Origin of the sequence: Hymenobacter plasmatis (genome assembly GCF_020711255.1) — a bacterium.
Taxonomy (GTDB): Bacteria; Bacteroidota; Bacteroidia; order Cytophagales; family Hymenobacteraceae; genus Hymenobacter.
Window position 1 is genome coordinate 1 of record NZ_JAJFAW010000024.1, and the last position, 98,509, is coordinate 98,509.

91 protein-coding genes and 1 pseudogene are annotated in these 98,509 nt (G+C 61.6%); 43 read left to right on the forward strand and 49 right to left on the reverse strand.

What is annotated here, in order from left to right:
* Nucleotides 1-82 precede the first annotated feature (82 nt).
* A pseudogene (locus LJ738_RS16165) lies at nucleotides 83-1,012 on the forward strand (DUF885 domain-containing protein); the annotation flags it as partial.
* Nucleotides 1,013-1,091: 79 nt separating this feature from the next.
* Nucleotides 1,092-2,207 (forward strand): AMP-binding protein, encoded by a 1,116-nt coding sequence (locus LJ738_RS16170; RefSeq protein WP_227787427.1) that lies wholly within the window; start codon nucleotides 1,092-1,094, stop codon nucleotides 2,205-2,207.
* A gap of 12 nt (nucleotides 2,208-2,219) precedes the next feature.
* On the opposite strand, the gene LJ738_RS16175 is transcribed toward LJ738_RS16170, so the two are convergent.
* On the reverse strand, nucleotides 2,220-2,918 hold the full coding sequence (locus LJ738_RS16175) for a hypothetical protein (RefSeq protein WP_227787428.1): 699 nt from the start codon (nucleotides 2,916-2,918) through the stop codon (nucleotides 2,220-2,222).
* A gap of 198 nt (nucleotides 2,919-3,116) precedes the next feature.
* On the opposite strand from LJ738_RS16175, the gene LJ738_RS16180 reads away from it, so the two are divergent.
* The 5 genes from LJ738_RS16180 (at nucleotide 3,117) to LJ738_RS16200 (ending at nucleotide 7,053) form a co-directional block, all read left to right on the forward strand.
* Complete coding sequence (locus LJ738_RS16180) at nucleotides 3,117-3,587, forward strand: ABA4-like family protein (protein ID WP_227787429.1); 471 nt, start codon at nucleotides 3,117-3,119, stop codon at nucleotides 3,585-3,587.
* 36 nt (nucleotides 3,588-3,623) lie between these two features.
* Nucleotides 3,624-4,457, forward strand: coding sequence for a hypothetical protein (locus LJ738_RS16185; RefSeq protein WP_227787430.1), 834 nt, complete (start codon nucleotides 3,624-3,626; stop codon nucleotides 4,455-4,457).
* A 66-nt stretch (nucleotides 4,458-4,523) separates the two neighbouring features.
* Nucleotides 4,524-5,183, forward strand: a complete 660-nt coding sequence (locus tag LJ738_RS16190) for a hypothetical protein (protein ID WP_227787431.1) — start codon at nucleotides 4,524-4,526, stop codon at nucleotides 5,181-5,183.
* A 24-nt stretch (nucleotides 5,184-5,207) separates the two neighbouring features.
* Entirely contained in the window at nucleotides 5,208-6,230 is a 1,023-nt protein-coding gene (locus tag LJ738_RS16195; RefSeq protein WP_227787432.1) for a sensor histidine kinase, read from the forward strand.
* A 7-nt stretch (nucleotides 6,231-6,237) separates the two neighbouring features.
* Nucleotides 6,238-7,053 carry a LytR/AlgR family response regulator transcription factor gene (locus LJ738_RS16200; RefSeq protein ID WP_227787433.1) on the forward strand — a complete coding sequence of 272 codons (816 nt, stop codon included), beginning with the start codon at nucleotides 6,238-6,240 and terminating at the stop codon, nucleotides 7,051-7,053.
* Nucleotides 7,054-7,076: 23 nt separating this feature from the next.
* Here LJ738_RS16200 and LJ738_RS16205 read toward each other — a convergent pair whose 3' ends face one another.
* The 3 genes from LJ738_RS16205 to LJ738_RS16215 form a co-directional block, all read right to left on the reverse strand.
* Nucleotides 7,077-7,874 (reverse strand): LytR/AlgR family response regulator transcription factor, encoded by a 798-nt coding sequence (locus tag LJ738_RS16205; protein ID WP_227787434.1) that lies wholly within the window; start codon nucleotides 7,872-7,874, stop codon nucleotides 7,077-7,079.
* A 6-nt stretch (nucleotides 7,875-7,880) separates the two neighbouring features.
* On the reverse strand, nucleotides 7,881-8,966 hold the full coding sequence (locus LJ738_RS16210; protein WP_227787435.1) for a sensor histidine kinase: 1,086 nt from the start codon (nucleotides 8,964-8,966) through the stop codon (nucleotides 7,881-7,883).
* A 259-nt stretch (nucleotides 8,967-9,225) separates the two neighbouring features.
* Entirely contained in the window at nucleotides 9,226-9,945 is a 720-nt protein-coding gene (locus LJ738_RS16215; protein WP_227787436.1) for a TRAP transporter TatT component family protein, read from the reverse strand.
* A gap of 257 nt (nucleotides 9,946-10,202) precedes the next feature.
* On the opposite strand from LJ738_RS16215, the gene LJ738_RS16220 reads away from it, so the two are divergent.
* Complete coding sequence (locus LJ738_RS16220; protein WP_227787437.1) at nucleotides 10,203-10,901, forward strand: outer membrane beta-barrel protein; 699 nt, start codon at nucleotides 10,203-10,205, stop codon at nucleotides 10,899-10,901.
* A gap of 96 nt (nucleotides 10,902-10,997) precedes the next feature.
* Here LJ738_RS16220 and LJ738_RS16225 read toward each other — a convergent pair whose 3' ends face one another.
* The gene (locus LJ738_RS16225; protein WP_227787438.1) at nucleotides 10,998-13,232 is read right to left on the reverse strand and encodes a TonB-dependent receptor; all 2,235 of its coding nucleotides are present in this window, start codon (nucleotides 13,230-13,232) and stop codon (nucleotides 10,998-11,000) included.
* Nucleotides 13,233-13,583: 351 nt separating this feature from the next.
* Here LJ738_RS16225 and LJ738_RS16230 point away from each other — a divergent pair, with 351 nt between their 5' ends.
* Nucleotides 13,584-14,846: a PAS domain-containing protein gene (locus tag LJ738_RS16230; RefSeq protein WP_262907710.1), complete on the forward strand. Its 1,263-nt coding sequence runs from the start codon at nucleotides 13,584-13,586 to the stop codon at nucleotides 14,844-14,846.
* Nucleotides 14,847-14,912: 66 nt separating this feature from the next.
* Nucleotides 14,913-15,275 carry a hypothetical protein gene (locus tag LJ738_RS16235; protein ID WP_227787440.1) on the forward strand — a complete coding sequence of 121 codons (363 nt, stop codon included), beginning with the start codon at nucleotides 14,913-14,915 and terminating at the stop codon, nucleotides 15,273-15,275.
* A gap of 336 nt (nucleotides 15,276-15,611) precedes the next feature.
* On the opposite strand, the gene LJ738_RS16240 is transcribed toward LJ738_RS16235, so the two are convergent.
* Nucleotides 15,612-16,379 (reverse strand): TatD family hydrolase, encoded by a 768-nt coding sequence (locus LJ738_RS16240; RefSeq protein WP_227787441.1) that lies wholly within the window; start codon nucleotides 16,377-16,379, stop codon nucleotides 15,612-15,614.
* Between the two features lie 151 nt (nucleotides 16,380-16,530).
* Here LJ738_RS16240 and LJ738_RS16245 point away from each other — a divergent pair, with 151 nt between their 5' ends.
* Both LJ738_RS16245 and LJ738_RS16250 read left to right on the forward strand, forming a co-directional pair.
* Nucleotides 16,531-16,920, forward strand: coding sequence for a BlaI/MecI/CopY family transcriptional regulator (locus LJ738_RS16245; RefSeq protein ID WP_227787442.1), 390 nt, complete (start codon nucleotides 16,531-16,533; stop codon nucleotides 16,918-16,920).
* A complete protein-coding gene (locus LJ738_RS16250) occupies nucleotides 16,910-18,400 on the forward strand; it encodes a M56 family metallopeptidase (protein ID WP_227787443.1) in 1,491 nt (496 codons plus the stop codon). The genes LJ738_RS16245 and LJ738_RS16250 overlap by 11 nt, the downstream gene beginning before the upstream one ends.
* A gap of 98 nt (nucleotides 18,401-18,498) precedes the next feature.
* On the opposite strand, the gene LJ738_RS16255 is transcribed toward LJ738_RS16250, so the two are convergent.
* The 5 genes from LJ738_RS16255 to LJ738_RS21535 form a co-directional block, all read right to left on the reverse strand.
* On the reverse strand, nucleotides 18,499-19,617 hold the full coding sequence (locus LJ738_RS16255) for a glycosyltransferase (RefSeq protein ID WP_227787444.1): 1,119 nt from the start codon (nucleotides 19,615-19,617) through the stop codon (nucleotides 18,499-18,501).
* The gene (locus LJ738_RS16260; RefSeq protein ID WP_227787445.1) at nucleotides 19,614-20,306 is read right to left on the reverse strand and encodes a polysaccharide deacetylase family protein; all 693 of its coding nucleotides are present in this window, start codon (nucleotides 20,304-20,306) and stop codon (nucleotides 19,614-19,616) included. The genes LJ738_RS16255 and LJ738_RS16260 overlap by 4 nt, the downstream gene beginning before the upstream one ends.
* A gap of 5 nt (nucleotides 20,307-20,311) precedes the next feature.
* On the reverse strand, nucleotides 20,312-20,860 hold the full coding sequence (locus LJ738_RS16265) for a hypothetical protein (protein ID WP_227787446.1): 549 nt from the start codon (nucleotides 20,858-20,860) through the stop codon (nucleotides 20,312-20,314).
* 95 nt (nucleotides 20,861-20,955) lie between these two features.
* Entirely contained in the window at nucleotides 20,956-22,101 is a 1,146-nt protein-coding gene (locus tag LJ738_RS16270; protein ID WP_227787447.1) for a glycosyltransferase family 4 protein, read from the reverse strand.
* Nucleotides 22,102-22,318: 217 nt separating this feature from the next.
* Nucleotides 22,319-23,743 carry an oligosaccharide flippase family protein gene (locus LJ738_RS21535; RefSeq protein WP_227787509.1) on the reverse strand — a complete coding sequence of 475 codons (1,425 nt, stop codon included), beginning with the start codon at nucleotides 23,741-23,743 and terminating at the stop codon, nucleotides 22,319-22,321.
* Nucleotides 23,744-23,930: 187 nt separating this feature from the next.
* Between LJ738_RS21535 and LJ738_RS16280 the strand changes: the two genes are divergently transcribed.
* The 3 genes from LJ738_RS16280 (at nucleotide 23,931) to LJ738_RS16290 (ending at nucleotide 27,186) form a co-directional block, all read left to right on the forward strand.
* Nucleotides 23,931-25,016, forward strand: coding sequence for a GumC domain-containing protein (locus LJ738_RS16280; protein ID WP_227787448.1), 1,086 nt, complete (start codon nucleotides 23,931-23,933; stop codon nucleotides 25,014-25,016).
* Nucleotides 25,017-25,024: 8 nt separating this feature from the next.
* Entirely contained in the window at nucleotides 25,025-26,488 is a 1,464-nt protein-coding gene (locus tag LJ738_RS16285) for an O-antigen ligase family protein (RefSeq protein ID WP_227787449.1), read from the forward strand.
* Nucleotides 26,489-26,754: 266 nt separating this feature from the next.
* Entirely contained in the window at nucleotides 26,755-27,186 is a 432-nt protein-coding gene (locus LJ738_RS16290) for a hypothetical protein (RefSeq protein WP_227787450.1), read from the forward strand.
* A gap of 316 nt (nucleotides 27,187-27,502) precedes the next feature.
* On the opposite strand, the gene LJ738_RS16295 is transcribed toward LJ738_RS16290, so the two are convergent.
* The 3 genes from LJ738_RS16295 to LJ738_RS16305 all read right to left on the reverse strand — a co-directional run bounded on the left by LJ738_RS16295 (nucleotide 27,503) and on the right by LJ738_RS16305 (nucleotide 29,860).
* The gene (locus LJ738_RS16295) at nucleotides 27,503-28,162 is read right to left on the reverse strand and encodes an alpha/beta hydrolase (RefSeq protein ID WP_227787451.1); all 660 of its coding nucleotides are present in this window, start codon (nucleotides 28,160-28,162) and stop codon (nucleotides 27,503-27,505) included.
* A 5-nt stretch (nucleotides 28,163-28,167) separates the two neighbouring features.
* The gene (locus LJ738_RS16300) at nucleotides 28,168-29,106 is read right to left on the reverse strand and encodes a ring-cleaving dioxygenase (protein ID WP_227787452.1); all 939 of its coding nucleotides are present in this window, start codon (nucleotides 29,104-29,106) and stop codon (nucleotides 28,168-28,170) included.
* A 94-nt stretch (nucleotides 29,107-29,200) separates the two neighbouring features.
* Nucleotides 29,201-29,860: a YceI family protein gene (locus LJ738_RS16305; RefSeq protein ID WP_227787453.1), complete on the reverse strand. Its 660-nt coding sequence runs from the start codon at nucleotides 29,858-29,860 to the stop codon at nucleotides 29,201-29,203.
* 286 nt (nucleotides 29,861-30,146) lie between these two features.
* On the opposite strand from LJ738_RS16305, the gene LJ738_RS21630 reads away from it, so the two are divergent.
* Nucleotides 30,147-30,350 (forward strand): beta-lactamase family protein, encoded by a 204-nt coding sequence (locus LJ738_RS21630; RefSeq protein ID WP_227787510.1) that lies wholly within the window; start codon nucleotides 30,147-30,149, stop codon nucleotides 30,348-30,350.
* 351 nt (nucleotides 30,351-30,701) lie between these two features.
* Here the strand turns inward: LJ738_RS21630 and LJ738_RS16315 are convergent, their stop codons facing one another.
* From LJ738_RS16315 to LJ738_RS16355, 9 genes are all read right to left on the reverse strand, one after another.
* Entirely contained in the window at nucleotides 30,702-31,379 is a 678-nt protein-coding gene (locus LJ738_RS16315) for a DUF305 domain-containing protein (RefSeq protein ID WP_227787454.1), read from the reverse strand.
* A complete protein-coding gene (locus LJ738_RS16320) occupies nucleotides 31,376-33,517 on the reverse strand; it encodes a heavy metal translocating P-type ATPase (RefSeq protein ID WP_227787455.1) in 2,142 nt (713 codons plus the stop codon). Before LJ738_RS16320 ends, LJ738_RS16315 begins: the two co-directional genes overlap by 4 nt.
* A gap of 462 nt (nucleotides 33,518-33,979) precedes the next feature.
* Nucleotides 33,980-34,459, reverse strand: a complete 480-nt coding sequence (locus tag LJ738_RS16325) for a hypothetical protein (protein WP_227787456.1) — start codon at nucleotides 34,457-34,459, stop codon at nucleotides 33,980-33,982.
* Between the two features lie 223 nt (nucleotides 34,460-34,682).
* The gene (locus LJ738_RS16330) at nucleotides 34,683-35,987 is read right to left on the reverse strand and encodes a PP2C family protein-serine/threonine phosphatase (RefSeq protein ID WP_227787457.1); all 1,305 of its coding nucleotides are present in this window, start codon (nucleotides 35,985-35,987) and stop codon (nucleotides 34,683-34,685) included.
* A gap of 47 nt (nucleotides 35,988-36,034) precedes the next feature.
* Entirely contained in the window at nucleotides 36,035-37,240 is a 1,206-nt protein-coding gene (locus LJ738_RS16335; RefSeq protein WP_227787458.1) for an ABC transporter permease, read from the reverse strand.
* A 2-nt stretch (nucleotides 37,241-37,242) separates the two neighbouring features.
* On the reverse strand, nucleotides 37,243-37,500 hold the full coding sequence (locus tag LJ738_RS16340; protein WP_227787459.1) for a hypothetical protein: 258 nt from the start codon (nucleotides 37,498-37,500) through the stop codon (nucleotides 37,243-37,245).
* A gap of 58 nt (nucleotides 37,501-37,558) precedes the next feature.
* Nucleotides 37,559-37,894 carry a c-type cytochrome gene (locus LJ738_RS16345; protein WP_227787460.1) on the reverse strand — a complete coding sequence of 112 codons (336 nt, stop codon included), beginning with the start codon at nucleotides 37,892-37,894 and terminating at the stop codon, nucleotides 37,559-37,561.
* Between the two features lie 294 nt (nucleotides 37,895-38,188).
* On the reverse strand, nucleotides 38,189-39,361 hold the full coding sequence (locus LJ738_RS16350; protein ID WP_227787461.1) for a glycosyltransferase: 1,173 nt from the start codon (nucleotides 39,359-39,361) through the stop codon (nucleotides 38,189-38,191).
* Entirely contained in the window at nucleotides 39,358-40,317 is a 960-nt protein-coding gene (locus LJ738_RS16355; RefSeq protein ID WP_227787462.1) for a lysylphosphatidylglycerol synthase transmembrane domain-containing protein, read from the reverse strand. The genes LJ738_RS16350 and LJ738_RS16355 overlap by 4 nt, the downstream gene beginning before the upstream one ends.
* A 234-nt stretch (nucleotides 40,318-40,551) precedes the next feature.
* Here LJ738_RS16355 and ruvC point away from each other — a divergent pair, with 234 nt between their 5' ends.
* Nucleotides 40,552-41,136 carry a crossover junction endodeoxyribonuclease RuvC gene (gene ruvC, locus LJ738_RS16360; protein WP_227787511.1) on the forward strand — a complete coding sequence of 195 codons (585 nt, stop codon included), beginning with the start codon at nucleotides 40,552-40,554 and terminating at the stop codon, nucleotides 41,134-41,136.
* 160 nt (nucleotides 41,137-41,296) lie between these two features.
* On the opposite strand, the gene LJ738_RS16365 is transcribed toward ruvC, so the two are convergent.
* The gene (locus tag LJ738_RS16365) at nucleotides 41,297-42,100 is read right to left on the reverse strand and encodes a PhzF family phenazine biosynthesis protein (RefSeq protein WP_227787463.1); all 804 of its coding nucleotides are present in this window, start codon (nucleotides 42,098-42,100) and stop codon (nucleotides 41,297-41,299) included.
* Nucleotides 42,101-42,307: 207 nt separating this feature from the next.
* Between LJ738_RS16365 and LJ738_RS16370 the strand changes: the two genes are divergently transcribed.
* The 3 genes from LJ738_RS16370 to LJ738_RS16380 all read left to right on the forward strand — a co-directional run bounded on the left by LJ738_RS16370 (nucleotide 42,308) and on the right by LJ738_RS16380 (nucleotide 45,737).
* Nucleotides 42,308-42,880 (forward strand): RNA polymerase sigma factor, encoded by a 573-nt coding sequence (locus tag LJ738_RS16370; protein WP_227787464.1) that lies wholly within the window; start codon nucleotides 42,308-42,310, stop codon nucleotides 42,878-42,880.
* The gene (locus LJ738_RS16375) at nucleotides 42,877-44,655 is read left to right on the forward strand and encodes an outer membrane beta-barrel protein (protein ID WP_227787465.1); all 1,779 of its coding nucleotides are present in this window, start codon (nucleotides 42,877-42,879) and stop codon (nucleotides 44,653-44,655) included. Before LJ738_RS16370 ends, LJ738_RS16375 begins: the two co-directional genes overlap by 4 nt.
* Before the next feature lie 95 nt (nucleotides 44,656-44,750).
* Complete coding sequence (locus tag LJ738_RS16380) at nucleotides 44,751-45,737, forward strand: hypothetical protein (protein WP_227787466.1); 987 nt, start codon at nucleotides 44,751-44,753, stop codon at nucleotides 45,735-45,737.
* 213 nt (nucleotides 45,738-45,950) lie between these two features.
* Here the strand turns inward: LJ738_RS16380 and hutI are convergent, their stop codons facing one another.
* A complete protein-coding gene (gene hutI, locus LJ738_RS16385) occupies nucleotides 45,951-47,219 on the reverse strand; it encodes an imidazolonepropionase (protein WP_227787467.1) in 1,269 nt (422 codons plus the stop codon).
* A 252-nt stretch (nucleotides 47,220-47,471) separates the two neighbouring features.
* Between hutI and LJ738_RS16390 the strand changes: the two genes are divergently transcribed.
* Nucleotides 47,472-48,011 carry a 2'-5' RNA ligase family protein gene (locus tag LJ738_RS16390; RefSeq protein WP_227787468.1) on the forward strand — a complete coding sequence of 180 codons (540 nt, stop codon included), beginning with the start codon at nucleotides 47,472-47,474 and terminating at the stop codon, nucleotides 48,009-48,011.
* Between the two features lie 27 nt (nucleotides 48,012-48,038).
* Here LJ738_RS16390 and LJ738_RS21340 read toward each other — a convergent pair whose 3' ends face one another.
* Nucleotides 48,039-49,586, reverse strand: coding sequence for a glycosyltransferase family 39 protein (locus LJ738_RS21340; protein ID WP_262907712.1), 1,548 nt, complete (start codon nucleotides 49,584-49,586; stop codon nucleotides 48,039-48,041).
* Nucleotides 49,587-49,736: 150 nt separating this feature from the next.
* On the opposite strand from LJ738_RS21340, the gene LJ738_RS16405 reads away from it, so the two are divergent.
* Entirely contained in the window at nucleotides 49,737-50,354 is a 618-nt protein-coding gene (locus LJ738_RS16405; RefSeq protein WP_227787469.1) for a hypothetical protein, read from the forward strand.
* A gap of 23 nt (nucleotides 50,355-50,377) precedes the next feature.
* Here LJ738_RS16405 and LJ738_RS16410 read toward each other — a convergent pair whose 3' ends face one another.
* A complete protein-coding gene (locus LJ738_RS16410; RefSeq protein WP_227787470.1) occupies nucleotides 50,378-50,623 on the reverse strand; it encodes a hypothetical protein in 246 nt (81 codons plus the stop codon).
* 54 nt (nucleotides 50,624-50,677) lie between these two features.
* Between LJ738_RS16410 and LJ738_RS16415 the strand changes: the two genes are divergently transcribed.
* The gene (locus tag LJ738_RS16415; protein ID WP_227787471.1) at nucleotides 50,678-52,027 is read left to right on the forward strand and encodes a YfcC family protein; all 1,350 of its coding nucleotides are present in this window, start codon (nucleotides 50,678-50,680) and stop codon (nucleotides 52,025-52,027) included.
* Between the two features lie 162 nt (nucleotides 52,028-52,189).
* On the forward strand, nucleotides 52,190-53,752 hold the full coding sequence (locus LJ738_RS16420; protein WP_227787472.1) for a dienelactone hydrolase family protein: 1,563 nt from the start codon (nucleotides 52,190-52,192) through the stop codon (nucleotides 53,750-53,752).
* A gap of 44 nt (nucleotides 53,753-53,796) precedes the next feature.
* On the opposite strand, the gene LJ738_RS16425 is transcribed toward LJ738_RS16420, so the two are convergent.
* Together LJ738_RS16425 and LJ738_RS16430 are read right to left on the reverse strand one after the other, a co-directional pair.
* Nucleotides 53,797-54,204, reverse strand: coding sequence for a DUF6960 family protein (locus tag LJ738_RS16425; RefSeq protein WP_068193457.1), 408 nt, complete (start codon nucleotides 54,202-54,204; stop codon nucleotides 53,797-53,799).
* A 122-nt stretch (nucleotides 54,205-54,326) separates the two neighbouring features.
* Nucleotides 54,327-55,010, reverse strand: coding sequence for a hypothetical protein (locus LJ738_RS16430; RefSeq protein WP_227787473.1), 684 nt, complete (start codon nucleotides 55,008-55,010; stop codon nucleotides 54,327-54,329).
* A 188-nt stretch (nucleotides 55,011-55,198) separates the two neighbouring features.
* Here LJ738_RS16430 and LJ738_RS16435 point away from each other — a divergent pair, with 188 nt between their 5' ends.
* Nucleotides 55,199-57,073: an alpha-amylase family glycosyl hydrolase gene (locus LJ738_RS16435; RefSeq protein ID WP_227787474.1), complete on the forward strand. Its 1,875-nt coding sequence runs from the start codon at nucleotides 55,199-55,201 to the stop codon at nucleotides 57,071-57,073.
* A gap of 98 nt (nucleotides 57,074-57,171) precedes the next feature.
* Nucleotides 57,172-58,056, forward strand: coding sequence for a YitT family protein (locus LJ738_RS16440; protein ID WP_227787475.1), 885 nt, complete (start codon nucleotides 57,172-57,174; stop codon nucleotides 58,054-58,056).
* A gap of 233 nt (nucleotides 58,057-58,289) precedes the next feature.
* Here LJ738_RS16440 and LJ738_RS16445 read toward each other — a convergent pair whose 3' ends face one another.
* Both LJ738_RS16445 and LJ738_RS16450 read right to left on the reverse strand, forming a co-directional pair.
* Nucleotides 58,290-58,940 carry an NADPH-dependent F420 reductase gene (locus tag LJ738_RS16445; RefSeq protein ID WP_227787476.1) on the reverse strand — a complete coding sequence of 217 codons (651 nt, stop codon included), beginning with the start codon at nucleotides 58,938-58,940 and terminating at the stop codon, nucleotides 58,290-58,292.
* Between the two features lie 237 nt (nucleotides 58,941-59,177).
* A complete protein-coding gene (locus tag LJ738_RS16450; RefSeq protein ID WP_227787477.1) occupies nucleotides 59,178-59,807 on the reverse strand; it encodes a nitroreductase family protein in 630 nt (209 codons plus the stop codon).
* Nucleotides 59,808-59,986: 179 nt separating this feature from the next.
* On the opposite strand from LJ738_RS16450, the gene LJ738_RS16455 reads away from it, so the two are divergent.
* From LJ738_RS16455 to trpS, 7 genes are all read left to right on the forward strand, one after another.
* Complete coding sequence (locus LJ738_RS16455) at nucleotides 59,987-61,825, forward strand: glycosyltransferase (RefSeq protein ID WP_227787478.1); 1,839 nt, start codon at nucleotides 59,987-59,989, stop codon at nucleotides 61,823-61,825.
* A 67-nt stretch (nucleotides 61,826-61,892) separates the two neighbouring features.
* Nucleotides 61,893-62,774, forward strand: coding sequence for a DUF4198 domain-containing protein (locus LJ738_RS16460; protein ID WP_227787479.1), 882 nt, complete (start codon nucleotides 61,893-61,895; stop codon nucleotides 62,772-62,774).
* A 70-nt stretch (nucleotides 62,775-62,844) separates the two neighbouring features.
* Entirely contained in the window at nucleotides 62,845-63,219 is a 375-nt protein-coding gene (locus tag LJ738_RS16465) for an STAS domain-containing protein (RefSeq protein ID WP_046246220.1), read from the forward strand.
* Nucleotides 63,220-63,346: 127 nt separating this feature from the next.
* The gene (locus LJ738_RS16470) at nucleotides 63,347-64,258 is read left to right on the forward strand and encodes a ribonuclease Z (protein ID WP_262907713.1); all 912 of its coding nucleotides are present in this window, start codon (nucleotides 63,347-63,349) and stop codon (nucleotides 64,256-64,258) included.
* A 68-nt stretch (nucleotides 64,259-64,326) separates the two neighbouring features.
* On the forward strand, nucleotides 64,327-65,073 hold the full coding sequence (locus LJ738_RS16475) for a queuosine precursor transporter (RefSeq protein ID WP_227787481.1): 747 nt from the start codon (nucleotides 64,327-64,329) through the stop codon (nucleotides 65,071-65,073).
* 30 nt (nucleotides 65,074-65,103) lie between these two features.
* Nucleotides 65,104-65,724, forward strand: a complete 621-nt coding sequence (locus tag LJ738_RS16480; RefSeq protein WP_227787482.1) for a hypothetical protein — start codon at nucleotides 65,104-65,106, stop codon at nucleotides 65,722-65,724.
* An 8-nt stretch (nucleotides 65,725-65,732) separates the two neighbouring features.
* Nucleotides 65,733-66,707 carry a tryptophan--tRNA ligase gene (gene trpS, locus LJ738_RS16485; protein ID WP_227787483.1) on the forward strand — a complete coding sequence of 325 codons (975 nt, stop codon included), beginning with the start codon at nucleotides 65,733-65,735 and terminating at the stop codon, nucleotides 66,705-66,707.
* 216 nt (nucleotides 66,708-66,923) lie between these two features.
* Here the strand turns inward: trpS and LJ738_RS16490 are convergent, their stop codons facing one another.
* The 5 genes from LJ738_RS16490 to LJ738_RS16510 all read right to left on the reverse strand — a co-directional run bounded on the left by LJ738_RS16490 (nucleotide 66,924) and on the right by LJ738_RS16510 (nucleotide 70,990).
* Nucleotides 66,924-67,835 carry a hypothetical protein gene (locus LJ738_RS16490; RefSeq protein WP_227787484.1) on the reverse strand — a complete coding sequence of 304 codons (912 nt, stop codon included), beginning with the start codon at nucleotides 67,833-67,835 and terminating at the stop codon, nucleotides 66,924-66,926.
* Between the two features lie 89 nt (nucleotides 67,836-67,924).
* Nucleotides 67,925-69,142 (reverse strand): CaiB/BaiF CoA transferase family protein, encoded by a 1,218-nt coding sequence (locus LJ738_RS16495; protein WP_227787485.1) that lies wholly within the window; start codon nucleotides 69,140-69,142, stop codon nucleotides 67,925-67,927.
* A gap of 45 nt (nucleotides 69,143-69,187) precedes the next feature.
* Nucleotides 69,188-69,877 carry an ATP-binding cassette domain-containing protein gene (locus tag LJ738_RS16500; protein WP_227787486.1) on the reverse strand — a complete coding sequence of 230 codons (690 nt, stop codon included), beginning with the start codon at nucleotides 69,875-69,877 and terminating at the stop codon, nucleotides 69,188-69,190.
* Entirely contained in the window at nucleotides 69,874-70,206 is a 333-nt protein-coding gene (locus LJ738_RS16505) for a hypothetical protein (protein ID WP_227787487.1), read from the reverse strand. Before LJ738_RS16505 ends, LJ738_RS16500 begins: the two co-directional genes overlap by 4 nt.
* Nucleotides 70,207-70,249: 43 nt before the next feature.
* Nucleotides 70,250-70,990 carry a class I SAM-dependent methyltransferase gene (locus LJ738_RS16510; RefSeq protein ID WP_227787488.1) on the reverse strand — a complete coding sequence of 247 codons (741 nt, stop codon included), beginning with the start codon at nucleotides 70,988-70,990 and terminating at the stop codon, nucleotides 70,250-70,252.
* 291 nt (nucleotides 70,991-71,281) lie between these two features.
* On the opposite strand from LJ738_RS16510, the gene LJ738_RS16515 reads away from it, so the two are divergent.
* Nucleotides 71,282-73,027 carry a DEAD/DEAH box helicase gene (locus LJ738_RS16515; RefSeq protein WP_410779925.1) on the forward strand — a complete coding sequence of 582 codons (1,746 nt, stop codon included), beginning with the start codon at nucleotides 71,282-71,284 and terminating at the stop codon, nucleotides 73,025-73,027.
* A 198-nt stretch (nucleotides 73,028-73,225) separates the two neighbouring features.
* Here LJ738_RS16515 and LJ738_RS16520 read toward each other — a convergent pair whose 3' ends face one another.
* The 5 genes from LJ738_RS16520 to argS form a co-directional block, all read right to left on the reverse strand.
* Nucleotides 73,226-73,612 (reverse strand): hypothetical protein, encoded by a 387-nt coding sequence (locus LJ738_RS16520; protein WP_227787489.1) that lies wholly within the window; start codon nucleotides 73,610-73,612, stop codon nucleotides 73,226-73,228.
* Between the two features lie 130 nt (nucleotides 73,613-73,742).
* Nucleotides 73,743-74,639, reverse strand: a complete 897-nt coding sequence (locus tag LJ738_RS16525; RefSeq protein WP_227787490.1) for a 1,4-dihydroxy-2-naphthoate polyprenyltransferase — start codon at nucleotides 74,637-74,639, stop codon at nucleotides 73,743-73,745.
* Between the two features lie 173 nt (nucleotides 74,640-74,812).
* Entirely contained in the window at nucleotides 74,813-75,403 is a 591-nt protein-coding gene (locus tag LJ738_RS16530; protein ID WP_302717882.1) for a glutathione peroxidase, read from the reverse strand.
* 74 nt (nucleotides 75,404-75,477) lie between these two features.
* The gene (locus tag LJ738_RS16535; protein ID WP_227787491.1) at nucleotides 75,478-76,059 is read right to left on the reverse strand and encodes an LOG family protein; all 582 of its coding nucleotides are present in this window, start codon (nucleotides 76,057-76,059) and stop codon (nucleotides 75,478-75,480) included.
* A 136-nt stretch (nucleotides 76,060-76,195) separates the two neighbouring features.
* A complete protein-coding gene (argS, locus tag LJ738_RS16540) occupies nucleotides 76,196-77,992 on the reverse strand; it encodes an arginine--tRNA ligase (RefSeq protein WP_227787492.1) in 1,797 nt (598 codons plus the stop codon).
* Nucleotides 77,993-78,224: 232 nt separating this feature from the next.
* Here argS and LJ738_RS16545 point away from each other — a divergent pair, with 232 nt between their 5' ends.
* Nucleotides 78,225-79,220: a hypothetical protein gene (locus tag LJ738_RS16545; RefSeq protein ID WP_227787493.1), complete on the forward strand. Its 996-nt coding sequence runs from the start codon at nucleotides 78,225-78,227 to the stop codon at nucleotides 79,218-79,220.
* A 248-nt stretch (nucleotides 79,221-79,468) separates the two neighbouring features.
* The gene (locus LJ738_RS16550; protein WP_227787494.1) at nucleotides 79,469-80,674 is read left to right on the forward strand and encodes an alpha/beta hydrolase family protein; all 1,206 of its coding nucleotides are present in this window, start codon (nucleotides 79,469-79,471) and stop codon (nucleotides 80,672-80,674) included.
* Between the two features lie 229 nt (nucleotides 80,675-80,903).
* Here the strand turns inward: LJ738_RS16550 and LJ738_RS16555 are convergent, their stop codons facing one another.
* Nucleotides 80,904-81,878, reverse strand: coding sequence for an arginase (locus tag LJ738_RS16555; RefSeq protein ID WP_068193395.1), 975 nt, complete (start codon nucleotides 81,876-81,878; stop codon nucleotides 80,904-80,906).
* A gap of 326 nt (nucleotides 81,879-82,204) precedes the next feature.
* Between LJ738_RS16555 and LJ738_RS16560 the strand changes: the two genes are divergently transcribed.
* Nucleotides 82,205-83,599 (forward strand): type III PLP-dependent enzyme domain-containing protein, encoded by a 1,395-nt coding sequence (locus tag LJ738_RS16560; RefSeq protein WP_227787495.1) that lies wholly within the window; start codon nucleotides 82,205-82,207, stop codon nucleotides 83,597-83,599.
* A 100-nt stretch (nucleotides 83,600-83,699) separates the two neighbouring features.
* Entirely contained in the window at nucleotides 83,700-83,855 is a 156-nt protein-coding gene (locus LJ738_RS16565; protein ID WP_157781048.1) for a hypothetical protein, read from the forward strand.
* Nucleotides 83,856-84,023: 168 nt separating this feature from the next.
* Here LJ738_RS16565 and LJ738_RS16570 read toward each other — a convergent pair whose 3' ends face one another.
* Entirely contained in the window at nucleotides 84,024-84,539 is a 516-nt protein-coding gene (locus LJ738_RS16570) for a D-glycero-alpha-D-manno-heptose-1,7-bisphosphate 7-phosphatase (RefSeq protein WP_227787496.1), read from the reverse strand.
* A 70-nt stretch (nucleotides 84,540-84,609) separates the two neighbouring features.
* On the opposite strand from LJ738_RS16570, the gene hemG reads away from it, so the two are divergent.
* The 3 genes from hemG (at nucleotide 84,610) to LJ738_RS16585 (ending at nucleotide 87,873) form a co-directional block, all read left to right on the forward strand.
* The gene (gene hemG, locus LJ738_RS16575; protein WP_227787497.1) at nucleotides 84,610-85,932 is read left to right on the forward strand and encodes a protoporphyrinogen oxidase; all 1,323 of its coding nucleotides are present in this window, start codon (nucleotides 84,610-84,612) and stop codon (nucleotides 85,930-85,932) included.
* A 128-nt stretch (nucleotides 85,933-86,060) separates the two neighbouring features.
* On the forward strand, nucleotides 86,061-86,828 hold the full coding sequence (locus LJ738_RS16580; protein WP_227787498.1) for a polyprenol monophosphomannose synthase: 768 nt from the start codon (nucleotides 86,061-86,063) through the stop codon (nucleotides 86,826-86,828).
* A gap of 121 nt (nucleotides 86,829-86,949) precedes the next feature.
* Nucleotides 86,950-87,873 carry a TerC family protein gene (locus LJ738_RS16585; RefSeq protein WP_227787499.1) on the forward strand — a complete coding sequence of 308 codons (924 nt, stop codon included), beginning with the start codon at nucleotides 86,950-86,952 and terminating at the stop codon, nucleotides 87,871-87,873.
* An 18-nt stretch (nucleotides 87,874-87,891) separates the two neighbouring features.
* On the opposite strand, the gene LJ738_RS16590 is transcribed toward LJ738_RS16585, so the two are convergent.
* Complete coding sequence (locus tag LJ738_RS16590; protein WP_227787500.1) at nucleotides 87,892-89,967, reverse strand: transglycosylase domain-containing protein; 2,076 nt, start codon at nucleotides 89,965-89,967, stop codon at nucleotides 87,892-87,894.
* A 215-nt stretch (nucleotides 89,968-90,182) separates the two neighbouring features.
* On the opposite strand from LJ738_RS16590, the gene purB reads away from it, so the two are divergent.
* Together purB and LJ738_RS16600 are read left to right on the forward strand one after the other, a co-directional pair.
* Complete coding sequence (gene purB / locus LJ738_RS16595) at nucleotides 90,183-91,523, forward strand: adenylosuccinate lyase (protein ID WP_227787501.1); 1,341 nt, start codon at nucleotides 90,183-90,185, stop codon at nucleotides 91,521-91,523.
* Between the two features lie 39 nt (nucleotides 91,524-91,562).
* Nucleotides 91,563-92,657 (forward strand): glycosyltransferase family 9 protein, encoded by a 1,095-nt coding sequence (locus LJ738_RS16600; protein WP_227787502.1) that lies wholly within the window; start codon nucleotides 91,563-91,565, stop codon nucleotides 92,655-92,657.
* Nucleotides 92,658-92,703: 46 nt separating this feature from the next.
* Here the strand turns inward: LJ738_RS16600 and LJ738_RS16605 are convergent, their stop codons facing one another.
* From LJ738_RS16605 to LJ738_RS16625, 5 genes are all read right to left on the reverse strand, one after another.
* Entirely contained in the window at nucleotides 92,704-93,867 is a 1,164-nt protein-coding gene (locus LJ738_RS16605; protein WP_227787503.1) for a glycosyltransferase, read from the reverse strand.
* Between the two features lie 132 nt (nucleotides 93,868-93,999).
* A complete protein-coding gene (locus LJ738_RS16610) occupies nucleotides 94,000-94,977 on the reverse strand; it encodes a glycosyltransferase family 2 protein (protein WP_227787504.1) in 978 nt (325 codons plus the stop codon).
* Nucleotides 94,970-95,494 carry a DUF4199 domain-containing protein gene (locus LJ738_RS16615; protein WP_227787505.1) on the reverse strand — a complete coding sequence of 175 codons (525 nt, stop codon included), beginning with the start codon at nucleotides 95,492-95,494 and terminating at the stop codon, nucleotides 94,970-94,972. Before LJ738_RS16615 ends, LJ738_RS16610 begins: the two co-directional genes overlap by 8 nt.
* Before the next feature lie 48 nt (nucleotides 95,495-95,542).
* On the reverse strand, nucleotides 95,543-96,100 hold the full coding sequence (locus tag LJ738_RS16620) for a DUF4199 family protein (protein ID WP_317206808.1): 558 nt from the start codon (nucleotides 96,098-96,100) through the stop codon (nucleotides 95,543-95,545).
* A 77-nt stretch (nucleotides 96,101-96,177) separates the two neighbouring features.
* Nucleotides 96,178-98,244, reverse strand: a complete 2,067-nt coding sequence (locus LJ738_RS16625) for a BatA domain-containing protein (protein ID WP_227787507.1) — start codon at nucleotides 98,242-98,244, stop codon at nucleotides 96,178-96,180.
* Nucleotides 98,245-98,509 lie beyond the last annotated feature (265 nt).

Sequence of the window (98,509 nt, forward strand, 5' to 3'; positions counted from 1 at the left end):
GACCAGCAGCGCCGAAGCAACGCTCTATTTATCCAGCATTCGACACCTTATCCGTAAATTTTAACAGGCTCTAAGCTCCGAGGAGGTTTACCAAATTGGCTTGCAAGAGGTAAGTCGAATCAGAGCGGAAATGGATAAAGTTATCCGCGACGTCAAATTCAAAGGTGATTTTAAAGCATTCGTCTCTTTTTTACGCACCGACCCGCAATTTCACCCCAAAACGGGCGATGAATTGCTAAAAGACGCTGCCTTTATTGCCAAAACAATTGAGGGCAAATTGCCCGCGCTGTTTGGCAAGCTGCCCCGGCAACCCTTTACGGTGGTGGCCGTGCCCGAATATCTGGCGCCCAATTACACGTCGGGCCGGTATTCGGGGGCACCTATCAGCAGCAAACAAGCGGGAGAATACTGGGTAAATACCTCTAATCTGCCGAACAGAACCCTTTACACGCTGGAATCACTCACGCTGCACGAAGCCGTGCCCGGCCATCATTTGCAAAAGTCCTTAACCCAGGAATTACCCAACGTGCCGGAGTTCCGCAGAACGTTATACATCAACGCCTTCGGCGAAGGGTGGGGCTTGTACAGCGAATACCTGGGCCACGAAATGGGCATGTACAAGGACCCCTACAGCCTGTTCGGCCGCTTGACGTATGAAATGTGGCGCGCTTGCCGCCTGGTAATTGACGTGGGCATTCATACCAAAGGCTGGACCCGGGAACAGGCCGTGACCTACTTGGCCGACAATACCGCCCTTTCCCTTCTTGAAGTCAACACCGAAGTCAACCGGTATATTTTGTGGCCCGGACAAGCCTTGGCTTACAAAATGGGCGAATTAAAAATCAAGGAGATGCGTCGCAAAGCAGAGGCCGCCTTGCAAGCCGATTTCGACGTCCGCGCCTTTCACGACATGGTGCTTTCCAACGGCACAGTAACCCTAACTATCCTGGAAAAGATGACGGACCGGTTCATCAAAGAGCAGCAGGAAAAAGCGAAAAAGAAGAAAGCCTGAGCTACTCCCGGTTTCCGGCGCGGGCGGGCACGGCGCGGTGCAGCAGCATTGCCCAGCCGTGCAGCGCTAGTTTTGCCCCATGACCACTGCCCTGCCCACTTCCCTCCTGCTCAACGGCCGCGAGTTCTCCTACGCCGCCATCCAACAGTACCCCGCTCAGCTTGAGGCCCCGGTGAACGGCTACGAAGCCAAGGTGCTGGACTTTATCCGGCAGTGGCTCAACGGCGTGCAGGAATTTCAGCTGACCACCTCCGGCTCTACGGGCACCCCGCAGCCCATTGCGCTGCGGCGGCGGCAGCTGGAAGCATCGGCCCAACGCACGGGCGACTTCTTCGACCTCGGGCCCGGCGACCGGGCCCTGGTGTGCCTAAACTGCGAGTACATTGGGGGCCTGATGATGCTGGTGCGCGGGCTGGAACGCAACATGCACCTGACCATCGTGGAGCCGCACGCCAACCCGTTTGAGCTGGTGGCTCCCGAAGCCGAGTTTGACTTTGCGGCCTTTGTGCCCCTGCAGCTCAAGGCGGTGCTGGCCGCCGGCCTCGCCCCGCGCCTAAACCAGATGAAGGCCATCTTGCTGGGCGGTGCCCCGGCCGATACGACCCTGCAAAATGAGCTGCAGCCGCTCCGGGTACCGGTGTACCTCACCTACGGCATGACCGAAACCTGCTCGCACGTGGCCCTGCGCCGCCTCAACGGGCCCGAGGCCAGCTCAACTTATCGGGTATTCAATGGCATCGCGGCCGGGCAGGACGAGCGCGGCTGCCTGACCCTACGCGGCGACGTAACCGACGACCAGCTCATTGTGACCAACGACCAGGTGAACCTGCTCGATGCCCACACCTTCGAGTGGCTGGGCCGGGCCGATTTTGTGATAAACTCCGGCGGCGTGAAGGTGCCGGCCGAAAAAGTGGAGCTGGTGCTGGACGTGGCCCTGGCCGAAATCGGGGAGTCGCGCCGCTGCTTTGTGGCCGGCCAGCCCGACGCGCGGCTGGGCCAGGCCGTCACGGCTTTTGTTGAAGGCTCGGCCCTGGCTCCTGCGCTTGAAAAGCAGCTGCAAGGCCTGCTGGCCGAGCGCCTGGGCCGCTACGAGCAGCCCAAGCAACTGCGCTACGTGCCCGAATTTCAAACCACGGCCACCGGCAAGCTCGACCGCCCCGCCACGCTCCGCAGCCTGGACCTGGCCGGGCAATAAGGCAAGCCCGCGCTAGCCTTTCCGCATGCCTTCCTGGGTGAAAAGCGGCGTCTTGTTTTTCACCACCTTCAGCAAATCGCCGAGGAAAAGCTTGCCCCGCAGGTAAAAAACGGGGCCGTTGAGCTCGCGCTGAATGGCGCCGGCCACCAGCACCGGCTGCCGCCAGCCCACCCCAGCGCCCAGGCCGGCCCACTGAAACACCCGCAGGTGCGCCGCTACGGAGGGCTCCAGCACGCCCATAAATTGCTTGGGCGTTTTGAGCGAGTGGCCGTCGGGCGTTTTGTAGAGCACGTAGGCCGAGCCCAAACCGAGCTGGAGGTTGCTGCTGAGCTCCCAGCGGGGCGTTTCCAATAGCACGTATTCGCCGTATCCGGCCAGGTAGCGGAAGCGCAGGTCGGCAGTTGCATCGGCCGCGGCGTTTTCGGGCCGGGCCTGGCGGGTGGGCACGCCGGTGCTAAGAAAGTAGATGGCCGTGCCGGCCCGGAACCGGTTTTTGAATTCGACGCCCAGCTTCAGGCCGTTGATAGTCGTGAAATGGTAGTTTAGAATGGAATAGCGCGAGTCGTACTGCACTACCACGCGGCGGTGCAGAATGCGCGGCACCGCCCGCCGGCCCACTACCGAATCGGGGGCAGGGGCCTGGGCCCGGCTGCCGGCGGGCACCAGGGCAGCCAGCCAGAGCAACGCGACGAAGCGCAAGGGAAACAGCATAGCACAGGCCAAACACAGCCAATGAGCCGAAGGTTGTGAGGACGGCCAGCATCTAGTACGAGGAAAGGCTCCACCCCAGCCGGATATGGGCGGGCTGGGGCCGCACTTCACCCCCGCTATCGGCTGCTTAACCGGCGCTTTGGGCAGCTTCACCGCGCTTGGGCTGGCAACGGCGGGGCGGGTTCGGTAGTTTTGGCCATGCTCTCTCCCGACTCCTTATTCCAGGCAGCCAACCTACTAGCCATGCTGGGCTGGTCCCTGCTGGTGCTGGCCCCGCGCTGGCGGGGCACCCACGCCGTGGTGCTGCGCGGTGCCCTGCCCCTGCTGCTGGCCGCGGCTTACACCGTGCTCATTGGCTACCAGACGCTCGTGCACCCCGCGCCGGGGGCGGGGTTTGGGTCGTTGGCCCAGGTGGCGGCGCTGTTTCGGGAGCCGTGGGCGCTGCTGGCGGGCTGGGTGCACTACCTCTTCGATATGTGGGTGGGCGCCTGGGAAGCCCGCGATGCGCAGCGGCGCGGCGTGCCGCACTGGGCCTTGGTGCCGTGCCTGCTGGCCACGTTCATGCTCGGGCCGCTGGGCTTTGGGCTGTACTGCGGCGTCAGGCGGCTGTTTCTGCCCAAAGTGGCCAGCCCAGAGCCGGTATTAGCCCAAGAACAGGCGAGCCGCTGATTATTTAATCTTAACCGCTGCCCCACAGCCCACGACATGACCAGCATCTTGCTTCCCCTGGCCGCGCCCCGCCACTCGGGGGCCGCGCCTCATTTTCTGGCCCAGCTGCGGCAAGCCAACCCTGCCCTGTTCTGGACCGGCGCCTTAAACCTGGCCCTGGCCGTGCTGGCCCTGGCGCTGCTGCCCTTTGATGCGCGCGTGGTCACGGGCCTGCCCGTGTGGATGAAGCCGCTGAAGTTTTCCCTGTCCATCCTGGCCTATGCCTGGACGCTGGGCTGGCTGCTGGCCAAGTTGCCCGAGCATGCCCAGTGCAGCGTGCGCCGCCTCAGCCTGGGGGTGGCCGTGAGCATGCTGGTGGAGCAGGCCGTTATCTGGGGGCAGGCGGCCCGCGGAACCACCTCGCACTACAATACCGGCTCGGCCCTGAGCGGCGTGCTGTTTGGGCTGATGGGCTGGTTTATCATGGTCAACACCCTTATGACGTTTTGGGCGCTGTGGCTGGTGTGGCGGCACCGGCCGCGGGGGGCGGCCGGCACGGTATGGGGCATCCGTTTGGGCCTGCTCCTGTTTGTGGTCGGCAGCCTCATTGGCGGGGTCATGATTCACTTCAACCAGCATACCGTGGGCGCGCCCGACGGTGGCCCCGGACTCCCCGGCCTGGGCTGGAGCACGCGGGCCGGCGACCTGCGCGCCGCCCATTTTCTGGGCATGCACGCCCTGCAGGCGGTGCCGCTGTTGGGCTGGGCGCTCAGCCGCTGGGTGCCGGGCCGGGCGGTGCTGCTCACCTGGGTAGGCGCGGCGCTCTACGCCGGGGGCGTGGCCGGGCTATTTGCGCTGGCCCTGGCGGGCCGCCCGCTGCTGCCCCTCTAACGCCGCACCACGCGCCTCGGGCCACGTCCATTCTCATCCCTCTGCCTTTTTCTGCACCCTTTCGTCATGGCTACGCTTCATCAGCTCAATATCCTGGTTCACATCGTGTTTGGAACGCTGGCGCTGCTGGTGGGGCTGGCGCCCATGCTCACGGCCAAGGGCGGGCCGGCGCACGTGCGCACCGGGCGCTGGTTTCTGGTCCTGGCTACGGTGGTGCTCGTGACGGCGGTGCTGGGGCTGGCGGTGTTCAATTTCCGGCCCTTTCTCACCGTCATCGTGATGCTGAGCGTGTACCAGGCTTGCTCCGGCTACCGGGTGCTGCGCACCCGCGCCACCGGCCCCACCCTGAGCGACGGGGTCTTTTCGGCGGTTTTCTTGCTGGGGGCCGGGGCGTTTCTGGCGTTGCTGCCGCGCATTGCGCTGGTGTGGTCGCCGGTGGTGATGTACAGCACCCTCGGCACGCTGCTAGCCATGACGGTCTACGACCTGAGCCGGTTTGGCTGGCTGAGCCGCTGGCGGCGCGGGGCCTGGCTCTACGAGCACATCTGGAAGATGATGAGCACCTACTCGGCCCTGCTCTCGGCCTTTACGGGCACGGTGCTGGGCGCCTACAAGCCCTACAGCCAGTTTCTGCCGTCTATGCTGGGCTCGGCGGTGGCACTGGGATTTATGCTGTATACTTATCGGCGCAGGCAGCGGCGCGCGGCGCCCATGGTGGCCGCCTAGCCGCTGCTTGCCGAGGGCCACTCCATGAAAGACCGCCGTTTCCAGCTCATCGGCATTCCCGCCCTGAGCATTTTGATTGTCTTGCTGGTGACGCCGCTGCATCGCCTGCTGGCCTCGCCCGCCGATTTTTTCATCAATTGGGCCATCTCGCTGTATTTCACCGCGGCGCTCTGGCTCGGCAACCGGGCACTGTGGGCCTGGCTGCTGCGCCGGCTGCCCCACGTGAGCCAAACGGCGCAGCGGCTGTGGGCCCTAGTGGGGCTGTCGGTGCTGTTTACGGCCGCGGCCACGGTGGTTTTGCGGGTGCCACTGCACGCGGTGCTGCCCTCCTACTTTTCGTATAGCCTGCCGGCCCAGCTCCAGGCCATTGGGTTCAACCTGCTGCCGACGCTGGTGGTGAACACCCTGTACGAAAGCCGGTATTTCTTCGAGCAGTGGAAGGCCAACCTGCTGCGCGCCGACCAGCTGGCCCGCGCCAGCACGCAGGCTCAGCTCGACGCCCTGCAAAGCCAGCTCGACCCGCACTTCCTGTTCAACAACCTCAATACCTTGTCGGCGCTCATCGAGCCCGGTAATGCGCCCGCCCAGCAGTTTGTGGAGCAGCTGGCCGATATGTACCGCTACGTGCTGCTGGCCCAGGGCCAGCCCACCGTGCCGCTGGCCGACGAAATAGCTTTTGTCGAAACGTACCTGGCGCTGCACAAAGCCCGCTTTCGCGACAATCTGGTGGTGGAAATCTGCCTGCCGCCGGCCGCCCTGGCCCGCCGCGTGGCCCCGCTCAGCGTGCAGCTCCTGGTAGAAAACGCGCTGAAGCACAACGTGGCCTCGCGCGAGCACCCGCTGCACCTGCGCCTCACGGCCACCCCTGAGGCGCCCGATTTCATCCTCATTGAAAACACCCTGCGGCCCCGCTCGGCTGGCCTGGCGCCGGGCACCGGCACGGGGCTGGCCAACGTGCGGCAGCGCTACCAGCTGCTCAACGCCGCGCACTGCGTGCAAATTGAGCAGCCGGAAGGCAAGTTCGTGGTGAAATTGCCGCTGCTCTAATCCCGCCATGACCATCCTGCTCCTCGAAGACGAGTACCCCGCCGCCGAGCGCCTCCAGCGCCTGCTGGCCCAAGCAGCTCCCGAGGCGCAAGTGGTGGCCGTGCTCGATACCGTGAGCGGCGCCCTGGCCTGGCTGGCTGCCCACCCCGCTCCCGACCTCATCCTGAGCGACATACAGCTCGCCGACGGCCTCAGCCTGGAGATTTGGGAGCAGGCCGTGGTGCCCAGCCCAGTCATTTTCACCACGGCGTTCGACGCCTACGCCATCCGCGCTTTCCAGGCCAACAGCATTGCGTACCTGCTGAAACCCGTGAAGCTGGCCGAGCTCCAAGCTGCCCTGGCCAAGCGGAACGCACAGCGTGACGCTGCGCTTAATGAGGAATTGAGAAGGAGGAATGAAGAATTATCGTCTGGCAATTCTTCATTCCTCCTTCCTAATTCTTCATTAAGCATCGAGCGTTTGCTCGATGCGTTGCCTCGGCTCTACAAAACCAGGTTTCTGGTGCGGCAGGGAGAACAGCTGCTGCCCCTGCCGGTGGCCGACATTGCCTGGTTTAGCAGCCGCCACGAGACCACCACGCTGGTGGCAGCAGACGGCCGCCGCTTCGTGCTCGACTACACGCTCGAGCAATTGGAAAGCCTGCTCGACCCAGCCCAATTCTTCCGGCTCAACCGCCAAATCATTGCCCAACTACCGGCAGTACGCCGCCTGCATCCGCATTTCAACGGCAAGCTGCTGGTGGAGCTGCACCCCGCCGCCAGCGAAGACGTGCTGGTGAGCCGCGAAAAAGCCAGCGCCGTGAAAGCCTGGCTCGAAGGATGATGCTTGGCCGGCTCAGCCGCTAGCTAGCGGTCCAGCCAGCTCTTGAACACGTTCACTTTCTCGCGGCTCACCAGCACCTGGGTGTCGGGCGCCAGGGGCTTGAGCACGGTTTGCAGGCGCGAGTTGGTGTAGTGAATGATGTCCTGAATGGCGGTCTGTTGGGCTAAATACGCCCGGTTCAAACGGAAAAATCGGCGCGGGTCCAGCAGGTTTTCGAGCTGGTCCATGGTGTAGTCTACCACGTATTTGCGGCCTTCGGTGGTTTGCAGGAAGGTGGCTTTTTCGAGGCTGAAGAAATAGGCAACCTGGTTGAGGGGCACCACTTTCAGGTGCTCGCCCACCCGCACCACAAACTGGGTTTTGTAAGCCGCACCCGGCGTGGCCTGCTGCATCTGGTGCAGGAGTTGCCCCAGCAGCGCCGGGTCGAAGGCCGGGGCCGGCGCGGCGGGTGCCGCGCTGTGCAGGGCGCGCAGCTTGCGCAGGGCCGCGCTCAGCTCCTCTTCGTCGATGGGCTTGAGCAGGTAGTCCACGCTGTTCACCTTGAAGGCCTGCAGCGCATACTGGTCGTAGGCCGTTGTGAAGATGACGGGGCAGCGCACCGGCGTGCGCTCAAACAGCTCAAAGCTAAGGCCATCGGCCAGGTGAATGTCCAGAAACAGCACATCGGGCGCGGGCTGCGTGCTTTCGAGCAGGCCCACGGCCTGGGCTACCGATTCGGCCGTGCCGAGCACCTGCACCGGTTCGGGCTGGCGGGCCAGCATGTCGGCCAGGCGACGGGCGGCCAGAGGTTCGTCTTCAACGATGAGGGCGCGGAGCGTCATAATCAGTTACAGCGTCAAAAGTGGCAGTGTCACTACAAATTCGCCGGCCTCCTCGCTCACCACCAGCGGCTTGCTGGTGAGGAAGCTGTAGCGGGCAGCCAGGTTTTTCAGGCCCAGGCCGGACTTTTCTTCGGGCGCCAGGCGGCGGGGGCGCCGCGTGTTGCGCACCGTGAGGGTGTGGGCGGCCACATCAATGGTCACGCGCACCCGCAGCGGGTCGGCCTGGAAGGCGGTGTTGTGCTTGATGACGTTTTCGAGGAGCAGCTGCAGGGCCAGCGGCGGCACGAAGAACGGGGACACCGCGGCGGGCGGCAGGTCCATTTCCACGGCCAGGGCATCGCCGAGCCGGGTCTTCTGCAGGTACAGGTAGCTTTCGGCGAAGCGCACCTCATCGGCCAGCGGCACCAGTTCCTGGCTTTCGCTATCCAGCACGTAGCGGTACACCTGCGAGAGCTGGCGGATGAAGCGCACAGCCCGGGCGGGGTCGTTTTCTTCCACCAACGAAGTCAGCGCGTTCAGGGAATTGAACAGAAAATGCGGGTCCACCTGCCGGCGCAGGGAGTCGAGCCGGGCAATGGCGGTTTCCTTTTCCAGCCGCTCGGCGCGCACGGCCGCCGCCCGCCAGCTCATGAAGAACGAACGGCTGTGATTAAACAGGGAAATGATGATGGTGATGGCCAGCGGCACCAGCACCTGCCCGTACATACGCGGGCTCCAGAGCAGCGCCAATGAGTCGCCCATCAGCGTGAGGAAGGCGGCCTGAATGAGCAGAATCACTGCCACCGACCCGCCCACTGCCGTGGCCACCGTGAGCAGCAGCCGCCGCAGGGGCCGCTCGGCCCAGGAAACGCGACTGTTGAGCCAGTCCACCGCGTAGCCGTTCACAAACCACAGTCCCCCGCTATAAGCGAAGGTGATGGCGAAGGTGATGGCCAGCCTTTTGACACTGGTAAGCGACCCGGGGTTGAGCAACACCGTGAGCACCACCGAGATAAGCAACAGTATCCGCAGCGCCTTCCACTTGCTCACCCACGAGCCCGAAATGGGCAGGTAGCCAACGGTAAACCGGGCAGAAGAATTGGGCTGGGCCATGGGCAAAGGCGGGCAATGTTCCATCAAAGTAAATGAAAAGCCTCGTTGGGCTGGAATTGAAGGCATTCAGGGGTTGTGCTTGAGCCGTTCATGCAGAGTGGGACTACGCATCCCTACCGCACCGTCTGTCATGCAGAGCGCAGCGAAGCATCTTATCGCCGAGGAACGGTCAGGCGGGAGAAGATGCTTCGCTGCGCTCTGCATGACAGACGATTATTGACGTTCACTTGCATTCGCCGTTAGCCTTGAACAACCCTGACTATTTAGTAGCGGCCGTGCCGCCAGCTGCTTCGGCAGCTATTTGCTGCAAGAAAGCCGTGACAGTCTTCTCGCCCCAGCTTGGGCTGAGCACGGTGGCGGGCTTGAAAGTGGCGAAGCTTTGGCGGGCCTTTTCGTAGTAAGGGCGCGCTACCTCGGCGCCGCCGCCAAACATCTTGGGCCGGAAATAGAAGTCGTTGCCCAGCACCAGCAGCGCCCGCGGGTTATTGGGGCTGAGGCTCAAGGCTTGTTCCAGCGCCTCGTGCACGCGGCCCGTGAAGACGGGCCCACGCGTCATCGGCGAGACCTGGATGCGGGCCTGGTAGAGGTAGGCCTGCAGTACGAGCACCTCGGCCTTGTCGGCGCTGGGCAGCTTTTGGGCCTGGTCGAGGGCGGTTTGGGCCTGGTCCAGGAACTTCTCCTTCTCGTCCCCATCCTTGGCGGCGAAGCCCATTTTGACGTAGGCACGGGCCTGGTAGTAGCGCGGCAACCAGTCGGCGGGCTTGGCGCTGGCGGCGCGCTCCAGCTTGGCGATGGTGGCGGGCAGGACGGCCAGTGGGGCGGCATCCTGCTCGGCAATGGTGGCAGCCATCATGGCAGTGTAGGCATCGGCCGGGGCCTGAGCTGCGGGCGCGGCCGGAGAGCCAGCGGTGGGCTGCGATTGAGCCACAGCCGCAAAAGAAGCAGCAGCGAAGGCGAGGGTGAGGATGGTGGTTTTCATGGAATTGAGCTGATTAAATGGAATTGAGCTGATTAAGATGAGGTGAAATCCCTGTCGGTGGTTGATGATTCAAAGGTGGCAGCGGGCCGGGCCGGCCGAAAATCCCTGTTACTGAAGCGTCGGTTAAGGCCGATGAAGCGACGCGACCAGCGGATGACCTTCCGCCGAAAACCGTACCGCTGGCCAAGCGCGCCATGCAACGTTTGGCCCACCAGCAGAATCATACCCGCAATCCATATCACTTTCCCAGCCTACCGATGCTTTTATCCCGACTCGCGGCCTTTAGCAGCTTGCTGCTCAGCACTCCCCTTCTCACCCTCGCCCAAACCGCCGACCCGACCTCCGCGCCCCGCTTCTATGTGGGGCTGGGCGCCTACAGCAGCTACTACCAGCATCTGGGCAATCGGGGCTTCCTCGGCGGCGTGCAGGTGCCGGTGCAGCTCACGGTGGGCTACCAGTGGCGCCCGCGGCTGGCGGTGCAGGTGGGCCTCGCCTACAGTGGCATGTCCCATAGCTACTCCAACTCGGGCTACTTTTATGATTATGCTACCGGCAGCCCGGTCCTGAGTTACTCCAAAATGTCGGGCCGGTACACCGGGCGCAATGCCTCGATGTCGGTGCTGGCCCGCTACACGCTCACGCGCAATCCGGCCCACCGCCTGCAGTTCGATGCGTTGGGCGGCCTCACCCTGGAGCACCGGGCATCCAGCAGCAGCGGCACCCGCTCAGACAGCGTCCAGAGCAGCATCGTGACGTCGCCCTACGGCTACCGCTACTCCCACAACATGCTCCTCCTAACGCTGGGCATGGGCGCGCGCTACCGCATCACGCCGCGCTTCGAGGTGACCTACGACTTCACCATCAACCGCGCGGTGGCGCCAGGCTATTATCTCACGAACTCCTACCTTACCCATACCAATGCGCTGGGCCTGCGCTACCGGTTCGGCAGTAAGTAGCCTATGAGTGCAACTCCGAAAGAGCGAGCAGCAAGCAGCCCAAGCAAAAAAGCCACTCAGCTTGCGCAGAGTGGCTTTTTTGTATTGCTCCAGGATTTATTCGGGCCGCTCGTTCAAGTCCACTTTCTTGGTTTTGTTGATGGAGATGAACACGCCCACGAACAGCATGCGGGGCGCCCCCGGCGTCACGGCCACGCTGCGGAACTGGCCGTTGGCATCGGCGGAGCCGGTGTAGCTGTAGCCATACACGTTGCTGCGGCCCAGCACATTGGAAGCCGACAGGTAGACGATGGTGAACTGCCCAAACCAGTTGGTGAGGTAGCTCACGTTCAGGCTCAGGTCCTGGTAGGCGGGCAGGGTGCTTTGGTTGTAGCCGGGCAGGTTGGGGTTGTGGTAGCGGCGGCCGCTGCCGTAGCCGTACGTGAAGCCCACCTGCGTGTGGAGCTTCTGCACCCAGTACTTGCCCACCACGCTCAGGTTGTGCCGGGCGGCGAAGGTGGGCACGGCCATCACCGGGTCGGCCCGGAACTGGCGGCGGGTGTCCAGCAGCCCGTAGCTCACCCAGTAGTCCACTTTCTTGAACGTGGTGCGGTCGCGCCACAGCACGTCGAGGCCCCGGGCGTAGCCCCCGCCGGCGTTTTGGTAGGTGCCGGGGTTAAAGCTCCGGGCGCCATCGAAGGTTGTGAGCTGGGTGTAGTTTTTTTGGTAGACTTCGGCCCGCAGCGTCCGCTCCTTCACCATGCGCTGGTAGATGAGCAGCAGGTGCTCGGCACGCTCAAACTTGAGCTGGCTGCTGATGCGGAGCAGGTCCGTAGTAGGGCTTTGGTAAAACCAGCCCCAGGCGGCCGATACCTGGCTGTTTTCGCCAGTTTTGTAGGCCAGGCCCAGGCGGGGCGCGGCGTTCCAGCGGCCGAGCAGCACCGAGTATTCGGTGCGAAAGCCGGCGCGGCCCGCGAGCTTGTTGGTCACCACCAGCTCACTTTCCACAAAGCCGGCGCCGCGCTGCTCGTCCACGCCCAGCGTCTGGGTGGGGCCATCGGCCGTGCCCTGATACTGCTGGCGGTAGCGCTGGGCGTAGGCTTCGGCGCCCATTTTCAGGTTAAACCACGTGCTGGCCGAGTCGTTGGTGAGCACCACGCGGGCCACGGCCGACTGGTCGAGCTCGAGCACGGTTTGGGCGTCGGGGCGCACGGTGTTGTCGTCGCGGGTCAGGGCCAGGCCGGTGTTCAGGCTCCAGCCGCGCACCAGCGGGGTGCGGTAGGTGGCGTTGAGGTAGGCGTTGTCGTTGGCCAGGGCAATGGGGTGGCCCGCAGCGGCAAACTCAGGGCGGGCATCGGGCTGGCGCAGGGCCAGTCGCTGCTGGCTGAAGGTGCCGTACAGCTTGAGCATGCCGGCCTGGCCGGTGCGGTGGGCCAGCTTGAGGGAGCCGCCCCGACCCTGCGGTGCCTTATCCCAGCCAAAGCGCTGGGGCACGAGGTTGAAATAAGGCGCGAGGTTGCTGTAATCGGCCGAGACGGCCACCGAAGTCCGGTCCCAGCGCTGGGTGCGCGACAGGCTGCCGCCCACCGACATAAGCGAAATACCGGTCTGGGTTTCCGGCGCAAGGTCCGTCGAGTTCAGTGCCACCACCGCCGACAGCGCCTGCCCAAACTCGGCCGAATAGCCGCCCGTGCTAAACACCGTGCCTTTGAACAGAAATGGGGAAAACCGCCCCCGCGCGGCCACGTTGGGCACCGCGCTGCCGTAGGGCGTTTGCACGGGCAGGCCGTCGAGGTAGGTTTTGGTTTCCGACGCCGCCCCGCCGCGCACAAACAGCTTGCCTTCCTCCCCCACCCGCGTGGTGCCGGGCAGGGCGTTCAGCGCGCCGGCAATGTCACCCAGGGCGCCAGCCGTGGTCACGATATCGAGTGGCTTGAGGGTGGCCGAGCGTTTGTCGTCGCTGGCTTCGAAGGCGCCGGCCGTCACCACCACGTCGCCGAGTTGGGCCCGGTTGGCTTTCAGCCGGATATTGGGCAAGGAAACGGCGCCCTGGCCCAGCGTAAGGGGCAGCTCCAGCGGCTCGTAGCCCACGTAGCTCACCACCAGCGGCAGCGCGCCGGCGGCCTGGTCGGTGCTGAACCGGAACCGGCCCAACGAGTCGGTACTGGCGCCGTCGAAGGTGGTTTTCAGGAACACGTTCACGCCGGGCAGTGGCTGGCCGGCGTGGTCGCGCACCGTGCCCGAGATGAGCGTAACGGAGCGGCTAAGTGGCTGGGGAGCGGGCGCCGTTTGGGCCGAGGCAAGGTGGGAGGCGCTCAGCAGCAGGAGCAGCGGGAGTAGCAAAGTTTTCATGGGGCAGCGGGTAAGGATTGAGCCAAAGGTGCCCGGTGCCCCTACCCGGGCTCAACTTTGTGTTGCCGAATCGGCGAATGGCCCGGATGAAACGCAGCCCCCACGGGATGAGCCATTTTTCCCAAAGCCGCTGGCTTTTTGGCGGTAAAGTGGCGTTTGTGGTTGTTCTACCATTATCCGGCCCACCCTTTCGTCCTTCAATTCAACCCCGCCAAAGTACCTTTACGGTCGAGGTTTTCCGGGCCATTCATCCGGTCCACATTTTGAAGGCGCAAACTTGTCCCCTGGCGGCTACCCCCAACTATGACAGCTCCCGATTCTCCCATTGATTATCAGCGTTTATTTCGCTCATTGCCAGATAGTTTTCTGCTGATGACCCCGGATGCGACTATCCTGGATAATACCGACAGCCACGTGGCCGTCTCGATGAAGACGCGCGAAGAAGCCGTGGGCCGGTCGCTGTTCGACGCCTATCCGTCCGTCGACCAGAACCAGGGCGACATCATTGCCGCCTCGCACGAGCACGTGCGCCAGCACCTGGAGCCGCACTCCATGCCGGTCATTCGCTACGACCTGACCCGGCCCGCCGAGCAAGGCGGTGGGCTGGAGGAAATGTACTGGCAAGCCACGCACTACCCCGTGCTCGACGAGCAAGGCCAGCTACAGTACATCCTACAGCGCACCCAAAACGTAACCGAGCAGTACCGCGCCGCGCAGGAAGCCAGCAAGGCCCAGCAGGCGCTGGCCGATGCCCACGACCGCACCCGGTTTGTGCTCGAAAGCCTGCCCGTATCCATCTGGACGGCGCAGCCCGATGGCGACCGCGACTATTTCAACTCCCGCTGGCTGGCCTTCACCGGCCGCACCATGGACCAGGAAGTGGGCGGGCAGTGGAGCACCAACATCCACCCTGAAGACCGCGACCGGGTGCTCAACGCCTGGAAAGAGGCCGTGGAAAGCGGCAACCTGTACCAGGTAGAATACCGCCTGCGCCGCCACGACGGCGAGTACCGCTGGATACTGGTGCGGGCCACCCCCCGCCGCAACGCCGAGGGCGAAATCACCATGTGGGTGGGCGGCGCCATCGAGATTCATGAGCAGCGCCAGATGGTGGAGGAGCTGCTCGAAGCCAACGAGCAGCAGAGCGCCCTATCGGAGCAGGCCTACGAGCTGTACCAGAAATCTGAAAACCAGCGCGAGACCTTCCACAACCTGTTTATGCAGGCGCCGGCCATGATTTGCATTCTGCGCGGGCCGGAGCACACGTTTGAATTTGTGAACCCGGTGTACCAGCAGATTTTCCCGCATCGGGAGCTGGTGGGCCACATGGTAGCCGAAATCATGCCCGAAGTCAAAGACCAGGGCATCATCGGCATTCTGGATAAGGTGTACCAAACCGGCGAAACCTTCTACGGCAACGAGCTAAAGCTGCAACTGGAGCGCGACGCCAGCAAGCAGCTCCAAGATTCCTACTTCAACTTCATCTACCAGCAGTTCCGCGAAAACGACCAGCCGGCCGGCATCATGGTGTTTGCCTTTGAAGTGACCGAATTGGTGCTGGCCCACCAAGCCCTCGACCAGCTGCGCAATGCATCCGGCGCCACCCCTCAATAAGTGGATGGCTGCCTTCTTCGCTAGCTCCCCTCCTTTTTCTGCAATTTCCGCTTACCTCTTTCCCGAATGGCCCTTACTTCTTTCGACTTTCAACAAGCCCGCGTAAAGCAGGTCTTGTTTAAGTCGCGGCTGCGCTCGGTGCTCTACGGGGTACGTGCAGCGGAGCCGGAACTGTTTTCTATTCACGACAACCCCCTCGGCCAGTGGCTGCAAACCGCGGTGAAGCCCACGTATGGGGCCTACCCCGAGGTGCGCGAAATTGAGCGGGTGCTGCAGCAAATGCTGCACACCGGCCGGGACCTGGCCGCCCGCTATTCCCGCGGGCTCATCGAAGAGTCGCGCACCGGGCTCGACCAAATAAATGGCTACGCGGCTCAGATTGAGGCCCTGCTTACCGAATTTGAAAAAGCAGTTACCGCCAAAGCGTGATAAACCTATGCCGTAAAAAGGGCGGATGGCTACCAAGCCGTCCGCCCTTTTTTATTGAAGCTGTACCGACCATCATGCCGAGCACAGCGAACCGAAAGTCGGCGTAACCATATACCTCGCTCGGGGCAATAATTCATAATTCACTAGGCTGCCGATAATCGGCTGTCATGCAGAGCGCAGCGAAGCATCTTATCACCGGTGAACAATTCGTCCGGACGTGAGAAGATGCTCCTGCGTCAGCATGACAAGAGGCGCGTGAGATACTTGGCTACGCCGACCTCCGGTTCGCCCCGCGCTGCAAGCCCGCCCAAACACAGCTTCATAATGCCTCAGCGGCTACAAGTTGAATAGCGCCGCGGCATTGCGCGTGGTGGCTTCGGCTACTTCTTCCACGTCTTTACCCAGCAGCTCGGCCACGCGGCGCAGCACGAAGGGCAGGTAAGACGGCTCGTTGCGCTTGCCGCGGTGGGGTACTGGTGCCAGGTATGGGCAGTCGGTTTCGAGCAGCAGATGCTTGAGGTCGATGCCGGGCAGCACCTTATCGGCCCCGCCGTTTTTGAAGGTGGCCACGCCGCCGATGCCCAGCATAAAGCCCAGCCTGATGGCCTGCTCGGCTTCCTCAGGCGTGCCCGAAAAGCAGTGGAACACGCCGCGCAGGGTGCCGTCCTGGGCCGCTTCTACCAAGGCCACGGTTTCGGCGAAAGCTTCCCGGGTGTGCAGCACGATGGGCAGGTTGTGCTTTTTGGCTAGCTGCAGCTGAATTTTTAGCGCCTCCTGCTGCTCGGCTAGCAGGGTTTTGTCCCAGTGCAGGTCCAGGCCGGCCTCGCCCACGGCGGCGAAAGGCCGGCGGCCTAGCCAAGTCTCCACCTCATAGAGGTCCTGCTCGAAGCTGCGCGTGACCGAGCACGGGTGCAGGCCCATCATGGCAAAGCAAGTTTCGGGCGCTTGGGCCTCCAGCTCCATCATGGCGTCGATGCTGCTGTGGTCCACGTTCGGCATTACGATGGTACGCACACCAGCCTCCTGAGCGCGGCGCAGGGCGTCGAGCCGGTCGGGCTTAAACTGTTCGGAGTAGAGGTGGGCGTGGGAATCGGTGATGTGCATGGTGGGGCAAAGGTCGGCAGCGCAACGGGGCCACCACAAATTCAGCTCAATTATCTTCCTTTTTAGCTCAATTCAGCCATTAAACGTATCATTACGTTTCAAAACTGATAAATAAGTTTATAAACTGAATCATCCGTTATACATTTGAATCATGGAAGATTTAACCAAGACCGAGGAGCGCATCATGCAGGTGCTGTGGAAGCTGAAGAAGGCTTTCGTGAAAGACGTGATTGAGCACCTACCCGACGAGCCAAAGCCGCCCTACAACACCATTTCGTCGGTGGTGCGCATCCTGGAACGCAAAGGCTACGTGGGCTTCAAAGCCTACGGCAAGACCTACGAGTACTTCCCGCTCATCAGCAAAATGGAGTACCGGGCAGCCAGCCTCAAGCGCATGCTGGCTCAATATTTCGACAATTCCCCCACGGCCCTGGTCTCTTTCATGGTGGAGGAAACCCTGAGCCAGCGAGAAAAGCAGCAGCTGCTCGACCTGCTCCACGATTCCGAAAACCCAACCAAACCCGACGGCGATGCTCACTAGCACCCTCCTGTATCTGGCCGAGGCCAGCTTCTGCCTGGCGGTATTTGCCCTCACCTACCGCCTGCTGCTGGCCCGGCTCACCTACTTCGCCTGGAACCGGGCTTACCTGCTCGGGGCCCTGGCCGCGAGCGTGCTCCTCCCCTTCCTGGCATTTCCCGGGCTGGCCGGGTTTTTAGCTCACTCTGCTGATGCCGCGGCCGGGCAGCCGCTGCCGTTTCGGTTGAGCTGGCAAATGGCCCAAGCTGCCGCCAGTGCCTCGGCTCCCGCGGCTGCTTCGCTAGACATTGTGGAGGTGCTGATGTTCAGCCTACTGGGTATTTACGCACTGGGCGCGCTGTATAAGCTCATTGCCGCCGTTCGCAACCTGCGGGCGCTGGCCGACCTGGCCCGGCGCCACCCCCAAACCAACCTGGGCAGCTTCTCCATCGTGCATCTGCCCGAGCCCAGCCTGCCGGCGTTTTCCTTTGGCCGGCACGTGTTTCTCTCGCCGCTGCACGACAGGTTGAGCGACGCCGAGCGCGAGCAGCTCCTGCTGCACGAGCAAGTGCATGTTCGGCAGCGGCATACCCTGGACTTGCTCGTGGTGGAGGCCCTGGGCGTGGTCTTCTGGTTCAATGGCCTGCTGCCCTACTTCGGCCGGCAGCTCAAGGCGGTGCACGAGTTTCTCGCCGATGAGGCCGTGGCGCGCACGCAGCCCAGCCCCACTACCTACGGCGAGCTGCTGATAAAGCTGGCTTCCCAGCAGCTGCCCTTCGCCCTGGTTCACGCTTTCTCCAACAAACAACTTTTTCTGCGCATCCACATGCTTACCCAACCCAGTTCCCGCCCCATGCAAAAGCTCCGTTTTCTGCTGGTATTGCCCGTATTCGCCTTTGCCTGGGTGGCCACGGCCTGCGCCGGCTCGCCCACGCCGGAGGATGTCCCGGTTGCCACTTCGCCCGCTGATGCGTTCTATTCCTCGCCTTCGGCGCGGCCCATCGGCCGCATCAGCTGGCAGGGCAACACGTACTTATCCACGGCCGAGCTGAGCCAAGCACTGGGCCTGAAACCCGGCGACGCCTACGACTCGCTTGAAGTAGCGCGGCGCCTGAGCTTCGGCACCAGAGGCGGCGACATCACCTCCCGCTACATGGACCACGGCTATCTATTTTTCTCGGTGAGTCCCAAAGCCACGCGCCAGCCAAATGGCACCACCGACCTCGCCTTCACCATTAATGAAGGCCGCAAAGCTGACTTAGGCACCATCATAGTTTCGGGCAATACCAAAACACCGACCACAGCGCTGCTCAACATGATTCCGCTGCGCACCGGCGAGCCATTCAGCCGGGCCAACCTTATCGAAACGCAGCGTATTCTGGCCCAACAGGGGCAGTTTGACCCAGCTAAAATTGGCATCAACCCCAAGCCCGTTATGCGTCCCAACCAGCCCACTGACCTTGTTGATATTGAATTAGTGGTGGTTGAAAAAGCCAAGCCATAGGCTCAGTTACTCCTCCTTGTCTTTCGCCCGACTCAACTGCTCAATGACAGCAGGTTGAGCCGGGTGAATTGCTTTAGTGGGAGCTTTAGCCGCACCAGTTACTCGTAGCGCCGGCCCTTCCAGACCACTGCACCACCCGACACCCGGAACGCTACGAGGCTGATAGTCAACGCCAGGGTATACAACTCAAACAACGGCAGCAGCTGCCAAGGTAAGAGCGCACCGGCCCGGCGATGCGCAAAGTGCGCCAGGGCACCCTGGACCAGCACTTTCAGCCCCCACACGCCAAGCGCCAGCGCCGGCCAGCCCAACGCCGACACGGCCACCAGCGCCGGCCAGAAGCCGCTGAAAAACAACAGCTCCAGCCGCAGGCGCAGCGGCAGCGCCTCCACGCCGCGCAGCCAGCGGCGGCGCTGCTTCATCAGGGCTGGCCACGTGGGGATGGGCAGCGAATCGGCCCGCACTTCTGGGTTGAACACTTGCCGAAAGCTGAAGCCCCGCGCTAGCACGGCCTGGAAAAGGGCGAAATCCTCGGTCACGGAAAAGGGCAGCGCTTCGTAGCCGCCCGTGGCTTCGTAGGCGGCGCGGGTCACCAGCATGTTGTTCCCCATGGCCGTTACGGGCCGGCCCATATCGCTGACCACCTGCACCATGCTGAGCGACAGCAGCCAGTCGATGCCCTGCAGCTGATGAAATAGCCGCGGCCCACTTACGGCCGTGATGCCCGTGACGGTGCCCACGCCCGGTGCCGTATGCGCCAGCAGCGCCGCTATCCAGGTCGGGGGCACGCTGATATCGGCATCAGTGATGAAGAAATAATCGGTGGTGGCGTGGCGGGCCAGGTGCGCCAGCACATTGGCTTTGCCGCGGGCCGCGCCCATTGTGTCGGAGATGGAAACCACCCGAAACTGACCAGCGAAGCCCAGCATGGCAGCCTCGGCCACGGCGACGGTGCGGTCGGTGCTGGCATCGTCCCCCACCAGAATTTCCAGCAGCTCGGGCGGGTAGTGCAGCGCCCGCAGGCTGGCTAGGCAGCGCGGCAAGGCCACTTCTTCGTCGCGCGCCGCAACGAGCACGCTCACGCGGGGCAGCGGCAACGGCAGCAGCCCGGCTGGCGCAGCACCGCGCCGGGAAGCAAAGCGCCCGGCCGTATAAGCCATGCCCAGCAGCCACAGCGCCAGAAAAACCAGGAGGATGCTGAGCAAGAACCCGCTCACAGCGTGAGGAACTGAAAGCCCTGCTCGGCCAGGTGCGCCAGCACCCGCGGCAGCACGAAGCGCAGCCGCGCACTGGCCTTGTGGCTGTCGTGAAATACGAGTATATCGCCGGGCCGCACAGCGGCCAGGGTATAGCGCAGGCAGCTTTCCGGACTCAGGTCGGGGTCGTAGTCGCGGGTGAGCACCGACCACATCACCACCCGATATTCCGGGCGCAGAGCCCGCAGCAAGGGCCAGCTCAGCCGGCCATAAGGCGGCCGGAAAAGTGGAGCTGAAAATGCAGGCACCAGTCCCGTTTCGCCATTCGCATTCAGCCCAATTTCGGCCAAGACCTGCTGGCAGCGGGCCACGTCGGCCAAATATCCGGGGCGGGGTGTGGCCCAGGCGCTGCGGTGGTGGTGGGTATGGTTGGCCACCCGGTGCCCGGCAGCGAAGGCCGCGCTGGCAATGTCGGGGTAGCGCTCCAGGTTTTGGCCCACGCAGAAAAACGTGGCCTGCGCCCGGAAAGCAGCCAGCTGCTCCAGTACCCAAGGCGTTTCGTCGGGAATAGGGCCGTCGTCAAACGTCAGGTACACCACGGGGGCGCCGGTGGGCGTGGTGCTGGGGCCGGTCCATTCGCAGCCGGGCAGCAGGGCATGCAGCAGCCGGGGCGGGCGCGTGAGCAAGGCCGCATCGAGCCGGGAACCCATGCGCATCAGGAGCGCACCACGCGCATAAACGGCACTTCCGTTTCGGGCGGCAGCGGGCCCAGCACCGTGGCCAATGCTTCCAGGAAGGCCGTGAGGGTATTGGGCTGGCCGGCGGCCGGGCCGCGGCCCAGGTGGCGGTGCACTTCGCCGGCCCATTCGCCTACCTCGGTGGGCGTGCCGGCAGGACCGGCCAGGCCCAGGGTAGCTTCCAAGGTGAAGTAGCGGGGGCGTTTTTCTTCGGCTTCGGTTTCGGCCGCGTCCTCATCCTCCTCATACACCAGGGCCGAATAATGCGCCTCCATGGTGGCCTGGGGCGGCGGCAGGTGAAACAGCGCCGTGACCCGCCCAGCTACTTCGTGCCAGCTCAGGCGCAGGCCTTTGGGTGCCACTTTCTCGGCCGGAGCCAGGTTTTCGGCAGCTTTGTCCCACACATAATGCAGCAGCTCACGCGCCAGATAAGGGTCGCTCAGCTCGCGGCGCACCGATGTCGGCCGGCGCCACGCCAGCTGCGGCAGCAGCACATGGGCAAAATTGTAAGGATGCAAACGGGCCATAAGGAAAGGCAAAAGTAACGCTTCGCTTATCTTAATGAGGAACCCTTCGCTCAATGAAGAGTGAGGAATGAAGAATTGGTCGTTGGGCTAATTCCTCATTCTTCATTAAGCGAAGCGTTAACAGCTTCCCATAGTACCTCGGCGCTTCGGGCCCACGAAAAGCGGCTCAGATTCTGATGACCCTGGGTGATGAGTTGCTGGCGCAGCTCCGGCTCCTGCCACAAGCGAGTGAGGCCGCTGGCAATATCTTCCACCTTGTGCGGGTCAACCAGCAGGGCGCCGCCATCGCCGGCCACCTCCGGCATGGAGCTGACGCCAGCCGTGAGCACCGGGCAGCCACTGGCCTGCGCTTCAACGATGGGAATACCAAAGCCTTCGAAATAAGGAACATACACCGTGGCTAGGGCCGCCGCGTAGAGGCTGGCCAATTCCGGGTCGGCTACGCGGCCGGTGAAATGCACTGAGGTCTGGTGGCGCATCCGTTGGTAGGCGTCGAGAATGGGGCCGGCTTTCCAGGCTTTGCGGCCCACGATGAGCAGCTGCGCGGTGGCTACGTCGGGCCCGCCATTTTCCTTGAATGAGTCGAATGCCTGCAGCAAATGGCCCAGGTTTTTGCGCGGCTGCAAGGCGCCCACAAACAAAAAGTACGGCTGGCCGTGACTGAAGCGCCGCCGGGTTTCGCGCTGGGCGGCCTCGGGCTGGGGCTGAAATTGGGTGGCCGGCGCGTTGTACGCCACCCTGATTTTAGCCGGCGCGATGCCATAGGTCTGCACAATGTCGGCCTTGGTGGCTTCCGATACGGCCACTAGTTGCTCGGAGGCCCGCGCAAAGCGGGGCGAGAAAAAGTGGTAGTACTTGCGCTGCAGCAGCCCTACATCGTGCGGATAATGCTCGAAGGCCAGGTCGTGAATGACCGTTACCCGGGGCACGCGGGTGTTGAGGGTCGTAAAGCCGTCGAGGCTGAGAAAGGCCGCCGGCTTGTGGCGGGCCAGCCACTGCGCCACCGCTCCCTCAAACCACGCCACGAACAGCAACGGATGCCGGGCCGGAGGAAACAGCACGTGCGGCACCACATTGGGCCCAAACAGGTAGCGGACGTCAAAAGGCCGGTCGAACAGGAAGTGAAACGTGACCTCGGGGTGCTGCGCCACCAGGTGCCGCAGCGTCTCGTACGTGAAGCGGCCAATGCCTTCCAAGTGGTTGCCCGGCAGTAGGAAACGGGTATTGACAGCGACTTGCACGGAAGCAAAAATGGAATTGAACAAAAAAGCTCCCCTCCTTACCAAGGAGGGGATGTTTCAGCTTGGGCTGAAACGGGGGTGGTTGTGGACGTTGAACGAATTGCAGGAAGTTCAGGGCGAGTCGTTCCGCCATCGTTCAACGATTGCAACCACCCCAGCTCAACTTGGCAGTTGAGCGTCCCCTCCTTACTAAGGAGGGGAGTTGGTTGTTCGGTGTTTACCGCTTCAGGGCCATGATTTCGCTGCGGCGTATCAGCCCCGTCCCCAGCACAATCAGCCCAAAGACAACGGCCATCACTCCAGCTTCGAGCCACCAGTTCAGGGCTTTACTGAAGCCAAACTGCAGCATAAACCACGCCCCGCACAGCAGCCCGAAGGCCAGCAGCAGCCGGGCCAGCAGCCGAAACGGCACGCCCACGCCGGTGCGCTGCGCCACCAGCACCAGGTAGCCCACCGAGACGGCCGCCGCGCACAGCAAGGTATCGAGCGAGGCGGCCACGGCGCCGTAGCGGGGCAGCAAAAACAGGTTCAGGCCAATGTTGAGGAAAATGCTGCCGGCCACCAGCCAGCTCACGGCCCGCTCGTGGGTGGTGCTGGTGAGTAGCGTGCTGTAGATGGCAAAAAAGGCGTGCACCAGCACGTTGATGAATAATATTTTCAGGCACCAGGTCATGCGAGCCACCTCGGCGGGGGTGCTGTGGCTGAACTGCCAGAACAGCACCTCGCCCCGAAACAGCACAAAGGCCACCACAAACAGCAAGGGCAAGGTGAGGACGCGCTGCCCAAACCAGAGCAGCTGGCGTTGGGCCGAAGCATCGCGGGCCACGCTGGCAAACTTGGCAAAAAATAGCGGTAGCACCGTCCAAGCGTACATCATCACGGCATCAACCCAGCGGTAGGCGCCGGCGTAGTAGCCGGCCTCGGTGGGCGAGGCCAGGCGCTCGAGCATCACCATGTCGATGCGCTCGTTCACGCCGTAGAGCAGGGTCATGAGGGCGAAGGGCAGGCTGGCGCGCAGGGCCGTGCTGGCCACGTGGCTCTGCCAGCGGTACTTCACGCGGCCAAACAGGCGCGTCATCAGCCCATAGAGCACCACCGTGGTGAAGGCCGCCGCGCCCAGCCGCGCGCCCACGTAGCGCGGCAGCGTGAGGCCCACCGGCAGGAGCACCAGCACGGCGCCCAGCAGCACAAACTTCTCCACTACCGAGAGCACCGCATCGGTATTGAACTTCTGGTGGGCCTGCAGGGTGCCCCTTAGAAACTGCCCGTACTGCGTGAGTAGCAGGGCAATGCCAATTGCGGCCAGCAGCACCAACTCCGAGCCGCGGTAGCCCAGCACCCAGCCCACGCCCAGCATGGCGGCCAGCGCCACGACGTTGAGGGCACCGCGCAGGGGCAGCAGCGTGGGAAAGGTCTCGGCCATGAATGTGGGCTCGGCGGCCACGCGCTGCACGGAGTAGGGCGTGAGGCCGAGGTCGGACAGGGCAGCCACCACCAGTGTGAGGGCCGAGAGCGCCGTGATGAGGCCAAACGTGGCATGGCCGAGCCGGTCCTGCACCAGGTTTTCAACCACCACCCAGCCGGGTTTTACCAGCAGGTTGAGCAGGACGACGAAGCTGATATTGCCAAAAAACCGTTTGATGCCGACGAGGGTGCTAAAACCGAGAGAAAATAACCTGCGCCGTGCGCCAGAATCGCAAAGCTACGCACCGCGCCGGGCCAGCCGCGCATGGGGGCGCACGGGGCCTTTTTCCGGCTATCTTTGCTCGCCCCTCCCCCGCTCCGCGCCCAATAATTAGGCAGGCGGGGCAAGCGGCTTTCTTCATTGTATGTCTGCACCTTCTTTCTCGCTGGTGGGCCTGGGCCCCATTATCAACCGCTGGAAGTACTTCGTGGCCGGGGCCGTGGCGTTGGCCGCGGTGGTGAGCATTGTGGTGGCGCTGCTGCTGCCCAACATTTACCGCTCCACGGCCATCTTCATCCCCACCAACCCACAGACGGCCGACCCCGACCGCCTGCTCGAGGACAACGTGGAAGTGCGCAGCAAGCTGGAGCTGGGCGGCCGGGCCGAAGACCTGGACCGCGCCATCACCATCGGCGAGTCGCAGCCGGTGGCCGAGCAGATTATCCGCAAGTTTGACCTTTATAAGCACTACAAGGCCGGCACGCCCGGCGACGATGCCAGCGACAACTACGTGCTGAGCGAGTTCAACAGCAACCTCAGCATTGTGCACAACGAGCGCGACGCCATTGAGCTGGCGTTCATGGACAAAGACAAAAACCTGGCGGCGGCCGTGGCCAATGCCATGGTGCACGTCATCGACTCGGTGAACCAGCAGCTCACCCTGGAAAACCGCCGCACCGTGCTCGACCTGTACCGCCAGCGCTACGAATACCTGAGCACCAGCTTCGAGCGCAGCCGCCGCGAGCTGGTAGGGGCGCGCCGCCGCTACGGCATCTACGGCCTCGAGATGCAGGGACGCTACCTGGCCAAGCAACTCATCGAAACCGAGGCGGCGCTGCGCAAGGCCGAGGGCAGCGGCGGCGACGTAGTCGGGCTTAAGCGCGTGCTGCGCGGCCTCACCCGCGCCGATGGCGGCAACCTGCTCAACTTGGAAAACTACGTGCGCGGCACCGACTCGGTGACCATGTTCACGACCCGCGTCACCGACCTGCAAACCCGCCTCATCGCGGCCCGCTCGGCCTACGAAACCGCCGAGTTGAGTATTAAAGGCCGGATATCCAGCGTATACCTGGTACAGAAAGCCTACCCGGCCACCAAGAAGGCCAAGCCCGTGCGCTCGCTCATCGTGCTGGGCTCGGTGCTGCTCACGTTCGTGCTGTCGGTAGTCTTCATTGCGCTGCTGGAGCTGTACCGGTACAACCGGCCCCGGGTGGTGGCCCAACCGGCGTGAACCCGCCCATGACCGAGCTGCTGCACCGGCTTCGGCGGACTTTCGAGGGCCCGCAGCTGCTCTTCATGGGCTTTGTGCTGCTGCTGCTGGCCGGCGGCGCGGCGGCCGCGCTCCGGCAGCAGCCGGCCCTGCTGCTGCCGGGGCTGCTGACGGTGGGCGCGCTGGTGGCGCTGGTGGAGTGGCGCATCCTGTACTACCTGCTGTTTCTGCTGCTGCCTTTCTCCGAAGAAATCGGCTTGTTTGGCAGCCTAAGCATGGACGTGCCCTCCGAGCCGCTGATGCTGGCCCTCACGGCCTGTGTGGGGCTGGCGCTGCTGCTGCGCACGGGGCATCTGCCGCGGCGCGAGTGGATGCATCCACTGATTATTATTCTGGCGCTGATGCTCTTGTGGACGGCCACCGACACGGTTTTTTCGGTCGACAAGGTGAAGTCCGTGAAGTACCTGCTGGCGAAGGTGTGGTACATCACGCCGTTTTTGCTGGGCACCCTGCTCATCGTGCGGCGGCCCAACGACACCTGGCGCTTTGCCGCCCTGTATGCCACCGGCGCCTGCCTGAGCGTGCTTTACGTGGCCAGCCGCCACGCCACCAAAGGCTTCAGCTTCGAGGGCATCAACTGGGCAGTGCACCCGTTTTTTCGCAACCACGTCATCTACGCTACCATGCTGGCGCTACTGGTGCCGTTTGCGTGGTTGGCCATGCGGGCGGCCCACACCGCCGGCCGACGCCTGGCTTGGCGGGTGGTGCTGGGCATTTTGCTCTTTGGGCTGTTCACTTCCTATACCCGGGCGTCGATGCTGTCACTGCCCATTGCTGGGCTGTTTTATGTGGCAATGCGTCTGCGCCTCACGCGGATGCTGCTGCTGGGCGTGGCCCTGAGCGCCACCGTGACGGTGAGCTACTTTGCCCGGGGCTACCACTTCATGGAGTACGCGCCCGACTACGAGCACACCGTGTTCAATGGCCACAACTTCGAGAAGCACCTCGAGGCCACCTACAAGCTGCAGGACGTATCGGGCATGGAGCGGGTGTACCGCTGGATAGCGGCCGCCCGCATGATAGCCGATAAGCCACTGGTGGGCAGCGGGGCCGCCACCTTCTACCCCGAATACAAGCGCTACACGGTGAAAAGCTTCCGCACCTACGTGAGCGACAACCCCGAAAAATCGACTACCCACAACTACTTCCTGCTGCAGCTGGCCGAGCAAGGCATCCCCGGGTTTATGCTGTTCGTCATCCTTATCTCCACGGCGTTGCTGCAGGCCGAGCGGCTCTACCACCGAGCTCAGCACCAGCCCGAAGTGCGCCGCGTGGTGCTGGCCAGCTCGCTCTCCCTGGTCATCATCATCTTCCACCTCACCCTCAACGAGCTGGTGGAAGCCGACAAAATTGGGTCAGTATTTTTTGTATGCCTGGCCCTACTTATCCGGGCTAAATCCTGGTTAGCTAATGGTAATGAAGCGAATAGCTGATTATGGATATGCTGTTGTACTAAGTTCCCCAGAAATCACTTTACCAAAGAAGTTCTACCGAATAGGCCTTGGAATACGGGCGGGCTCCCACCCGCCCGACTGATATGCCCAGCGTGATATTTTTCTGCGGCCGCTCCCTGTTTGCACCCGCATTTCCTGACCCTGCTGGACAAGTTAGACGGTTGGCAGTCCGCGAAAGAAGAAAATACCCCCGTATTTGTTAAGTCCTGTTACTTTCTCTGGTGCAACGTTAGCCGGTTCTAAAAATGCAGTACGCCCTTTTCCTTGTTTGGTCTTGGGTGGGTGAGGCCTTTGCCACCCTGCCTCCCGCTCCCTCATGCCAATTGCAGGCGGTCCTCACCACCGTGCTGAACGCCACGAGTCTAGGCCCCTTTTTGGGTCATTACCTCTGTCACCAGCCAGTTTATTTTCGCTTCGTGCCATCCACAGACAGTGAAGCTCCGGCCTTGCGCGGCATGAATAAGCTGACGCTGCGGGTCCGACAGTGTCCTACTTTGATTTACAACACGAGGCTTGAGGAGCGTCGCTACCCCGTCGTCACGGTGCAAGTGCTGCAATTGGCCCCGGACTCAGCCCGGGTCCGAATCGGCCTGCCCATTGAAGGGGTTGTCGGGCAATTTACACTCCGCAAGGCCGGGGCGTGGGCCATTCGCACAGAAGAGGTGGCCGAGATATAAGCCCTATCGGAATGAGCAATGGCGTTATATGGAAGTAAAGCTTCCTTTGAATGAACCGCTTTTAGTAGAGCTGGCGCACCCTGCCACGTACTCTACAGACCAGATTGAGTTCAAGATACTGGTTCACGAATTACTGTTCACGAAACGCCTACAGGAGATAAACTTTGTGAACTTCTTACACCTCGCCACAGGTAGCGCTCTTGCACCCTGGCCCAACGCAAACCCAGCCGCCCTGTTAGCAACACCCAGGCAATAGGCCTCCAGTCCGCCCATGAGCTTGGGCAGGAAAAGCTTGGCTCTCCGCTACCCCATGGACTTAGCGAGCAGGGTTTGGGGCCGCCGACGCAGCGAAGTGCTGGCGAAACCAAGCGATGCCCCCGTCCACGTCGGCTGGGGTAAGGTTGTGGCCGGCGGGCGTGTCTTGGCGGGTAAGCTGAAAGCCGGCGGCGGATAGCAACGCCGCGTAACGCTCGGTGGCCGCGGGGTCCACCGTGGGGTCCCGACTGCCCGGGTTGAAAAACACCGGGGGCCGGCGCGTGGTGTGCACCGCCGGCACGTCGCGGGTGAGCGGCTGCATAGGGCGCCAGAGCACGGCACCGGCCAGCAGCTCGGGGTAGAGCAGCAGCAGGCTGCCGGCAATGTTGGCGCCGTTGGAGTAGCCCACGGCCACGACCTGCGTCGCATCGAAACCCTCTTTCTGGCTGACCTGCGCCAGGAAGGCGGCCAGCTCGTGGGTGCGAAAGCGCACGTCGTCTTCGTCGAACACGCCCATGCCCAGGCGACGAAAGAAGCGGGGCATGCCGCCTTCCGACACATTGCCGCGCACGCTCAGCACGTTTACGCCGGGCCCGAAGCCCTGAGCCAGCGGCAGCAAGTCGCGCTCGTCGCCACCGGTGCCGTGGAGCAGCAGCACCGTAACGCCCGTGGGGGTAGAGGTAGCCGCTTGATAGATATAGTGCAGGGGTTGGTAGTTCATCGAACTTAGAGGACGAGTTTGGGCAGGCGTTTTTCGAGCTGCGGGCGCAGCGGCTCGTGTTGTTTGGGCAGCATCAGGCCAGTGCCGAGTTGAGCCAGCGGCTCGTCTACGGTGAAGCCGGGGTTGTCGGTGGCCACTTCAAACAGCACCCCACCCGGCTCGCGGAAGTAGATGGCGTGGAAGTAGTCGCGGTCAATCTGCGGGGTCACGTTGAAGCCCTTGGCGGCAATCTTCTGGCGAAAGTGCAGGTGGGCCGCATCGTCCTTCACGCGGAAGGCCACGTGGTGCACCGAACCAGCCGCGACGTGGCCGCGCGGTTCACCGGGCACTTCCACCAGGTCCACGAGCGCGGCGCCTTCCACCGTGTCGGTGGCGAAGCGGTAGCGGTTCACGTGCTGGTCGATGAGCTTATAGCCGAAAATATCGGTCAGCACATCGGCCGTGCCCTTGATGTTGGCCAGCGTCAGCGTAATGTGGTGGAAGCCTTTGGTGGCCACGTCGGCCCCCACTTCGGCCGTGGTCCAGGGCGTGCGCGGGTCGGGCGTCTTGGACACCACCAGCTCCAGCTTCAGGCCATCGGGGTCGAGCACGGTCAGGTATTGCTCGCCGAACTTCTCGCTCGGCTTGTTGTAGGTGATGCCGTGGTCCTGGAAGCGCTTGAGCCAAAAATCCAGGCTGCCCGCGGGCACGGAGTAGCCGATTTCGGTGGTTTGGCCCGTGCCGCGACGCCCCGGTCCAATGCCTTCCCAGGGGAAGAAGGTCAGGATGGTGCCCGCCGAGCCGGCCTCGTCCCCGTAATACAGGTGGTAGGTGCCGGGGTCGTCGAAGTTGACGGTCTTTTTCACAAAGCGCAGGCCCAGGACTTTGGTGTAGAAGTCCAGGTTGCGCTGGGCGCTATCGGTGATGGCCGTGATGTGGTGCAAACCTAAAATGCGGGGTTCCATGGCTGGGAAATGAAAAGCTGTGAAAGAAAGTAATTAAGAGTGGTACCGGAGGCTGCTGACGTAACGCGCCTCAGATGACCCGGTTGCGGGCGGATTAGCGCGTGGCGACGCCGTTGGCTTTGGCAATGACGTTGAAGGACAACGCGAAGGTGTCATCAACGGCTTTGTCGGCTGCGGCGCCGAACAAGGTCGAGCCAAACGTAACATCGTACTTGGTGCGGTCGATGCTGGCCGTGCCGGAAGCAGCGGCGATGCCGTTTTTCACACTTACTTTGGCCGGGAAGCTGAGCGGGTTGGTTTTGCCTTTGATGGTCAGGTTGCCGGTGATGGTGGCGTTGTTGCCGGTGGCGTCACCCTTCAGGGGCTTGATGCTGGTGATGACGAAGGTGGCCGTTGGGTTCTTCTCCACCCCGAAGAAATCGTCCGATTTGAGGTGGCCCACCAGCTTGGCGTTGTAGTCGGCGTCTGTGAGGTCGGTGTTTTTGATGGAGGTCATGTCCACGACGAACGTGCCGCCGGTAATCTGCGTGCCTTTCACCAGCACCTGGCCGCCTTTCAGGTTGATGGTGCCGGAGTGTTGGCCGCCTATTTTCTTGCCCGTCCAGCCGATGGTGCTCAGCTGGGGCTGCACTTGGTAGGAGGCTACCGCAGCAGTTGCAGCAACGCGGGTGGTGGGCTCAGGGCGAGCAGTGGAGTGAGCCGTGGCAGACAAAACGGTGGCAGCCAGCAGCAGGGGCATCAGGAGCTTTTTCATGGGATAATTTGAGCTGTTATTCGATGTATATACATCAAATGTACGTACATGATTCAATTGCTGACAACTATTTTCCTAGCCACCAAGGCACACAGTAACCAAGCCATTGATTAACATCTTTTTAATTTTAACGGGTATCGAATAAAGGCTACCCTACTCATTAGGCATTCCTCCTAAGAGGCCAGACAGTATCGGTCAATGGCGGGCGAAAAATGTGGTTGGCTCAACTGCAGGCAGGTCGGGGAAAACCTGTTATTGGCGAAGAAGTACACCTTCGTAGTGCCGTATTTGGCCTGGGCGCGGGGGTGCTCGGCAGGCCCACCGGAGCTTTGAGCAACTCGTCCGCCAGCGCATCTGCCGCCCCTTGGGCATGCGCGAAACGTACCTGGAGCTGCCCCCCTCCGCCCCCGCTTGGCACCAGGCTAAACTGCAAAAGGCGAGCCCACCCCCGTGTGGCACCTCGCGGCTCTGGAGGGCTCGGGGGCCCTGAAATCGACGCTGAACGACATGGTGCGCTATACCCAACCCCTGTTGGGCCAGTTTCGCCCCCTTGGCCAAAGCCATTGAACTCACGCACCAAGAAACGTTTCGTAGCCCGGACAACGCCCTCGGGCTGGGGCGCATCGCCCGTTGCCGCGACCGGCCGTACTGGCACCATTCCGCGGAACGGGCGTGGCCCGTTCGTTTGTCGGCTTCGACGCGCAGCGGCAATTGGGCGTGGTCATTCTCTGCGGCCGACCACGTGACGGCCATCGGGCAAGCGCTTTTGGAAAGGTAAAGCGTGTACTGGCTCACTTAAACGGCAGGCAGTGCTGACGTCATGGGGAAGAAGCGAAAACAGTTATCGGGTTGAGGCAGCCGCTCGGACCTTTAGCCAGCGCTGGTACTGCTTGATTTCGGCTTGCTCGTCGCGGACAATGCGGCGGGCGGCATCTTTCAGCTCGGCGTCTTTGCCGAAGGCCAGCTCCACCTGGGCCAGGGCCACGCCGGTTTGGTGGTGCACTTGCATCAGGGTGGCAAAATCCGAATCTAGGGGGCCCGGAGTGGGAGGCAGTTGGCGCAGGGGTGCCAGGGCCGCAGCAATGCGCCGCACGAATGGGTCCTTGGTATTGCCGGGGCGGTATTCCTGGCCCTTGGGCGGCTGCCTGGTGAGGGCCAGGGTGAGGACGTGGTTGTCGCGCGCGTGGCCTTTGAGCACGTGCTGGGCCAGGTCGCGCAGCGTGGCGTCTTTGCCCTGGGCAATTTCCACGGCGGCCAGGCGCTGGGCCCCGGCGTGGTGCACGGTCATGAGGCGGGCAAAGTCCTCGTCCCAACAGCCGTCGCGGTGCACGGTGTCGAGCTGCTGCGCCAGCCGCTGCAGGGTGTCGCGCAGGCTGGGCGGGGCGGCCACGGAGGCCGGTTTGGGCTGGCCAGCGGGGGCTTCTTGCTTGTGGGCGTTGGTGTCGGGCTTGGAATTACAGCCCGTGAATGCCAGACTGGAACCCAAGAGCAGCGCGGCGGGTACGAGATGGTATCTCATGTCCTGGAGGTGAAGTCCATGCGCTGGATGCGCACGGCGTTGAGGATGGCGAGCAGGGCGACGCCCACATCGGCGAATACGGCTTCCCACATGGTAGCCAGGCCGCCGGCGCCGAGGGCTAGCACCACGGCTTTCACGGCGAAGGCCAGCCAGATGTTCTGCCAGACCACGCCGTGCGTGGCCACGGCGATGCGGCGGGCGGTGGCAATCTTGCTCGGGTGGTCGGTTTGGATGACGACGTCGGCCGTTTCGATGGTGGCGTCGGAGCCGAGGCCGCCCATGGCAATGCCGACGTCGGCCAGCGCCACCACGGGGGCATCGTTCACGCCGTCGCCGACGAAGGCCAGGCGATGGCCGGCAGCCTTCAGCCGCTCGACGTGGGCGGCTTTGTACTCGGGCAGCAGCCCACCGTGGGCTTCGGTGATGCCCAGGGTCTGGGCCACGCGCTGCACGATGCTGTCTTTGTCGCCGGAGAGCATAACGATGGTGTTGATGCCCTGGGCTTTGAGCTCGCGCACAGCCTGGGCAGCATCTTCTTTGATTTCGTCGGCCACGGTGAGGTAGCCGGCATATTGGTTGCCCACGGCCACGACCACAATGCTGTCGACCATCTGGTCGATTTCGGCGGGGTACGCGACGTTGAATTTCTTCAGCAGTTTGGTGTTGCCGGCCAGCACCTCGTGTCCGTCGACGCGGCCGCGCAGGCCGTGGCCGGAAATTTCCTCGACGTTTCCAACGGCAAGGGCCGGGTCGGTGGGCTGGACGTACTGCACCAGCGCCTGGGCGATGGGGTGTGTGGACTTGGCTTCGAGGGCCGCCGCCAGGGCCGTGAACCGGCCTTCGGTCTGGCCGGGGGCGGTGACGACCTGCTGCACGGCGAACACGCCCTTGGTGAGGGTGCCGGTTTTGTCCAGCACCACGGTGTCAATCTCGCGCAGGACGTCGAGAAAATTGGAGCCTTTGAATAGTACGCCCGCTTTGGAGGCAGCGCCGATGCCGCCGAAGTAGCCCAACGGAATGCTGATGACCAGGGCGCAGGGGCAAGAAATCACCAGGAACACCAAGGCCCGGTAGAGCCAGTCGCGGAGCACATACTCGTCCACGAAGAAGTAGGGCAGGAAGGTGAGCAGCAGCGCCAGGGCCACCACGATGGGCGTGTAGATACGGGCGAAAGTGGTGATGAACTGCTGGGTCTTGGCTTTGCGGCCCACCGCGTCCTGCACCATCACCAGAATCTTGCTCAGCTTGGTGTCTTTAAAGGCGGCGGTGACGGCAATCTGGCTCAGCGTGTCCTGGTTTATCATGCCGGCCAGCACAGTTTCGCCCATCTGCTTGGTTTGGGGCACGGACTCGCCGGTGAGGGCGGCCGTGTTGAAGGTGCCGCGCTCGGACTGCAGGGTGCCGTCAAGGGCCACTTTCTCACCGGGCTTTACTTCGATGACATCTCCTACTACTACCTCTTTGGGGTCGAGCACGAGACGTTGGCCGCCGCGCAGCACGCCTACTTCGGTAGCCTGGATTTCGAGCAGGGCCTGGATGCTGCGCTTGGCGCGGTTCACGGCCGCGTCCTGAAACAGCTCGCCCACAGTATAAAAGAGCATCACGGCCACGCCTTCGGCGTATTCGCCCAGAGCAAACGCGCCAATGGTGGCGATGCCCATGAGCAGGAACTCGTTGAAGACGTTGCCGCTTGGGATGCTTTGGATGGCCGAGCGAATGACCTTCCAGCCCACCAGCAAGTAGGCCACGCCGTACCAAATGGGGCGCACGTAGCCGGTAAAGAAGCTCGCTTGGTAGTAGTCCAGGGCAATGCCGGCCAGCAGGAGCACCAGGCTGATGCCGGGCACCAGGTAGGGATTGGTGCCGGCAGGGCCGTGGTCGTGTTCGTCCTCGCTGCCGTGGTCATGGTCGGCGGGCTCCTCTTTGGCGACATTTCCTTTGTCCGCCACACGATTGCCGGCGGGGTAGTTGTAGCCCGCGTGCTCCGTGTGGTCGTGGCCGGGCACGTCGTGGCCTTCGGGCTTGGTGGCGGCCTCGGGCGTGAGCTGGGCGCGGGTGAGGGCGCCCACGTTTTCGGGCTGCACCTGCTTGGCGGTGTTCAGCTCCTCGTTGAGGTTATTGAATGAAGGGTCGGGCATGGCGTGGATGGGCTATTCTTCCGCTTCGGCATTCTTGAGCTGGCCAAGGAGTGCATACGCACTTTCAATGGAAAAATCGCAACGGTAGGCCTGGTGCGGCGGGCAAGTGGACTTCGATGTAGCCGTCCTCGCTTACACCCCGGGTGACTGGCACCAAGCAGTAGGTGGCGGCACCAGCCTTGGTGGCCGAGTCGGCCGGCGGCCACGAAGATGTAATTCGGGGAGCCGTGCTGCACCACGGCTTTGTCGGGCTGCGTGGGCAGGGCGACGCGGTTGTTTCCGAGGAAGGCCCGCACGAACGTGCCGGGCAATAGCTCCCCGTGGCTGGGCAGTCTACGCAGCTAAGTCTTACATACATAGGCACAACACGAACACTTGAGCTCAAGTAAACGGTGGCTCAGGCAAACGAGGGAATCCCGACCGGTTTTTCTCTCGGCAACCCCTCGCCCGGGAAGGCTTCCGTTAGAACTGTACCGTAGTGAACACGCCGTTCGTGATGGTGGTGTACGGGCCCGGAATTGAGCTACTTGAGGCACTGACCTTCCCGGCGAAGCGACCGGAAAAGCTTCCTTCGCCGGTAGGAGTCAGCGTGAAGCTCGTGCCGGCAAAATTGTACGGCGAGCCATTGCCGCCGGTGTAGACCAACAGGTTGTGCAGTAAGTAGGTGCTGGTCGGGGAGCCGGGCACTTTGTACAGGCTCAGGCGAAGCCGGCCCACTCCCCCAGCGGCCGGAGTCGGCGTCAGGTCGAGGAAATCATAGAACGTGCCGCCAATACTGCCCGCGCTGCGAGTGGCTTTGGCTTGGCAACTGATGGTGGTGCCGTCCAGCTGGAAGCTGCCCGTATTGGGAGCTGGGGATGCCTCTTCTTTCTTCGAGCAACCGAAGGCACTCATTAATAAAGCAGTGGCTACGAAGGGCGTGGCGAGGAGGCGTACGTTCATGACGGGTGGAGGTAGCAGCTGGGGCGCAGCACCGCTAGACGGTTGACTTTGACAAGCTGGCTGGTGACAAGCAAATATAGAAATGCTGTTGTTTACCATTGACAAAAACAAAGGGCAAAGCGGAGCCACGGCCCGGGCCAGCGCTGCTGCTAAAGCAAAATGCTAAAGCCTTCAACCGCATTGCTTTGCAGCGGAGGCCAACTACCCCACAACGTAAACTACATTACTTAAACCGGCAGCTCAGAATCGTCACATCGTCGGCAAATTGCGCGTTGTGGTCGCTGAAGGCGTTGATGCTGCTCAGGAGTTCCTGGTGCAGCTTGGGCAGCGGCAGGTAGCGGTTGCGCTGCAGCACGGAGAGCACGCCTTCTTCGCCAAACTCGTTGCCCTCGGCATCAAACACTTCGGTGAGGCCGTCGGTGTAGAGCAGCAGCAGGGATTGAGCTGGAATGTGGATTTCGCCCACGCGCAGCAAGGGCAGCTCTTCCATGATGCCGAGCATGACGGTGCCGTGTTTCAGGGTCTGAACGGCCGCGTTGTCGGTGATGAGCAGCGGGTCGTTGTGGCCGGCGTTTACGTAGTGTAAGTGGCGGGTACGGCGGTCGTAAATGCCCAGAAAGGCCGTGATAAATTTCTCGCCGCCGGAGTTGCGAAACAGCAAGTGGTTGAGCTCGGGCACGATGGTGGCCAGCTCAACGCCCTGGCGCAGCAGCGTGCGCAGCCCGGCCTGGAAGTTCGACATCAGCAGCGAGGCCGGCACGCCTTTGCCGCTCACGTCGGCCACGCACAGCAGCAGGCGGTGCTCGTCGATTTCGACCACGTCGTAGTAGTCTCCGCCGATTTCGGTATGGGGTACGTAGCTGCGCTCAATGGCCAGGTGGCTGTCGTTGGGCAGGTTGCGCGGGAAGAGCATGGCCTGCACCTCCTGCGCAATTTCAATTTCCTTGCGCACGGCCGCATCGGCCACGCGCTGCGCTTGCAGGCGGTGGTTTTCCACGGCCCCAATCAGCGTATTGGTCAGGGAGCCCAGAAAGGGAATGAGCTGCTGCCGGTCGAAGTCGCTGCGCAGCCCACCCACAAACACGTACGCGGCCACCTGCTTCTGCCGCATGATGGGGATTACCAGTTCGTACCGGTCCCAGGCCGGGGGTAGGTGCAGGTCTTCCACGGCCTGGGGCTGCGTGACGCCGCCTTCTATGAGGTGCTGGGAGAGGGTGAGCTTTTCGGCCTCGGCCATGTCGCAGCCCAGGGCAATGCGCACCCGAAAACCGTCGTCTTCCAGGGCAAACATCAGGAGCTGCACCACGTTGCGCTGGCCCTGCAGGGTGAGGCGCAGCATGTGGTAGAGCTCGTCGACGGTGTGGTCGCGCGCCGTCATGTCGTGCGCAATGCCCAACACGGTATCCAACTCAAACTGCTTGAGCAGCAGCTGCCGCCGGAGCTGCTTGAGCTGCTCGCCATGCGTTGCCTGGCTCTCAACGGGGTCGGCTAACGGCTCAGCAGAAGAAATTGAAGACGCAGAGGGCATACAGCAAGGTAAGCAAGGCGAAGGAAACACGCGCCATTGGCACAAATTTAACCGGCCACCGGGGTTTTGGGGTCGTAGGCATCGCGCAGGCCGTTACCGAGCAGGTTGAAGCTGAGCACCAGCAGCGAGATGGCCGCGCCCGGCAGCAGCGTGAGCCACAAGCCGGCCTCGGTGCCCAGCAGGTCGTAGCCTTCCTTCACCATGAGGCCCCAGCTGGGCGCGGGGGGCTGCACGCCCAGGCCCAGAAAGCTCAGGCCGGCTTCGAGCAGAATAGCCGCCGCAAAGTTACTGGTGGCCAGCACAATGAGCGGGCCGCGCATGTTGGGCAGCAAATGCTGGGCAATGAGCCGCGAGGTGGGCAGGCCCAGGACCCGGCCAGCCTCGACATACGTGGCCGAGCGCAGGCTGAGCATCTGGCCGCGCACCACGCGGGCCACGTCGACCCACATGGTGAGGCCCACGGCCACAAAGCTGACCCACACGCCTTTGCTATCCAAGGCCAGCGAAATGGCAATGACCAGCATGATGCCCGGAATGCTCCACACCACGGTCATCACGCCCAGCAAAACCGAATCGACCCAGCCGCCGAAATAACCGGCCACCGCGCCCACCGCCATGCCCAGCACCAGCGAAATAAGCACTGCCACCAGCCCAATTCCCAGGGAAATGCGCGTGCCCAGCAGCAGGCGGCTCAACTCGTCGCGCCCGGCCTTGTCGGTGCCTAGCAGGTAGGTGCGGTTGATGAGGTGGTGTTGCTGCACCTCACGCTGCAGCTCGGCCGGGGGGCCGGGGTGGCCCACCACGGTGGCCAGCGCCAGGCGGCGCAGCCGGCCGGCTTCGGCCGAATGCACGCCCCGGGGTTTCAGGATAATGGAGTCGCCCGAAAATTCGTAGCCACCAATGGGTGTTTCCTGCACGTCGGGCTCGCGGCCGTGCAACCAGGTACTGAAGATATTATCGGCGCCCTGGCCGTTGCGGGCCGAATCGGGCAGGGGCTGGCGGAGCAGCAGCACGTGCAGCACGGGCCGCTCCTTTTGAATCTGGACGAAGCCGTGGTTGGCGTTGGGCGAGTTGTCGGGCAGCACCCAGTAGCCCAGCAGCGCCACCACCGTGCACAGGGCAATAAAGGCCAGGCCGGCCACGGCGGGCCGGTTTTGCCACAGGCGCTGGCGCACGTAGTAGCCCGGCGGCCGGGCCACCGCACTGGCCTGGGCGGCCGCGGCCGCAGGTGCGCTCGAAACTGCTGTTGCCACTATTAGCGGGTGTTGTGCTTCAGCAAGCCCTCCTTGGAGGCCAGGTAGGAAGCGTCGCGGGCAATGGCGCCAAACGAAGTGGTTTCGTAGGCCAGCTCCGTATCCACATCGGGCCAGTAGCTGCGGATGAGGCCCTGCTCCAGCAAGTTGCGCAGCTGGCTTTCCAGCTCAGGCGCGGGCAAGCCCGTTTTCTGGAGCAGCGTGCGAAACGGGGTGACGAAGTACAGCTCGTCGAGCAAGTCGAATTCGGGGTCAGTCACGGAAAAATGGCGTGAGGAGGTAGTTGGGCAAATGTAAGGCCACGGGGCGTGTTTACATCTACCGGACAGCTACGGCTCTCCCAGCGGCTACAGCTCCTAGTTCCTGCGATGCCGCGTAAGCCAGAATAGCGCGAATCTCTTTATCCGTAAGGTTAAAGGCGGGCATCTGCTGCTTGTTGTACTTGTTGAACAGGGCCACGGCGTACTCGTCGCCGCCGGCCACAAGCTTGCTCGAGTTCTTAATCCAGGGAATCAACCATGACACTGGCCGGCGCTTCGTGATGCCAGCCAGGGCGGGGCCCACAACCTGCTCATCCACGGCGTGGCACTGCGCGCAGTTATTCTTAAACAAGGCATCTCCCGCCGCAAGTTGAGCTGCTTCTTCTGCCGACACTGGTGTTGAGACTGTTGGCTTTGTGGAGACAGCCAACGTGTCCGACATAGTTGTCGGCTTTTCAACTCCACTTGCAAATTCCTGAGACGAGAAACCTACTAGTCCCGCCGCGCTTAGCAGCGTGAACGCAAATAGCACGACAATCAAAGCCATGCCAACCGAAAGTGCGAAACCAACCGAATTGAACCGCATGAGGAGATGAGCTAAATTGGAATATATATGCGGCAAATTTACCTTCCAAGCCTCTCGCACTCATTTATTTTCGCAGAATTCCTAGCTGGCATTCAGCCCAATTTACCGCACCGCCCTCCCCTTCCACTCATACCCGCCGCGCCAGCCGGCCGCGCCCACGGCCAGCGCATACGGCGCGTACAGCACCTGCAGCGGCAGCAGTCCCCACAGCCACTTTCGCTGCCCGAAAAAGGCTAGCACTGGGCTCAGAAACCAGGCATCGGCGCCGAGCTTGATAACCCACGCCGCCAGCACCCACGGCCAGAGCGCCGGCCAGGCCAGCCCCACTCCTGCTCCGGCGGCCAGGGCCACATTAGCCCCGAGCACCAACACGGCCAGGCGGCGCGGCGCGCGGCTTTGGTAGTGCCGCCACTTGCTGGCCCAGCGCACTCGCTGGCGCAGCAGTGTGGGTAAGGTGCGGGGCGCGGCCGTGCGCACAATAGCCTTTTCATCTGCCAGAAAATGCACCGTGCCGGGGAAGGCCGCGTGTATTTTATGCAGCAGAAACTCATCGTCGCCGCTGGCTACGTGGGCGTTATCCACGAAGCCGCCCACGGCCTCGAAGGCACTGCGGCGATAGGCCAGGTTGGCGCCGTTGCACATGGTAGGCTGCTGGCGCGAGATGCAGGCCCCGCCCACTCCCACCAGGCCCGCAAATTCCAGCCCAACCAGCAAGTGAAGGAACGTAGCCGGCCCCGTGAGCAGCACCGGCCCGCTGATGAAATTGGCTTGGGGCGCGCGCTCTAACTGCGCCGCGTAGGCCGCCAGCCAGCCCGGTCCCACCCGGCAGTCGGCGTCGGTGCACACAAGCCAGGGCGCCTTGGCCGCTTGGAAAGCCGCAAACAGAGCAGCTTTTTTACCCGTTTGGGCCGCCGGCAGCGACACCAGGCGCAGCGCCAGGCCCGTTTCCTGAGCCGCGGCCGTGACCAGCGCCGCCGTGGCATCAGTGGAGTGGTCGTCGGCAATCAGGACTTCGAAGCAAGCGGCCGGCAGCGCTTGGGCGGCCAAATCCCGCAGGAGCTGGGGCAGGGCTTCGGCTTCGTTGCGGGCCGCGATGAGAACGGAAAAGGTTAATGAGGAGTGAGGAGTGAAGAATGAGGAATTGAGCTGGTTTGCCCCCAATTCCTCATTCCTAATTCCTAATTCTTCATTCCCAACCCACCCGCCTCGGAGCCAGCCCATGAGGCCGGCGTATGCCAGGGGCAAGGCCAGCAGCCCAATTCCCGCTGCTATCATCGATTACCGCGCTTTTCGCGCAGGACCCGCAGGCCGGGCACCAGCAGCAAGCCGGCGGCGCTCGGCAGGGCGATGTTGATGACCCACAAACTCAGACTGGCGCTGAGCACCGGCAGAGCCGGCTGGCCCAACAGCCCAAAAAGGTGCGTAGCCGACAGCTCCCGCACGCCCACATCGGCCAAGGCATTGAGCGACGGTACCAGGGACTTGAGTAAAAAAGTGCCGGCCACTGCCGCCAGCCCCGGCCCCAGCGGCGAGCCCACGCCGTAGGCCATGAGCAGCAGCAAAAACTGCCCGCAGAATACGGCGTAGCGCAGCCCCGAAATCGCCAGCACCGCGTGCAGCGCCCGCGCCGGGTAGGTGGGCATGATGGCCAGCGCCGGCCGAAACCGCCGCAGCGGCCGCCACAACCCCAACGCCGCCAGCAACAGCCGCGACCGGTACAGCGGCACCAGCACCAGCCCGCTCAGCAGGAGCGCCGACGCCACCACGCCCAGCCCGGCGGCCGGGTAGCCCTTCAAATAATACGTGAGCAAAAAGTAGAGCAGCCCCGCCACGCCCGCCAGCACCGTGGCCACCAGCTGGCAGTAGCGTCCCAGAAACACGGCCCCGAGGGCACTCACCCGGCGGCTTTTTAGCTCAATAATGCGTCCGGCGTAGTCGCCCACGCGGTTGGGGGTGGCAAAGCCCAGCGTGAGGCCCACCAGCACCGCCCGGAAGCTGCGCCCGAACGTGACGGGCTCCAAGTGGCGGGCCAGGCGGTACCATTTCCAGGCCTCCAGTCCCCAATTGACGGGCACCAGCGCCAGAGCCAGCAGCACGGGCACCCGCCCGGCGCCGCTCAGGGTGGTGGCCAGCAGCGTGCGCCAGGCCGCCGAGGTATCGGGGGCGGCAAAGATGGAGTTGTACAGCAGGCCCAGCGTGAGCAGCGTGACCAGCACTTTGCCCCAAAACACAAGGCGGCGCCATTTACGTTTGCCGGGACCTTTTTCGGGCTTCTTTTCGCTTCTTCCAGGGAAAGCAGTCGGCGGGGGGCCAGGCGCCTTGCCCGCGTCGTAGCTTTGTAAAGGAAGCCCACTGGCTGCTGCCCATTCCGGGCTTCCCGCTTTTTGCTCCCTACCACCGCTACTTTGGCTGCCCCCCTTCGCCCCCGCCCCGCTCCTGCTGTCGAGCTGCTGCCCAAAATCATCATGGGCGTCGACCCCGGCACCCAGATTATGGGCTACGCCCTGATTGAGGTGCGCGGCCAGCGGGTCGACGTGCTGTGCTACGACGTTATCAATATGAAGGCGCTGGGGTCGAATCACGCCGTAAAGCTAAAGCGGATTTTCGACCGCATGCTGGAGCTCATCGACGAGTACCTCCCCGACGAGCTGGCTATCGAGGCCCCATTTTTTGGGGTTAACGTGCAGAGCATGCTCAAGTTGGGCCGGGCCCAGGGGGTGGCCATTGCCGCCGCCCTCAGCCGTCAGATTCCCTACGTGGAGTACGCGCCCACTAAAGTAAAGCAGTCCGTCACCGGCTCGGGCTCGGCCACCAAGGAGCAGGTAGCCCACATGCTGCGCCAAACGCTCACGCTGCCGCCCGTTGCCGAAGCCTCTAAGTTTCTGGACGCCACGGATGCCCTGTCGGTGGCGCTGTGCCACCACTACCAGAAGGGCAACAACGCCACCGTCAGCGGCGGCAAAAGCTGGGGAAAATTTCTGGCCGAAAACCCGGAGCGGCTGGGCGCTAGTACGACCACAAAAAAGACAACCGCCAAGAAAACGGTTTAGAAGCGAGGATTTGGTATTAACCCGAAGGCATTGCAGCGTAGCGGGGTATTTCTCCTAATCCGCCTGTCATGCTGAGCTTGCGAAGCATCTTATCACGTCACTAACGATTCGTGCTGACCTGAGAAGATGCTCCGCTCTGCATGACAGGCGATTTAGAAAATTACCCCACCATGATTTCCCCCGTCGAATACGTTACGGCATAGCCGCTGATGTCCACCCGGTCATCGCGCAGGCGGCACCAGAGCTCGCCGCCGCGTGGCGAAATCTGGCGTGCGCGCAGCTCGGTCTTGCCCAATTTTTCAGCCCAATACGGAATTAGGGTACTGTGTGCCGAGCCCGTGACGGGGTCTTCGGGCACGCCCACGCGGGGCGCAAAAAAGCGCGACACGAAATCGGTGCCATTGCTGCCCGGCGCGGTGGCGATGACGCCCACGTATTCGAGCGCGCCGATGCGGGCATAATCCGGTTTCAGGGCGCGCACTTCGGCTTCAGAGCCGAACACGGCCAGCAAGTCGCGCGAGGCCAGCACGTGGGAGGGCGTGGCCCGCAGGCCATCTACCAGGCCGGTGGGGTGCACGGCCAGCGGCTGGGGCGGGCGCGAGGGAAAGTCCAGCGTCAGGCGCCCATTGGCTTCCCGCGAAACTTCCAGCGGGCCACTTTGGCTGTGGAACACCACCTTGGCCCCCGCGAAGCCGAGGTGGGCAAATAGTACGTGGGCAGATGCCAGGGTGGCATGGCCGCACAGGTCGATTTCGACGGCGGGCGTGAACCAGCGGATGTCGTACTCGCTGGCCGAGCCGGGGCGGGGCACCATGAACGCCGTTTCGGCCAGGTTGTTCTCAGCCGCGATGTGCTGCATCAGCTCTGTGGGCAGCCAGGTTTGCAGCGGGCACACGCCAGCGGGATTGCCGGCAAAGGATTTCTGGGCGAAGGCATCGACGTGGAAGTAGGGAATGGCGGGCATGGTGGTTTTGGTGGGATTGAGCGGCGCGGGCTAAGCCGTGGGCATTTATTCGGCAAGGATACGGCCTGGCGGCGGGCCCGCGGCTACCACTCGGCTCAAACTATTTTCAAAATACCTTAGAGCCCGCGCAACCGTGCCGGCCACTGGCCGGTCAGGGGTGTACAAGGCGGGACCCGTACAGCTTGCCTTTCCTACCAACGTTCTCCTATGCCGCCACCCGTTGCCCCCGTCGATGAGGCCCTGCTGGCGGCGTGCCGGCGCGGCGAATCGGCGGCGCAGCACCGGCTATACCAGAAGCTGGCCTATGGGCTGATGGGCGTGTGCCTGCGCTACTGCCCTTCCCGGACGGAAGCGGAAGACGCGCTGCAAAATACGTTCGTCAAAATTTTCACCCGCCTCGACCAGTACCGGGGCCAGGGCCCCTTTGAGGCCTGGGCCCGGCGCATTGCTGTCACCACCTCGCTGCACGCCGTGGAGCAGCACCGCCTGCGCCACCCCGGCCCGGCCGGCAATACGCTCGATGAGCTGGCGGCCGACCTGCCCACGGCCGAACCATCGGCCCTGGAGCAGCTGGCGGCCGACGACCTGCTGGCCCTGCTGGCTACCCTGCCGCCCGGCTACCGCACCGTGCTCAACCTCTACGCCGTGGAGGGCTACTCCCACCAGGAAATCGGCGAGCTGCTGGGCATCGCCGAAGGCACTTCCAAATCGCAGCTGGCCCGGGCCCGCCGGCTGCTCGAAACCCGCCTGGCGGCCCACCATCACCCGCAATTGCCATGACCGACCGCGAACCCGACGACTTGTACGATGCCCTGCGCGACCGCCTGGCCGACTTCGGCCAGGAGCCGCCTGCGCAGCTGTGGGCCGGTATTCGGGCGCAGCTGCCCCCACCGGTGGCCCAGCCACAGCTTCGGCGCCGGCGGCGGTGGGCGCCCGTGGCCTTGCTGCTTTTGCTGCTCACCATCGGCAGTGGGGCCGGCTGGTTTTGGTGGCAGGGCCGCCACCCATCTGGCTCGAAAACGGATGCCTCACTAGCTACTTCTGCTTCGAGCCAGATGCATACTGAGGTTGACGGCACCCCGGCCTCTAGCCCCACTACCGGCACAGGCGCTGGCCTAAACACGGCCTCTTCGAAGGCAAAGCAGCCCAACACCGCTACTACAACCACGCCCCAAAACCGCTCTAAAGTTGCGGACTTGAGCCAGCCAGCAACTGCGCCCGCCCCTGCTTCCTGGGCCGCTGTTACCGAAAAGACTGTTACTCAAGATGCAGCAGTTTCTAGTGCTGCTCGCCATTCCAGTAGAGTGCCCGGGGTTGGAACGCGGCGCATTGCCCTGTCCGCTGCGGCATCAGCCCGCCCAACAAAGCAGACCCGCGTAAATGGCCTTTGGGCGGCAGCTGGCAATGAATCTGGGAGTAATAAACTGCGCCAGGCGTTCGCCCGAAACAGCGGCCGTAACAGAAGCCATAATGCCGAGCGGGAGCCGGCTCAAGCCAATACCATTGCAGCTCAATTTTCTTCCGCTGCCGCAAAACGTAGCCGCAAGCTTACCGAAAACCTGCAAGCCGGGGCCAGCCCCTCAGCTCCAACTTCTAACTCAGCTTCTTCAGCAATTGTAGCAGCTCAAGTGGAGTCAGGTCAGAATCAGCCTAATGGCGTGGCTGCCAGCTCAACTACTGCCAGCGGCAATGCGCTGGAATCTACCACAAGCAAGGGGGCTGGCGAAATCAACATCTTGAGCCGGCTGGTAGCGCTGCAGTTGGCCACATGGCCCCAGCCCGCCGCCCCGCAGCCGGTGGTAGTAGAGCTACTACCACTCCCCGTACCCGTGCTGGCGCGGTGGTCGGTGCAGGCCACGGCAGGCCCTGCCTTCACGTACCGCTACCTGCAAGGCGCGCCAGCTACAGGCAATGCCACAGGCGGGCCATATGTCAGCGCCGTGCCCGGCGCCTCCTACCCTGTTGCATCGCCCAACACGGTGGCCGAACTGGAACGGCCCGCGCTGGGCGGGGGCGCCCAGGTAAGCGTCCGGCGCACGCTCTCCGAGCACTGGAGCCTGAGCGCCGGCCTGGGCTATGCCGAATACGCGACCCGGCTGGCGCTCCAGCAAGTACACTCCACCTACACCGTCAAAGCGGGTTCGGCCGGGCCCGACTCCAGCAATGCCACCAGCCTTCATCGGCGCGATGCGTACCGCTTTGCCACGGTGCCGGTGCGGGCGGGCTACACCTGGGCCCCGGCCGGGCGCTGGCGGGTGGGCGTGCTGGCCGGAGCCGATGCCGCCATTTACCTGGGTGGTAGCAGCACCGAGGGCAGCAGCTGCGCCTGCCAAACCCAGACCTGGGGCCTCACCGGCAGCCCCTACCGGCGCGTGAGCCTGGGCGCGAGCCTGGGAGCCGAAGTGCGCTACCGCCTCACCGGCCGATGGGAGCTGCTGGCCCAGCCCACGGCCACCTACCTGCTCACACCCCTGGCCCGGCAGGCCACAGCCTTCTACCCGCGCCACCTCTTCGGGGGCACGGCGCTGCTGGGGGTGTCTTTCGATTTGCCCTAATGCCCGAACGCGCGGTTTTCGGTTGGCTGGCCAGCGGCCGAAGGTGCGCAACAGGGTGGGATTTCTATCCACTTTTTTCTTTCTGACTACTACGTATGAAGCATTTTGCATTCGCCTGCCTGGGCGTAGCCCTGCTGGCCAGCTGCCGCAAAGACGACGTTATCATCTGCGGCCCGCCGGTACCCGCTATTCAGCCGACACCGGCAGCCGCATTCGCCGATTTGCGGGCCGCCTCCCCCGCCGTCCAAACCTTTTCCTTTGACCTCGGCCAGGCCCAAACCCTACATACCAGCGGCGGGGCCACGCTGGCCTTCGGCGCCGGGGCTTTCCTGCTGCCCAACGGCACCGTGGCCACGGGAAAAGCCGAACTGCGGGTACGCGAAATCTATACCGTAGCCGACATGATACTGGCAAATCTTCCCACCTCAACCTCCTCCAAGCAGATGCTGATATCCGGGGGCGAGTTCAACATCCAGGTATGGCAGGGCACCAACCGCCTGAGCATGCCCATTGGCCTTCCTCCCCTATTACCGCAGCCGCAGCCCCAGGTGCAGCCGCGCCTTACGCTTATCTCGCCCGTGCCCACGGCCGGCCTCGACACCACGCAGATGATGCTATGGCGGCGCACATCTCTTGTGGGCGCGGGCACTGCAGCCGACACTTCGGGTTGGCAGTTCAACGGGACACCTATTTTTCCCACAGCGGGCTTCTACAAAGCTGCGCTCCCGCTCGATTCCATTGCCAACTGGAATATTGACCAGTTCTGGCATAAATACCAGACCAGCCCCCGCACGGTCGTGGGGGTAGACGTGCCGGCCGGGGGCACGGGCTCTACCAATGTGTTCTTCCGCCCGGTGGGCTTCAACGGCCTGGCTCGCAGCTATGTCTACGTCCCCGCGCCTACTCACTGGGAATGCCCCCTGCCCGTTGGGGCCGATATGATAGCCGTGGTGCTGCAGCAGCGCGATGGGCAGCTTTATTTCGGCACGCAGCGCCTTACCGTTCAGCCCAACTCCACCCTAACGCCCACCCTGCAAGCCCTGACCGCCGCCGAAATCGTGCAGCTCGTCCGCAAGCTCTAAGAAGTAGTTGAGTTAGTCAGAACAGTGTAGAGACGCAACACTTTGCGTCTCGTCGTTGAACGATGACGTGTCAGTAGTCGTGTGAGAAGTAACGTTCTGAAGGCGCCTACGACGAGACGCAAAGTATTGCGTCTCTACATCGTTCTGACATTCCAACAATAAACTCAAACAGCTTATTAGGCCTTCTTATTTGAGGTTGAATTTGATGCGGTGCTAATGTTGGCCGCCAATAACCACGTCGCGCATGGGGTTTTCGCCCAGCCAGTACGGGATTTCGGCCACGCTGCCCACGTTCAGCACCAGCACATCGGCGCGCTTACCGGGCTCCAGGCTGCCGCAGTCGTGCTGCTGGCCGATGGCCCAGGCAGCGTTGAGGGTGGCAGCGGCCACTGCTTCCTTGGGCGTCAGTCCCATTTTCAAGCAGGCCACCGACAAGGCCAGCCACAGGTTTTTGCTGGGGCACGAGCCGGGGTTGAAGTCCGTACTCACAGCCACCGGCAGGCCATTATCGATGAACTCCCGGCCCGCTGCGTACTTCTCTTGCCGTAGAAACAGCGGCACCAGCGGCAGCAGTACGGCCACCGTGCGGCCTTGGCTCAACTTGGCTATGCGGGCCGCCGCGGCGGGCGTGAGGTAGTCGCAATGGTCGACGCTGGTGGCACCCAGCTCGGCGGCCATTTCGCAGCCGCCCAAATCGTGCAGCTGCTCGGCGTGAATTTTCAGGCCGAAGCCCATTTTGTGGGCTTGTTCCAGGTAATAGCGCGCCACGTCCAATGGGAAAGCCCCCTGCTCGCAGAAAATATCCACAAATGCCGCCTCCCCCTTAAGGTCCGACAGCACTTCGCGCAGCAAAAAATCGATGTATGCCCGCGGCCCGGCTTCCTTGAATTCGGGCGGCACCACGTGCGCTCCCAGAAAGGTGGGCACCACGCGCACCGGCTGCCGGTGCCCAGCTTCACGGGCCACGCGCACCAGTCGCAGTTCCGTGTCGCGGTCCAAGCCGTAGCCGCTTTTGGCTTCCAGGGTGGTGATGCCATAGCGGCGAAATCCTTCCAGGTGGTGCAGCGCATTTTCCAGCAGCTCGGCCTCGGAGGCAGCGCGGGTGGCCCGCACGGTGCTCAGAATGCCCCCGCCGCTGGCCAGAATGTCGAGGTAGGATTCGCCGCGCAGCTTGCGCTCGAACTCATCGGCGCGGTTGCCGCCAAATACGAGGTGCGTGTGGCACTCCACCAGCCCGGGCATCACCACGCAGCCCGTGGCATCGATTAGCCGCGTCTCGGGGCCGAGGCGGGCCAGGTTCAGCTCGTTCATGGCGCCCACGGCCACGATTTTATCGCCCAAGCACGCCACGTAGCCGCGTTCGATGATGGTCCAACCGCTCAGGGCCGGCCCCGCCAGCGGGCGGTCGGGCGCGGCCCCGGCCAGGGTAAGTACCTGCGCGGCATGCTGAATCAGGAGCGAATACGGAGCGGAATCGGGCATGGCAAAGGCGAAAGTTGGGCTGGCAAATTACGCCCAACTTCCACCGCCCGGCCGCAAGCCGGCAAACGGGTGGATGGCGGATATTACCCAATTTTTTCGGAGAATTCACGCCTATTGCCAGCGGCATAGCCATTTAGTTTGCGGCCGGCACCTGTCTACTAAGGTCATCATTATCTGCCACCGGAGGCGAGCCGACCCAGCGGTTGCGGCGTGGTTTCCGTACGCTTATCTGCTCCGACTCTGCTTTGCCCCATGTCCGACTTCGACAACGCGCCCCTCATCCTCACCCTCATGCTGGACGACGCGGCCCACACGTATTTCAACGCCCTACGCCGCCGGCATTTTCCGCCCAAAATCAATTACCTGGCCGCGCACCTTACGCTGTTCCACCATCTGCCCGGCGCCGAGCTGGCGGCCGTGTGCGAGCAGCTGCACGACTGCTGCAAGCTGCAGAGCGCGCTCCCGCTGCGGGTAACGGGGCTGCGCTCCCTGGGCCGCGGGGTGGCTTTCACGCTGCACAACGAGGAACTGCTGGCCCTGCACCGGCAGCTGCAGCTCACGTTTGGGCCCCAGCTCACGCCCCAGGACCAGCAAAAGCTGCAGCCCCACGTCACCATTCAAAACAAGGTAGACCCGGCTGCCGCCCGGCAGCTGCTCACCGACCTGCAGACCGATTTTGCTCCTTTTAGCGCCGTGGGCACGGGCCTGGAGCTGTGGGCCTACCGCGGCGGGCCCTGGGAGGCGTTGCAGCAGTTTCCTTTTGCCGCCGCTCCGGCTGCGCGCCCGGCCTAGCTGGCGCGGGTGGCGCGGCCCAGAAACTTACGGCTGGCCCTCCCAGGCGGCCATGCTGGTGCGCCACTCCTGCCGTACCTGCGTCCGGATGGCGCTATCGGGCCGCAGGCCGATGGAAATGGCCGTGCCTTGCTCACGGGCATAGGGGTTGGTGATGGCGCCAAAGCGGCGCAACGACGTAAAATGTGGGGCCACTTCATCAGTGGGCTCGTCGTCGACGATGATGACGGCCTGGCAGTGGTCCAGGGCCGGGTACCAGAACAGGTAGCTGCCGTTCATGCTGCTGGCCCGCGGCATGGGCCGGGCGCGGTTGTAGTAATTGATGGCGCTGGCCTGGCCGTAGTTGCCGCAGGATATGAGCGTGTGGGCCCGCACCGAATCGGGCAGGGTTTGGTAGGCGGCCCAGGTTTTGTCGGCCAGCTCGCGCCAGCCCAGCATGTCGGCGTAGTCCTGGGGCAGGGCGTGGTCGCGGCCGTCTTCCCAGCGGTAAATGCCCAGGTGGGCGTAGCGGGCGTGCAGGGCGGCCATGGCCGCGGGGCTGCGCACCGGAAACATTAGGGGCAGATACATCACCACAAACGCCAGCGGCAGCGCCACCAGCAACGGCCGCAAGGCAGTTTTCCAGCGGAAGTTCCTCAACTCGCCCCATTGAGCTATGCGGGTTTCCCACCACACCGCCCCGAAGGCAAACAGCACGGGGTAGTAGCCCAGGGCGTAGTAGCTTTTGCCGTGCAGGGCGGCCAGCAGCGCCACACCCAGCACCGCCACCCAGCCCACCGCGCAGTAGGGCCGAAATGCCCGCCCCAGCAACAAGGCCAGTAGCCCCGGCACCCACACCCAGCTGGCGGCCACGCACATCAGCAGCTGGTCTTTCCAAAAGCCGGCGGCTTCCACGTGCACCAGCTGGCTGTCGTGCAGCAGGGCCATGTGGTGCAAAAACGGGATGCCGTGCCGCAGCTGCCACAGCACATTGGGCAGCCACAGCAGCCCGGCCAGCCCCATCGCGCCCCAGAAGTGGCGGTTGAGCAGCAGCCGGCGGCTGGACGTGAGCAGCAGCGCCCCACCCAGCGCAGCCATGAAAAACAGCGTGGTGTACTTATTGAGCAAGCCCAGACCCAGCCCAATTCCAATTAAATAGAGGTAGCGCGTCCGCCCCTCCTGCAGGAAGCGCACCAGCCAGTACAGGCAAAACATGAACCCGAACACCTCGAAGGAATTGGGCTGAAACAGGATATTGAGCCGGGCAAAGCCCGTTCCCAGGTAGCAGGTGCAGGCCAGGCTTTGGGCAAACCAGCCGCTGCCCAGCCGCTGGGCTAGCCGCCCCACCAAATACACCGTGGCTGAGCCCCACAAAAACGGCCAGAAATGCACCCACCCCTCGCCCCCGCCCAGCGCCAGCGTGAGCCAGCCCTGCGCCGCGATGAGCGGCGGCACTTCCAGGTAGCCCCAGGCCAGGTGCAGGCCCTGGTTGAGGTAGAGGTATTCGTCGCGCTGCAGCTCGTAAGTTGGGCTGATGAGGAAGTAGCCCGACACGAATTTGAGCAGCGCAAAGAGCAAGGGTACCAGTCGTTTCATCCGGAGCACAAGCAGTGGGTGCGCAGAGGAGCGCAGCGGCACAAATCTATCGGGCCTATTTCATTTTGAGTTGCTTAGATTCCAATATCCGGGCCGTAGTTTTATTTTTTATCATCCCACAATGCCTTTGGTTAACCCACTACCCTGGCTATGATAGTTTACGGCTACAGAGGGTCGCACTTGCGCACCGAGCCCATTCCCGGCGTAATTTGCCCCCACTGCGCTGCGCCCGAAGCCCTGCAAGTAAGCTTGTACTGCCGCTACGCCTACGTCTACTGGATTCCGCTGTTTCCGTTTGCCAAGCCTGCGGTGGCGGGCTGCGTGCGCTGCCGCCTCACTTGGGAAGGCAAAGCCTTGCCCGCCGAGGTGCGCAGTTCGGTGCGGAGCACGAAAAAGCAAACCCGGCTACCACTCTGGAACTGGACGGGCACGGGCCTGCTGCTGCTTGCCCTGGCCTGGGGCGCGGTCGACAGCACTCGCGATGACCGCGCCAACGCGGCGTATTTAGCGGCCCCCCGCGCCGGCGACATCTACACGGTACACGAAAACGACTCCGCCCCGAACTACTCTTTGCTGAAGGTGGTCAGCGCCCGTGGCAATGGTGTACAGGTGGTGGCCAATGAGTTTCAAATCGACAACAACCATCCCATCGACGCACTCAACGCCCCTGCCAAGTACAGCAAAGAACCCTTCACGCTCACCAAGTTCGACTTGCAGATTATGAAGAACAAGGGCCAGCTCACGGACGTGGACCGGCTGGAGGAGTAGCCTACGGCGCCGCTGCTCTTGGGCTACAGGTTGCTCGGAAGCTGCACCAGGCGAAGGTAGTCGCCGAGGCCCGAGGGCTTTTGGAAGACGTGGATGAAGAGGATGGCCTCCTCGCCCCGGCTGCGCCAGATTTCGGCATAAAAGCCTTCCACGGCGTACAGCGTCAGGTCGAAGCTGTCTTCCTGGCGCTCGGCCAGGCGGTGGCCGTGCCGGGCGAGGTGCTCGGCCTGGCAGCGCTGGTGCAGGGCTTTGAAGGCGGCAATGGTCATGGGAGCGGAACGGTGCTTTTGCAAAGTTCGTGCGCAGGCGCCCTACTTTGTGCCATGAACACCTTTCGCTTTCCTCATCCGCTGGTGCTGCTGGTGGGCTTTATCATCCTGGCGGCCGTGCTGAGCTATGTGCTGCCGGCCGGCCGCTTCGACCGCCGGCAGGACCCCGTGGCCAAGCGCGAAGTGGTGGTGGCAGGCTCCTACCACCACGTGCCGGCCACCCCCGTTGGCCCGCTCGACATGCTGGTGGATATCCCTAAAGGTCTGGCCGATGCAGCGGGCGTGGTGTTCCTTATTTTCCTGGCCGGCGGCGCCTTCACGGTGGTGGACCAGACCGGGGCCCTGCGCCACGGCGTGGATTGGCTGCTGGCCCGCACGCAGGGCCGCGAGGTGCTGGTGATTCCGCTCATTGGCCTGCTATTCGCCACCATGGGCGCCCTCGAAAACATGGGCGAAGAAATTATTGCCCTCGTGCCGGTGCTGCTGGTGCTGGTGCGGCGCCTGGGCTTTCCGGCGCTCACGGCCGTGGCCGCCAGCGCGGGCGCCGCGTTTGTGGGGGCCTCGTTCAGCCCAATTAACCCGTTTCAGGTGGGCATCGCCCAGAAACTGGCGCAGCTGCCGCTGCTCTCGGGCGGTGGCTACCGCATGGCGTTTCTGGTGCCGGCCCTCGCCTTTTGGCTCTGGGGCACCATTCGCCATGCCCAGCGCAACCGCGTGCCGGTGGCCGTCACCCCGCAGGACTTGCAGGCCGATGCCGCGGGTTCCGGGCGCCACGGCCTCATCTTGCTGCTGATGCTGCTGGCCTTCAGCTTCTTTGCCTACGGGGTGGTGCAGCAGGGCTGGGGCTTCGAGGAAATGGGCGCGTTGTTCTTGGCCCTGGGCGTAGCGGCCGGCCTGCTGGGCGGGCGCGGCCTCACCGGCACGGCCGAGGGCTTCGTGACGGGCTTCCGCGACATGGCATTTTCAGCCATGCTCATCGGCTTTGCGCGGGCCATTTTCGTGGTGCTCGACCAGGGCAACATCGTGGATACCATTGTGCAGGGGCTGGCCACGCCCTTGGCGCACTTGCCGGTAGCGTTTGCCGCCTTGGGCATGATGGGCGTGCAAACCGCCCTGCACGTGCCCGTGCCCAGCGGCAGCGGCCAGGCCACGCTCACCATGCCGCTGCTCACACCCCTCTCCGACCTCATCGGGCTTTCCCGCCAGGTGATGGTGCTGGCATTTCAGTACGGCGCGGGCCTCTGCGAATTGATTACGCCCACCAACGGCACGCTCATGGCCATGCTCGCCGCCACCGGCGTGCGCTTCGACCAGTGGTTCAAGTTTGTATGGCCGCTGTACTTAGGCTTGCTCGCGCTGGGTATCGCCAGTGTAGTCGTGGGCATCGCCGTTGGGCTGAATTAGCGCATGGGCAGTTGCCGCAAGGCAGTGTTTCGGTTTCTGAGCCGAACGAAAAGTTGAACCAAAAAATAATTTCTAATAGTACCTTGTTTTGCAAGGTACCGGAACTATGTTTGTGCTCTAATTCTTCCGCCCCGAACGCTCCCGCCCTTATTTTCTACCTAAATGATACGCTCCTGGCACTTCCGAACCGTCTTATTTTTCCTCCTCTGCAGCCTTGGCGATGCGGCCCGGGCCGGTTCCGGCTTTGCCGACCTCAAGCCGGGTCCGTACGGCGTCGGCTTCCGGGTGGTGCAGCAATACGATTACGCGCGTTCCTACAGGGACAAAAATGACCCAGTTACGGGCAAGGCGTACCTCGGCGAACGGGCGCGGCCGGTGCAAACGCTGGTGTGGTACCCGGCCCCCAAAGCCGGCACGCCCCTGCGGTACGCCGACTACATGCGCACGGAAGCCACCGATGAGATATTCGGCCGGAGCGCGGCCCAGATAGCGGCGTTTATGGCCGAGCGGCAGCAGTGGACGGCCTCCCGGGTAGGCCCGAAACAAGCGCAGGCCCTGCTCGACCAGCGCATGTGGGCCGTGGCAAATGCCCCGGCCACCACCGGCAAATTTCCCGTGGTCATTTACGCCGCCGGGGGTGGCGGGGCGGCGCACGAAGCGGCCGACCTGTGCGAGTACCTGGCCAGCCACGGATACGTGGTCCTGGCCAGCCGCAGCCTGGGCACGCACACCAAGTCCATGAATTTCGACCCCGAGGGCCTCGCTACCCAGGCCTGCGACATCCGGTTTCTGCTTTCCTACGCCCACACCCTGCCCCAGGCCGATGTGGAGCAGGTGGCCGTAGCAGGCTGGAGCTGGGGCGGGCTGGCCAACGCCCTGGCCGCCTCCCAGGACTCGCGCATTGACGCGCTAGTGAGCTTCGACGGCACCCAGTACAAGGACCTGACCAAAGCCGTTTCCCGGACGCGCCTTGCCCTGCCGTGGCTGTACGTGCAGCGCCGCCCCGAATCGGTGCGCGAGCTGAGCGCCGACGGCATGGAAACCTCCTCTATCCTGCTCAACGAGGCCAAGTACGCCGACCTCTACCACGTAGTCATGAACCCAATGGAGCACGTGGACTTCTCGACCGCGGCCCTGCGCGTGGCCCAGTTGGAGCACTTCACGGAGTATTCCCGCCCCGAAGTCGAAGCGGCCTACCATTGGACCTGCCGCTACACGCTCGAATTCCTCAATGCCAACCTGCAAGGAACCGCCCCTGGTCGCCAGTTCCTGGACCGCACGCCGGCCCAGAACGGCGTGCCCGCGCACATGGCCCTGCAGTACCACCTGCCCGCCCAAACCGGCCCCGTGCCCACGCAAGCCGGCTTTGCGGCCGCGCTGGCCCAGGATGGATTCGCCCACGCGCTGGAAATCTACCGCCAGGTGCAAAAGCAGGACTCTGCGTTTGTTCTCTCCGAAACGGACCTCAACAACTGGGGCTACCAGCTGATACGCGAGGCCCACGACCTGCCGGCGGCGCTGGCCATCTTCCGCCTCGGTACGGAGCTCTATCCCAGTAGCTTCAATCTGTTCGACAGCCTGGGCGAAGCCGATGAGCTCAACCACAACACGGCCGCGGCCCTCACCCACTACCGGCGCTCGCTGGAGCTGAACCCGCAGAACCGGAATGCGCAGCAACGCCTGCAGGTGCTGAGCGCCCCCGCGCCGGCTATGCCAGCCAACTAGAAACATTGGAGAATTAGCGCGCCCCATCGCGGGCGATGCGCCGCTTAGTCGGCCCGCAGCTCGGCGGCCGTGAAGATGCGCGGCAGCTTGCGCTTGCGCTCCACTATCTGGTAGGTAGCCGTGTCGGTGGACTCGTTCCAGAACACGTCCGATACGTGCCCGAAGTGCCGGTACTGGCCGGGCTGCGGCGTCACTTCTTCTACCGAGTCGCCGAAGCTAAACTTGGGCTTGTGGTAGATTTCCTTGAACAGCTCGGGGCGCACCAGAAACTGCTGCTCGTCGTAGCGAATCGTGACCCACTCGCCCTCTTCGTCCTCGCTGATTTTCTCAAACAGCTTGCCCACCGGCTCCAGCAGCTCAAACGAGCGGCGGTTGGCGGGGTGGATATACCGGAAGCCATATTCTGGCGACCAGCCATAAAGACCAAAAATGACGGGTTTGGGACGGCGCATGCTTCTATAAACGGCTAAACAATGGGCAAAGAACACGCGAACAGCCCAATTTGCTCACCGCCTACGAAAATTATCGGCGGGTGCCGCCCATTCTTTTCACTCTAAATCTCTCATTCGCAGGCTTACTCGGCCTGCTTTAGTGATTTCTGGGCGTGCGCCAGCAGCCGGTCGCGGTGCGCGGTGCCGTCGTGCAGGGCATCGAAGGCGATGCGGTGCTCCTGGCCATTGGTACGGCGCACCACCACGTCGGTAGCGCCGGCCGGCTCCACGGCAGCAATGTCGGCCCAGCGCAGGTGGTGGGCCCGGCCAAAGTGGCCCGTGCGCACGGCAAAGCCCTCGGGGTGAAGGTGCAGAAACAACCGCCCCGTCAGCTGCTGCGCGCGAAAGGCCAGCACCACAAACATGCAGGCGGTAGCAGCATAAATCCACGGCAACACGTGGAAGCGGTGCGGGGCGCCCGCCAGCTCGGCCGCGTGGTGGCGATGCCAGATGTGGTAGCCCTCCAGGGCCAGAATGGCGGCCGCGGCCAGCTCCAGCCACGCCACCCGCTCCACCTGAAAAGGGTGGTGGCGCAGGTGCAGCATCTCGCGCACCATCAGCACGAGGTAGACCACCCCTACCGCCGCCTCCAGGCCCGTGAGCAACGTAAGGCGCTCGGCACCAATGACAACAGGCGCAATGCCCCACACCAGCACCAGCGCGGGCCCAAAATGCCCCAGGGTTTTGCCAAACTGCCGCCGTACGTGGCGGCGCTGAAAGAGCGTGGTGCGTTCTTCGGGGGCAGGTGTGGGCGTGGCGGCGTTCATGCCCGAAAGTCGGCAAAAAAAGCACAACGCCGCACGGCAAGATTCATTTTATCCGTAGAACAGCGGTTTGAGCCAAACCAGGCCGTGCTTTGTGGCCGAAAGGTGAGCAGTTTCGTATTGCTGAGTTAACTGCCACTTGGCAGCAGCCGCATCTTGGGCTGCGCCGGCGGTGGCCTCACGTTTTTTTAATGCCCCACTCCTCCGCTTCCGTCCCTGTTCGCGCCAAAGCCGCCCCCAAAGCTCCTTCAAAAAAAGCGCCTTCCCTTGCTTCCGCCACCCTGCAATCGGGCATGGGCGCCGTGCCCCACGACCGGGGCACCACCTTCCGGGTGTGGGCCCCTCACGCCGAGGAGGTGGCCGTTATCGGCACATTTAATAACTGGGCCCCGAAGAAAAACCCCTTACAACCCGAAGGCAACGGCTATTGGGCCACCGACGTGGCCGGGGCCAAGCCCGGCGACGAGTACAAGTTTCACCTCTGCCGCGAGGGCCAGGAGTTTGACCGCAACGACCCCTACGCCCGCCAGGTAACCCACTCGGCTGGCTCCTCGGTCATATTCGATTCCAGTTTTGACTGGGGCGACGACCACTTTCAGATGCCGAGCTGGAACGAGCTGGTGATTTACGAGCTCCACGTGGGCACGTTCAACGCGGCCGATGCCAGCAGCGTGGGCACCTTCCTGAACGTGGTGGAGAAGCTGCCCTACCTGCGCGATTTGGGCATCAACTGCATTGAGCTGCTGCCCGCCACCGAGTTTCCGGGCGACCGGTCGTGGGGCTACAACCCCGCCCATCCGTTTGCGCTGGAAAGCGACTACGGCGGCCCCATAGCCTTCAAGGAGCTGGTGAAGCAGGCCCACCAGCACGGCATCGCGGTAGTGCTCGATGTGGTGTACAACCACTTTGGCCCCGGCGACCTCGACCTCTGGCAGTTTGACGGCTGGAGCGAGAACGACGGCGGCGGCATCTACTTCTACAACGACTGGCGCGCCGAAACGCCCTGGGGCCACAACCGCCCCGACTACGGCCGCCCCGAGGTGCGCCAGTACATCCGCGACAACGCCCTGATGTGGCTCAACGAGTACCGCTGCGACGGCCTGCGGGCCGATGCCATTGCCTTCATTCGCAACGTGCACGGCGAGGACGACCCGGCCGCCGACCTGCCTGACGGCTGGAGCCTAATGCGCTGGATAAACGAGGAAATCGACCAGACCATGCCCTGGAAAATCACCATCGCCGAAGACCTGCGCGGCAACGCCAGCATCACCGAAACGGTGGGCAACGGCGGCCAGGGCTTCGACTCGCAGTGGGACGGCTCCTTTGTGTACCCCATCCGAGAGGCCCTCACCATTCAGGAAGACGCCGACCGCGACATGCAGGCCGTGGCCACGGCCCTGGGCCAGCTCTACAACGACAACGCCTTCCGCCGCGTCATCTACACCGAAAGCCACGACGAAGTGGCCAACGGCAAGAGCCGCGTGCCGGAGGAAATCATGCCCGGCGACGCCGCCCACTGGTTTCCGAAAAAGCGCGCCACCCTGGGTGCGGCCCTGGTGCTCACCGCGCCGGGCATTCCCATGCTATTCCAAGGGCAGGAGTTTCTGGCCGATGGCGCCTTCTCCGACGCCGAACCCCTGCAGTGGGAGCGCGTGGAGGAGCACGGCGGCCTGGTGCACCTCTACCGCGACCTGATTGGGCTGCGGCGCAACCTGGGCGGCAAAACCCGGGGCCTGGGCGGGCAGCACACCAATGTCTTCCACGTAAACAACGAGGCCAAGCTGGTGGCGTTTGCCCGGCAGGCGGGCGAGGGCGGCCCCGGCGACACCACCGTGGTACTGGCCAATTTTGCCAACCAAGGCTACGACGGCTACACCATCGGCCTGCCCGGTCCGGGCCACTGGCAGGTGCGGTTCAATAGCGACTGGAAAGGCTACGACGGCGATTTCAGTGATTTCGACAGCTTTGGCGTCGATGCCGAAGAAGGCGAGCAAGACGGCCTGGGCTGGCACGGCAGCTTTGGCCTGGCGCCGTATTCCGTGCTGATTTTATCGCAGGAAGGCTAGCTTGCGGGCTAGCTGCTCGCCTTGAAAACGGGAAGTGCAGCGCCAGCCCGGTGCTGCACTTCCCGTTTTTTATGGGCCTCACCTCGAACCCTACCCCTATGACGAACGCCTCCAAAGCCATCAACCGCCCTGCCTCCGAATGGGAGAACGCGGCTTTCATCATTGCCGGCGTGTTTTCGGCCGCCTTTGGCCTGAAGGCCTTTCTGCTTTCCAGTCACTTTATCGACGGGGGCGTAACGGGCGTTTCCATGCTGCTGGCGGCGGGACTGAAGCTGCCGCTAGCGCCTTTTATTCTGATAATTAACCTCCCCTTTGTGGCCCTGGGCTACAACCAGATGGGGCGGCGGTTTGCCCTGCGCAGTGCCTTGGGCATCGGGGGGCTGGCGCTGGTGCTGGCCTTTGTGCCCTTCCCCGACGTCACCCCCGACCTGTTGCTCACGTCCGTTTTCGGCGGGGTGTTCATCGGGGCCGGGATTGGGCTGGCCATGCGCGGCGGCGCCGTGCTCGACGGCACCGAAATAGCCGCCCTGCTGGTGAGCCGCCACCTGGTGCTGCTCAAAGTCAGCGACATTATCCTGATTCTGAATCTGCTGATTTTTGGCGCGGCGGTCTTTGTGCTGGGTACCGAGCCGGCGCTGTACTCCATGCTCACCTACTTCGCGGCGGCCCGCGTGATGGAGTTTGTGCTCAACGGCATCGAGCAGTACACCGGCGTCACCATCGTGTCGGAAGCAAGCGAGGCCATTCGCCTGGCCATTACCGAAGGCCTGGGCCGGGGCGTCACAATTTACCAGGGCAAGTCGGGCTTTGGCCGGCGCGGCGACCAGCTCCACGAGCGCGACATCATCTTCACCGTCGTCACGAGACTGGAGCTGCCGCAGCTCCGGGCCGAAGTGCAGCGCCTCGACCCGCAAGCGTTTATCGTGCAATACGGCATCGACGATGCCCAGGGCGGCATTATCAAGAAGCGGCCGCTGCACTAGCTCTAAAACAATCAGTTTAGACGTCATGCAGCGCGCAACGAAGCATCTTGCTTGCACTAATAAACCCAATCGGCTGTCATGCTGACGAAGGAAGCATCTTATCACGTTCGGACGATTCGTTCAAACCTGATAAGATGCTTCCTTCGTCAGCATGACAAATGGCGCGGGTGAGATGCTTCGGTGCGCTCGGCTCGGCCTGACGGCCAATCCGAATGGCGAACCAGAGCACTCGCTTAAGCTTTCTTGAGCAGCTTGAAGGCGTGGGTCCACTGGTTGGCGCGGAAGCCGGGAATGCACCAGAGTATGCTCAGCGGCTCGATGGCCCGGGCGGCTTCGGCGCCACCCATGTCTTCGGGGTCGAAACCGAAGGCGCGCACCACCCCGGCTGCTTCCGATTTGGCACCTTCATCGTTGCCGCAGATAAACATGGTGGGCCGCTCGCCGCCGTAGTCGGGGTTGACCATCACGGCCGCCCCGATGCTGTTAAAGGCCTTCACAAAGTTGGCGCCGGGCACGGCCTGCTGGCACTCTTCCATCAGCGACTCGTCGAAGTTCGTAAAGAACCGTAGCACACCGTTTTTCGGCGGCACGTCATCAATGGGGTTGGTGGCGTCCAAGATGGTTTTGCCGGCCATGGTGCTGGCATCCAGGGTGCGGAGCAAGTGCATAGCCACATGGCCTTTCACGGCCAGCACCAGGAGCTCCCCAAAGGCCGCGGCGTCGGCAAAGCTGCCCACGCGCCCCGCCGAGCCGGCCTTGGCCTGCCAGGTGGCCAGCTTGTCGGGGTGGCCGGTGCCCAGCATCACGGTGTGGCCTTGGCCGATAAACCCATCGGCCAGGGTGGTAGCGACCACGCCGGAGCCCAGAATGCCAATATTTTTCATAGAACGAGCGGGTGTTGAGGTAAAGTCGAGAGAAGATAAAAATAGGGTATATCCGCTTTTATATCAAGCTGAACAGCTGATAATCAACTTACTTTAGGCCTCCTTTTAGCTCAACTATTCCAACGCACCTACCTGGCAATGGGCCCGAAAAAGAGCCGGCTGGAGCAGCGCGATGTGACGCGCCGCTCCAGCCGGCTCCATAACCTGATTCGTTGGGCTCAACAACGCCCAGCCCAATTACACCGTGGCCTGGTCGTAGCGCTCGGTGGCCGGCGTAGGCCACTCGCCTTCAAACATGAACTCGGCCAGCGGCTTGCGAACGCGGGGCGCTATTTCCTTGTCGCGCAGCCCATCGGGCAGGCTGGCGGGGTCGCCGGGGTAGCCCAACGTGAACACGGCCACCGGCTCGTACCCGGCGGGCAGGCCGAAGGCGGTGCGCACCTTGTCGATGGAGAAGCCGGCCATCTGGTGCACTTGCAGGCCCAGCTCGGCGGCCTGAATGGCGAGCGTGGCGGTGGCCTGGCCCACGTCGTGCAGGGCGTGGCGGTTGGGGTTGTCGTCGTGCGAGAAGTGGAGCTTGGCGATGCTCACGACCAGCACGGGGGCGCTTTTGGCCCACACCTGGTTGAATTCGCCCATGCTGCTCAGGATTTTATTGTAGGCTTCGGGGCTGGTGGCGCGGGTGCCCACCAGGTAGCGCCAGGGCTGCTCGCCAAAGCAGGACGCGGCCGAAGAAGCGGCGGCAAAAACCTGCTTGAGCACGTCGGCCGGCACGGGCTGGGTGCTGTAGGCCCGGGGGCTGCGGCGCTGCGCCAGCACGGGCAGAATGGGAGATTCGAGAACGAGGAGGTTGGTGGTATCGGCCATGAGCGGCTAAAAATGATGAGAAAGAATGCCGGTAACCGCGGCCGGGCCCCGATGTTTTGGCGGCCAGCCGGGTGGTTTCCAGCTCAAGTATTCAAAAAAATCCATTTACAGTGGCAACTAAACGCCAATGAGCTTACCTTTCGCCACCTTCCTTCCACCGTTCCTTCGCCTGAGCCCCCATGCCCAATACGTTAATCGCCTCCGAACCCTTGTTTCCCGACGCTTTGCTGGTGGAAGTGGCTTGGGAAGTTTGCAACCAGGTGGGCGGCATCTACACGGTTATCCGGTCGAAAGTGCCGGCCACCATGCCGGCCTGGGACGACCGGTACTGCCTGCTGGGCCCGTACTTTCCCAACCAGGCGCAGGGCGAGTTTGAGCCGCTCGACGAGTTGGCCGTGCACACCGCTTCCGACCCGTTTGGGGCCGCCGTGCGCACCATGCGCGCGCAGGGCTTCGAGGTGCACATCGGCACCTGGCTGGTAACGGGCCGGCCCCGCGCGGTGCTCATCAACCCGTTTCAGGCCTACCCCCAGCTGGGCCAACTCAAGTCGGACCTCTGGCAGCGCCACAGCATCCCCTCGCCCGACAACGACGACTTGCTGCACCAGGTCATCGCATTCGGGCACCTCACCACCATTTTCTTCCAGCACGTGGCGGCGCAGGTGCCGCCGGCGCAGCGCCTGCTGGGCCACTTCCACGAGTGGATGACCGGTGTGGCCATCCCGGAGCTGCGCCGCCTGCAAGTACCGGTGCACCTGCTATTTACCACGCACGCCACCCTGCTCGGCCGCTACCTGGCCATGAACGACCCCAACTTCTACGACCACCTGATGTGGGTGAACTGGGAGGCCGAGGCGCGCAAGTTCAACATTGAGCCGGCCGTGCGCATGGAGCGCGCCGCCGCCCACGGCAGCCACGTCTTCACTACGGTGAGCGAGCTCACGGTGCGCGAGTGCATTTACCTGCTCGACCGGATTCCGGACGCCGTGCTGCCCAACGGGCTCAACATCGAGCGGTTTGTGGCCCTGCACGAATTCCAGAACCTGCACCAGCAGTACAAGGCCAAAATCCACGAGTTCGTGATGGCGCACTTCTTCCAGTCGTATTCCTTCGACCTGGACCAGACGCTGTACTTCTTCACCTCGGGCCGCTACGAGTACCACAACAAAGGTTTCGACCTGACGCTGGAAGCCCTGGCCCGGCTCAACCACCGCCTACAAGTGAGTGGCATCGACCTGAACGTGGTGATGTTTTTCATCACCAAACGGCCCTTCACCAGCATCAACCCCCAGGTGCTGGAGCGCCGCGCCATGCTCGACGAAGTGCACGAAACCTGCCGCGCCATTGAGCACCAGGTGGGCGAGCGGCTGTTCTACGCCGCTGCCTCGAGCGCCGACCACAAGCTGCCCGACCTCGACAGCATGGTGGACGACTACTGGAAGCTGCGCTACCGCCGCACCCTGCAAAGCTGGAAAACCAATGCCCTGCCCTCGGTCATCACCCACAACCTGGTGAACGACCAGGACGATGACATCCTGAACTTTATGCGGCGGGCCAAGCTACTCAACCACCGCCACGACCGGGTGAAAATGGTGTACCACCCCGATTTTGTGTCGCCCTCCTCGCCCCTGCTGGGCATGGAGTACGGCCAGTTTGTGCGGGGCTGCCACATGGGCGTATTCCCGAGCTACTACGAGCCCTGGGGCTACACCCCGCTCGAATGCGTGGCCCGCGGCGTGCCCGCCATTACCTCCGACCTGTCGGGCTTTGGCGACTACGTGCTCCAGACCATCCCCGACCCCGAGCAGAAAGGCATTTTTGTGGTGCACCGCCAGGAAAAATCCTTCGACGAGTCGGCCGAAGAGCTCACCGAAATGCTCTGGCAGTTTGTGCAGCTCAACCGCCGCGAGCGCATCATGCAGCGCAATGCCGTGGAAAGCTCTGCCGAGCTCTTCGACTGGAAAAACCTGCGCGTGCACTATGACCGGGCGTATGCCCTGGCCCTGGACCGGAAATAAGGCACCGTTCTTGCCAACGGGACTGAAAGCGGCAGCCATTCGGCCGCTTCGGCAGCCTGGGTGCTCTATGAAAGTAAAGTCCTTGTTCATTTGCGCAGGCCTGCTGGGCTTTGCCACGTTCACTGGCCTCGCCCACGAGTTCTGGCTGGAAGCGCCGCGCTTCCGCATTCAGCCCGGCCAGGTGCTCAACTTGCATCCGCTCATCGGCGCCGATTTCAAAGGCGAGCCCTGGACCAACAAGGCGGCGAAGGTGCTGCGCCTGGTGCGCTACGGCCCCGCACCTGCCGACTCTACCGACCTTACCCCCACTCCTGGCCTGGCCCCAACCGACACTTTTCGCACGGCTTTCGCCTTTGCGCGGCCGGGCACCCACATTGTACTTCTGCGGTCTACCAATTCCTATATTGAGCTGCCCGCCGAACAGTTTACCGCCTACCTGCGCGAGGAAGGCCTGGACTTTCCGCTCAAGCTGCGCCAGGAGCGCGACCAGCAAGCCACCGCCGGCCGCGAAACCTACCGGCGCTGCGCCAAAGCGCTGGTGCAAGTGGGCGAAGCCAACGCGACTGCCGCCGTTTCGGACAGCGCTTGCCTGCACATATATGGCTTGCCGCTGGAGCTGGTGCCGGAGCAAAACCCCTACCGGCTAGCCACCGGCAAATCCCTGACAGTACGCGTGCTACGAGCCGGCTTACCTGTTTCGGGGGCAGCGGTGCAGGTGTGGCAGCGCCATTCCGGCGGGCTGCCCACCACTCATTTTACCACCCGCGCTAACCAAAACGGCCGCGTGTTGTTACGACTATCCGGACCCGGCCCATACCTGCTGGCTACCGTCAACATGACCGAGGCTCCGGCCAGACTTCGCGACCGCGCCGATTGGCAATCTACTTGGGCTTCGCTCACCTTTGCGGGCCCGCCCGCAGCCCCGTCAAGGTTTACCACGAAACATTAGCCAACTTCACCCAAAATTTTGGGTTTTTTCTTTACCTTCGCCGTTCTCTTACCCTCCTTGCCTACGCTGTATGAAGTACACGATTGATAAAAAAGAAAGCTACACCATAATCACGATTGAGGAAAAGAAGCTCGACACCACTGTTGCGCCCGACCTCAAATCGGAGTTTGTGAAGCTTAACGCTGAAGGCATTAACAACCTGATTCTCGACCTGACCAACGTAAAATATACGGATTCGTCGGGCCTCAGCTCCATTCTTATCGCCAACCGGTTGTGCAATTCTACCGGCGGCCTTCTGGTGCTCACCGGCTTGCAAGACCACGTGCTCAAGCTCATCACCATTAGCAAACTGGAGTCGGTACTGCACATTTTGCCCACGGTAGAAGAAGGCATCGACCGGGTTTTTCTGCACGCCATCGAGCGCGACCTCACGGATAAAGAGTAGGCTGAAGTTGTCAGTGGTTGGTTGTCAGTTGTCAGTTTGTTGAAGCTGGCAACCGGCAACCAACTTTTTATTACCCCCCTGCCAGCACCCTGACCACCGCCACTTATCAACTGACAACTATTTCGCCTTGACTTTTGAGCTGAAGATTTTGGGCTCCGCCTCCGCTACGCCGGTCCTGGCCCGCCACCCCACGGCGCAGGTGCTCACGGTGGGCGCGAATAGCTACCTGATTGATTGCGGCGAGGGCACCCAGTGGCAAATGCTGGAGCACCGCGTGCGGCCCCATCAGCTGCGGGCCATTTTCATCTCGCACCTCCACGGCGACCATTACTTTGGGCTGTTTGGCTTGCTGGGCACCATGCACCTGCAGGGCCGTACCCAGCCGCTGCAAATCATCGGCCCGCCCGGCCTCGACGAGGTGCTCACCACGCAGGCCCGGGTTTCCAACATGCAGATGGGCTTCACGATGGAGTTTATCCCCGTGGATACCGAAGCGCATGCCGTGGTGTACGAAGACGCGCTTATCACCGTGGCGTCGCTGCCCATGCGGCACCGCATTCCGTGCGCCGGCTACTTGTTTTCCGAACGGCCGCGACGTGCCAACCTACTGAAGGACAAGCTGCCTGCCGGGCTCCGCCCCGAGCAGCTCGCGCGCCTGGCGCAGGGCGAAGACCTGGCCGCCGATGAGCACCAGCCCGGCCTGCGCCACGCCGACGTGGCCGGCCGCCCGCCGACCCCGCGCCGCTACGCTTTCTTCTCCGACACGCTGTACACGCCCGCCCTCGCCGACCTCATCCGCGGGGCCGACCTGCTCTACCACGAAGCCACCTTTCTGGAAGACCTGAAGGAACGCGCCGCCCAAACTCACCACAGCACTGCCCGCCAAGCCGCCCAGCTCGCTCACGATGCCGGGGTGAAGCACTTGCTGCTGGGCCATTTCTCGAGTCGCTACAAAGCCCTGGAGCCGCTGCTGCACGAGGCGCAGCCGGTGTTCCCCACCGCCCAGCTGGCCACCGAAGGCTTGGTGGTGAGCTTGTAACCATTTTAATTCGTCACTATTTGTGTTGTCATCCTGAGTGCAGCTCAAGATGACCAAAGCTTGTCGCCATGAGTCCTTTCGTCCACAAAAAGCAGCAGTTGTACCTCGTCCTCAGCGGCATTTTTCTGGTGAATGCACTGCTGGCCGAAATCATCGGCGTCAAGATTTTTTCGGCTGATAAGCTCATGGGCTTGCCCGGCAATCTCACGGCGGGGGTGCTCATCTGGCCCGCCGTGTTTGTCACCACCGACATCATCAACGAGTACTTTGGCAAAGCCGGCGTGCTGCGCATCAGCTACCTCACGGTGGTGCTTATTCTGTTTGCGTTTGGCGTTATTTTCCTAACTACCAAGCTGCCGCCGGCCGATTTTTGGCTCGATGTGAACAAGACCGATAACCTCGGCCGGCCGTTCAACATCGACTTTGCCTACCAGAGCATTTTCCGGCAGGGCCTGGGCATCATCACCGGTTCGATTGTGGCCTTTGCGGTGGGCCAGGTGCTCGACGCCACCATTTTCACGGCCATCCGCAAGGCTACCGGGGGCCGCTTTGTGTGGCTGCGCGCCACAGGCTCCACGCTGATTTCGCAGTTGGTCGACTCCTTTGTGGTGCTGTACGTGGCCTTTTACCTGTTCGGCAACTGGTCGCTGAGCCAGGTTCTCAGCGTGGCCAACACCAACTATTGGTACAAGTTCGCGGCTGCAATTCTGCTCACGCCCGTCCTCTACCTTGCCCACTTTCTCATTGACCGCTACCTGGGCCCCGAAGAAACGGCCGAGCTGCAAGAAGAGGCCGTGGAGAATGTGAGCGTTTGATGCTCTGCCCTTATCTATTCTATTTATATTTTGATAGTTATTCGTCCGTTAATCTTCGTGCTTGTAGCGGCGGCAATGCTGCTGCCCGGCTTGGCTCAAGCCCAGTTTAAATTCGCGCCCGGCACCTACGAGCTGGCCAACGGCGCCAAAGGCACGGCTTCCCTAAAGCTGGTGCTAGCGGCTGGGGGCAGCCCAACCATGGTAGTAGGCGTAAAAAACGGCCGGGAGCACAAGTTTCGCAGCAACGAAATCACCGCCTTCACCATCGATGGCCATCGGTTTGTGCAAGCGGCCAACTTCCGTTTTCGCAGCGGCGACGATGCCGGCTTTCAGGACCCAGCTATTCTGGAAATAGTGGAAACCGGAAAAGTTGAGCTGTTTTATTATTACTACCAGGTCACGATGGGGCCCAACTTTCTGGCCCATGTGAAGCTGCATGTGCTGCGCAAGCCCGGCACCAACACGTTCTTTGCCTACAACCCCGGCCGCTCCCCGGGCTTCGACTCTAAACTAGCTCCCGGTACTTTTGTGGCGGCGCTCTTCCCCGCCGACCCGGTGCTGCAGCGGAAATTTGCTACCAACGGCATCAGCCTGGCTCAACTCCCCGCCGCCGTGCACGCCTACAACCAAGGCGTGCGTTTCACTCCCTAATTCCCTCCATGTCCCGCATTCTTACCGGCATCCAAAGCACCGGCCGCCCGCACTTGGGCAATCTGCTCGGCGCCATTCTGCCCGCCATCGAACTGTCGAAAAACCCGGCCAACGACTCGCTCTACTTCATCGCCGACCTGCACTCGCTCACGACCGTGCGCGACCCGGAGCTGCTGCGCCAGAACACCTACGCGGTGGCCGCCGCCTGGCTGGCCTGCGGGTTCGACACCGAGAAGAACCTGTTCTACCGGCAGTCCGACGTGCCGCAGGTAACCGAGCTGACCTGGTACCTGAGCTGCTTCACGCCGTACCCGATGCTGGCCAACGCCCACTCGTTCAAGGACAAATCGGATAAATTATCCGACGTGAACGCCGGCCTCTTCACCTACCCGGTGCTGATGGCGGCCGACATTCTGCTCTACGACGCCGAGATTGTGCCCGTGGGCAAAGACCAAATTCAGCACCTGGAAATAGCGCGCGACATTGCCGCCACCTTCAACGCCCGCTACGGCGAAACGCTGGTGCTGCCCCAGGCCCGCGTCGATGCCGAGCTGATGACCATCCCCGGCACCGACGGGGCCAAGATGAGCAAAAGCTACGGCAACATCATCGATGTTTTCGCTCCCGACAAAGAGCTGCTAAAAGCGGTGAAGACGATTATTTCCGACAGCACACCGCTGGAAGCCCCAAAAAACCCGGACACCGATACCACTTTCAAGCTCTATTCGCTGCTGGCCACCCCCGAAGAAACGGCCACCCTGCGCGCCAACTACGAAGCGGGCGGCTACGGCTACGGCCACGCCAAGAAAGAGCTGTACGAGTTGATTCTCCGCCGCTTTGCTACGGAACGCGAGCAATTCAATTTCTACATGAACAACCTGCCCGAGCTCGATGCCAAGCTGGCCGTGGGTGCGCGCCGCGCCCAGGAATACGGCGCCGACGTGCTGGCCAAAGTGCGGCAGAAAGTAGGCTACGGGCGGTAGGCCTGACTGGACCTGTCATTGCGAGCGGAGCGAAGCAATCCGTCCTGGTCTCAGCGACTAGCCCAATAATGTGAAAAGCCCCAGCTCTGGATTGAGTCGGGGCTTTTTGCTTTAAACGAGCTTGTCACTTCTGAGGGCAGGTCGCGGAGAGAGGAAAGATTGCCGCGCTGCGCTCGCAATGACAGACGAGACTAACTCATATGCAATGCCCAAAAGCTAGTACTCCTGCTGATTCGAGAAGCTGAAGCCGACTTTGCTGCCGCGGCTCACCTGCTGGTTTTCCAGCTTTTGCTTGACGTTGATTTTCTGAATCTCGGCCAGCGGCGGCGCAATCAAGTCATTATTAACGGCGGCAATCATGGCACTTTCCACGAAGAGGCGCATCATATCGGGGGTGATTGGGTTGTCCGACATGTCGTTGTCGGGCAGCTCCAGCTGCTGCACCCCTTCCAGGAAATAGTGGTTGTTGATGTTGACTAGCAGGCGGCCCACGAGGTAGCCGGGGTCGTTCATGCGTTGGTACTTGATGCTGTCGGCCATGAAGTTGTAGGCCATGATATGGCCGAAGAAGCGCCGCCGGAAGTCTTGGTTCACGTAGGCACTGGACATCGGCCCGTAGTCGTCGGGAAACGTGACGATGTTGGAGTGCATGATAAATATCAGCAAGTCGCCCGAAAACCGGATGTGAAACTCCATCTCGTTGATGGGCCGGTACTCAATCATCACGCTCGAATCCAGCGGCGTGAGCCGGCGGGTTAGCTCCACTACCAGCTCCTGCGAAGCCAGCCGCAAGCAGTCAAATGCCGCCTGCGTATTGCGAAAAATGGCCTGCTTCGCGGTGGATTTCTGCTTGAGGCCTTCGAAAATTTGGTCGAGGCGGTCGGCGGGCGTTTCAGCGGGCGAGCCGGCTTCGGCAGTGGGGAGGTTGTCGGTAGCGGTTGCCCCGGTGTGGCTGGCATTCAGTGCCGGAGTAGCGTCAGACTTGGCTTTCTTCGCCGAGCCGGATTTTGCGGTCTTTTTCTTGAGCGAAGCTGCCGGGGCCGTGGGCTCGACGGCAGTGGGAGCCACCTTTTCGGTGGTGGTAAACAGCTCGGGCTCGGCGTGCTTTTTGGTGGTTGACTTGGCCATGCGAATAGGAAATAACGCCCTGGGAAACAGCGGCGAAAAGGAACACAACGAAGGTAAGCGCAACCGCTGGGGAAATTTCGACTGGGCGGCTACCCTGCAGGTGGTACGGAAATAAGCGGGGCATTAGTTTCGGGCGCAGTTCCTGTAGCTGAGGCAAAACCGGTGGTTCCGCCTTGCCCAAGTGTGGGTGGCGCGCTCAACCTGTCAGCTACTACCCACCCATCGCAGCGGAATGCCACCGTGCGCAGGCCGGCGCGCATTGCCCCCGCCGCGGGCAGCAGCAGCATGGCCTGGGCCAACGGCTGCTCCAGGGCCTCGCCTACTGTGTGCACGGCCCCGGCTGGCACGGCCAGGCGCGCTAGCTCCGCCAGCAGTTCGTCGCCATTGAGGGCGGCTATGCCCTGGCTGAGCATGGCTTCGAGCTCGGCGCGGTGGGTTACGCGGGCGGGGTTGGTTTGGAAGCGGGCATCGGTAGCCCAGTTGGGCTGGCCCAATGCGGCGCACAGCTTCCGAAACTGGCCATCGGAGCCCACGGCCAGCACCAAATGGCGGCCATTGGCAGAGCGGTACACCGTGCCGTAGGGCACAATGCTGGGGTGGCTCGAGCCCATCGGCAGCGGGTCGTGCCCGGTCACGAGGTACGTAGCTGCCATATTAGCCAAGGCCGACAAAGCACTGTCGAGCAAGCTCACATGCACCGAGGCCCCTCGCCCCGTCCTTTCCCGTTGATACAGCGCGGTGAGCAGCCCTTCCTTGAGCTGGTGAGCGGCCAGCAAATCCACCATGGCCACGGGCATCTTCTGGGGTGGCCGCCCGGGGCCATCGGCGTTGAGGTAGTAGAAACCGGCCTCGGCCTGAAGCACGGCATCGTAGCCGGCGCGCGCATTATCGGGGCCGTAGCCGGTGAGGTGCCCGTAAATAAGCCGCGGGTTCTGGGCGGCCAGCGTGGCGTAATCGGCCCTAAGCTTCTCGGCATCGCCGGGCTTGTAGCTGGCCAGCACGATGTCGGCCTGGGCTGCGAGTCGCTGCAGCTCAGCCTGGCCAGCTGCGGTGGTCAGGTCAAGTACCAACGACTGCTTGCCCCAGTTGGAAGCCGCGAAATAGGCCGAAACCGACGCCTCAAAAGCGGCGCTGGGAGTGGCTGTTTCGGCCGCCGTTTTCCAGGTGCGCGTGACGTCGCCGGTGGGGCTTTCCACCTTCAATACTTCGGCCCCCAGCTCCGCAAAAAACTGCCCCACCTGCGGGCCCGCCAGTACGGAAGCCAGCTCAAGAACGCGGAGGCCGGCGAAAGGAAGTTGATTATTCATGGGTTCACAAAATAAGCGGCCGTAAAACCTCCCCAGCAGGTGGCGCTAATGGGCCAGATAGCCGTTGTCCCGCAGTTCCTCCCTCACGTCGCCTTCCAGCTTGAGCAAGCGGCCCTGGTGCAGCAAATAAACCACATCGCAGAGCGGCAGCACTTCGGCGTAGCGGTGGTCGGTTATGAGCAGGCCCTTGCGCTGCTTGAGGCGCTGCATCTCGTCGGCCAGGGTTTCTACGTGCACGGGCATCACGCCGGAAAATGGCTCGTCGAATAGTGAGAAAGCCGTGTCGGCGTGGAGCAGCAGCAAGGTTTGCAGCAGGCGCGCCGAACCGCCCGACAATTCGCCGGCGCGGCAATCGAACTGGGCCCGTAGCGCGGGGAAGCTGGCCGTGGCTTTCTCCAGGTCGACCCCCAGCAGGCGGGCGGCTTGGCGCAGCGGTAAGGAGGGCGGCAGCAGTGGCTCCTGCGGCAGGTAGTTTACCAGTCCCGGCCGGTGGAAAGCCGGCACCACGCGGTGGCCGTTCACGCGTACCGACGCATCGGCCACGGCCCGGGCTCCAAAAATAGTTTGGAGCAACACCGATTTGCCGCTGCCATTGCGGCCCAGCAAGCCCACAATCTGGCCGGTTTGCACGCGCAAGTAAATATTGGCCAGCACCTGCCGCGCCCCAAACGCCACCCGAATGCCGTCGGCTTCCAGCACCTGCGGGCCCGCCGGGTTCCAGGTCGCGGCCCTCACGCCAAGCTGGCCCGCATGGCCAGTGCGCCCCCCAGAAAAACGAGCCCATCCAGCGCCACCACGCTGCTCCACAGGCGCCGGCGCGACATGCCCAGGTTGAAATAGAACCAATACTGGTTGGGCCGCAGCTGCTCGGAGAGGTACCATACCACCGGCGCCGTGGCCAGTTTGGTGAGCAGCAGGCCGGGCAGCAAGCCCACGCTCCAGCCCTCCTGCAATGCCGGCAGCAGCACGGCCAATAGTATCAGGGCCGACAGGCCCAGCATGAAAGGCGCCACCGTCCGATAAAACAGCAGTAAGGCTCGAGCGTGGGTAGCCAGTAGGGTCATAACATGGGCCTTCGTGAGGCACACCAACGCGGGCCGCAGCAGATTATTCTATTCGCCCGGCCCGCGCAAAAACCGGAAATACCACCTTCCGCTCGCCGGGTCCCCACCGCTGCGTTACTTCCTCCGCAATCAGCGCCACGGCGTCTTCGCCCCGCTCCTGCTGGTACTTGGCCACGCTGGACCACGTGCCCAAGTAGTGCAAAAACCACTCGGCCGACCACTGCCGCTGCACCGCAAAATGCGCCCGCCGCACCCGGGCAAAGGGAAAGGGAATGCGCGCGTATTCATCGTCGATGTGCCAGCGGTTGGCGTCCCAATACGGGCCCATGGTGTCGCGGTAAAAATGCCCTATGAGTGCGTCGATTTCCGGGGAGATTTGCACCAGGCCGTAGCCCCACTCGGCCAGCACCGCGCCGGGCCGGGCCACGCGACGCACCTCTTGGTGGTAGGCCTCGGCCTCGAACCAATGCACGGCCTGCGCCACCGTGATGAGGTCGAACCGCTGGGCGGGAAAGGGCGTGTGCTCGGCGCGGGCGGTTTGGTAATGGAGGTTGGGCCGCGGTGGCGCCTGGGCTAATTGCTTTTCGCTCAGGTCCGTGGCATCGACCCGCACGAAGGAGTCGGCCAGCACGGCGGCTACCTGGCCGTTGCCGGTGGCACAGTCCCAGGCCCGCTCGCGGGCCGCTACCTGGGGCAGGAGCCACTCGTAGAGCGCGGCCGGGTAGTCGATGCGGTAGCGCGCGTAGTCGGCGGCTTGGGCTGAAAAACGGTCGAGGGCGGGCATGGGGTAAATGTAGAGATGCCGGATTTGGCAGCGCCGAAGAACATTGGTGTTAAAGAACGGTCATGCTGAGCGGAGCCGAAGCATCTCTACCGCGCAAGTAATCCAATCAAAAGAGGTGGTGACACGGTAGAGATGCTTCGGCTCCGCTCAGCATGACCGGCTGGCGAGATGGGCAAGACAACCCTCTCTAAAATTGCTCTCGACTGTGCCCTATCTTTACACCAAATCAAGCGGTTTGCTGGCCCAAGCACCAAGGTCAGCCCAATATTTCAACCCCAAATAAGCTGAACCTTGACGTTTCACGAATTTAAACTCCACGACGACCTGCTGGCGGGCATCGACGCCATGAATTACCAGCAGGCCACCCCAGTTCAGGAGCAGGCCATTCCCAAAATCCTCGAAGGCAAAGACCTGATTGCCTGCGCTCAAACCGGCACCGGCAAAACCGCCGCCTACCTGCTGCCGCTGCTCGACAAGATTTCGCACGCCAAGCACGGCCACACCACCACCCTCATTCTGGTGCCCACGCGCGAGCTGGCCACCCAGATTGACGAGCAGGTGATGGGCTTCGGCTACTACGTGGAAGCCAGCAGCATCGCCATCTACGGCGGCGGCAAATCCGAGAACTGGGAGCAGCAGAAGCGCGCCCTTACCAGCGGCGCCGACATCATCATCGCCACGCCCGGCCGCCTCATTGCCCACTTGCAAATGGGCTACGTGAAGTTCGACCAAATCAAGTACCTGGTGCTGGACGAGGCCGATAAGATGATGGACATGGGCTTCTCCGACGACATCTTCAACATCGTGCGCCAGCTGCCCAAGGAGCGGCAGACCCTGCTGTTCTCGGCCACCATGCCCACCAAAATCCGCGACTTCTCGCAGCAGATTCTCAAGAATCCCGAGGAAATCCGGCTCGCGGTTTCGAAGCCGGCCGCCGGCATCGACCAGCAGATGTACATGGCATTCGACCGCCAGAAAATCTACGTCCTCGAGCACATCATCAAAACCCAGGACGTGCAGAGCATGGTGCTGTTTACGAGCCAGAAAGCGGCCGTGGGCGGCATCGTGAAGGCCGTAAACAAGCTGGGCATCGAAGCCCGGGGCATCAGCTCCGACCGCACGCAGGAAGAGCGCGAGGAAATCATGCGCGCCTTCAAAAACAAGCAGTTCCCCATCCTGGTAGCCACCGACGTGCTGAGCCGCGGCATCGACATCGACTCGCTGAGCCACGTGGTGAACTACGACATTCCGCGCGCTGCCGAGGACTACGTTCACCGCATCGGCCGCACGGCCCGCGCTGCTACCAAAGGCACGGCCATCACCTTCATCTCCGACCAGGACCAGGACCGGGTGGTAAAAATTGAAAAGCTCATCGAGCGCGACCTCGAGAAGCGCAGCATCACCGAAGAGCTGGGCCTGGGCCCGGCCCCGGAGTTTGACCCCAAGCGCTTTGCAGGTCTCGGTGGCAAAATCGGTGGCCGCCCCGAACGCGGTGGCCGGAGTGGCGGCAGCGGCGGAGGTCGCAGTGGCGGCTTTGGTGGTGGAGGCTCCCGCGAAGGTGGCCCGCGCCGTGAAGGTGGTGGAGGCCGCGACGGCGCTCGTGACGGTGGCCGCCCGCCTCGCCGCGACGCCTCCGACCCCAAAGACCCCAAGCACATCGAGCGCATGGCCAACGCCAAAAATGCCCTCGCGGCCCTCGATGCCGGCCACGCCCCAACCGTGCCTTACCAGCGCCCGCCTCGCCCCGAAGGCGAGGCCCGCCCGCCGCGGGAGCCGCGCGCCCCTCGCCCCGAAGGCGAGCAGCGCCCACCCCGCGAGCCCCGCGCTCCACGTTCCGAAGGCGAACAGCGGCCGCCCCGTGAGCCACGCCCGGAAGGCGAAGCTCGCGCTCCACGCGCAGAAGGCGAATCGCAGGAACCCCGCGCCGAAGGCGAACGCCGCCGGAGCCGCGGCGGCCGCAACCGCAAGCGCGGTCCCAAGCCGGAAGGCGGCGGCGAGGTAGCTGCTCCAGTTGCGCCCGCCCCTACTGCCGAGTAAGTTTTAGCTCAATAAAAAAGCCCCGCTGTGTAGCACAGCGGGGCTTTTTTTATACGTGTTTTTTCCTGCACTACCGTTTTGGATACCAGGTACGAAGGCAGCTTTTGTAATGCTGGGTTGGGCTAAAACACATAGGACAACGAAAAGGCAGCTACTGCTGGCCGCCTTTGAATGGGCACTGGGCCTGATGATTGGGTTCTACTCCTTCATAGAGCGCACCAGTCCTTTCAAAAACTGGATGCCGCCGAAGATGATGGCGCCCCAGGTCATGAAATAAGACCCTCCGTCTGCTGACGCCATGGCGTAGGTAAAGCCCGTGACGAGCAGACCGCCTCCCAGCCACAACCCGCCGTGCAGCATGTCTTTGCGAGCCGCTTCCCGATATAGCTTCTGGTATTCCGGGCGCAGTTCGCTCACTACCGCTTGGGCTACCTCATCGGTCGCGCCATTTCCCAAGAGCAGGGCGTGGATTTGGGCATCCGACTTGCCGGCGTGCATTTGCTGGGCGGCATACTGAAACAGCTGGTCGAGGGCCTGCTGTTGCTCAGCTTGTTCGGCCTGAATCAGGTCCTGGGAGATTTCCATGAAAGTAGAGGGTGACGGGGTATCGCCGGATATATTGAAGAATGTGAATCTTGCTGTTAAGCTACACCCATTCCACGCTTCCAACAACTTCTATCACGCCCCTTCCCCAAACCAGCTCAAGCCTTTTAAGCTAGCCCACTACCTGCCCAATCCCGAATAATACTGTGAAAACCAGCGTGCTCAAGGCCATCTGCTTAAGCAGTGGGTCAATTTGCATGGAGTCCTGCCGCTGCCACACCTGCATGGCATTGAAGGCAAACAGCGGCGTGCTCAGCGCAAACAGCCACTGCCACGGGGAGTGATAAGTAAGGGCCACAAACACAGTAGCGCAGCCCAGGCCCAGCAACAGCAGCAGCCAGTGGTAGCGGCGCGCGCGGGCGGGCCCCAGGCGCACGGGAATGGTGATTTTGCCGGCCAGCACGTCGGACTGGATGTCGCGGATGTTGTTGACGTTGAGCACCGCCGTAGCGAAACAGCCCAGGGCCGCGGCCGGCAGCAACACCTGCATGGGCAGGGCCCGCGTCTGCAGGAAGTAAGTGCCGCACACGCCCACCATCCCAAAAAACAGAAACACCGAAATGTCGCCAAACCCGGCGTAGCCGTACGGATTAGATCCGGCCGTGTAGTTCACGGCGGCCCAGATGGCGGCCAGGCCCAACGCCAGAAAGCCCAGGAACAAGCCCAGGCCCGCGGTGCCCAGCGCAAACCACAGCAGCGCCAGGCCGCTGGCCAAAGCCAGAAGAGCACAGATAAACATGCCGCGCTTCATCTGGGCCGGCGTGATGGCGCCGCTTTGCACGGCGCGCTGGGGGCCCTGGCGGTGCACGCTGTCGGCCCCGTTTTGGGAGTCGCCGTAGTCGTTGGCCAGGTTACTGAGCACTTGCAGCAGGATGGTGGTGAGGGCTGCCAGCCCCACTATAAGCCCGTTGAAGTGGCCCGCCGCCGCCGCCAGAAAGCCCCCGGTAAGAATGCTGGCCAGGGCCAGCGGCAAGGTGCGGGGGCGGAATGCAGATATCCAGGGTGACATGGGCAGCTAGAAGAAATGGAAAGACAAAAGAACGTCATGCAGAGCGCAGCGAAGCATCTTGCTCGCTTCGTTGCAACATTAATTAAATCGGTTAACGATTGTAATTACTGTGGCACGCGAGATGCTTCGCTGCGCTCTGCATGACGGACTTTTCTGTATCCTTGAAGCAGGGGCTACTTCATAATGTCGGCCAGCAGCTCGGGGCTCAGGGGCTTCACGTCTGACTTGTAGAATTTCACCACGTGCCCGTTCTGGTCGACCAGGTACTTGCAGAAGTTCCAGCTGGGGGCACTGTCTACGGCGCCGTTCTGGGTCTTGTCGGCCAGGAACTTGTAGAGCGGAGCGGTGTCGTCGCCCTTCACCGATACCTTGCTGAACAAGGGGAAGGTCACGCCGTAGTTTTTCTCGCAGAAGGTGGCAATCTGGGCTTCGGTGCCGGGCTCCTGGCCGCCGAAGTTGTTAGCGGGAAAGCCCAGCACGGTCACTTTGTCGCCGTGCTTCTTGTAGAGCTCTTCCAGCTCCTTGTACTGCGGCGTGTAGCCACACTCCGAAGCGGTGTTTACAATCAGGAGCTTTTTGCCTTTAAACTGGCTCAATTTCACGTCCTTGCCGTCGATGGACTTCACCGTGAAATCGTACACGGACTTCGGGGCGGCTACGGTTTCAGAAGAGTTGCTCATGGGAATGGGTTGGGCTGGTTTTGCAGCGATGAAAGCTATTGCCGCGGCTGCGGTGGCCAGCGTGAGAAGAGTGGACTTTTTCATTGATTGGAGCGGCGGGATTCATCCGCCGCCTGCATAACTCTTGGTAAGCCAGTAGGGTTTTCGGCCGCGCCGGATTAAGTGGTGGGCGGGGTGAGCCACTTTTCGAGCTGCACCGGCTGGTAGGCCGCGAGCTGGGCCAGCAGCGCCACGGGGTCGGGCGACTGCAGGAGCTGGGTGCGGTTTTCGGCGCGCAGCAGCTCGTCGTCGCGCATGCGGTCGAGGGCCAGCAGCAGGTGGTCGTAGTAGCCGTCTACATTCAGCAGCGCCACCGGCTTGCGGTGCAGGCCGAGCTGGCCCCAGGTCAGGACCTCAAATAGCTCTTCGAGGGTGCCGTAGCCGCCGGGCATAGCGATGAAGGCATCGGCGCGGTCGGCCATCAACAGCTTGCGCTCGTGCATGCTTTTCACCACATGCAGCTCGGTGCAGCCCAGGTGGGCCAGCTCCTTATCGGCCAGAAAATCAGGAATAACCCCTACCACTTCCCCGCCGTGAGCCAGCACCGCATCGGCAATGGTGCCCATCAGGCCCACGCGCCCGCCGCCGTACACCAGCGTGAGGCCCTGGGCCACCATGGCCGCGCCCAACGCCTGGGCTTGGGCAATGTAGAGCGGGTTGGTTCCGGCGCTGGAACCGCAGTAAACGGCAATGCTTTTCATATGCATGTAGCGCGGACTTTGTAGTCCGCGTATCACCGCAGGGCGGCGAAATTAATTTGGCGCAAAATCGCGCATTTGATAAATAAAGGGGCCAGCATTCGCCGCACGCGGCGATACGCGGACTACAAAGTCCGCGCTACATGCGCTCGGGCACCTGCATGCCCAGCAGGCCGAGCGACACCTTTATCTGCTCGCCTACGCGGGCCGACAGCGCCACCCGCAGGCTGCGCTTGGCCACGTCGGTTTCCTGGAAAATGGATACCTCGGCGTAAAAGCGATTGTAGGCTTTGGCCAAATCGTAGGCGTATTGGGCTACTACGGCGGGCGACAGGTTGCGGGCGGCATCGGCCACCACGGCGGGGTAGCGGGCCAGCTCCTGCACCAGCTCGCGCTCGGTGCCGTCCAGGCTGGCGATGCTGCTCCAGTCGGCGGTTTCGTCGATGCCCAGCTCGGCGGCTTTGCGGCGGATGGCGGCAATGCGGGCGTGCGAATACTGGATAAACGGCCCCGTGTGCCCTTCCAGGCTCACCGACTCTTCGGGGTTGAAGAGCATGCGCTTCTTGGGGTCCACTTTCAGCAGGTAGTACTTCAGCGCGCCCAGGCCCAGCATGTGGTAGAGCTCTTCCAGCTCAACATCGTTCAGGCCTTCGGTTTTGCCTTTTTCGAGGGTGGCGGCTTTGGCGGCGGCCACTACGTCGCGCACCAGCTCATCGGCATCCACCACGGTGCCTTCGCGCGACTTCATCTTGCCCGAGGGCAAGTCCACCATGCCGTAGCTCAGGTGGTGAATGGCCTCGGCGTAGGGCTTGCCCAACTTGCGCAGGGTGGCTTCCAGCACCTGCATGTGGTAGTTCTGCTCGTCGGCGATGACGTAGATGCTCGAGTCGTAGTGGAAATCCTGGTACTTGAGCTCGGCCGTGCCCAGGTCCTGGGTGATGTAGACGCTGGTGCCGTCGGCGCGGAGCAGGAGCTTTTCGTCGAGGCCCTCGGCCTGCAGGTCTACCCACACCGAGCCGTTTTCTTTCTTGAAGAATACGCCTTTGCTGAGGCCCTCTTCTACACGCTCCTTGCCCAGCAGGTAGGTTTCGGACTCGTAATAATACTGGTCGAAATCTACGCCGATGTTCTTATAGGTTTCGTCGAAGCCTTCGTACACCCAGCCGTTCATCTGGCTCCAGAGGGCTTTCACCTCGGGGTCGCCGGCTTCCCAGGCCTGCAGCATTTGCTGGGCCTCGGTCATGAGGGGAGCTTGCTTTTTGGCAATGTCGGTAGTCACGCCTTCGGCTTCGAGCTGCTTGATTTCTTCGCGGTAGTGCTTCTCAAATAGCACGTAGTACTTGCCGGCGAGGTGGTCGCCCTTCATGCCCGCGCTCTGGGGGGTTTCGCCCTGGCCGAAGTGCCGGTAGGCAATCATCGACTTGCAGATGTGGATGCCGCGGTCGTTCACCAGGTTGGCTTTGGTGACGGTGGCGCCAGTGGCTTTCAGAATCTCAGCCACTGAGTAGCCCAGGAAGTTGTTGCGCAAGTGGCCCAGGTGCAGGGGCTTGTTGGTGTTGGGCGAGGAGTACTCGACCACCACGCGGCGCGGGGCGTCGGGCAGGTTTACGGGCGCTTCAGCCGGCTGCGTGCGCAATTGGTTAAATACCGTGAGCCACTCCGAATCGGCCACTTCGAGGTTCAGGAAGCCTTTCACCACGTTGTAGCCGCTCACGCGGGGCTCGTTGGTTTTCAGCCACTCGCCCAGCGCTTGGCCGATTTGCTCCGGGCCTTTGCCGAAGGCTTTGGTGAGCGGGAACGTGACGAGGGTAAAGCTGCCGGCAAACTCCTTGCGCGTGGGCTGAAGCGTGAGGCTGGCGGCGGGGATTTCTACGCCAAAAACAGCCTGAGCGGCGGTTTGCAGGGCGGTTTTGAGGGACTGTTCGAGTTGTTGCACGAGGCAAAGGTACGGGCTGGCGTTAACCTCGTCCTCTGCCCACCTCACCAAAAGAAGGGCCGCCAGTTCCGGTTCTATTTGCTGGCTGCTGACCTATCGCCCAGCGGACGAGTAACCCGCCGAAATTCGAAGTAACCTGAAGCCCCTCCTTTGCCTAGCGAATATTTACTGTCCTATATTAGTATCTTTTTAAATTCCATGTAAATTTTATAGATACTTAAATCAAGCACACGTGATAATCAATCTGCCCTCAAGCAAAGACTTTGATAATCTTGCAAATAGCTGCTTAACCCAAGCTTTTAATATTGTTTTTGAAACAGACAAGCATGTCTATGACAATTTTGACAAGGACCTACAAGATGATGTTTGGACTTACTCACAAGAGAAATTAAATACAGCCGTTGTGTTACTCCATCAAGGAATTGAGGCGTTCATGAAGGCAAGTGTAAGCTTAGTTACACCATTGCTGTTGATTGAAGGAAAGAGGTCTGATTGGCCAGTGCTGCCAAAACAGCGGGACAAAGAATTTAATGATTTCTATACAACGCCTTCAGAAGCGTTGCTCTATACATTTTATGCAACTACAAAAAAGGATGTTGACGAGGCACTCATTAGCCATATTGAAGAGATACGTAAAGTAAGAAACCAAATTGTACATGGCATTTCTAGGACTAGGCTCAACCCTAAGTTTTTAGTTGATAAGATTTTAGACACTTATTTATTCTTCAAAGGCAAGGATGCTTGGTGGGAAGCGGTTAGTGGATTTCATTTTAATCATCCATTAACTGGATATTATGATTTGAGTATCGAAACAGCGCAATTCGCAGAAAGACTAGATTATGCTTTGAACATGGTTGGGAAATCCAAAATGGCTAAGCACTTTGCTATCAACCTTAGAGGAAGAAGTTATTTCTGCCCAAAATGTCTTCAGGATTACGTCCGTGGAGTTGGAGAAGATTATAAATATGCTTGGGCATTCTTAACTCCCAATAGTGCTAGTTCAACTTCAGTAACTTGTTTGAATTGCGGTAATGAAAACAAAGTAATCAGGCAGCCATGCCCCTATGATGGGTGTAAAGGCAACGTACTTTATCGTATTGAGGACCTGAGTAAATTCAACGATGCTAGTGTAGCATTAACTGATGAAGCTCCCGAAGCAATGGAGGATGAACATGGGTTTTGCTTAACATGTCAAGAAAATATTTGGTGGAAGGTTCAAGAGATATAAGGTGAAATGACACGTACAAAAAGCCCCGCCAGCTACTGGTGGGGCTTCCTGTTTCTTTAGCGGCTTAGGCGGCGGGCTTGGGGGCCGGGTCTCCTTAGCTGAGGGAAACTTGCCGCTGGCTGCCGTCTAGCGCACAATGCCTACCAGCGGCAAAGCAGCCAATCTGCCATCGGGTACTGACCAGTTGTCGGAACGTCGGCGCTGCGAAGCAATGTTGGGCATGAATTCTTGCTCTAATTCTTCGCCACGTGCTGCTATCCCGTTTTTTCTTCCCTTCCAAATACCGTTTCCTGTGGCTGTTTGTGGCGCTTGTTGCCTCCCCGGCCTGCAAGAACACAGCTCCCGAACCCGCCGCCGCAGCCCCCACCGCCGATACCTCGGTCCTGGCCGGCAGCACGCTGATTGGCGAGTATAGCGCCGCCACCCTGGGAAGCCGCGTGCAGAGCGTGCCGCTGGCCGGCAGCCTGGTGCGCTACCCCATTCGGGTGTACCGCCTCACCTACCACACCCGCACGCCCGAGGGCACTGAGACCACGGCCTCCGGGGCGGTGCTGGTGCCGGTGGCCACCGCAACCCTGCCGGTGCTCAGCTACCAGCACGGCACGCTGGCGCCCAGCAGCGAAGGCCAGGCCCCCTCCTACTACGCCTCCGGCAGCGACGTGTGGACGGTGGTGTCGGTGCTGGCCTCCACGGGCTATGTGGTGTCGGCCCCCGACTACCTCGGCTACGGTGCTTCCAAAAGCCTGCCCCACCCCTACGAGCAAGCCGCCTCGCTGGCCTCCGCTTCGGCCGACATGCTGCGGGCCACGCGCGAATTCTGCCAGCAGCAGAACGTGACCCTGAACCAGAAAAACTTCCTGCTGGGCTACTCCGAGGGCGGCTACGCGACCATGGCGCTGCACAAGCTGCTGGAGGAAAAGTACGCCACTACCCTGCCCGTTACGGCCAGCGCGCCCGGCGCGGGCGCTTACCACAAGTCTGCTTTTGCCCGCTACATTCTCAGCGCCACGCAGCCGCTCAGCTTCCTGAGCACCTACGTGTGGGTACTGCGTACCTACGACCGCATTTATGCCCTGAACCGGCCGCTGTCGTTCTACTACCAGGAGCCCTACGCCACCCAGTTGCAGGCCAACCCGTTTGCCGCCGTGCCCAGCCAGCAAGACCAGCTGTTCACCCCCGCCTTCCGCCAGGCCGTGCTCACTAACTCCGACGCGCCGCTCGCCGCCGCCCTCACCGCCAACGACATCTACGACTGGCAGCCCCGCGCCCCGCTGGCACTGTTCCACGGCACCGCCGATGACTACGTGCCGTTCTTCAACTCGCAGGATGCCTATGATGCCATGCAAAAGCGCGGCGCCACGCAAGTTGAGCTACACCCCATTGCCGGCGGCAACCACTTCTCCTCGACCACGGAGTACACGCTGGGGGCTTATGCGTTTATCAGCAAGTTTTAAATAGCCAACTAAGGGGGCTGTCGATTAGTGGCAGAAATTAAAAGACCGGTCATACAAAGCGCAGCGAACCGGAGGTCGGCGTAGTCAAGCAACTTTACCGCGCCTCTTGTCATGCTGAAGAAGGAAGCATCTTATCACGTTGGAACGAGTCGTTCAGCGGTGAGAGGATGCTTCGCTGCGCTCTGCATGACAGACGATTTTGCTGCTGGCCGCAGTTCGGCCAGCCGCCTTACCGGCTCACCACTTCATCCAGCCGCAGGCGCTGCTCAATGGCCTCCGTAGCCGCTTCCAGAATGTTGAAGGCATTCTTGGCCATGGTGTTCTCGCTGTCTAGCGTGGGGTTGATTTCGACCATCTCGAAGCACACCACCCGGTCGTTTTCGAGCAGGGCGCGGCACAGGGCAATGGCTTCGGGCACGTCGAGGCCCAGCTCAACGGGCGTGCCGGTGCCCTTGCTGAAGCGCGAATCCAGGGAGTCTACGTCGAAGGAAATGTAGACCATGTCGCAGAAGCGCAGCTGTTCGTAAATCTCGCGGGCTACCTGGCGCGGGCCTTTGGCGCGGAACTCGTCCAGCTTGAAGTTCTTGATGCCCAGCTGGTCGATGATGGCATTTTCCTGCTCCTCGGTATCGCGCACCACCACGTACACCAAGTGGTTGGGCGTGAGCTTGGGGCCGGGCTCGCCCAGGTCCTTGAGGCGGCGCCAGAAGAACTCGGTTTCGGGGTCGGGCTGGTTGCGCTGGTGCGAGAGGTTGTCCTGTCCCAGGGCGGCGGCCAGCGGCATGCCGTGCACGTTGCCGCTGGGGGTGGTGTAGGGCGAGTGGATGTCGGCGTGGGCATCAATCCACACCACGCCCAGAGTTTTGTGCGGGTAGGTGGCCTTGATGCCGGCAATGGTGGCGTTGGCGCTGCTGTGGTCGCCGGCCAGCACCAGCGGGAACTCGCCAAAGCGCAGCGTTTGCTCCACGGCGTTGGCAATGCCTTTTTGCACGGTGTAGATGGCGTCGATGTGCTTGGCAAACGGGAACGGGTTCTTGTCGAACAGCACGTGGTTCAGGTCCGGCACCACCACGGAGTTGAAGCGGCGGAAATAATCGGAGCCTTTGTTGAGGCAGGCCACGCGCAGGGCGTCGATGCCCATGCTGGCGCCCCGCGTGCCGGCCCCCAGTTCGGAGCGGACTTCCAGTAATTTGATGCGTTTCATCGGGTGGGAATTTGGGTAGGACATGGGGCATCGTTCCAAGGGGATTCATTCAACAATTATCATTCATCAATTAACAGTCGTTCAATCCGTTAGGAGTGCCTGCGATTGTTAATTGTTAACTGATAATTGTTAAATGAAAAAACCTTCGAGCGCTGCCTTGCGGTAGAGTAGCTCTACCGTAGCCAAGTCGCTATCATTCCATCGTCACGATGCGAGGCGGGACAGCGGTAGAACAACGGATTGTTCCCACTACTTCCCAACCTCGGCGGTACTTTTGACCCGCCGACTGCAAAGGTCGGGTTTTCCCGCCGCATTCAAAAACCCGAATGGATACGTACCACGACCTCATCTCCCAAACCTTCGATTTTCCCACGGCCGATTTTACCGTCCAGGACCACGAGCTCCGCTTCCACGACATCGACCTGATGGCCCTGGTGGAAAAATACGGCACCCCGCTCCGCCTCACCTACCTGCCCAAAATCAGCTCCCAGATTCAGCGGGCCAAGAAATGGTTTGCCGATGCCATTGCCCAAACGAACTACCAGGGCTCGTATTCCTACGCCTACTGCACCAAGTCGTCGCACTTCCGCTTCGTGCTGGAAGAGGCCCTGAAAAATGACATCCACCTCGAAACCTCGTCGTGGTTCGATATCAGCATCATCCGCAACCTGCATGCCCAGGGCAAGGTCGACAAGCAGAAGCACATCATCTGCAACGGCTTCAAGCCCGAGGCCTACAAAAAGGAAATCGCCGACCTGATTAACGACGGGTTTGTGAACTGCATGCCCATCATCGATGCGCCGAACGAAATCGAGTACTACCACGACCACGTGCGCGAGAAGGTGAACCTGGGCATGCGCCTGGCCTCCGACGAGGAGCCGCGCTTCCAGTTCTACACCTCGCGCCTGGGCATCCGCTACGCCGACGCCATCCCGCTCTACGAGAAGCGCATTAAGGAAGACCCGCGCTTCGAGCTCACCATGCTGCACTACTTCATCAACACCGGCATCAAGGACACGTCCTATTACTGGTCCGAGTTGAGCCGCTTCGTGCACAAGTACTGCGAGCTGCGCAAGGTGTGCCCCACGCTGGCCACGATTGATATTGGCGGCGGCTTCCCCATCCAGACCAGCATCCAGCCCGAGTACGACTACCCCTACATGGTGGCCGAAATTCTGCGCACCATTCAGCGCATCTGCAAGGAAGAAGGCGTGCCCGAGCCCAACATTTTCACCGAGTTCGGCATCTTCACCGTGGGCGAAAGCGGGGCCACCATCTACTCTATCCTGGACGAGAAACTGCAGAACGACAAGGAGCTGTGGTACATGATTGACGGCTCGTTCATCACGAACCTGCCCGATACCTGGGCGCTTAACCAGCGCTTTATCATGCTCGCGGTTAACGGCTGGGAAAGAGGCTACAAACGGCTGCAGCTCGGCGGCCTCACCTGCGACTCGCAGGACTACTACAACGCCGAAAAGCACATCTACCAGGTGTTCTTGCCCGAGCGCAAGCCCACCTACGCGCAGCCGCTCTACGTAGGCTTCTTCCACACCGGCGCCTACCAGGAAAGCCTGAGCGGCTACGGCGGCATCAAGCATTGCCTCATCCCCGCGCCGCAGCACGTCATCCTCGACCGCGCGCCCGACGGCACGCTTATTGACACGGTGTTTGCGCCGCAGCAGGAAGCCGCCAGTATGATGAAAATCCTCGGATACTAATAATGCAATTTCTGCGTTGGTAATTTTTCTTAAAATATAGGTGTAGCTCCTTATCTTTGAAGCTGAACCCCGTCTCCCCTCACCCGTTTTCTTTATAATTATGAAAAAGCTCGTTCTGCTCGCTGCCGGTTTTGCGGCCCTTTCGCTCGGCGCTTGCAACCGCCAGGTTTGCCCCGCTTACAGCAGCACCAAAGCAGCTAAGCCCGTTTCCGCGCCCATCACGGCCAGCACCGCTACGCCTGCCGAACGCCAGTAGTAACTGAGCTGGATTGCATAAAGAAGGCCGGCCTCCCAAACGGGAGGCCGGCCTTTTTTATATACCGCTGGTCCATGTAGAGACGCGACACTTCGCGTCTCGTCGTTGAACGTTAATGGCTCAACACACCCAAACGGCGCGGACGACAAGACGCAAAGTATTGCGTCTCTACACCCCAAGAATAATATCCGTGGCGGCCTGCAAATCCGCGACGCGGGGCGTGAAATCGACCGATTCAGTATGCCCTACCATGATGCCGCGCACGCCGATTTTCTCGCCGGCTTCCATGTCGCGGTACCGGTCGCCCACAATCCAGCACTGCGACACGTCGAGGTTGAACCGGGCCACGGCTTTTTCGAACATGCCCGAATCGGGCTTGCGCATGATGGAGTCGCTCACGCTGGGGTGCGCATCGCTGAAATAGAGGGCGTCGAGGGCGTGGCTGCAGGCCGCCTGCAGCTTGGTGTGGCAATCGAGCACATCGGCGGCGGTGTAGAGCTTTTTGGCAATGCCGGCCTGGTTGGTCACCACCACAAGGTAGTAGCCGGCTGCCTTCAGGCGGGCCAGGCTCTCGGGCACGCCGGGGCTCACCACGAAGTCGTCCAGCTTCCAAACGTAGTCGCCGATTTCGTCGTTCAGGACGCCGTCGCGGTCCAGAAACACGGCTTTGTTCTTTGTTTTCATTGGCGCAAAGCTACGGGCCAACCGCAGTAGTGCGGGGCTAACTTTGCAGCCCAATTCGCGCAAGCTCCTTATGAAAATTGCCATCATCGGCGGCGGCATCAGCGGCCTCACCCTGGCCTGGTACCTGCAGCAGGCCGGCGTGGCCTACGACCTGTACGAAGCCGACGCCCGGCCCGGTGGCAACCTGCTCAGCCGGCACATGCCCGAAGGCTACCTCCTGGAAGCCGGCCCTAATTCCCTGCAGCTGAGCACCGAGCTGGAAGAGCTGCTTGCCGACCTGGGCCTGAGCGACCAGATTGAGGACAGCGCGGCTGTGAGCAAGCACCGCTATGTGCTGCGCGGCGGGCGCTACCGCCAGCTGCCCGGTTCGCCGCCCACCCTGCTCACCAACGGCTTTTTCAGCCTGAAAGCCAAGTGGCAGCTGCTTCGGGAGCTGCGCCAGCCCGCGGCCCAGCCCAACGCCCACGAGACTGTGGCCCACTTTTTCCGCCGCCGCTTCGGCCCCGAAATCGTGGACTACGCCGTGAACCCCTTCATGGCCGGCATCTACGCCGGCGACCCGGAGCGCCTGCTGCTGCATAAAACCTTTCCCCAGCTCGCGGCCCTGGAGCAGGAATACGGCTCGGTGCTGCGCGGCCTGGCCAAAACGGGTAAGGGCGCCGCGCGCCGGCGCATCGTCACGCTCCGAGCCGGCGTGCAAACCCTTACCGATACGCTTGCGGCCCGGCTCACCCATTACCACCCCAATACCGCTGTTACCGGGGTGGCTCGCCTCGCCGATGGCAGCTACCAGCTTCAGCTCAACTCGGCGGCGGCCGCTCCTGGCTACTCTCACCTGGCCCTGGCGCTGCCCGCTTTTGCGGCGGCCTCCCTCCTGCAGCCATTGTTCCCAAAGGAATCGGCTGCTTTGGCGGCCGTGCAGTACCCGCCCATGAGCGTCGTTTTTTCGGCTTACGACCGGGCGGCCGTGACGCACCCGCTCAACGGCTTTGGGGCGCTGCACCCCAAGGTGGAAGGCACCTACGCGGCCGGCTCCATCTGGACCAGCTCCATTTACCCCGAGCGGGTACCCGCCGGGCAGGTGCTGTTTACCACGTTTGTGGGGGGGGCGCAGTACGAGGCCGCCGCCAACCAAGCCGAGGGGGCCCAGAAAGCCGCCGTACACGCCGAATTGAGCCGTTTTTACGGCATCACGGGGGCGCCGCGGTGGCAGGGCCGCTACTTTTGGCCCCGCAGCATTCCGCAATTCGACGAGCACATTGTGGGGGCGCACGCGGCCGCATTGGCCTTAGAACCCGAGCACATTCTCGCCGTGGCCAATTGGTGCAGCGGGGTAAGTGTGCCGGACTGCGTGCGCCATGCCCGGCGCGTAGCCGCGGCTTTAGGGGCTTGAAACCAGGTGATTCCTGCCTCGTCTTTGCCGCCGAAAGCATAGGAATATTACGATTTACGCCCTAAATAGCACCTTGGGAATCAGCACGGCCATGCAGCTTCGTGCGGGCAGGCCCTATCTTTGAGCCCATGAGTGAAGGCCTCGTCCTAATTCCTACCTACAACGAGCGCGAAAATGCAGAGCTGATTATCCGCAAGGTGATGTCGTTGCCGCGGGATTTCGATGTGCTGATTATTGATGACGGCTCGCCCGACGGCACCGCCGCCATTGTGCGGGGCCTGCAAGCCGAATTTCCGGGGCGCTTGTTTTTGGAAGAACGCAGCGGCAAGCAAGGTTTGGGCACGGCCTACCTCCACGGCTTTCGCTGGGCGCTCGCACACGGCTACGAGTACGTGTTTGAAATGGACGCCGACTTCTCTCACAACCCCGACGACTTGATTCGCCTGCACGATGCCTGCGCCTACGAGGGCTACGACATGGCCATCGGCTCGCGCTACATCCAGGGCGTAAACGTGGTAAACTGGCCCATGTCGCGGGTTTTGATGTCGTATTTCGCCTCCTGGTACGTGCGCCTGATAACGGGCATGCCCATTCGCGACGCCACCGCCGGCTTCAAGTGCTACACCGCGCGGGTGCTGCGCGCCATCGACTTGGACAGCATCCGCTTTGTGGGTTACGCGTTCCAGATTGAGATGAAATGGCTGGCCTACCAACTGGGCTTCCGCATCAAAGAAGTGCCCATCATCTTCACCGACCGCACCCGCGGCACCTCCAAAATGTCGAAAGGCATTGTGGAGGAAGCCTTCTTCGGCGTGCTGCAGATGAAAATGGGCAGCTGGCTGCATCCGCTAAAGCCCGTGGGGCAGCGACAGCCTGGCGACGCACACGTTAGCTAGTGCGGGCAGAAAAGGCATCCAAGCGGGGAATTGTGCTAAGTCAGGCAGTATTGGAGGTGGCAGCGGTATGCGTGCCGCTTTGCCAACCTGCACCTTGCCCCGGCGTATCTTGCCTCCACGCATGGAAAATTCTCCCCTGTTCTGGCTGGCCTTTAATGCTTTCGTAATTGGGCTGCTACTGCTCGATTTGTTGGTCTTCAACCGCAAGGCCCACGAAATAAAGTTGCGCGAAGCCCTGAGCTGGAGTGTGTTTTGGGTCGTTCTTTCGCTGTGCTTCAACGTGCTGGTGTACCGCACCATGGGCTCCGAAGCCGGCCTGCAGTGGCTCACCGGCTACTTAGTAGAGAAGGCATTGAGCGTCGACAACCTGTTTGTCTTCCTGCTCATTTTCAACTACTTCAAAGTACCCGCCCAATACCAGCACCGCATCCTGTTCTGGGGCGTGCTGGGTGCGCTTATTCTGCGCGGGGTGTTCATTCTGGTGGGCGGGGTCTTGCTGGCCAAGTTTCACTTCCTGATTTACCTGCTGGGGGCCTTCCTGGTGTACACCGGCATTCGGATGGGCCTTACTGGCGACGAACCCGAAATCGACCCCGAAAACAACCCCGTGGTGCGCTTTCTGAGCCGCCACCTGCCCATTACCCGGCAGCTGGACGGCGGCAGATTTTTCATCCGCCGCGACGGCCTGCGCTTTGCCACGCCCCTGTTTGTGGTGCTGGTAATGGTCGAAACCACCGACGTCGTGTTTGCCGCCGATTCCATTCCGGCCATTCTGGCCATCACGCGCGACACCTTCGTGGTATTCACCTCCAACGTGTTTGCCCTGCTGGGCCTGCGGGCCATGTACTTTGCCCTGGCCCGCATGATGCGCGTGTTTCACCACCTGCACTATGGCCTCTCGCTTATCCTGGTCTTTATCGGCACCAAGATTTTAGTCGAAAGCATCTTCCCCATTCCCATGCCCATTGCCCTGGGCGTAGTAGGCGGCCTACTCATCCTGAGCGTTTTGGCCTCGGTAGTGTGGCCGAAAAAGGAATCAGAATAACTGCTTGCGAGCGAGGCCCTACTTGGGTGCTTTGGGCGGCTCCACCTCTGGCGCACCGGAGTTCACGCCGGCATCGGGCGTAGCGGCGCCGGTGTTCAGTAGGTCAATCAAGTTGAGGGGCTCAAACTGGCTGGAGTCGGCGGCGGCAGTGGCGCGCGTGGTATCGGGCCGCGGCGCGAAATGCATGAACTGCTTGGCCGGGCCCCGCAGGTTTAGCGAGTATGCCAGGTTTTCGCGGTCCGCATCTGTAATCAGGCCGCGGGTGGCCATGATGTTGGCAATCAGCCGAAAGAAGTAGCGCGTGCTGCTCCGCAGGCCACCGTAGGAATCGAACGAGTAGCGCGAATACTTGGGCTTGGGAATGATGCTGGCCAGGTACAGGCTCTCGGTCAGGTTGAGCTCGCTGGGGCGCTTGCCGTAGTAGAACAGGGCCGCGTCTTTCACGCCGTACACGCCGCGTTTGCCGCTGGGCCAGCGGTACTTGCTCGGGCCCCACTCAATGATGTTTAGGTACACCTCAAACATGCGCTGCTTGCTGGCCAGGTGCGTGTTTTCGAGCAGCCACACAATCAGGGCTTCTTCTATCTTGCGGGCCACTGTCTTCTGCCGGGTTAGAAACACGTTCTTGACCAGCTGCATGGAAATGGTACTGCCGCCGCGGGCAAAGCGTTTCTCCTTGATGTTCTGAATGGCCGACTTCACAAACGCCTGCTCCATAAAGCCTTTGTGGGTAAAGAAGCGCGGGTCCTCGGCCGTGGTAATGGCGTGAATAAGGTACGGCGAGACTTCGTTGTAAGGCACAAAGTCGGGGTTGGGCGGGCCCACAACAAAGGTGCGCACAGAGTCGCCCTTGTCGTTGTACACGGTGTGCAGGAAGGCCGTGTTCAGCTTGTTGAGGTCTTCGTCGCCGAAGCTGGTGAGCTTGAAGTTCTTGCCCCGCAGGCCGGAATCAAATTTCAGGCTGTCGACGTGCGCCATGTCCAGGCTGCCGCGCAAGTGATAAGTGAGCGTACCCGTGCCCTTCACGCCCCGCACCTCGTCGAAAATACCCGTGGGCAGCGATTCAAAGAAGTCGTTGGCCGGGGTCTCGGCCGACGTCACGTTGATGCTGACGGCCCGGCTGGGCTTCAGGCGCACGTTGATTTCGGGAAAGAGCACGATTTTGTTCACCGTGACCTTGCTGCCCTTTTCTAGCACCGCGGTGCCGCGGCCCAGTGTGGCCACAAAGTCCAGGGCGCCGCGCTTTACTTCGATTTCGTCGGCCGCCAGCTTGGGGTGGTACAGGCTAAAGTTGCGGGCTGCCAGCGAGCCACGCACGGTAAGCCTGCCACCGGTGTCGTCGTTGTCGAAGTCCTTGCTATCAATGCGCACCAATACCGTATCGAAGCTTACCAAAGCCCCAAAGCGGCGCGGCACGTACGGCAGCTGCACCGAGCCGCCCACGCCAAACACCCGCGCCGAAAGGGCGTAGTCGCCCGGCTCAATATGCCCGCTGATGCCCAGCTCGTTTGATACCGAGTCGATGTTGGCCGTGAGCCGGCCCGAGATGTCCCCGTCCTTAATGCTAAGCTCGGGCAGGCGCAGCAGCGCCGTGTGATGCGGGCTGTAATACGTGACGAAAAAATCTTTGAAGCTGGCTTCGCCGGGTACATTGTCGAAAACCGTTTCGAGCACCTGGTTCAGGAGCATCCCATAGTTGGTGCCCTTCGTAGTGTTGCGCGGCACAGTGCTGGTTTTCTGTTTTTTAATCAGAAAGCCGTAGTTGTCGCCCTTAGCGGTTTTGTGAGGCGTGAGGCGGGCCGTGATGATTTCGAGCCCACTGAAAACCGGCCGCCCCGCAAACAGCGACCGCACACTCAGGCTAGCCTCCAGTCGCTTGGCAGTGAGCAGGGTATCGGTGGGGTTAGCACGCGGCACGAGGCTTAGCCCATCGATTTCTACGGTTTTAAAACCCGAAAATTGGGCTGGCCCCAGGGTGAGAATCACGGGGTATTTGCGCTCAACCTTGGCTTTTACTTCGCCCAAAGCGTAGGTCAGCAATTGCTGCCGCTTCCACTGAAACACGGCGAAAGCCAGCAGAAGAAGTGCAGCCAAACTGCCCAGAATGCCGATAAGAAGTCGTTTGGTGGAGGGGGATATGCGCACGGAACTCAATAAGATGGGCTGGATAGCCAGCGCCAAAGGTAAGAAAAACGGTAGCGGCAAGTGGAAATTTCATTGCCGAGTTGGAGGTACTATACGGGTAATGTGTCGGGTACGGGGGAGCAGGCCCTGCCGGCGCGCTCATTTCAGCGAGTACTTTTGCATTCATGCCCAGCCCCCTTACCGCCCTCTCGCCCCTCGACGGGCGCTATGCTCGTGCCACCGCCCCGCTGGCCCAGCGCTTTTCCGAAATGGCCCTGATTCGCTACCGCGTACTGGTCGAAGTCGAATATTTTATTTCGCTGGTTGAGCTGCCCCTGCCGCAGTTGCACGGCGTATCGCCCGAAATCTTCCCGGCCCTGCGCCGCCTCTACGAGGCTTTTAGTGAAGCTGACGCCGAGGCCATCAAGGCCCACGAAGCCATCACCAACCACGACGTAAAGGCCGTGGAATACTTCCTGCGGGACCAATTCACGGCCCTGGGCCTGGGCGCCTACGTCGAGTTTATTCACTTTGGCCTCACTTCGCAGGACATCAACAACACGGCTATCCCAATGAGTTTCCGGGATGCGCTGATGGGCGAGTTGCTGCCGGCCTACGCCCGCGTTCGCAATGCCCTGGCCGACCGCGCGCAGGAGTGGGCCGCCGTGCCCATGCTGGCCCGCACCCACGGCCAGCCGGCCACGCCCACCCGCCTGGGCAAAGAAATAGATGTGTTTGTGGCCCGCCTCGACGCCCAGGTAGCGCTGCTGGCCCAAATACCGTTTGGGGCCAAGTTTGGGGGCGCCACCGGCAACTTCAACGCCCACCACGTCGCCTATCCTCAGATAGACTGGCACGGCTTCGCTACCACCTTCGTCAATGCGCGCCTGGGCTTGCATCGGTCCTTCCCGACTACCCAGATTGAGCACTACGACCACCTGGCGGCCCACTCCGACGCTCTCAAGCGGCTCAATACCATATTGCTCGACCTGGCCCGCGACGTGTGGCAGTACATTTCCCTGGGCTATTTCAAGCAGACCATTAAGGCCGGCGAAGTAGGCTCTTCGGCCATGCCCCACAAAGTCAACCCCATCGATTTTGAGAACGCCGAGGGCAACCTGGGCGTGGCCAATGCCCTGCTCGAGCACTTTGCCGCCAAGCTCCCCATCTCCCGCCTCCAGCGCGACCTCACCGACTCAACGGTGCTGCGCAACCTGGGCGTGCCGCTCGGCCACATCCTCATCGCCCTTGGAGCGCTGCAGCGCGGCCTGGGCAAGCTGGCCCTGGACGAAACCGCCCTGCAGCGCGACCTGGAAGCCAACTGGGCCGTGGTGGCCGAAGGCATCCAGACCATCCTGCGCCGCGAAGCCTACCCTGACCCCTACAACGCCCTCAAGGCCCTGACCCGCACTGGCGAGGCCATCTCGGCGGCCAGCATCCGGGCGTTTATCGAGTCCCTCGACGTGAGCGACTCCGTTCGGGCCGAGTTGCTCCACATCACCCCTTCCAATTATGTAGGCGCCTAAAGTCCTCCTAACTTTGGCCCCCACCTTTTTTTAGCCCACTTGACGCTCCACCCCGATTGCCGCCACTTTCGCGGCGACCTGCCCTGCCGCCCCAACAAAACCCACGGCTATGTGTGCGAGGGCTGCCCGGCCTACGCACCCGTCAGTAGCCGTGTGCTCATCATCAAGCTCGGGGCCATCGGCGACGTCATTCGGACTACGCCGCTGCTGCGGCGGCTGCGCCAGGAACGGCCCAACTGCCACATTACCTGGCTCACGCACACGCCCGCCATTCTGCCGCAGCACGAGGTCGACGAAATTCTGAAATTTGATTTCGCCAGCGCCTTGCAGCTCCAGGCCCGGGAGTTCGACGTGGTAATCAACCTCGACAAGGAAAAGGAAGCCTGCGCACTGCTGAACACTATTTCGGCGAAGGAGAAGTTCGGCTACGCCCTTCGCTCCTACGACGGCGTGGCCTGGCCCCAGAACGAGCTTGCCGAGCACAAATTCCTGACCGGCCTCTTCGACCAGGTCAGCCAAGCCAACACCAAGCCCTACGTGCAGGAAATCTTCGAGCTCTGCGGCTTCGATTTCCGCGGGGAAGAATACGTCTTTGACACCCACGAAGACAAAGGCTACGACTGGAGCCAGCTGCCGCCCGCCGGCCTGCGCATCGGCCTCAACACCGGCTGCGGCGACCGCTGGACTACCCGCCTGTGGAGCGACGAAAAGTGGATTAGCCTAATTACCCAGCTGCAGCAGGCCGGCTACGCCCCCGTGCTGCTCGGCGGCGAGGCCGAAGCGCCCCGCAATCAGCACCTGCAGGCCGCCACCGGGGCCACGTACCTGGGCACCTTCCCGCTCCCCCAGTTCATCAACCTGATGCATCAGATGGATGCCGTGGTTACGCAGGTGACCATGGCCATGCACATCAGCATTGCCCTGCGCAAGCCCACCATATTGATGAACAACATTTTCAACCCGTACGAATTTGACCTCTACGGGCGCGGCCAAATCGTGCAGCCCAACCGGGAATGCGTGTGCTTTTACCGGGGCACCTGCAAGCTGGGCACTAGCTGTATGGAAGACCTGCCCGCCGAAAAGGTGTTCGCCGCCGTGCAAGCCACGTTGCCCATACCAGCAGCAGTTCGCTAGCAGTTGAGCTGAAATCTCTGCCGGTTTATTTACAATCGAGCGGCAACTACTTCAGCTCAACTGGCTTCGGTTGCTCGACAGTAGCGCCAGCCACTTCTTTTAGGGCAGCCACCATAATGGGCCACGAAAACTGCTTTTTCTGCTCGCGTACGCCGGCTGTAAAAGCTGCCTCCCGCTTCTGTGCATAAAAATCCACTACCGCATCAGCAATGGCTTTCGCGGTGGGCGGCACTACGTAGCCCACTACGCCGTCGGGAATTAGCTCAGCGAGCCCGCCCACGTCCGTCACCAGCATCGGCCTTTCAAAGTGATACGCTATTTGCGACACGCCGCTTTGGGTAGCGTTTTTGTACGGCTGCACGATTAAGTCCGACGCACAGAAATAATCCACCACCTTCTCATTGGGAATGAAATCGGTGGCTCGGACTATCCGCGTTTCTAAATTATACCGCTTAATCAAGGCCTCATACGGCGCGGCATCTTCGTAGAATTCGCCGGCAATAATCAGCTTCACCGGCAGGGCCGCAATCCGCTCATCGGCAAATGCTTCGAGCATGATATCCAGCCCTTTGTAAGCCCGGATGAAGCCGAAAAACAACAAATAACCAGTAGTATCCGGTAACTTAAGTGCCTCTAATGCTTCTTGTTTAGACTTTATCGGTCCGAAATTATCGTAGAGCGGATGCGGCCGGTACAGGGCCGGTTTTCGGCCAAACCCACGTCGCTGCAAGTCGCTCAATACGCTGCGGCTCATGGTCACAAACCCATCACATGCACTGAGGAAATAACGCGTGAGCGGCCCATCGCCCGGCCGTTTCTCGTGGGGAATCACATTGTCGGTAATCGCCACCACGCGGCTGTGGCCGTTGCCGCGCACCAGCCGCGCCACCGTGCCCAATGCCGGCCCCATAAACGGCAGCCAGAACCGAAACACCACCATATCCGGCCGCTCGGCCCGCAACCGACGCCCCACCCGCCACCACGACAGCGGATTCACCGAGTTCAAGCTCACTTCAATATCCAAATCCGCCGGCCCCGCCTCGGTGCTGAACTGCGTCTGACCAGGAAAAAGGAAATCAGGGTATTGCAGCGAAAATGTGACAATGTGCACCTCGTCGCCAGCTTCTTTGAAAGCCCGCGCCAGCCGCTCATTATATGTGGCCAATCCGCCCCGCAAAGGGTACGCCGGCCCAATTATTACAATCCGCATTTAGTAATTACGTACTCGTCCGAAAGTACCGGCTTTCCCTTTTCCGGGTGGTTCAGGGCTGTTGATTTGTGGCTTGAGCTAAAAGTATCCGTCGGCAGTTGAGCTGACCGAGAACACCACCGTTGAGCCAGCTCAATTCAGCGTTTCCCGCACCAGATAATCATTACGGCGTGGCCCATTCAGTTGCACCATCTCCGCCAGAAAACCAGCTAAAAACAACTGCACGCCCACAATTACCGCTACCAACGCTAGGAAAAATAACGGCTGGTCGGTCACGTTTCGCGCCCGCAGGTTGTGGTAGGCCAGCCATACTTTCTCGCCCGTCAGCCACAGCGTGAGCAGCATGCCAAAGAAAAACGACAAGCTGCCCAGCGTGCCAAAGAAGTGCATGGGCCGGCGCCGAAACCGGCTGACAAACGTGATGCTGGCCAGGTCCAGAAAGCCGTACACAAACCGCTCCAGCCCAAACTTCGTGACGCCATACTTGCGCTCTTGGTGCTGCACCACCTTCTCGCCAATGCGGCGAAAACCGTTCCACTTCGCAATCACGGGAATGTAGCGGTGCATCTCGCCGTACACCTCAATGCTTTTCACAACGCGCTGGTCGTAAGCCTTTAAGCCACAGTTAAAATCGTGCAGCTTAATACCCGAAATCCACCGCGTAGCACCGTTAAACAGCTTAGTCGGAATGGTCTTCGACAGCGGGTCGAACCGTTTCTGTTTCCAGCCACTCACCAGGTCAAATCGGTCCTCCGTAATCATCCGATACAACTCGGGCAATTCCTCGGGCGAGTCCTGCAAGTCGGCGTCCATCGTGCATACCACCCGGCCGCGCGCCGCCTCAAAGCCCACATTCAACGCCGCCGACTTGCCGTAGTTCCGGTTGAAACGAATGCCCCGCAACGTGGCATCGCCCGTGGCCAATGCTTCGATAACGCCCCAGGAATCATCCGTTGAGCCGTCATCAATCAAAAGCACCTCATAGGTCAGCCCACGCGCAACTAGCACCCGCGCAATCCATTGGGTCAGTTCGGGCAACGATTCTGCTTCGTTGAGCAGCGGAATTACGATAGATAATTCTACCGGAAATACAGCGGACGATTTATTCAAACTCAGGCTTCGAATGCTTAAGAAATGCTGAAATGACTAGCGCCAGCAACACACCAAAAAAAACAGTCCCCAACACCACGCCCACCAGCATTATCGGACCATTCATGAACTTACCAGCCATGGCCATGCCTTGGTCGATTTGTTCATCCGACAGGCCTCCCCTCGCCTCCATGTCCGTGCGGGCCTTCTCCATCATGCGGCCCACTACCTCGGGGTCGATGATGTTCATGTACACATAAGAGAAAATGGCGCTCAGCGCCCCAACTACCGCCGATAATATCGTGCCGATGCCCAGACCCTCCCCAAAGCGCATGAAGCCGTGGTTATTCTCCTTGTAATACCGCATGGCCATTACCATGCCGCCCGCCAGCACCAGAAAGCTTATAAACCGCAACGGGCTTTGCTCCATGTGGGCAGCGAATAAGCCGAACGATACGATAATGCTAATCAGCCCAGTGAGCAGGCCATAGCGCATTCCTACCGAAGCAGTTGTAACTGGAGTAGCGTTTGTTTCCATGTGAATTAATGTTGTGAAAGGTGTGAGTGAGCCGAAAGATAATCCGAATTATTCCCGCAGAAATATTCCCGCTGGCACGGCCAACACCAAACCAAGCACCAGCACCTGCAAAAAATTGCTCGTGGCTATGTCGCCTACCGTCATATTTTCCACGCTTTGAATCTGCTGCCGCTGTTGCTGCGCCGATACCACCACCTTCGCGTTTTCGTGCTGTTGCGCCCGCACAATTTCCATTACTTCGGCCCGCTGCCTGGCCAATGCCGGCTCTCCAGCGGCATACGCCAGCCCCACTACACTGCCTGCCGAAACCAGCGCCGCGAGCAATGCCGTCAAGGCGCCTACGCCTAGCGAGCGGCCCAGTCCGGGCTTCTCGGGTTGCAACTTTCGCCGCAAAACCCACTCGCTGGCCACTGCGGCCAGCGGCACCAGCAACTGAGCCATTATTTGCTTGGGGCCAAAGCCATTATTGCCGGTTAGCTGTAATCCCACCATCCAAGCGGCACACAACATTCCCACTCCGACTCCAAAACGCAACCCCAACCGCGTAACGATGCCCGAATCAGACTTCATAGCGGGAGTATTCGGTTCGAAGGAAGAAACAGTCATAAAAATGCACCTATTAAAGCGGCAAGTTACGAGCCATGCGCCACCAGACCCGTCAGATTGCTCACAAAAGCACAATTCTATGCCGCTACTTTAACCCTGACAACCGCACGCCGGGTCCCATAACGAATTAGTAGGGCCTCGGCCAATAAACACATCAACGCCAAAGCCAAAAAGTAACGCCACAACGGCTGCCCCGTTTGCTGAGCCTGAAACTTTGCCAAATCCGCGCCGCTTTCTCCTGCCTCCAGCACCCGAATATTTGGCCGATTCCCGACCATTTTCCGCAAGTCATCAGCCGAATAAGCAGCCAGTTCTGATTCTCGCTTATCCATATTAAAGGCCAACGTGGTGATTGGTTTCCCCTGCCGCTGCACTTGGTAGAATCCCGGTGAATCCATTCCCTCCGGCAGTTCCAGACGCACTTCTTGGCCCAACACTCGCTGGGCCGGAATGAAGGTCAAACTATCCTTTACAAGCCTAAAGCCCGCTTCATCGGCCGCTCCATTAGGTCTTGCTAGCTCATTGTTCGTTGTTGGCAATTGTAACGTCACCGTTGGTTGAGTCAACGAGTAAGCCGGAAATTGCTCATTCCGGTAGCTCAGCATGGCCATACGGTACATCACCGGCACAAAGAGCGCATGCGCAGTAAAGTCAGAGTACTCTTTTGAAAATGGAGCTGAAAAGACATAGACCCGGCCAGCACCAGTCGGGAAATCAGCAAGGTAGCTCTCCCCATCCCTCAGCCGCAGGATATCTGTTCCCGTCCGTGTCCAGCGTAGCACCGGCGCCACACGGGGCATAGTCACGGCGCGCTGTTGGGCCCCAAATACATCCCGAAAAAACGGTTCCCGAGCACTGGGCATGGCCACATCCCGTAGTTCCGGCGTGCCTGTCACATTCTCCCACTGAGCAGTACCCAGCCCTAAATCCTTAAACAGTTGCTGATACGAATTGTGCGCTGCGGGCGAGGCAGAAGGGACTACTACAACATTTCCACCACGCTTTACTACTTCTCGCAACCCTTCACGCAGCCCTGCATCAATCGCCTCCACTTCTCGCAATATCACCAAATTAGCTTGCCGCATGGCGGCATAATTGACACTTTGAGGCTTAGAGTAAGAATAGGTAAAAAGGGGCTCGTTACCATAGAGTTGTTGAGCCACCGGCTCTGGCCCAATTTCTAATACTCGGATAGCCGCTGCGGGCTGCAGCGTGAAATAGAAAGTATTATCAAAAGTCACAGGAGTGTCTTCAGTGACTACTCTCCCCAATGCCAGCGCATTATCATTTAACTGCACTTGAACAACGGAAGCCGCAGCCTGGCCTGGCTCCACAGTCACTCGAAAAGCTGCAACCTGCCTATTTCCCAAAAACACCTTAACCGGGCTATCATTTGCTACTGCTAGCCCTCCATTTCGAACCCGTACATGCAACCCAATATTGGTACGAACGCGCACAAAAGCATCGTCGAGCCACACACTATCAACATACAAGTTGCCAACCTTCTTCCCCACAAGCGGCACCAAAACCACATTCTGAGCTGGATTTATTTTGGCTAACAGTTTAGGATTGAATGAATCCTTTTGAAAATCAGATAAAATGAATAACGAATTTTTGGATTCAGTTTGAGCTTCAGCTGCCTCATCAATTTTATAATAGGGGTTCCGACTGGTCAATTTTAATTCATCCAGTTTATTCTTATAAGCGGCTTGAGTAACCAATCCATTACCGCTATTCATTAGCTTGAGTCTACCACTTGCGGACTCTAAATTGCCCAAACGCCCAGCTTGAGAAATTGCTCCCTGAAATAAGGAACCCTGCGCAGCACCCTGTAGCTGCATACTAAAAGTATTATCGACTAACACATCAAGCACACTTGAGTTAGCCTCCTTTACGCTTTGTGCAGCAGGGATAAAGGGTTTGCAAAAAACCAGTACCATTGTAGCAACTGCCAAAACTCGCGCCAGTAGAATAAATAGATGCTGCACCTTTCGATGTCGCACAGTTACTAAGTCTACCTCCCTTATAAAAGCTGTATTGGTAAATAGCAGCCGATGTGGCCGACGTAACTGAAGCAAGTGAATAGCTATGGGAATGGCAATTGCCAGCAGTGCCAATAAGAACCAAGGATAGGTCAGCTTCATACCAAATGAAAATTGATTAACCGAAAGTATGGCTTACGCCTGTTCTAATTAAGAACAATAAAGTGCTAACTATGAAATAAATTATCAATCACTACTGCGCAAAATTGGTTAGCAACCCTCATAATATCACTAATTATGGCCCTCGGCTCGCGGACGGTTGGGCCGCAAAACGCAAAACGCCCCCCGCTCGGCTGGTGAAAGCGGCGGGGGGCGTTACTCGTAAATAAGGTTGGCGGCGACCGACTCTCCCACCGGTGAAGGCAGT

Coding starts and splice junctions, on each gene's coding strand:
- LJ738_RS16235 (WP_227787440.1), top strand. CDS start 14,913: ATGGCCCTTACTTCTTTCGACTTTCAACAAGCCCGCGTAAAGCAGGTC.
- LJ738_RS16240 (WP_227787441.1), bottom strand. CDS start 16,379: ATGCACATCACCGATTCCCACGCCCACCTCTACTCCGAACAGTTTAAG.
- LJ738_RS16215 (WP_227787436.1), bottom strand. CDS start 9,945: ATGAAAACCACCATCCTCACCCTCGCCTTCGCTGCTGCTTCTTTTGCG.
- LJ738_RS16170 (WP_227787427.1), top strand. CDS start 1,092: ATGACCACTGCCCTGCCCACTTCCCTCCTGCTCAACGGCCGCGAGTTC.
- LJ738_RS16225 (WP_227787438.1), bottom strand. CDS start 13,232: ATGAAAACTTTGCTACTCCCGCTGCTCCTGCTGCTGAGCGCCTCCCAC.
- LJ738_RS16325 (WP_227787456.1), bottom strand. CDS start 34,459: ATGAACGTACGCCTCCTCGCCACGCCCTTCGTAGCCACTGCTTTATTA.
- LJ738_RS16415 (WP_227787471.1), top strand. CDS start 50,678: ATGAACACCTTTCGCTTTCCTCATCCGCTGGTGCTGCTGGTGGGCTTT.
- LJ738_RS16505 (WP_227787487.1), bottom strand. CDS start 70,206: ATGACCCTACTGGCTACCCACGCTCGAGCCTTACTGCTGTTTTATCGG.
- LJ738_RS16290 (WP_227787450.1), top strand. CDS start 26,755: ATGCAGTACGCCCTTTTCCTTGTTTGGTCTTGGGTGGGTGAGGCCTTT.
- LJ738_RS16375 (WP_227787465.1), top strand. CDS start 42,877: ATGACCGACCGCGAACCCGACGACTTGTACGATGCCCTGCGCGACCGC.
- LJ738_RS16425 (WP_068193457.1), bottom strand. CDS start 54,204: ATGCGCCGTCCCAAACCCGTCATTTTTGGTCTTTATGGCTGGTCGCCA.
- LJ738_RS16585 (WP_227787499.1), top strand. CDS start 86,950: ATGGAAAATTCTCCCCTGTTCTGGCTGGCCTTTAATGCTTTCGTAATT.
- LJ738_RS16490 (WP_227787484.1), bottom strand. CDS start 67,835: ATGGCCAAGTCAACCACCAAAAAGCACGCCGAGCCCGAGCTGTTTACC.
- LJ738_RS16220 (WP_227787437.1), top strand. CDS start 10,203: ATGCTTTTATCCCGACTCGCGGCCTTTAGCAGCTTGCTGCTCAGCACT.
- LJ738_RS16380 (WP_227787466.1), top strand. CDS start 44,751: ATGAAGCATTTTGCATTCGCCTGCCTGGGCGTAGCCCTGCTGGCCAGC.
- LJ738_RS16405 (WP_227787469.1), top strand. CDS start 49,737: ATGATAGTTTACGGCTACAGAGGGTCGCACTTGCGCACCGAGCCCATT.
- LJ738_RS16520 (WP_227787489.1), bottom strand. CDS start 73,612: ATGGAAATCTCCCAGGACCTGATTCAGGCCGAACAAGCTGAGCAACAG.
- LJ738_RS16370 (WP_227787464.1), top strand. CDS start 42,308: ATGCCGCCACCCGTTGCCCCCGTCGATGAGGCCCTGCTGGCGGCGTGC.
- LJ738_RS16350 (WP_227787461.1), bottom strand. CDS start 39,361: ATGATAGCAGCGGGAATTGGGCTGCTGGCCTTGCCCCTGGCATACGCC.
- LJ738_RS16435 (WP_227787474.1), top strand. CDS start 55,199: ATGCCCCACTCCTCCGCTTCCGTCCCTGTTCGCGCCAAAGCCGCCCCC.
- LJ738_RS16535 (WP_227787491.1), bottom strand. CDS start 76,059: ATGAAAAGCATTGCCGTTTACTGCGGTTCCAGCGCCGGAACCAACCCG.
- LJ738_RS16605 (WP_227787503.1), bottom strand. CDS start 93,867: ATGCGGATTGTAATAATTGGGCCGGCGTACCCTTTGCGGGGCGGATTG.
- LJ738_RS16265 (WP_227787446.1), bottom strand. CDS start 20,860: ATGGCCCGTTTGCATCCTTACAATTTTGCCCATGTGCTGCTGCCGCAG.
- purB (WP_227787501.1), top strand. CDS start 90,183: ATGCCCAGCCCCCTTACCGCCCTCTCGCCCCTCGACGGGCGCTATGCT.
- LJ738_RS16195 (WP_227787432.1), top strand. CDS start 5,208: ATGAAAGACCGCCGTTTCCAGCTCATCGGCATTCCCGCCCTGAGCATT.
- LJ738_RS16440 (WP_227787475.1), top strand. CDS start 57,172: ATGACGAACGCCTCCAAAGCCATCAACCGCCCTGCCTCCGAATGGGAG.
- LJ738_RS16580 (WP_227787498.1), top strand. CDS start 86,061: ATGAGTGAAGGCCTCGTCCTAATTCCTACCTACAACGAGCGCGAAAAT.
- LJ738_RS16190 (WP_227787431.1), top strand. CDS start 4,524: ATGGCTACGCTTCATCAGCTCAATATCCTGGTTCACATCGTGTTTGGA.
- LJ738_RS16615 (WP_227787505.1), bottom strand. CDS start 95,494: ATGGAAACAAACGCTACTCCAGTTACAACTGCTTCGGTAGGAATGCGC.
- LJ738_RS16320 (WP_227787455.1), bottom strand. CDS start 33,517: ATGCCCGACCCTTCATTCAATAACCTCAACGAGGAGCTGAACACCGCC.
- LJ738_RS16530 (WP_302717882.1), bottom strand. CDS start 75,403: ATGAAAAAGTCCACTCTTCTCACGCTGGCCACCGCAGCCGCGGCAATA.
- ruvC (WP_227787511.1), top strand. CDS start 40,552: ATGGGCGTCGACCCCGGCACCCAGATTATGGGCTACGCCCTGATTGAG.
- LJ738_RS16525 (WP_227787490.1), bottom strand. CDS start 74,639: ATGTCACCCTGGATATCTGCATTCCGCCCCCGCACCTTGCCGCTGGCC.
- LJ738_RS16510 (WP_227787488.1), bottom strand. CDS start 70,990: ATGCCCGCCCTCGACCGTTTTTCAGCCCAAGCCGCCGACTACGCGCGC.
- LJ738_RS16315 (WP_227787454.1), bottom strand. CDS start 31,379: ATGAGATACCATCTCGTACCCGCCGCGCTGCTCTTGGGTTCCAGTCTG.
- LJ738_RS16555 (WP_068193395.1), bottom strand. CDS start 81,878: ATGAAACGCATCAAATTACTGGAAGTCCGCTCCGAACTGGGGGCCGGC.
- LJ738_RS16410 (WP_227787470.1), bottom strand. CDS start 50,623: ATGACCATTGCCGCCTTCAAAGCCCTGCACCAGCGCTGCCAGGCCGAG.
- LJ738_RS16180 (WP_227787429.1), top strand. CDS start 3,117: ATGCTCTCTCCCGACTCCTTATTCCAGGCAGCCAACCTACTAGCCATG.
- LJ738_RS16475 (WP_227787481.1), top strand. CDS start 64,327: ATGAGTCCTTTCGTCCACAAAAAGCAGCAGTTGTACCTCGTCCTCAGC.
- LJ738_RS16620 (WP_317206808.1), bottom strand. CDS start 96,100: ATGACTGTTTCTTCCTTCGAACCGAATACTCCCGCTATGAAGTCTGAT.
- hemG (WP_227787497.1), top strand. CDS start 84,610: ATGAAAATTGCCATCATCGGCGGCGGCATCAGCGGCCTCACCCTGGCC.
- LJ738_RS16295 (WP_227787451.1), bottom strand. CDS start 28,162: ATGAACTACCAACCCCTGCACTATATCTATCAAGCGGCTACCTCTACC.
- LJ738_RS21340 (WP_262907712.1), bottom strand. CDS start 49,586: ATGAAACGACTGGTACCCTTGCTCTTTGCGCTGCTCAAATTCGTGTCG.
- LJ738_RS16430 (WP_227787473.1), bottom strand. CDS start 55,010: ATGAACGCCGCCACGCCCACACCTGCCCCCGAAGAACGCACCACGCTC.
- LJ738_RS16460 (WP_227787479.1), top strand. CDS start 61,893: ATGAAAGTAAAGTCCTTGTTCATTTGCGCAGGCCTGCTGGGCTTTGCC.
- LJ738_RS16210 (WP_227787435.1), bottom strand. CDS start 8,966: ATGGCCCAGCCCAATTCTTCTGCCCGGTTTACCGTTGGCTACCTGCCC.
- LJ738_RS16175 (WP_227787428.1), bottom strand. CDS start 2,918: ATGCTGTTTCCCTTGCGCTTCGTCGCGTTGCTCTGGCTGGCTGCCCTG.
- LJ738_RS16365 (WP_227787463.1), bottom strand. CDS start 42,100: ATGCCCGCCATTCCCTACTTCCACGTCGATGCCTTCGCCCAGAAATCC.
- LJ738_RS16300 (WP_227787452.1), bottom strand. CDS start 29,106: ATGGAACCCCGCATTTTAGGTTTGCACCACATCACGGCCATCACCGAT.
- LJ738_RS16570 (WP_227787496.1), bottom strand. CDS start 84,539: ATGAAAACAAAGAACAAAGCCGTGTTTCTGGACCGCGACGGCGTCCTG.
- LJ738_RS16445 (WP_227787476.1), bottom strand. CDS start 58,940: ATGAAAAATATTGGCATTCTGGGCTCCGGCGTGGTCGCTACCACCCTG.
- LJ738_RS16390 (WP_227787468.1), top strand. CDS start 47,472: ATGTCCGACTTCGACAACGCGCCCCTCATCCTCACCCTCATGCTGGAC.
- LJ738_RS16260 (WP_227787445.1), bottom strand. CDS start 20,306: ATGGGTTCCCGGCTCGATGCGGCCTTGCTCACGCGCCCGCCCCGGCTG.
- LJ738_RS16455 (WP_227787478.1), top strand. CDS start 59,987: ATGCCCAATACGTTAATCGCCTCCGAACCCTTGTTTCCCGACGCTTTG.
- LJ738_RS16420 (WP_227787472.1), top strand. CDS start 52,190: ATGATACGCTCCTGGCACTTCCGAACCGTCTTATTTTTCCTCCTCTGC.
- LJ738_RS16450 (WP_227787477.1), bottom strand. CDS start 59,807: ATGGCCGATACCACCAACCTCCTCGTTCTCGAATCTCCCATTCTGCCC.
- LJ738_RS16245 (WP_227787442.1), top strand. CDS start 16,531: ATGGAAGATTTAACCAAGACCGAGGAGCGCATCATGCAGGTGCTGTGG.
- hutI (WP_227787467.1), bottom strand. CDS start 47,219: ATGCCCGATTCCGCTCCGTATTCGCTCCTGATTCAGCATGCCGCGCAG.
- LJ738_RS16200 (WP_227787433.1), top strand. CDS start 6,238: ATGACCATCCTGCTCCTCGAAGACGAGTACCCCGCCGCCGAGCGCCTC.
- LJ738_RS16250 (WP_227787443.1), top strand. CDS start 16,910: ATGCTCACTAGCACCCTCCTGTATCTGGCCGAGGCCAGCTTCTGCCTG.
- LJ738_RS16305 (WP_227787453.1), bottom strand. CDS start 29,860: ATGAAAAAGCTCCTGATGCCCCTGCTGCTGGCTGCCACCGTTTTGTCT.
- LJ738_RS16565 (WP_157781048.1), top strand. CDS start 83,700: ATGAAAAAGCTCGTTCTGCTCGCTGCCGGTTTTGCGGCCCTTTCGCTC.
- LJ738_RS16285 (WP_227787449.1), top strand. CDS start 25,025: ATGACCGAGCTGCTGCACCGGCTTCGGCGGACTTTCGAGGGCCCGCAG.
- LJ738_RS16205 (WP_227787434.1), bottom strand. CDS start 7,874: ATGACGCTCCGCGCCCTCATCGTTGAAGACGAACCTCTGGCCGCCCGT.
- trpS (WP_227787483.1), top strand. CDS start 65,733: ATGTCCCGCATTCTTACCGGCATCCAAAGCACCGGCCGCCCGCACTTG.
- LJ738_RS16560 (WP_227787495.1), top strand. CDS start 82,205: ATGGATACGTACCACGACCTCATCTCCCAAACCTTCGATTTTCCCACG.
- LJ738_RS16495 (WP_227787485.1), bottom strand. CDS start 69,142: ATGAATAATCAACTTCCTTTCGCCGGCCTCCGCGTTCTTGAGCTGGCT.
- LJ738_RS16185 (WP_227787430.1), top strand. CDS start 3,624: ATGACCAGCATCTTGCTTCCCCTGGCCGCGCCCCGCCACTCGGGGGCC.
- LJ738_RS16330 (WP_227787457.1), bottom strand. CDS start 35,987: ATGCCCTCTGCGTCTTCAATTTCTTCTGCTGAGCCGTTAGCCGACCCC.
- LJ738_RS16625 (WP_227787507.1), bottom strand. CDS start 98,244: ATGAAGCTGACCTATCCTTGGTTCTTATTGGCACTGCTGGCAATTGCC.
- LJ738_RS16465 (WP_046246220.1), top strand. CDS start 62,845: ATGAAGTACACGATTGATAAAAAAGAAAGCTACACCATAATCACGATT.
- LJ738_RS16280 (WP_227787448.1), top strand. CDS start 23,931: ATGTCTGCACCTTCTTTCTCGCTGGTGGGCCTGGGCCCCATTATCAAC.